Here is a 112,198-nt window from a genome sequence, read left to right as displayed (position 1 = left end):
AAGGGTTGGAGGCTGATCAGCTCAGCCGTGCACTGTTGGACTCCGTGGGTGTGGACGAACCCGGCAAGCTGATAGCGCTGTTCCATTCACCGGACACGGGGCGCCGTTATTGGGCGCAGCAGGCCCGGTTGGTGGTGGAAGCAGCCGACGCTGGCGACGAAGTCAGCATGGCCCTCGTGGAGCAAGCGGGCTGCGACCTGGCTGACCTCGCCGAACAGGCAGTCCGCCAACTGGGCATCGACGGCCCGGTGATCCTCGGAAGCGGACTGGGCATGAACGTCCCGCGGCTTCAGGAAGCGTTTAAAGCCAAGCTGGCCGAAAATGGGATCACTGATGTGCGTATTCTTCAGCAGGATCCGGTGTTCGGTGTCCCTCGTTTGGTGGCCGAGCAGCGCCCCTAGCCGCGCGTACGTGGGCGGAGCTTCACTCCCGGCAGGGGCGGGGCAGGAATGCGTCCGGCCTCCGGCCCTGCGTCAGGACCGTGGCCCGGGACGAATCCAAAGCGTGAGGCGGCGGCAGCGTCGTCGTCGAGCAGTCCCTCGGCTTCCCATTCCTCGCGGGCCTTTTCCACTTCTTCGTGCGTCCTGCCCACGAAGTTCCACCACATGAGCAGGTCTTCGCCGAAGGGCTCGCCACCGAGGAGCATGAAACGGGTTTCCGGCTGCGCTTGGACGGCGAGGCTGGACCGGCCGGCGCCCAGGTAGGCCAGCGGTCCGGCCTCGATGTCCTGGCCGTCTATGACGAGGTGGCCGTCAAGGACCAGGACGGCGTGCTCAAAGTCAGGCCGCAACGGTAGTTCAAGGGTTCCTGTGCCTGTGATGTCCGCTCCAACAATGGGGCTGAACATGGTGGCGGGGGAGCGCTGGCCCGCAAATTCTCCCACCATGACGGTTGCCCTGAAGTCTTCGCCCACGGCCACCGGCAGGTCCTTCACTTGTTCGAAAGACGGCGCACGGTGCCTGTGCTCCTCCGGTAGCGCAACCCACAGTTGGAGCCCGCGGGACACGGGAATTTCTTCCACCAGAGCACCAGACCCTCCGTCGGCGCCGGCCGCGAGGACTGAAAATTCAGAGTGTGAGATGCCATGGCCTGCGGTCATGATGTTCAGCTCACCCGGCTGGACCACAACATCGCTGCCCACACTGTCGCGGTGACGCACGGACCCTTCCATGGGCCACGTGACGGTTTGCAGCCCGCAATGTGGGTGGGGGAGCACGCTCATGGCCACCCTGTCCGGCCCAAAGCTGTCCAGAAAGCACCAAGCGCCCACCGTCGGCAGTCCCCGCTGGGGCAGTGTCCTCATGACGTTCATGGCCCGCACGCCACCCAAAGGGACCTCGCGCTCGGGCCACAGCTGAACGCAGGGACCTTGACCTTCCGGCGCCGCGGGGCAGACTTCCTGTGCGGGAGAAGTATCAAGATTGGTCATGTCATCATCGCCTGTGCATAAATGTTGGAAATTGAGCTAATCTGTTGCACGTGAACAACGCCCTCCTGAGCTACCGTGACGCTGTCCTTTACCGTTCGGGTGAACCGTATCGCATCCTCGCCGGAGCCATCCACTACTTCCGTGTTCACCCGGCCCTGTGGCAGGACCGGCTGCGTCGACTCAAAGCGATGGGCGCCAACACAGTGGACACCTACGTTGCCTGGAACTTCCACCAGCCTAAGCGCGATGAGGCACCGGACTTCAGCGACTGGCGCGACCTAGGTAGGTTCATCGACCTCGCCGCCGAGGAAGGGCTGGATGTCATCGTCCGCCCCGGCCCCTACATCTGCGCCGAATGGGACAACGGCGGCTTCCCCGCCTGGCTGACCGGCATTCCCGGCATCGGCCTGCGCTGCATGGACCCGGTGTTCACCGCCGCGATCGAGGAATGGTTCGATCAGCTCCTTCCCATCGTGGCTTCACGGCAGGCGTCCGAGGGTGGTCCGGTGGTGGCCGTGCAAATTGAAAACGAATACGGCAGCTACGGCGACGATCACGAGTACATCCGCTGGAACCGGCGTGCCCTGGAAGACCGTGGCATCACTGAGCTCCTTTTCACTGCCGACGGCGGCACGGACTACTTCCTCGACGGCGGTTCCATAGAAGGAACCTGGGCGACGGCAACGCTGGGAAGCCGTGGCGACGAAGCGGTAGCCACATGGCAACGACGCCGGCCCGGCGAGCCGTTCTTCAACGTGGAATTCTGGGGTGGATGGTTCGATCACTGGGGCGAACACCATCACCGCCGGGACGCCGAAGACGCCGCAGCGGAGGCCCGCAAGATGCTCGATCTCGGTGGCTCGATCTGCGTCTACATGGCCCATGGTGGGACCAATTTTGGTCTCGGGTCCGGGAGCAACCATGATGGCGCCATGCTCCAGCCGACAGTCACCAGCTACGATTCCGATGCGCCCATTGCAGAGAACGGCGCCCTGACTCCCAAGTTTCATGCCTTCCGCAAGGAGTTCTTCCATGCCCAGGGAATCGAAGAGCTGCCCGAACTGCCCGCTGAATTGCTGGCTGACACTCCCGTACTGCCTGCCCAGTCCTTGCCCCTGACCAATGGCCCGGAGCTGTTGGAGTTGGTGCGCTCCGCCGGAACGCCGATCACCAGTGTCAAGCCACTTGGCTTCGAGCAGCTGGGACTCGACGCCGGCATGGTCCTCTATGCCTCTGAAGCCATCCTTCCCGGTCGCGCCGACGCTCCCACCCAGAGCCGGTTGAAGATCGCCGGGCTCAACGACCGTGCCTACGTCTGGATAGACGGCACCTTCGCCGGGGTCCTGGACGACGTCACCGGAGCGGAGGGCCTTGCCGTTACCGGCACAGGCGTCGCCGCCAAGCTGGAAATCCTGGTGGAAAACCTCGGTCGCATCAATTACGGGCCCCTGACGGGTCATGGCAAGGGAATTCTGGGCGGCGTCCTGGTCAACCAGCGCTACACCTTCCACTGGACGCAGACCCCTGTGGCGCTCGCCGACTGGAAGCTTGAGGACCTGGAAGGCTTGGCAGGAGCCGACTTCGAGGTGGACGAGCCGGCCGACACCTACATTGCCTTGTCTGATTCCGGGAAGGGCTTCGTTTGGCTCAACGGTTTCCTCCTGGGCCGTTACTGGGAGAAGGGCCCGCAGGTGACACTTTATGCGCCGGCTCCGTTGCTAAAAGAAGGCCGCAACAGCATCAAGGTGCTCGAACTCGGGAAGCCTGGGACCGTCGTCGAACTTCGCGAGGCGCCTGACCTTGGTCCCGAAGAAGCAGGCCCGATCGAGGCCGCCGACCTTCCGTAGCGCTCAACGCAAGGAATTATGCTGACTCCATGACCCTGCAGTTCGATACCCGCCCAGCCGCTTACGCCGTGATTGTCCGTGAAGATAAGATCTTGCTGGCGTATTGGAAGCAGGACGGCAAAGAAGGCTGGACGTTGCCAGGTGGAGGCTTGGACCTGGCAGAACATCCTGTGGATGGTTGCCGGCGTGAGGTGTTTGAAGAAACCGGATACGAAGCCCGGATTGAACGAATGCTGGGTATCGACGTCGGACACTGGCCGGGCGAGATCCGTCCCGACGGTTCGGTGAAGGATTTTCAAGCCCTCAGGCTGGTCTACGAGGCCACCGTCATAGGCGGCGAACTGACGCACGAAGTGGATGGCAGTACCACCCACGCGGCATGGATCCCGCTGGAGGACGTGCAGAAGCTCAACCGCGTCTCCTTGGTGGACACGGCACTGCGCTTGCACCGGGAACGCCCTGAGGACGGAAAGCTGACTTAAAGCCCTAGCCAAGGGCACCTCGTCTTGGCTACGCTGAACATCGTTGCCGGCACACCCGTTGCCGGCCCGGATGCCGAGGAGGTGGATTTGATGATTGCCGAGACCTTGCGCGCCCCGCACTCAGTTGCAGCGCGCCGTCATCAGCCCACCATTCCTGCCCCGGCATCAGCCTGCCAAAACTAGGCGGCCGGGCCTCATCAGAGGCATTTCATTGAACACTTACGCTTCATCAAGCGACCCCTCTCTCAGTTCCACCAAGCAACATTTCACCCACGACCGTCCCACGCAGGAATTGAAGGGACCTGTGGAGTACGGCTTCACTGACAAAACCGCGGAGCTTTTCGCCGCCCACACAGCGCCGGACACCCAGCCTGACGCCATCCCCGGACGCGTCATTCGCCTGGACCGGAATCGGGTGCTCGTAGCATCGGCCGAGGGGCAACTGCATCTGCCCTACCCAACCCATGGCCTGGTACCTGCAACGGGGGACTGGGTGTGGCTCGGACACAACAGCGCCGGTGAGCCAGCCGTCGTCGAGGTCCTGCCCCGGCATTCGGCGCTGAGCCGTAAACGCGCGTTTGAAGCCTCTTCGGAGGAGCAGATCCTGGGCAGCAACATCGACATTGTGGCTGTTGTGGTCCCCGTGGATCGTCCGTTGACGCACAACCGGCTCGAACGGACGCTGGTGGCTGCCTGGGATTCGGGTGCTATGCCACTGGTGGTTATCACTAAAGCCGACCTTTCGCACCTCGCGGACGACGTTGTGGGGGAGGTCATCCTGCAAGCTGCAGGCGTGCATGTTGTCACCACCTCCGCAGAGCAGGGCGACGGCCTCGAGGAACTGATGCAGCACATTCCCCACGGCGCAACGCTGGTGTTGCTGGGTCCTTCCGGCGCCGGGAAATCAACGCTCATTAATGCCCTCACGGGGCGGGACGTCCAACAGACGGGCGCAGTGCGGTCCGGAGACGGCAAGGGCAAACACACCACCACCTCAAGGGAGCTGGTGCCTTTGACCGGAGGCGCCGTGCTCATGGACACGCCGGGAGTCCGCGGCTTCGGGCTCTTCGACGCGGACGAGGGAATGGAGGAAATGTTCGGCGATCTGGAGGAACTCTTCTCCCACTGTCGTTTCACGGACTGCGCGCATCAAGCAGAGCCGGGGTGCGCAGTGCAGGAGGCGCTCGCGCAGGAGTCCTTGGATCACCGGCGATGGGCCAGCTATCTGAAGCTGCAACGCGAACTGGCAGCCTTGGCCAGGAAACATGATGCGGCGGCCCGTCGGGCGTATCAGCGCGAATGGCACCAAAAGGTCATGTCGGCGGACCGGGGGCAGCGCGCGGCCGAGCGATACAGGCATGATCAAGCCGAGGAGAGGGCGGCGAAGGGCGGCAAGAGACGCAAACGCTGAACATTGCCGATTCATTACGGAACTCGTGGCGGCGCTGACATCGTCGGGGGTGCTGGCTACGCTGGGTGAAGATTGCTTTGCAGCCAAGTAATAAGAGTGCATATGATCATCTGGCTCTACCGATGTTCTCCACCACAGATAGGTAAGCCCTGGTATGGCCGAAGCCATGATTGAGTTCAAGAGCGTTACCAAGCAGTACCAAGGCGGGCAACCGGCGGTGGATGCCCTCACCATGTCCATAGACAAAGGCACCATCACCGTGTTTGTCGGCCCCTCGGGCTGCGGCAAGACAACGTCCCTGCGCATGATCAACCGTATGGTGGAGCCCACCAGTGGAACCATCACTGTTGCGGGAGAGGACGTCTCCCAGGTTCCCGCGGCTCAGTTGCGCCGTTCCATGGGTTACGTCATGCAGTCGTCGGGCCTGCTGCCGCACCGGTCCGTCCTGGACAACATCGCCACCGTGCCACGGCTCAACGGTGTTCCCAAAGCGGAGGCGCGGAAACGCGCTGCGGAACTGCTCGACGTCGTCGGGTTGGCTTCCATCCTGGGCAAAAGGTACCCATCCCAACTCTCAGGTGGTCAGCAGCAACGTGTCGGGGTTGCCCGGGCGCTCGCTGCTGATCCGCCGGTGCTGTTGATGGACGAACCTTTCAGCGCCGTGGATCCCGTGGTTCGTGACGAACTGCAGCAGGAACTCTTGCGCCTGCAGCGGGAGCTGGCCAAAACCATCGTTTTTGTCACGCACGACATCGACGAAGCCACTGTTCTTGGCGACAAAGTGGCTGTCTTCGCTGTCGGGGGGAAACTCGCGCAGTACTCGGCTCCGGAAGAGATCCTTCGCGCACCTGCCAACGACTTCGTGGCCTCCTTTGTGGGTCGCGATCGCGGCTTCCGGCACCTTGCCTTCAACCCAGCGGACGCCGTGACCTTGCACCCGGTGACCATGGTGAGTCCCTCTGATGGTCAGCACGCCGGCCGCCAATCGGGGGAGTGGGCGCTGGTGGTCGATGAGGATTCGCGTCCGCTGGGTTGGTCCTCGCCGCGCGAGGGCGCCGGTCTGATCCCCGGGGGTTCACTCTTCCGTAAGGGCGACACCCTGCGGCGCGCGCTGGACGCGGCGTTGTCGTCGCCGTCGGGCCTTGGCGTTGCGGTGGACGACGACGGCCGGGTGGCCGGCGTCCTGAAGGCGCCCGAAGTCCTGGCATTGATCGAAGAAGTCCGCCACCACAGGGAGGACCCCACCTGATGGAGTGGTTCCTCGCCAACAGTGGCATGGTCCTGGGCCTGGCAGGTCAGCACATGGTGCTGGCCATCATTCCCATGATCCTGGGCCTCCTGATTTCGGTTCCGTTGGCCCAACTGGCCAGACGCAACAGCGCGCTGAGATCGGTGGTGGCTACGGCCACGTCACTGCTCTACACCATTCCATCGCTGGCTCTGTTCATCATTCTTCCCACCATCCTTGGCACGCGGATCCTTGACCCCCTGAACGTGGTGGTGGCGCTGACCATCTATGCCGTGGCCCTGCTGGTCCGTGCCGCGATGGACGCTTTCGACTCCGTGGACGACGACCTTCGGAATGCTGCGGTGGCCATGGGCTTCAAACCCTTGGCGCGCTTCTTCCAGGTGGACCTTCCGTTGTCCTTGCCGGTCATGTTCGCGGGTCTACGGGTGGTTTCCGTCAGCAATATTTCCCTGGTGAGTGTCGCGGCGCTTTTGGGCGTTGGCAACCTGGGAGTTCTGTTCACGGACGGTCTCCAGCGCACGTTCATTACCGAAGTGGTGGTGGGTATCATCGCCATCCTGGTGCTGGCGCTGTTGATGGACGCATTCCTGGTGGTCTTGGAGCGGCTGCTGACTCCGTGGACCCGGGCCGTTGGTGGAAAGTCGCCGCGTCCTGACGCCAACGCCCTGGCTACTGAGCCCAAGGCTGGATCTGCGGCATCCGCAGCAGGACCACGCCCGGACCAGGGAGCATCCGCATGAACATTTTTGCTGAAACCATCGCCTGGCTGACCAACCCCAAGAACTGGACCGGGACCGGGGGAATCCCCACACGCTTGCTGGAGCACCTGCAGTACAGTGCCCTGGTCCTGCTGATCGCCGCAGTGATTGCCGTGCCCATCGGCCTCTACATCGGGCACACCGGCCGTGGCCGCGTGGTTGCGGTTGCCGTGGCCGGCGCTTTACGTGCCCTCCCGACCCTCGGGTTGCTGGTCCTCTTTGCCTTGCTGGCCGGCAGTGGCCTGATGCCTCCCGTATGGGCGCTTGTCATCCTCACTGTGCCGCCGCTCCTGGCGGGGACCTATGCCGGCATTTCCAGCGTGGAAGCCACCGTGGTTGACGCGGCCCGGGCCATGGGCATGACCGAACTTCAGATTCTCTTCCGTGTTGAACTGCCCAACGGACTGCAAGTCATGTTCGGCGGTATTCGCACGGCTGTTCTGCAGGTCATCGCAACAGTCTCTGTGGTTGCCTACCTTCCGTTGGGCGGGCTGGGGCGGTACTTGTTCGACGGCCTCGTCCTGCAGGATTTCCCCAGGATGCTCGGCGGTTCCCTGCTCATCGCGGGGCTGGCCATCGCCGTGGACCTTATCCTTGCCGGCGTCCAGAGACTCGTTATTTCGCCCGGCCTGACCCTCGATTCACGCGGACGCCAGAAGGCGTCCGACGATCTCACAGCCACGGTTCCCGCCGGGGCTGCCGTTCAAGGAGGTACACCATGAAAAACACCGTCCCCATGACCCTTACGCGCCGTGGTCTCGGCGGCTTGGCCGCCGGAGTGGGTGTGGCCCTCGCCTTGAGCGCGTGCGGCGGCAGTCCCTTGGCGACGCCTTCCACTTCGGCACCCAGCGGTTCCTCCGACGGTGGCTCGTTGGTGGTTGGTTCCGCAGATTTTCCGGAGAGCCAGGTCATCGCCGAGATCTATGTTGGCGCCCTCAACGCCGCAGGTCTTACGGCAACGTCCAAGCCGAACATCGGCTCGCGCGAGATCTACTTCAAGGCTGTCCAGGACGGCTCCGTAGACCTCGTTCCGGACTACTCCGGCAACCTCCTGTCCTACGTGGACACCGAAGCTGCCGAGGTGTCCGCCGAGGACGTCTACAAGGCACTTCCGGGCAAGCTTCCGGACGGACTTGCAGTCCTGGAGCCGGCCAAGGCCGAGTCCAAGGACGCCATGGTGGTCACCAAGGCCACAGCCGAGAAGTACCAGCTGAAGTCCATTGAGGACCTGGCGAAGGTCTGCAAGGACTTCACCATGGCGGCACCGGCCACTTTTGAGACCCGCGCTTACGGCTTCCCGGGGCTGAAGGCCAATTATGGTTGCGAGCTCAAGGGCCTTCAGCCCTTCAACGACGGCGGCGGCAACCTGACGCTCCAGGCCCTCCTCGAGGACAAGGTTCAGGTGGCGGACATTTACACCACCACGCCGTCCATCGCCGACAACGACCTTGTTGTCCTCGAAGACCCGAAGAACAACTTCAAGGCCCAGCAGGTCCTGCCGTTGGTCAAGGAGGCCAAGATGACGGATAAGGCCAAGGAAGCGCTCAACAACGTCTCCAAGATCCTCACCACTGATGACCTCATCAACCTGAACCGCGCCGTCAGTGGCGACCAGAAGCAGGCACCCAAGGACGCTGCTGCTGCATGGCTGAAGGACAAGGGCATCGTCAAGTAACACCTGAACAAAACCGCGTACGACGGCGGTGACGGACCCATGCGGGACTGTCACCGCCGTCGTCGTATCTGTGAGTTAAGTCTCAGCTGAACTGCATCACCCGTGTGGCATATTTGAGGGATGGCGAATTTCAAGCAGTCCACCAAGCTTCATAATGTCCTCTACGACATCCGTGGACCGATTCTTCAGGCCGCCCAGCAAATGGAAGCGGAGGGTCACCGGATCCTCAAACTGAACATCGGAAACCCGGCACCTTTTGGTTTTGAAGCCCCCGACGCCATTTTGGTGGACATGATCCGCCACCTGCCGAACGCACAGGGTTACAGCGATTCCCGCGGCATTTTCTCTGCCAGGACCGCCGTCTCGCAGTACTACCAGACACGTGGCATCCAGAACATCCATGTTGACGACATCTACCTTGGCAACGGGGTTAGCGAGCTCATCACCATGTCCCTGATGGCGCTCTTGGACGACGGCGACGAAGTACTGATTCCTACGCCGGATTATCCGCTGTGGACCGCGTCGGTAGCCCTTGCCGGGGGCCGTCCTGTGCACTACCTCTGCGACGAAGAGTCCGGATGGCAGCCCGATCTTGAGGACATGGAATCCAAGATCACGCCGCGGACCAAGGGCATTGTGGTGATTAACCCCAACAACCCCACCGGCGCCGTGTACCCGGAGGAGACACTCAAGAAGATTGTGGCCTTGGCGGAAAAGCACGGGCTGGTTCTTTTCGCTGATGAGATCTACGAAAAGATCTTGTACGAAGACGCCGTCCACGTGAACCTTGCCGGGCTCACCGGGGATGACGTGCTGTGCCTGACGTTCAGTGGACTGTCCAAGGCCTACCGTGTGTGCGGTTACCGTGCTGGCTGGATGGCCATTTCCGGTCCCAAGAAGGACGCCGCGGATTACCTCGAGGGCATCAACCTGCTGGCCAACATGCGGTTGTGCGCCAACGTCCCTGCGCAACATGCCATCCAAACCGCTCTGGGCGGCTATCAGAGCATCAACGATCTCATCCTTCCCGGCGGCAGGCTTCTGGAGCAACGCAACAAGGCCTACGACCTCTTGAACGCGATCCCAGGAGTCAGCACCCAGCAGGCCAGGGGCGCCCTGTACCTGTTCCCGAAGTTGGACCCGGAGGTCTTCCATATCCGGGATGACGAGAAGTTCGTCCTCGATCTGCTGAAGGAACAGAAAATTCTGGTGTCCCATGGTCGTGCCTTCAACTGGGTTCGGCCGGACCACTTCCGAATGGTGACATTGCCCAACGTCAAGGACATCGAAGAAGCCATTGGGCGCATGGCGGACTTCCTGTCGAGGTACCCGGGCAACTAGCCTGAGGTCCAAGGCCGCGCCACAGGGGCATGGCCTGGCAGAAAGGCACGCGAATGGCTGTAGCAGTTGAGTTCGCCACAAGTCCGGCCGAGGTTCTGAGGGTGGGGTCTGGGTTTTCCCTGGCAGGCGTGGATCCTGACTCCACTCCCGGTTACACGGGCGGGAAAACGGATGGCAAAGCACTGCTGGAGGCACAGGATGCGCGGCTGTCGGAGCTTCAGGAAAAGCTCTTTGCCGAGGGCAGGGCAGGCAGCGGGAAACGGCTCCTGTTGATCCTCCAAGCCATGGACACTGCCGGGAAAGGTGGCATTGTCAGCCACGTGGTGGGCGCCATGGATGTCCAAGGCGTTCAAGTATCCGCGTTCAAGGCCCCAACTGAAGAGGAAAAGTCGCACGACTTCCTGTGGAGGATCGAGAAGCAAGTCCCTGCCGCAGGGATGGTGGGAGTCTTTGACCGTTCACAGTACGAGGATGTCCTGATCCACCGCGTCCACGGATGGGCCGACGCTTCGGAGTTGGAGCGCCGGTATGCCGCGATTAATGACTTCGAGGCGCGTCTTGCCGAGCAGGGCACCACCGTGGTCAAGGTCATGCTCAACATCAGCAAGGACGAGCAAAAGAAGCGACTCATTGCCAGGCTTGACGATCCCACCAAACACTGGAAATACAGTCGGACGGACCTCACGGAGCGGGCCTTCTGGGATGACTATATGGACGCCTACAGCGTGGCCTTCGAGAAGACCTCCACGGAAAATGCTCCTTGGCATGTGGTGCCGGCCAACAAGAAGTGGTACGCACGCATCGCGGTGCAGCAACTGCTGTTGGATGCACTCGGGGGGCTGCAGCTGGACTGGCCCAAAGCAACCTTCGACGTTGCCGAGGAGCGCGCCCTCGTGGTGGAGTCCTAAACTTCCCGGTTGCTGCCGGGCCTCGCAAGCGGCCGTTTGCTGCGTGGAACTGGCTGCTCTGCGTCCTTACTTGCTGCCTGCCGACGCTCCGCCGTCCTCGCTTGCCTCGCGGGCGGTCGCCAGGCGTTTGCGGGCGCCTTCAAGCCAATCCTCGCAGCGCTTGGCCAGGGCTTCGCCGCGCTCCCAGAGCGCCAGCGATTCTTCCAAGCTGGCTCCGCCTGCCTCCAAGCGTCCCACTACCGCCACAAGTTGTTCCCGGGCTTCCTCATAGCTCATTCCGTCAAGGGATTCCGGCGCCAGTGCGCCTTGAGGAGTCGGTGCTGCCTGGCTGTTTTCGGTCATGATGGTCCTTCGTGGTTGTGGCGGTGTTACCGGCAAATCAAGGGGCGGATGTGCGGTGGATTCTGGACGAGCCGTCAGCGTTCCATGATGTGACCTGCCCCGTTGGAGACAGCACTGAAACGGCCCTCAGCAACGCGGATGCTCAAGGATGTTCCGTCCGGAGCTTCATCGGGGCTGCTGACCACGTGATGGCCCGCTTGGTCCTCACCGATGAGCTGAACAACGGCATAGCCGCGGTCCAGCGTCTTTTGTGGTGACAAGGCACGGACCTGCGCACGCAAATGGTGGACTTGGTCCAAGGCCCGGAGAACCGCGGTGCTGACCGCGGAATGAGTCCTCCGCTGGAGGCGGTGGATGTCTTCGGCGCGGGCATCCACCATGGAGGCAGGAGTGGCCAGTACGGGCCGGGACCTCAACGCGTGGAGTCGATCCGTCTCCCGGTCCACCATGCGGCTGATACTTCTCCGGAGATGCTCCCTGGCCTTACGGACCATGGCCAGTTCCTCGGCCACGTCCGGAACAATGCGCTTGGCGGCATCCGTCGGCGTCGACGCCCGGAGGTCCGCCACGTCGTCCAGGATGGGGCGGTCGGCTTCATGGCCGATCGCGCTGACAACCGGTGTAGTGGCCGCTGCCACGGCGCGAATGAGGTCCTCATTACTGAACGGCAGGAGATCTTCCAGGGCGCCGCCGCCGCGGGCGAGGACAATGACATCCACGTGTGGGTCAGCGTCCAGTTTCTTCAGCGCTGCGATGATCTGTGAAACTGCGGTGTTGCCTTGGACGGCTACCTCGCGGACATCAAACTCAACGGCCGGCCAACGTAAGGCCGCGTTGCGCATGACGTCCTTCTTGGCGTCTGAGTCCCTGCCGGTGATAAGGCCGATGCGATGAGGGAGCAGGGGAAGCTTCCGTTTCCGGGAGTCCGCGAACAGGCCCTCGGCTGCCAACGCTTGGCGAAGCCGTTCAATCCTCGCCAGCAGATCGCCGAGGCCCACAGGACGGATGTCCTTCACGGACATGTTCAGGCGTCCGGTCTTCACCCAGAAGTCCGCCTTCACCAAGGCAACCACCCGGGAGCCGCGTTCCAGGGGTACCTTTTGGCGGTCAAGCACCGTTGACCAGACTGATGCGGGCAAGGATATTTCAGCGTCAACATCACGCAGTGTCAGGAATGCGTTGCCACCCCTGCGGTTAAGTTCAATGACCTGACCCTCAATCCATGCGGCCGGCGCCCGCTCAATATGTGCTTTGAGCTTGCGGGACAGCAGTTGCAGGGGCCAGGGGTTGTCCGGGCTGGTCTCTGCCGCGGTCCCGGGCAAGGTGGATTCCGGCGTTGCTTCAGCGGACATGGGTGGCCGTTGCCTGGTTCAGTCGCCATGGTTGTACCTGCATTGTCATAGTCCTCGCTCAGGGGTGCGGCTGTGAGTGCCAACCGGCCTTCCAACTCTATCCATAGCTTGGGCGGGGCCTCCGACATTTTTCCTGTCATGTGGACAGACCTAGGATGGTGGCATAACCCCCGAGCCCCGAGGATGACCTTGCGTACTTTTGTTTCAGCAGTGGGAGTGATCCTCGCTTTACTACTCACAGCGGTTGCAGTTCCGATCGCGTGGGTTGACCAAAACATCGTCAAAGAAGAGGGTTTTGTCCATTTGGCAGGTGGGCTGGGCAAGGATCCGGAATTCCAAAGCCGGCTGGCCGCCGCCGCCGTGGGGACCTTCGAGGCCTCCGTGGAACTTCCAGAACCTATTCAGTCCTTGGCAGCCGACGCGCTCCGCAGTGCAGCGTCGGGCATGCAATCGTGGAGCGACTACCCCCAAGCGTGGGAAGAGACAGTGCGCAACAGCCACAGATTGAACTTCGGCGCGGTGAACCAAAGCGAGGAGACCGCTGCCACCACTGCTTTGGTCCTTGATATCAGCCCGTTGGTCAGGCTCATCCGCGATCATTTCGCCGAGGCAACCCGGATCAGGATTGATGTTCCAGCCGAAAGCCTTGTGTCCTTGGGGGAACCCTCGCATCGCCAACTGGTAGAGCGGGTGGCTGCTTTTGCGCCCCTATGGTGGGTGGCCGCCCTCGGTGCATTGATATCCCTGTTGCTGGCCCTTGTTGCCGCGCGACGTCGCTCCCTGGTGCTGGTCTTCGTGGGGCTTGGCGGATTGGCTCTGGCGGCACTCTGGACGGCGGGTGCGGATCTTGCCGGGGGAGTGGTTGGCAACCTGTCCAGCGCTAACGGTGTGGCCGAGTTGTTTAAGCAGGAGTTCCTCACCGCAGCGAAGACCGGCTTCGGAGAATGGATCCTGATCGCAGCGGTGGCATCCGGTGCGCTCTTTGTGGCTGGCGTCATAGGCTCTGTCGTGTCAGGGCGACGAGGGTCACGTTCGGCCAGCAGCTAAAGTCCTGCCCTAAAGCCGGGAGGCAAAGTCCGGCCCGGTAGCATGGAGGAATGACCAGCACAGCAGTTTCCATTCCTATGCCCACGGTGCCCCGCAGACGCCGTTCCCCGGAAGAGGTTCAGGCTGCCGCGCCCGTAACGGGTCCCAAGAAGGTCCTGTTGGCAGCTCCTCGAGGTTATTGCGCCGGTGTGGACCGGGCTGTCATTGCTGTGGAAAAGGCCCTAGAGCATTACGGGCCTCCCGTCTATGTGCGCAAGCAGATCGTCCACAACGTGCACGTGGTCAGCTCCCTGGAGGAACAAGGGGCCATCTTCGTCGAGGAGACCGACGAAGTTCCCGAAGGCGCTCTGGTGATCTTCTCCGCCCACGGTGTCTCCCCGGCAGTGGTGCAATCAGCCGAGGATCGCGGCCTGCGCACCATCGACGCAACGTGTCCCTTGGTCACCAAAGTGCACAAGGAAGCCGTGCGCTTCGCCAAGGAAGATTACGACATCCTGCTCATTGGTCACGAAGGCCATGAGGAAGTCGAAGGAACGGCCGGTGAAGCACCGGATCACATCCAGATCATCAACGGACCTCATGAAGTAGACAAAGTCACCGTCCGTAATCCTGAGAAAACCATCTGGCTTTCTCAGACCACCCTCAGCGTGGACGAAACCATGGAAACCGTTCGCCTCCTCAAAGACCGGTTCCCCACGTTGCAGGATCCGCCCAGCGATGACATTTGCTACGCCACCACCAACCGTCAGGTGGCCATCAAGAAGATCGCACCCCAGGCTGACCTGGTGATCGTTGTGGGTTCGGCCAACTCCTCCAATTCCGTGCGGTTGGTTGAAGTAGCCCTCGAATACGGTGCCAAGAGCTCATACCGCGTGGATTTCGCCAATGAGGTGGACGAGTCCTGGTTCGAGGGAGTTGCCACCGTCGGTGTGACTTCGGGTGCGTCTGTTCCTGAAGTCCTCGTCAAGGATGTCCTGCGGCTCTTGGCTGACTACGGTTACGGTGAGGTTCAGGAAGTGGTGACAGCAGAGGAAGACCTTCTCTTCTCGCTTCCGAAGGAACTGCGGGCCACTTTGAAGAAGGCCGGCGACGTGACGCGTGCCCTTGGCGGCCGTGGAAACCGACAGACGTCCTAGCAAATACGCGTGACATAACTGGCCCGCGGTGGTTGCCTTCCCTCGGGAAAGGCTCCACTGCGGGCCAGTTCAGTTAAGCGCCATATCTCTTAGGCTGCCGACTCCCGGTCCTCGCTGTCATCTTGCTCGCGGGCCGTGTCCTGATGACCGCGGGTGTCAACGGCAAGAAGCTCCGGAGCTGCCAATGCACGGGGGACAACCTCAACAGACATCGGCGCGGCGAGGCCGGCATCGTCCATGGTGTTGAGCTTGCGGGCCGTCGGGAGTACCCGCGCCTCCAGCGTGCCCACCATGGCGTTGTAGCGATCCACGGAGGTTTTCAAGGAGCTGCCGAGCTTGCTGACATTCTCACCGAGCGTGCCCATGCGTTCGTAGAGCTGCTTGGCGAGCTCAAAGAGTTCGTGAGCGCTATCGGTAAGGACATCCTGTCGCCAGGTGAATGCCACAGACTTGAGGACTGCCAGCAAGGTGCCCGGCGACGCGAGAACCACGTTCTTGGACAAGGCATGTTCCAGCAGAGCGGGATCGGCCTCTAAAGCTGACGCCAGGATGGACTCTGCCGGAAGGAAGCAGATCACCAGCTCGGGGGAGTTCCCCGGAATGTCCCAGTATTTCTTGGCCGCCAGAGCATCGATGTGGGCCTTCAGAGCCTTCGAATGCTGTGCCAGCAGGGTCTTGGAGTCATGGTTGACGGCGGGGCCCACAGATTCGCCGAATGAACCGTCTCCGTGGAGTTGTTCCTGGGCAGCGAGATAGGAAGCCAACGGCACCTTGGCATCTACTACCAGCTGCTTACCACCAGGAAGCTGGACCACCAGGTCCGGGCGCAGCGTGTTGTCGTTCCGTCCCGAATGAACCTGCTCATGGAAATCCACGTGCCTGAGCATTCCGGAGGCCTCCACCACCCTGCGGAGCTGAACCTCGCCCCATTGGCCGCGTGCACTGTTGGAACGCAGTGCTGAGGCCAAGGCGTGTGTTGACCGCAGGAGCTGTTCATCAGACGACCGCGCATCTTGCAGCTGCTGGGCCAGCTGGCCGTACTGCTCCACTCTGTCTCGCTCAAGAAGCGAAACCTGCTGCTGGACCGCTGTGAGCTTTTCGGCCACGGGAGCAAGCGCGCGCAGAACGCTTCCGTCAGAATTCCTTGCTGCGCTCAACTCGCGGTTCTGTGTAAACAAAAGCCGGCGTTCGGCGTCGGCCGCTGCGAGCTGTGCCGTCACTTCCGAGAGCCGCGAGGACACGGCGTCGAAGTCTTCTTCCAAACCGGCGCCCCGGCGTCGGAAGACAACATAGCCGGCCGCGAGACCAACCGCTGCACCAATCAGCAGCATGAGCAGGGCCAATACCAATCCAAATCCATCCATGTGGCAACCCTGTCACAGGGGTACGACAGTTTAAGCGAGGCGGCAGGCGTGGGCCGGGTTTGCGGGTGGTGACAACCCCGGACGTGGTTCCAACGGGTAGAATCAATGCTCGTGGCTCTTACTATTGGCATCGTCGGACTGCCCAACGTCGGCAAATCAACTCTTTTCAACGCACTGACCCGTAACCAGGTGCTCGCTGCGAACTATCCGTTCGCAACGATTGAACCAAACGTCGGCGTGGTCAACCTGCCGGATCCGCGTCTGGCTAAGCTGGCGGAGATCTTCGGTTCGCAGAAGTTGCTGCCGGCTCCCGTGTCCTTCGTGGACATCGCCGGCATCGTCAAGGGTGCCTCCGAGGGCGAAGGCCTGGGCAACAAGTTCCTGGCCAACATTCGTGAAGCAGAGGCCATCGCGCAGGTCGTCCGCGTCTTTGACGATCCCGACGTCATCCACGTGGATGGCAAGGTTGATCCGCGCTCCGACATGGAGACCATCAACACCGAGCTGATCCTGGCAGACCTTCAGACCATCGAAAACGCCATCCCGCGTATCGAAAAAGAAGTCAAGATCAAGAAGCGTGAAACAGCCGAACTGGCCGCCATCAAAGCAGCCCAGGCGGTTCTGGAACGCGGCGACACCATTTTCTCCTCGATCAAGAGCGACAAGCTGGAGATGGGGCACCTCAAAGAGCTCGGTCTCCTGACCGCGAAGCCGTTCATCTACGTCTTCAACGCCGACGAAGGCATTCTGGGCGATGCAGCCAAGCAGGAGGAACTGCGTGCCTTGGTGGCCCCTGCCGATGCCGTATTCCTGGATGCCAAGTTGGAATCCGATCTGGTGGAGCTTGACGAAGAAGAAGCCCGCGAAATGCTGGAAATGAACGGCCAGAGCGAATCCGGACTGGACCAGTTGGCGCGCGTTGGTTTCCACACTCTTGGCCTGCAGACCTACCTCACCGCTGGCCCCAAGGAAACCCGTGCCTGGACCATCCGCCAAGGCGACACCGCACCCCAGGCGGCCGGCGTGATCCACTCCGATTTCCAGCGCGGCTTCATCAAGGCCGAAGTTGTCTCGTTCGATGACCTGATCGACGCCGGTTCCATGGCAGAGGCCAAGTCCCGCGGCAAGGTTCGTATTGAAGGCAAAGAGTACGTGATGGTTGACGGCGACGTGGTGGAGTTCCGCTTCAACGTGTGATTACAGCCGTTTTCCCGCTTGATTGCTGGGGTCAGGCTTGTTCAGTCCGCAGGGAGTCCGCAGAAATGCTGAGCGCGTCATCCATCATGGCGCTAGCTGCGGTCCTGGTTCGGTCCTCAGCGGTAGGCCAAAGATGGGCGTAAGTGTTCAACGTAGTGGTTGCTTTCGAGTGGCCTAGAGCCCGCTGAACCGTTACGACATCGCAACCAGCAGCAATCAACCCCGACGCATAAAAGTGCCGCAGGTCATGGAGTCTCACAGCTTCAAGACCTGCGGCCTTTACTGTTTTACGCCACCAGTAGCCGGAAGTGTTTTGATGCGGCGGCAGGCCTTGATCCCCGATAAATAGCCATTGCTGTTCGCCATGCACTCCAACGTGCTGCACGTGCACGGCAAGTATCTGCACTAGACCGTCAGGGATATGTACTAGGCGTTCGGATCCGTACTTGGGCAACGTAATGGCTACCTGGCCCCTGCCGGCTCTCTGTACTTGCCGCTGCACAGCTAGAGTACGTCGCAAGAAATCTATGTCCCCGAGCTGTACTGCCGCAGCTTCACCCAAGCGCAACCCTGCGAAAGCGCACATGGCAACGAATGGTTTGAACCAAGGCTCCGAGGCCATCAGGAGGGCGCCAACGTCCGCAGGGGATGGGATGCTCATTGCATGTTCGGCCTTGCGCGTGCGGGGCAGGGAAACGCCATCAGCGGGATCGGTGGCTAGCATTCGATCGTTTCGTGCGCCGCGAAGAACTGACCTGACTTAGATGGTGATGTTGGAGCTACCGCAACAAAATGATCTAGACCGGAAGGAACCGAATGGCGCTCGTAGGTGTAACCACGTTGCTGACCCCGCCGGAAGCCGCTGATCGTCTTCGGAAGTCTCCCGCGCAACTTCGCTGGATGCTTCACAACGGAACGGCGCCACGTTTGGCCAAAATCGGCGGGCGCAGGATGTTCCGGGAATTCTACATCAACGACTACATCAACCAGGCGTTCGAGCAGAGCGCCGCCTAATCGAAACACCTTCACTATTAAGCTCACCAGGCTGAGGCAAGACCCTGAACTGTTCTCTGGGGAGGGAACACCAAGGGATGCACCACCGAACCACCACCACACCACACGAACTAGACAAAGGCCTCAAATGAACAGCACCGCATTTACCGTGCCCTCTGTCCGCCGTATGACGCAGGAGCAGGCAATAAAGCTAGCCGCGTTTGTCTGCACGATCCGCCCCGAATGGTCAGCAGGCCCCATCCGCGGACTTCTCCACGCACACACCTACGGATCCCGTGGGTTGGAAGTAATCGAAGTGGAGGAACTAACGCTCCGCACTGTCGCCGCAGCGTTCACCTCGACACAGAAACAACTCACCGAGCTGCCCGCCATGCCGGCCTAGCAGCATCCCCCACCGTGACCTTGAGCAAGTCGCGGTGGGGGGACCATCGACAGTGATCCGACCGAACATAGGACAGCAATAGTCTGAACAAGAAGCCACGTCGCTCAAAAGGCCAGCAGCGCGGGCCACCGCAAGCTGGAAGCCAATCGACCTTACGGCTTACCTCAATGGCACTTACAAGCCACTCAGACCGTCCCTCATGAGCCGCACCGACGGACGGCACACGCTCTACAGGGGCTTGGTTCATGCTTTCAACGGTGAATCTGAGTCTTGCAAGAGCATGATGGCTCAGTTCGAAACAACGAGGCAGATAAGTGCCGGTCACAGGTGCCGCTACATAGATTTCGAATCTGATGCGGCCTCCGTGATCAGCAGGCTGTTAATGATGGGTGCCAGCGCTGCCGAAATCAGTGAGAACTTGGACTACATTCGCCCTGACGTTGACCCGGTGACTTTCACCGATGAAAACGCCGAGTGGGGGCAGATCCTACAAAACGAATACGCCATGGCCGTGATCGACGGAGTAACCGAAGCGTTCGCGGTCTACGGCGTGAAGTCCATCGACAACGATGAGGTCAGTGCCTGGGGGCGGCGCGTGCCACGGAAACTCGCATCACGACCAGGTGCGGCGGTCGTGGTCGTTGACCACGTTACGAAGTCCGCCGAGGGTCGCGGGCGGTTTGCCATAGGCGCTCAGGCGAAGTTGTCGTACCTTACGGGCGCCGCCTACATGGTGGAAATTCTTGTACCAGTGGGCGTCGGCATGGTCGGCCAGATCGCCCTACGCGTCGGCAAGGATCGACCGGGACAGGTTCGGCCCGTCTCTGGCGAGTGTCGCAAGAGTGACCGCACTCAATAGACTGCCATTGTCACGGTGGATTCGACCGAACCAAACCGCATTCTCTTCACAGTTTGAACCTCCTCGAAAACCGAACGAGAACGGTTCCCAGTTATGAGACCTCATGGAACGTAATTCACGATGCGTTGAAGACTCCCCGAACCCACCTAGTTTCCGCAAGATCAAACAGCTGGTATCCGGCAAAGAGGAAAACCTACGGGCGGCAATCTTTGTCCTTGAAGCTGACGGCTTTCTAAGCATCAAGGCCGGGGCTCGGAACGCTAATGAACACCATTTGATAGAGCCCTACAGGGTAAATCCAAGTACTGAGCCGGGAGCGGCGTGAGCGTCAGTGTCAGTGTCTCCCGTTCTAAAGAAACGGGACGGACACCAAACACCTGCCACCGTCTCGGGAGACAGTCGGGAGACGGTGGGAGACAGTCAACTACTCAAAACGGGGAATTCTCTTCGCATCATGCGTCACCCACCTTGAGACGCCCGGAAGTGACGGGAATGACCGAAGCCGACATGCTGCAACATCTAGCGGCTCTCCATACAGAACTTGTCCACCTTTGGGACGCCATCGACGCCGACCGGTCTGCACGGGAAGAAACGGATGATGCGAAATGAATAGGTCCCCAGCCTCATACGAATCCGAAATCCGCTACTGGTGCGACATGGCCCTCCCACTAAATCAAAGGCTTCAAAGCCTCAGCAACAACACCGCTGTCCGCGAACCCTCCCACGGGCGCGGACTGCACGCCGACCCGACAGCCCGCACTGCTGTCAAAAACGTAACCCGCGACCGCGGAAGGAACTGACATATGGCCTACGACTACCAGCCCCGCCAGATAGAGCTTTACGACCTCCCCGCCCAGGTGAGCACCTGGCCAGCCCCAATGGTCTCAGCAAGGGCATCCCAAGCTGTCGAATAATCATTGCTCATGTGTGCTCCCAATAATTTGGTTGCGTCGGAAGTACCGACACCCAAACGCTTTAGGTAAGGCACATTGCACTTAAATAGCGGCACCCCTACTGCTGGTAGTGCTGGTTGCCCATCGGCGGGTAGCCCGGCGGATGCGGTACCTGGTTAGATACGTTCTGCGGCGCGGGAACGTACACCCCGTCCATCTTCACCGGCACGTAAAGGGCATCAATCTTGAACAACGCCCGGTATGCTGCCACGGCCAAACATATGAAACCAGCCAGCCCAGCAGCGCCACCAAGCAGCATCGCAAACACGGAACCAGCAGCCGGGCCACTACTGAAATAAGAGTTAGATGACGAGATACCAGTCATCACACCAAACCAACTGAGGACTGTGCCGCCAATAGAAAGCCAAACACCTGTTACAAACAAGCCAGCAGAACGCTTGAACTGCACACTTCCCCCTTATCAAGACAAAGCAACTCAGCAAAGGCTACAGGCCTGTTGTGTGAATGGTTGCTTCGGAATCCTTTACAACCTTGCCGTGTCCACAAAGGGAAAGCGGACAGCTACTTCTCTTGCTGAGCTTTGTCTTCCTTAGCCATCTCCGCAAGCCTGGCGTGCGCATCTTTAGCCTCAGCATTAATGACTGCTTGTTCATCTTTGGGTAAGTCACCGCGATGACGAGCAGGCGCTTGCTTGTCGAACTCCCGCCCAACCTGAGTGAGGCGTTCGCGTTCTACTTCTCTATCTTCTTTAGTCATGTAACAGATCATGCCAAAGAGCATCCTCGACAAGGACTTCAACACCCCAGGGGGGAGGGGCCTAGAGGTGCCACTGAGCCAGACCGCCGGTGAGGTCTTTAGGGTGCGCGGCAAGCGGATAGACCCAACTGAAAGGAGGCCAGGATGCCTGGCCCGAAAGCTAATCCAACTAAACCTAACTCCCGGCATCGCAGTCCTGGCGTGCGTTCTGGGCTCATCGAGCTTCCCGCTGACGGTTGCAGGTTGTCCGTTCCGCCCTTGCCCAAATCGGGCATTTGGTCTCCAGAAGACAAGAAATTGTGGCGAAATCTATGGAAATCACCCCAGGCGAACGAGTGGGATGACAGTTTTTGTCCCTGCTGTGGCTGCCTATGTGTGCCATGCACGGGCCATCTATGAGGGTTCGGCTAGTGCTTGGCAGGCGCAGGAGATGCGTCACCTGGGCGGGCAGCTTGGTCATACTCCTGCTGGCATGTTGGCTTTGGGTTGGGTGATTCGTCATGAGTCGTAGGCGGCTTGAAAGGAGCGGATCGAGGGCTCCGGGCGGCAAGGTCCCGCAAGTGTTCTTGGAGTATGCCGAAACGGGCGGCTTTTGGGACACGAAGGCGGACGTGGAGAGGTGGTGCGAGAAGGAAGGACTGGGCTGCCCGCCGGATTCCTATTTTCGGTATCCTCCGGGTCTGCGTCAGTGGTGCATAGACACGTGGGCGCAACGGGAGGGGTTCGTGAACCAGTGGGGAAATGTGAACCACCAGAAGCTTAAGGACCTTGGGATATGGCGTGGCTACGGATGCGGCAACATATTAGCCCGTCATTCGGAGTTCTTCTCCTACGAGAAGCTGAAAGATTGGCGCCCTGTCAGCGCAGCCTAAGCGGACTCTAGTCTCGGTCCTCCGTAGGGCTGATACCCCGTTCCATGGCGTCATGCGCATGGTATCCCCGTTGGGACCGTCAGCGACCCTTTGGACGGGCACGAACCCAATCTCTCAGATGACAGCTTGAACGACTTCGTAAAGTGGTCAACCGATGACGTCGGCTCAGCTTCATAATCCGCCGCTGTTTGGCGTGCTCGTGGCCCCTGGGGCGATCTGCGGGGCATGACTGCGCGGCGTAAGCACTACCGCCCCTGCTTCGCGCATAATTAGCGTGACTGTTAGTTTCTCCCTTGGGGGTTTACGATTGGGTAAAGTGGTGCGAAGGAAGATCGTTCAGGGCGCAGAGCACGTCATCGAGTGTGGTCTGCGAAGTGACGGCGTAACGTCACCTTCTTCGACAGCTTGGGACGAGCTCAAGGAGGGCAAATTTGAGAATAGACACTCTAAGACCCTTCCCGATCTTGACCAGATTGATTTGATAGATGAGATTTTCGTAATTTGCGAATATTTTGCTCAAAACGGTGAGCCTGCTGTCCTGCACGAGTTGAATCAACTCGAGCAAGGGGTCTGGGAGTTTCGTGCTAGCTGGCTTCGGGCAGCTTTCTACGACACTGACGGCAAGGGCCACTACGTAGCTAAGACGAGCCGATTCAGCCTGTCAAAGAACCCGGACTGGGATGAAATACCGATATTTGATGAACACATTCGTCTCGCATGCTTTTGGGGCAAAGATGGAAATCAAACCCGCGAGCCGGACAAGAAGTTCACAAGAATAGTTAGGCAGGAGGATCTGCTTCATGACAAATAGCCAGAGTTCGCAAACGCTCATCCAGGAGCGAGAGTCGACGCCTGTAGGGCAGCAAGGGCTCGCCGCTGCTCGATTGGCGATGCAAGTTAGGGCCGTTCTTCACCGCGCGCTGGAAGCAAGCTCAATTTCCCAAAAGGATTTAGCAGAACGACTTAATGTGGGTGAAAGTCGAGTATCCCAAATCCTCAGTGGGAATGGAAATGTCCAAATTTCCACCTTCGCGAAGATGCTGCGCGCTATCGGCTACAGTGTTGAACTTCTCGTCGTTCCCGCTGATGACTCCGTGCCTCCACTGCGGGACCCCAAAACTCGTAGGAATCGTAGGCGGGGCAAAAAGATGCACACCGACACGGTAACGGTAACGCGTGGAGGGCGTAGCGGAGTAAGCACGGCCACGATCAATTTCCTGGTGCCGGTCGAAGACAACGAAGCTTTCTATGAAACCACCGGACTCCATGCCGTTACCCGTCGGCCAGCTTTAGATACATGGGAAATCGATTGGGATGAGGTCAATTGGGATGCTCCTTTGAATCCCTCTGCTCCCGGTTCCCGAAAGGACGAAACGCATGTCAAGTGAAGAGCTGTCCGTAGCCCTGAACCCCGATAACCTGAAATACCGAGTTACTAACGTCTTACTCGATGAAATGTCTGTTGAGACAAATACGTTCGATCTCCCACGCACCAAACGCGTGCGGTTCCAATTTTCTGGCTCGAACGCAGAAGGCTATCCACTGCTTCGTTTAACCAGTACAACTGTGGAGCTTCTCGATTCCGATGATGAAGCAGCAGTAACTCTTAAATGCACATATAAGGTAAATTTCTCTGTCTCGGAGTCGGACGATTTACAAGATATTGATGACGAGCTACGCGTGGCCGCCGCGCGGATATCTTATCCATATCACCGGCAGTTCATCTCGGAGATGACAGGGAGGCTGGGTCTACGCCCGACGTTCTTGCCGGCCGTTCCTGACGACCTATGGCTGAGAGACTCTGAGAGCCAGAGCGCCGATTAGAGTCGTTCGCTGAGACCTCCGCAGCAAACCACCGACTAGTCCGATCAAATAGACTTACTCGGATAGAACCCAGAAGGGTCCGTTCCCACAGCGGAACGGACCCTCTAATTTTTGGCGGCAACCCTATTTGCGGAGGGCTGTTATAGGCAGACGTATTCACATATGACGCGTCACGTGGCCTGGGCAACGTTTCTTGCAGGACATGCCGAAGGCTCGGAGCTTCCCGTCAACCAGCGAACTCGCCCGACCTGTTCAGCCACAGGCTAGGAGCTTGGCGCGGGGCAACCCCGTACGTCTGGGGACACATCAAAGCAGATGACAGAGCGAACCCGCGTAAGTTCCTCTCGGAAACGCTCTGCATCGACCGGGCCCACCTGAACATACCCAGTCAGACCTGTAAGTGAAGTCGGCATCGTATTTCTAACCCGTTCGACGGCTTCCCTCATGCTTTGGCTACCATATATGTGAATTTCATTAATGGCCCTCTGCAATTCATATCGAGCCGACTGGACATTTTCAAGCGAGTACCTGCACGTCGGGGCCTTATTTGACTCGCATTCATATCGCGTCTGCATTTGAGTCGCGAATGTGTTGACCGCAGCGTCGTAGGCCGCGTAGTAGGGGGCCCGCTTCTCGCGAAGAAGACGCGACTGCTCCTGCTGAAATTGGGTCTGCTGCATGTCTCGTTGACTGTCCGCTGCGATATTGGCCGAACAAGCTGTAAAGCCGCCGCCTATCAGTGCACCTATGAGCGCCGCTGCTGTGGGAATGAGGATGCTGCCCTTGGTTTCAGTCACCAGAAGAGAATATCCACATGCAGGGGGACTGAATGTCAGTGGGTGCCGATACCCTCACCGTCATGACGAAGTTTGATCGTGATGGCTTCCAGGAGATGATGGCCGAGGTGAACGCGCGGGACCGCGCCGGCGTGGTTGTGCGTAGCCCCTATGAGGACATGGAGCCGGATCCGGAGTGTCTGCCACGGAAGACACGATGCATATTTTTGCAGATCACCGGTTCATGAACTTGCACTAGTCTGCATTTCTGTTACTTTAAAAACAGTTCAAACGTGGTGGTTTGAAGAAAAGCTTTGAGGGGTCCGTGATGTGGTGTCGCGGACCCCTCCTATTTAACGGCTAGCGGGGAATTCTGCTTTGTCGGGCCTGGCCGATTTTCCGGCGCGGCTCTGCTGGCATGGGTGTTGGCGCGTTGAGCAACTCTGCGACTTCCCTAAGTTGGGTGGATGTGAAGCGCAGGCGGTTGCCGACCTTCATGTGCGGCCAGCCGTTCCGCTTCGCAAGCAGGGTGACCTGGTTGTTGCTGATTTGGAGCCATTCAGCCACCTCTGTGACCGTATAGACCTGATCGGGCTGAAGTATGTCGTCTGTTTCTGTATTCATGGCTACAGCCTAGTAACGGGGGAGCAAGCGCTGAGTCCGCAAGAGGTCCGTAAACGGACGACGGAACACAACTTCGCCCAATGACACATACCGCTAGAATCCGGGGAATTCAACACCATTCAACCTTGTACGGGTATATAAGGTACGTTCCGTTTCAACGTGTGATTTAGCCAGGCGACCCAAAGAAGCTGTAGCGCTTTAGTAGGCCGCAGGCAATGAAGTTCAAGACCTCATTGCCTGCGGCCTGCTTTTTTCAGGGTCCATCTGCTTGTCCGCGCGAAGTCCGTCAGGAATCATCGGGTTCGTTGTCAGCCTGTTCTTGTTCGGCGCCGGGCTTGTCGTGCGTTTTTCTGGGGATCTTTCCCTCAACATCAGCAGGGACAGGCGGGTCCTTCTCTTCATCGGTAGACATTCGCCCAGCATAATGGGTCAGGATGTAGCAGCCTCGCGTACCGGCAACTTCAAGGAGAACCATGAATCGTGATCTAGACCTCGTGATCGAGCGGGTCATACGGGCCTCCCGGGCCACCGTTTGGAACGCCTGGACTACGCCTGAGCTCTTCGAGCAGTGGTGGATTCCCGAGCCTTACACATGCAGCGTGGAATCGTTCGCACCGCATGCCGGTGGCGGCTTCATAACGTCCATGAGCGAGGACGGTTCTGCGTTCGTTCCTCATATGGACGCCGCTTTCCTCGTTGTTGATCAGGGAGAGCGCCTGGTGTTTACCAATGCAGTTGACAGCAGTCTTCGGCCCGCCCGCCCGATGCCCGTCGCGGTGACTGGGGAGGTCACTTTCACCGACCACACAGAAGGAACCTTGTACCGCATTGTGGCGCGGCACGGGGATGCGGAGTCGCTCGCACAGCATGAACAGCTTGGCTTACAGGAGGGCTGGAGCCTGGTCACCGCACAATTGGCCGCGGTAGCCGAGAGTCAATAGCCTCCACTACTTCTGTTCTTCAAACTCAAGGACTGAGCCTCGGACCCGTGGGACCGGGGCTCTTTCTCTGCCCAAAAATAGCCCTGTCCTGCTGTCAGACAGCGAATGCTACCACCGGGTAACGTTTGACTTGAAATCCGCGCCAATTTAGGCATGTGTAGGTTGCGGAACGGTTACAGTTTGGCCAGCATGTCCCATCATCTGGACACAATGTGGGTAGGCTTACACTCACATGTAGGCAACGTCACAGTAGGAAACTGTGCCTCTGCCTGGGGGATATCACGAATTTCCCCTGCTCAACTCCACGACTCATAGGAGGCGGAATGCGTTTCTCGCGCACTTCCAAAGCTCTAGGCGTAGCGGCGATTATCGCCCTCGCAGCGACCGGTTGCGGTGGCGGCGGCAGCAACGACTCCGGTACATCCGCGGGCGACCCCAATAAGGTCATCATTGCCGACGGCTCTGAGCCGCAGCGTCCGCTCATGCCGGCAGATATCAACGAAGTCGGCGGCGGCAAGATTGCCACGCTGATCTTCTCTGGCCTTGTCAGCTATGACCCTTCGGGCAAGCCGGTAAACGAGCTGGCGGAGTCCATCGAGGCGCCTGACGCACAAAACTTCACCATCAAGATCAAGAAGGACCAGAAGTTCACCAATGGTGACGCCATTACGGCTAAGACCTTTGTTGACTCCTGGAACTACGGTGCAGCGGCAAAGAACGCGCAACTGAGCGCCACGTTCTTTGAGAGCATCAAGGGTTACGACGAAGCCAGTGCAGAGGGTTCCACAGTGGACACGCTGTCCGGCTTGAAGGTTGTAGATGACACCACCTTCACCGTCGAACTCAAGCAGCCCGAGTCTGACTGGCCGCTCCGTCTCGGCTACACGGCGTTCATGCCGGTTCCGGCGGCAGCACTGGCCGACCCCAAGACCTATGGCGAGAAGCCGGTAGGCAACGGCCCGTACAAGATGGCTGAAAACGGTTGGCAGCACAACGTGCAGATCCAGCTGGTCCCGAACCCCGATTACAACGGTCCCCGTAAGGCAAAGAACGGTGGCGTGACGTTCAAGATCTTCCAGAACGACGACGCCGCCTACCAGGATCTGCTGTCCAACAACCTGGATATTCTGCAGGTCATCCCCACGAGCGCCCTCAAGAACTTCAAGTCAGATCTTGGCGATCGTTTCATTGAGAAGCCGTACGCAGGCAACCAGACCATTGCTATCCCGGAGTACCTTCCGGAATGGAGTGGCGAGGCCGGCAAGCTCCGTCGTCAGGCAATCTCCCTGGCCATCAACAGGGAAGAGATCACTAAGGTGATCTTCAGCGGTGGCCGCCAGCCGGCTAAGGACTTCACCGCCCCCGTCTTGGACGGTTACAGCGACAGCATCCCCGGTTCGGACAACCTGAACTTCGACGCAACCAAGGCCAAGGACCTCTGGGCCAAGGCAGATGCCATCCAGAAGTGGGACCCGAACACGGCTTTCACCATTGCGTACAACGCTGACAAGGGTGGCCACAAGGCTTGGGTTGAGGCTCTTACCAACCAGCTGAAGAACAACCTCGGCATCAAGGCTGAGGGCCTTCCGTTCGCAACCTTCAAGGAAGCCCGCGATCTTGCAACCACTGGCAAGCTGACCGGTGCAATCCGCGCTGGCTGGCAGGCAGACTACCCTTCGCTTTATAACTTCCTCGGCCCGATCTACAAGACCGGCGCTGGCTCGAACGACGCCCGCTACGAGAACCCCACCTTTGACAAGGCGATCTCTGACGGACTCTCCGCGCCTTCCGTTGCCGAAGGCAACAAGGCAATGAACAAGGCCCAGGAAATCCTGTTGCAGGACCTTCCCGCCATCCCGCTGTGGTACCAGGTATCGCAGGGTGGCTGGAGCACTGGCGTCACCAATGTTGACTACGGTTGGGACGGCGTTCCGCTGTACTACAACATCACTGGCAAGTAACCGTGAAACGGCGGCGCGGGTGCTCAGCTGAGCGCGTCCGCCGCCGTATCACGTTGCAAATCAATGACGCCCAACTCCGGTTGGGCGTCCTTGTGCAGGCCTACTTTGCCTTGGCAGGGAACGTTTGCACATCAGACGAAAAGGTTCTTCGATGAACAACTCCGCTGCACCCCTGGACAGGGTGCCTGCTGATCGGGGTGTGATGCGCTGATGGCCACCTACATCCTCAAGCGATTCCTCCAGCTGATTCCAGTTTTCCTGGGAGCCACACTGCTGGTCTACTTCCTGGTTTTCAGCCTTCCCGGCGACCCCATTGCCGCACTGTTCGGCGATAAGCCCGTTAACGAAGCTGTTGCCGCGAAACTACGGGCCCAGTACAACCTGGACCAGCCCTTTATCGTTCAATACTTGCTCTATCTAAAGAGCATCTTCACGTTCGACCTCGGCCAGGACTTCTCCGGCCGGCCCATTGCCGCCGTCCTCGGCGAGGTTTTCCCTGTGACAGCCCGGCTTGCAGTGATGGCTCTCATCTTCGAAGCAGTCTTCGGCATCGCCTTCGGCCTCATCGCAGGTCTCCGCAAGGGCAAGTTCTTCGACGGCACCGTTCTGATTGCCTCGCTGATCGTCATCGGTATTCCGATCTTCGTGCTCGGATTCATTCTTCAGTTCTTCATCGGTGTGCAGCTGGGGTGGGCTAAACCAACTGTCAGTGCGGCCGCGCCAGTGCAGGACTTGATCCTGCCTGCAATCGTTCTTGGCCTGGCATCGTTTGCCTACGTTCTGCGCTTGACCCGGACCAGCGTCATCGAGAACATGAACGCCGACTATGTCCGGACAGCCACCGCTAAAGGGTTGTCCCGTTTCAGGGTTGTCAACGTCCACATTCTGCGGAACTCGCTTATTCCAGTGGTGACGTTCCTCGGCGCAGACCTTGGCACCCTGATGGGCGGAGCAATTGTCACAGAAGGTATCTTCAACGTCCCCGGCGTTGGCAACAGGCTGTATCGAGCCGTCTTGTCAGGTGAGGGACCCACGGTGGTCTCCATTGTCACGGTGTTGGTGTTGATCTATTGCCTCTCCAACCTGCTTGTTGACCTCCTTTACGCCTGGCTTGACCCGAGGATCCGTTATGACTCCTGAAAGTAACCTGACCGGGCAGGACACCACCCGGCGACACATCGAGCACTTTGTTGCCGACCTTGACGAAACGCCGCTCCAGGCTACCGACAAGGTCAAGGAAGATAGCGCTCCCTCAAGCCTGTGGGGTGAGGCATGGAAAAACCTGCGCAAGCAGCCCCTGTTCATCATCTCGGCAATCATGATTCTGGCCGTTGTTGTTGTATCGCTCTTCCCCGGCCTGTTCTCACAAATTGATCCCTCCAACGAGGCCTGCCAGCTGTCCAACTCCGATGGGGGACCGGCATCGGGCCATCCCCTTGGTTTCACACAGCAGGGGTGTGACGTTTATGCCCGCGTCATTTTCGGTACCCGATCCTCGGTGACCGTTGGCCTGTTCACTACCATCGGCGTCGTTCTTTTCGGTGGCATTGTTGGTGCCCTCGCCGGATACTACGGCGGTTGGGCAGATGCGCTTCTGGCCCGTCTGACGGACATCTTCTTCGCATTGCCGCTGATCCTTGGCGCAATCGTCATGATGCAGCTCCCCGTTTTCCGCGCGAACCGTACAGTGTGGACGCTGGTGCTGATTCTTATCGTCTTCGGATGGCCACAAATTGCACGCATCACCCGAGGCGCAGTGATTGAGGTCAGGAATGCTGACTTTGTTGTGGCAGCACGGTCCCTAGGCGTTTCCCGCTTCCGTTCACTGTTGCGTCACGTGCTGCCAAACTCGCTGGCTCCGATCATCGTCGTCGCCACCATTTCTCTCGGCACCTTTATCGTTGCCGAGTCGACCCTTTCCTTCCTTGGAATCGGGCTGCCTCCGAGCGTCATGTCATGGGGCAACGACATTCAGGCTGCACAGGCATCTTTGCGATCCAACCCGATGCCCCTGCTCTACCCGGCTATAGCTCTTTCCATCACAGTTTTGAGCTTCATCATGTTGGGCGATGCCCTGCGTGATGCCCTGGATCCCAAGGCCCGCAAACGATGAAAGGCGAAGCCATGAACTCTTCAGTTCACATCAAGGAAGAAGTCGCCGGCTCCGAGCGTCCGTTGCTGGAGATCAAGAACCTTGCCATCAACTTCACCACCAGCAATGGTGAGGTCAACGCAGTGAGAAATGCCCATCTGACGGTCATGCCAGGTGAGACGGTTGCAATTGTGGGGGAGTCGGGTTCCGGAAAATCGACGTCGGCGCTTGCCGCCATCGGTTTGCTCCCGGGCAATGGCAGGGTTGCAGCTGGCGAGATTCTCTTTGACGGCGAGGACATTGCCCATGCCAGCGAGAAGCGGATGATCGAGCTCCGCGGAAATTCCATTGGCATGGTTCCACAGGACCCCATGTCCAACCTGAACCCCGTTTGGAAGATCGGCTTCCAGGTCAAAGAGACCTTGAAAGCGAACGGGCTCCCTTCAGGGCCTGAGGACGTCGCCAAGGTTCTCTCCGAGGCCGGGCTGCCTGATGCGTCGCGCAGGGCAAAACAGTACCCGCACGAGTTCTCCGGCGGTATGCGCCAGCGTGCGCTTATTGCGATCGGGCTTTCATGCCAGCCGCGTCTCCTTATTGCGGATGAGCCGACGTCTGCCCTTGACGTTACGGTGCAGCGTCAGATTCTGGATCACTTGGACAAGATGACGTCCGAGTTGGGAACAGCCGTGCTCCTCATCACCCACGACCTCGGCCTCGCAGCTGAGCGCGCGGACAAGGTGGTTGTCATGTACAAGGGCCAGGTTGTTGAATCCGGCCCTTCACTCGAGCTGCTCCGCAACCCGCGTCACCCCTACACGAAGCGACTGGTTGCTTCGGCGCCTTCGCTGGCATCACGTCGTATCCAGGTGGCGAAGGAACAGGGAATCGAATCGGAAGAGCTGCTGGCTCCTACGGAACCGGTCATCGTCGAGACAGCACTGCCGGAGGAGGTCCTGAAGGTTGAAGACCTGACCAAGGTCTTCAAGCTTCGCGGCGGCATTGGGAAGTCCACGGACTTCACAGCAGTTGATTCCGTTTCCTTTGCCGTCAAGCGCGGAACCACTACGGCAATTGTTGGCGAGTCTGGATCCGGCAAGTCCACCGTGGCGCAAATGGTTCTCAACCTGTTGGAACCGACCTCAGGGAAGATCATCTTTGATGGGGTGGACACCTCGACGCTCAACAGCAAGGACCTGTTCAAGTTCCGTCGCCGGGTGCAGCCCATCTTCCAGGATCCCTACGGTTCTCTCGATCCCATGTACAACATCTTCCGCACCATTGAAGAACCGTTGAGGACGCACAAGATCGGAACGAAGGCCAGCCGCGAGAAGAAGGTCCGTGAGCTATTGGATCAAGTGGCCCTGCCACAGTCCACCATGCGGCGGTACCCTAACGAACTCTCCGGTGGCCAGCGGCAACGTATTGCCATTGCCCGTGCGCTGGCCTTGGACCCGGAAGTCATCATTTGTGATGAAGCCGTGTCTGCGCTTGACGTTCTGGTGCAGGCCCAGGTGTTGAACCTGTTGGCGGATCTTCAGGACAACCTTGGCTTGACCTACCTGTTCATTACCCACGACCTCGCGGTTGTCCGTCAGATTGCGGACCACGTCTGTGTGATGCAGAAGGGCAAGCTTGTGGAAACGGGCAGCACGGATGACGTCTTCGACAACCCGCGCGAGGCGTACACCCAGGCACTTCTGGACGCGATTCCGGGCGGCTCGTTGCTGCTGCCTCCCGAGGTAGCCTAACGAACGGTCTGGTAGACCTATGAGGTTAGACGAGCCGGTGATTCCTAGGAATCACCGGCTTTTCTTATGACTTGATTTACTTCTATTTTTGTGAAATAGATGAAGGAATTCAATAAAGATCATAATAGATTCCCGCCTTCCATGGCACTCTTGACATGAAATACGCTAATCGATACGGTATTTGGGTATCAATTTCGAATATTCAAGGGGGATATTGTGAGAAATAGAACACAAAATAAATTCGCCAGGATTGCATCGCTATCTGCGGCGTGTGCCCTGGTGGCATCCATTGCGGCTTCGCCAGCGCAAGCAGCAACGGTAACCACAGTTAGTGTGGGGTCGAGTCCGTCCGTGCTGGCGATGACTTCCTACGTCGATTCCATGAACGGCAATACTGTGGCAATTAGTTTCAGCCCGGAGTTCTCTCAGCATGCGGAGAATTCGGTTCATGTAAGCAGCTTTAGCCTCTGCTACAGCCAGACGGGTGGCAACAATATGTTGATCCGTCCGGAAGTCAGGACAGCCGACACCGTTGTTGTTGACTATGACTTTGTATCGATGGGTTCCGGTACATGCAACACATACAATATCAACCAAACATTTGTTGCCTCCCCGGGATCTGAGCTATTCCGCATCACGGCGCGTACTGCCGGCGCGGGCGGGCCGGACGGGGCAACCATCGGCGGATTCCTGCGGTAGATACCCCTGACCCTCTGCTATTGCCGCCTGCCGTGGCCTAACCGGCGTCGAGCGTTTAGCGGCTGTCTAGCAACAGAGCCGGTGGTTCCCTTCCGAAGGGAACCACCGGCTCCAGCCGTTTAACACACTCGTTGTGGGGCCCGCTTTGCGCGCCAAAGAGCGCAGTAGGCGCGCAGAGCGGGCCCCACAATGGCCGTTACGACGACGCCGCGGGCTACTTGGCCGGTTCGGAAGTGTCCGGGCGTGCCGTGAGGCCAAGGGCGGTGAATTCGCGAGCCAGTGCGGCGCCCAGCTTGGCATGCCCGGCAGGCTTCAAGTGCACGCCGTCCTGGAGATCTCCGATCGCGTTGTAGCGGGTGAGCCAGTCTCCCGCGCTGACGAAGGGGATGGCGTGCTTGGCAGCGATCCTTCCAAGGAGTGCGTCGATTTCCGTACGACGTCCGCCGCCATTGCTCACGCCCCTGGCAAGGGTTCCAATCATGGCCAAGGTGGTTCCCGGGTAGCGTTTCTTCAGGGCAGCGAGAAGTCGCTCGGCGTTGCTGCTGATTTGCGCGTCGGTGGCTCGTTGGGTGGCATCATTGCCGCCACCTTGGATCACAATCAAGGGCGGGTCGCCGAAGGGAAGCACCCAGTCACCGCGTTGCAACGCATCGATGTAGTTGCCGGTCTTCCCATTGGTTGCCACATAGCCGGTGCCGCCCATGCCCACTACATGGAGTTTGTAGCCCATGGCTGCAATACCCTGCTGGGGCCAGGAGTCCTTCGGCATTGACTGGGAATCGCCAATAAGTACCGCGGTGTGCCGGACGTCGGCGAGAACCAGCTCGCTGCGGTTGTTGGCCGGGTTTTTGTACAGCGAGCCCACGGGAAGGTTGAGGGAACTGGGTGCCGGGGCAATCCGCAGAGGCTTATCCGCGGCTGCTGTCTGCGCGGGCCCGGGCACGGTTGATCCAGAGGGGGCCGTAATTGGCACTGGGCTTGGTCCGCAGCCCACCAAGAGAACGCCTGCGGCGATCAATGGTGCGAGCACGCGGAACGCGGCCGGAGCTTGTCGCATCGTTATTCTCCACGTGGCACTGGTTCTGCTGCCAATCATGGTGCACGCGACAGGGAAAATCCAGCATTTGGACTTGCGTTTACGTAACATCACAGCCGTGTGAGCGGGGCCACAATGCAGCGTTCAATAGCTTGCTTTTTAGGCTCAGAAATGCAACTGCGTTTAGACTGGATGCAGGTGCCCTGTGTCCCGGGGTCTTTTCGCTGTGTGTTCCGATCAAGTGATCAGGTATGCGCGCGGATACAAACAGCTGACTTCACCACTGAAACGAGTCATTAACGCATGTCTGAAACCATCACCAACACTGCGTCGCGGAGCGATCTGCGCAACGTCGCGATCGTCGCACACGTTGACCACGGTAAGACCACCCTGGTTGACGCCATGCTCAAGCAGACCAACTCCTTCGCTTCCCATGGTGAGGTTGAGGACCGTGTCATGGACTCCGGTGACCTGGAACGCGAAAAGGGCATCACCATCCTCGCGAAGAACACCACGGTTGCCTACAACGGCCCGTCGTCCAACGGCGAGACCATCACCATCAACGTCATCGACACCCCCGGCCACGCCGACTTCGGTGGCGAGGTAGAGCGCGGTCTGTCCATGGTTGACGGCGTCGTCCTGCTGGTCGACTCCTCTGAGGGCCCGCTGCCCCAGACCCGGTTCGTGCTCCGTAAGGCTCTCGCCGCGCACCTCCCGGTGATCCTCCTGGTCAACAAGACCGACCGTCCCGACGCCCGCATCGACGAAGTAGTCCACGAGTCCATGGACCTGCTCCTCGGCCTCGCCTCGGACCTCGCCGACGAAGTTCCGGACCTGGACTTGGATAAGGTCCTCGAAGTTCCCGTCGTCTACGCCGCTGCCAAGGTTGGCCGCGCGTCCCTGGACCAGCCGGCCAACGGCTCAGCCCCGGAGAACGAGGACCTTGAGCCCCTCTTCAAGACCATCATCGAGCACATCCCCGCTCCGACGTACAACCCGGACGGCGTGCTGCAGGCACACGTGACCAACTTGGACGCATCGCCGTTCCTTGGCCGCCTTGCCCTGCTTCGCATCTACAACGGCACCCTCCGCAAGGGCCAGACTGTGGCCTGGGCGCGTGCAAACGGTGAGCTGAAGAACGTCAAGATCACCGAACTGCTTGCCACCAAGGCCCTGACCCGCGTTCCCGCTGAGTCTGCCGGTCCGGGTGAAATTGTTGCTGTTGCCGGCATCGAGGAAATCACCATCGGCGAAACGCTGACGGATGCCGAGAACCCGCAGCCGTTGCCGCTGATCACGGTGGACGACCCCGCGATCTCCATGACCATTGGTATCAACACCTCGCCGCTGGCCGGCAAGGTCAAGGGTGCCAAGGTCACGGCCCGCCAGGTGAAGGATCGCCTGGACAAGGAACTGATCGGTAACGTCTCCATCAAGGTTCTCCCCACCGAGCGCCCCGACGCTTGGGAAGTTCAGGGCCGTGGTGAGCTCGCGCTGGCCATCCTGGTTGAGCAGATGCGCCGTGAAGGCTTCGAGCTGACCGTGGGCAAGCCGCAGGTTGTCACCAAGACCATCGACGGCAAGCTCCACGAGCCGATGGAACACATGACCATTGACGTGCCGGAAGAGTACCTCGGTGCTGTCACGCAGCTCATGGCTGCCCGCAAGGGCCGTATGACCAACATGGCCAACCACGGTACCGGCTGGTGCCGCATGGAGTTCATCGTTCCTGCGCGTGGCCTGATCGGCTTCCGCACCCGGTTCCTCACGGACACCCGCGGCGCCGGTATTGCTGCTTCCATCTCCGAAGGCTACGAGCCGTGGGCCGGCCCGATCGAATACCGTACCAACGGTTCCATGATCGCCGACCGCGCCGGTGTTGTGACGCCGTTCGCCATGATCAACCTGCAGGAGCGCGGTTCCTTCTTCGTGAAGCCCACCTCCGAGGTTTACGAAGGCATGATCGTGGGCGAGAACTCGCGCGCTGACGACATGGACGTGAACATCACCAAGGAAAAGAAGCTCACCAACATGCGTGCAGCTTCCTCTGACACCTTCGAGAACCTGACGCCGCCGCGCGACCTTACCCTCGAAGAGTCCTTGGAATTCGCACGTGAAGACGAGTGCGTTGAAGTCACCCCGGAATCGATCCGTATCCGCAAGGTCATCCTGGACTCCAACGAGCGCGCCAAGGCTAACCGCGCCCGCGCCAAGTCCTAGCCTGAACTGACTGACACGGTCAGGCATAGCTGAATGAAGAGAGGGGTCGCCGGTACGGTCCGTGGAATTTTCACGGCTGTACCGGCGGCTCTTTTCGTTGCCCTGGGAGGGACTGGGCTGCACCGGCAGACCATACTGTGGGCCGGCGTCGAACTCCCTTGGGGCGTGACCGCAGCGCTGCTGCTGCTGGCGTCGTTACAGTTATGGCTCGCCGCCTGGTCCCGCTCGGTGGTACCGGCGGCGGTGGCAGGCGTGGTGAGCTACGCCGTCGTCGGAATCCTCTCCTCAGCCGGTCCGGCCAAGCAGTTGATTCCGGGCGACGCCGTGGGGAACGTGTGGGTCTTCGGCATCGGCGGAGTGACCTTAATCATGCTTGTGGTCATCAGCCGGCTTCCCGTCAGTCGGACGCGGCGCGCACGGATTGCCGGCGCGGCGGCGGAGGCGGAACCTCTTTCGCCGCAATAACCATTGCCAGCGGAATGTCGACGTCGGACGTGCGGGTCCGGACTGTACAGGAGCCTTCGGTGGCTCTTACGAGATAGCCGAGTGCGTCCGTCAAGCCGTCCTCGATCCTGTACCGGACCACCACCCGGATTCCTGGTTCTGCGTTGATGAGGAACTGTTGCGGCGGCACTTTCGGGGGAGTCACCGTTTCATACTAAGACGCGGGCTAGGTTGGCGTTAGCGCCCTGTTGGATAATAGGCTCGGAAGTTGAGTGCCCGGCATGATGCCGGCAGTGTTACCCCGGCCATCGCCGGGACAAACCGTGGAGAGGTCTGGGACGTGACGTACGTAATCGCGCAGCCGTGTGTGGATGTCAAGGACAAGGCATGTATTGAAGAGTGCCCTGTCGACTGCATTTACGAAGGTGAGCGTTCCCTCTATATCCACCCCGATGAATGTGTCGACTGTGGTGCCTGTGAACCCGTGTGCCCTGTTGAGGCCATTTACTACGAGGATGACACCCCGGAAGAATGGGCCGACTACTACAAGGCCAATGTTGAGTTCTTCGACGACCTCGGTTCCCCGGGTGGAGCGGCCAAGATCGGTAATACGGGCAAGGACCACCCGTTCATCTCCGCACTGCCCCCGCAGAACCAAGACCACTAAGGGCGGTTATTTCGGTGATTTCCGCGGCGCCGGCTTTCGGCCTGAACCTGCCTGACTACCCGTGGGAGGCTATGGCGCCGTATGTTGCCACAGCCGCCAAACATCCTGGTGGCGCAGTGAATCTTTCCATCGGCACGCCGGTGGACCCCACTCCCGGACTCATCCGGGAGGCCCTGGCCGCAGCTTCGGATGCCCATGGCTACCCCACGGTGCACGGTACCGAGGCTCTGCGGCGAGCGGTGGTGGACTGGTTCGCCAGCCGCCGCGGTGTGCCGGGGTTGGACCCCAGGGACGTCATGCCGACCGTCGGCTCCAAGGAGCTCGTGGCCTGGTTGCCGTTCCTGCTCGGTTTGAACGCCGGCGATGTGGTTGTCAGGCCTACCGTGGCCTACCCGACGTACGATATCGGCGCCTCATTGGCGGGTGCCACGGCGGTTGCTGCTGATGACCTCGACGAACTTGATGCAGCCACCCGTGCGAAGGTTCGGTTGATCTGGATCAACTCGCCCGGCAATCCCACGGGCAGCGTCCGCGATGTGGAGTCTCTCCGCAGGATCGTTGGCCAAGCCCGTGAGATCGGCGCGGTGGTGGCTTCGGATGAGTGCTACGCCGAGCTGGGTTGGGGCGAATGGGATGCCCAACTCGGGGGAGAAGCCGTGCCCAGCATCCTGGATCCCCGCGTCACCGGCGGCTCCACGGACGGCCTGCTGTGCGTGTACTCGCTGAGCAAGCAGTCCAACCTTGCCGGGTACAGGGCAGCCTTCGTTGCCGGGGATTCGGCCATCATGGCCAACCTGGTCAACAGCCGCAAGCATGCGGGCATGATTGTTCCCTACCCCGTGCAGGAAGCCATGCGCGTTGCACTGGGCGATGCCGGGCATGTGCTGGCCCAGAAAGATCTGTACCGCGGACGCCGCGAGAGGATGGTGCCTGCGCTGGAGAAGTTCGGGCTGACCATCCACGAATCCAAGGCCGGGCTCTACCTCTGGTCCACGGCCGGAGAAGCAACGTGGGACACCGTGGCGCGATTCGCGGACCTCGGCATCGTGGTGGGCCCGGGCGTTTTCTATGGAGACGCCGGTAACGGATTCATCCGTGTGGCGCTCACCGGCAGCGATGAACGAATTGATGCCGCCGTGGAACGGCTTGCCACAGGGTCATAACAATGCTGTGACTTGCACCACTTATAGCGTCATTCCGCCAGTAACCGGACGGTACGGATTAGTTCCGTAGGGTTACTGGCGGTAGCTTTTTAACTGACTATCAATGGTGGCCTTCTCTAAGAATGCACTTCGGCCGTTGGAGCCCTGCAACAGTAGGGCCGAAGGCGGCGGCACCAGAAGGTGGTTGGACAAGCGTTCGATAGAGGCCCTGAGGCCTCATGAAGGGGACTCCATGACTGAGACCACCAGCGCGACACTGCGCCATGCCGGCGGCGAACTCGAACTGCCGCGCATCAAGGTTGTAGAAGGAAACGAAGGCTACGACGTTTCCAAGCTGCTGAAGCAGACGGGCGCCGTTGCCTATGACCCCGGCTTCATGAACACAGCGGCCACTACCTCGGCCATCACCTACATCGACGGCGACGCAGGCATCCTGCGCTACCGCGGTTACCCCATTGAGCAGCTCGCGCAGCACTCGAGCTTCCTCGAAGTTTCCTACCTGCTGATCTACGGCAACCTTCCCACTCCTACGGAGTTGGAAGAGTTCGATCAGAAGATCCGCCGCCACACACTCCTGCACGAAGAGCTCAAGGGCTTCTTCGGCGGGTTCCCGCGTGACGCCCACCCCATGCCGGTGCTTTCCTCGGCTGTTTCTGCGCTGTCCACGTTCTACCAGGACTCGCTGGATCCGTTCAATGCGGAGCACGTGGAAGTTTCCACCATCCGCCTGATGGCCAAGCTGCCGGTCATCGCCGCCTACGCGCACAAGAAGTCCATCGGCCAGCCGATGCTCTACCCGGATAACTCCATGAACCTTGTGGAGAACTTCCTGCGCCTGAGCTTCGGTCTTCCGGCCGAGCAGTACGAGATGGATCCGGTAGTAGTCAAGGCACTGGACCTCCTGCTCATCCTGCACGCCGACCACGAGCAGAACTGTTCCACGTCCACCGTGCGTCTTGTGGGCTCCTCCAACGCCAACCTCTTCGCGTCGGTTTCCGCCGGCATCAACGCCCTCTTCGGCCCCGCCCACGGTGGCGCCAACGAGGCCGTGCTGAAGATGCTCCGCCAGATCCAGGCCGACGGCATCAAGCCCGAGGACTACATGGAGAAGGTCAAGAACAAGGAAGACGGCGTCCGCCTCATGGGCTTCGGACACCGTGTCTACAAGAACTACGATCCCCGCGCCAAGATCATCAAGGCAACGGCGCACGAAGTTCTGGGCAAGCTCGGCGGCAACGACGAACTGCTGGACATCGCCATGCGCCTGGAAGAGAAGGCCCTGGCTGACGACTACTTCATCCAGCGCAAGCTGTACCCGAACGTCGACTTCTACACCGGCCTCATCTACAAGGCCATGGGCTTCCCGGAGAAGATGTTCACGGTCCTCTTCGCCATTGGACGCCTGCCGGGCTGGATTGCCCAGTGGCGCGAAATGATCAACGATCCCCAGACGAAGATCGGCCGTCCGCGGCAGCTCTACACAGGGGAGCCGGAGCGCAACTACCCGGCCAACTGACACGGTAACAGCGTCAATAACGACGGCGGCCGCTCACCTCGCGCGAGGTGAGCGGCCGTTGTTTTGCCCGTGGAAACTGCAACGCGGGGTCACTTAGGGCCCCATCAAGGGCCTGGAACGGGCCATAAGTGACCCCGCGTTCGGGTTAGGAAGCGTTGTACCCGTAAGGGTTGTTCTTCTGCCAGCGCCAGTGGTCCTCGCACATCTGGTCCACGGTCTTGGTGGTGGACCAGCCAAGGTCCGCGAGGGCGGAGGAAGCGTCCGCCCAGAAAGCGGGGAGGTCGCCGGCCCGGCGTCCGGTGATCTCGTAGGGAATGGGCTGGCCCACGGCCTTCTCGAAGGACCGCAGGACCTCCAGGACGGAGGAACCGCGGCCGGAGCCAAGGTTCCAGCGGCGGACGCCGGCGCGCTCAGCGATGTAGTTCAGGGCTGCTACGTGCCCATCGGCCAGGTCGACCACGTGAATGTAGTCGCGCTGGGCTGTGCCATCGGGGGTGTCGTAGTCTCCGCCGAAGACCATGAGCTTCTCTCGGCGTCCCACGGCTACCTGTGCGATGAAGGGGACGAGGTTGTTCGGGATGCCCTGGGGGTCCTCGCCAATGCGGCCGGACGGGTGTGCGCCCACGGGGTTGAAGTAGCGCAGCAGTGCGATATGCCAGCGGTCGTCCGCGTTGCCAAGGTCAGAGAGGATGTCCTCGATCTGCTCTTTGGTGCGGCCGTACGGGTTGTTGGCGCCGATTTCCATCTTCTCGATGTACGGGATGGGGTTGTGCTCACCGTAGACCGTAGCGGAGGAACTGAAGACGATGGAACGCACGTTGTGCTTGTCCATGGCGCGGAGCAGGTTCAGGGTGCCCACGATGTTGTTGTAGTAGTAGGCCAGGGGTTCCTGAACGGACTCGCCGACGGCCTTCAGGCCCGCGAAGTGGATCACGGCGTCGATCTGGTGCTGGTCGAAGACTGCCTCAACTGCGGGCTCATCCACCAGGTCGACCTTGTGGAAGGCTGCGGTCTTGCCGGTGAGCTCGGAAACGCGGCGGAGGGATTCCTCGCTGGAGTTCACGAGGTTGTCGAGTACAACGACGTCGTGGCCGGCTTCCTGGAGGGACAAAACGGTGTGGGAACCGATGTAGCCGGTGCCACCGGTGACAAGAATTTTCATGGTCCCTACGCTATCGGAAAGTGGAGGCACGCCGCTCTGTGTTGAGCGGTGTTGAAGCACGTTCGTGCTAAAAACGATGAGTGCCCAAAATTGTTGATGCCGAAGCCCGGCGCCATGACGTTGTCCAAGCCGTCTTCCGGATCATTGCAAGCGACGGCCTGGAACGGGCATCGCTGAGGGAAGTGGCAGACGAAGCAGATTTGGCTGTGGGTTCGGTGCGGCACTATTTCGCCAGCAGCGATGAGCTTCTGGTCTTTTCCTTTGGGGCAGTGATCGATCGCCTGGCGGGGCGTCTTGAGACGGCCCTTGCTTCAGTGGAGGGTGCGGCGCCCGAGAGCCCCGAGCAACACAATGCCGTACTGAACCTCCTCGGCCAGTTCCTGCCGCTGGACGAAGAGCTCGCGGTGGACGCATGCGTATGGATGGCGTTCCGGCACGCTGCCCGGATCAAGCCCGTCCTGGCCGCCGAAGCCGAACGCAGCCACCGCACCGTGGCCGCCGTCGTTGGCCGCCTCATCATGATCCTGAATCCCGGGGAAGCCGACGCGCAGCAAAACCTCGTGACGGAAGCGGAACGGCTCCTGGCCACCATGGACGGCTTGTGCATGCACGCATTGCTGCAGCCCGAGTGGATGACCGCAGAGATGTGCAGCGACGTCCTCACGGCTCATCTGCGGTCTCTCAGGACCGCCGCTGCCAGCCGCTAAGGGTGAAGGGGCCGCCGAAGCCCACAAGAGCCTGATAACTCCATTACCGTCTGGAGCCATCGGGAATAGACTGGGACGTGTCGGGGACCTGCCAAAGGGAGGAATTCGCATGCACGAGTCAGGCGGCCCAGGATGGCGCATCACCATGGATACGTCCGGGCCGATGCTCATAGCCCTCTACCTCCGTGATGTTGCAGGCCTGGATGGTGCAGGAAAACCGGCGCTGTCGCATGCAGATCCCAAAGTCCGGCACGCTGACCATAAGCACCTCACCTCTGACGTCGGGGGTTTGCCGGCGCTGAAAACAGAGTGGGAGGCGTGGTGGGATAGCCTCCTCAAGTCCTACCCGAACCCCTCATCGGAGCTTGCGCCCCCGAGCTTCAAGGCATTTGGCAACTCACCGGCACTCCAGCGCGTCCTGCAGGCACATTTTGGCTCTGCGTTGGGATGGGCCACCGACAGGATCGACGAGTATGCCAACCTCGAGGCCGCCCGTGAAGCCAACGGGGTCACGCAGGTTCTGAACGAAATGGTGGAGGATAGGCTCCTGGAGGTCGGACGCAGTTCCCGGGACTTCGAACTCACCATCATTGAGCTGCCACTCAATGAGCCCCGGGCCTGGTACCTGGAACCAAGCACCATGATCATGAGCCACCAGCTGCTTTCCGAGCCCGACGTGTTCCGCAGTTACGTCCAACCCGTGGTGGAGATTCTCGCCTGACTCAGGTGGCCGGCGCCGAAACGGTGATGGTTACCGTCTCAGCAGGCGCGGCGGAGGGCTGCCAGCCGTCGCGCTTCTCCCTGTTCCACGTCTGGCCGGCAACGTCCACCTGCGTAATGGACAAGGTCTTGGCGTTAGTCACTGCCCAATGAGCCACTGCCCAGGCCTGTGTTCCACCCGCCTCCAGCTGAACCGAGCGGCCCTGTACGGTGGCCGCTTGGGTGCCGAACGCCGTCGTGAGTTCATCGACGACGGCGGCAGGGTCGCCAGCCGCTTCGGGCATGCGCAGTTCGCAGTTCAGCGCGGCCTCGGAGTGCCCGGTGAGGGCAGACGCGAAGGCCCGGCCCATGCCTTCATGCTGGGCATAAGCACGGGGGAAGGCTGAACGTTGGACCGCTTGGGCGGCCTGGGTGATCTCCATGGATTCGTAGCCTGGAACCTTGACCAAGCCATCAAAGAACGCATTCGCGGCGTAGACGGGGTCCATGACCTGTTCCTCGGTTCCCCAGCCTTGCGAGGGCCTCTGTTGGAACAGTCCACGGGAATCGGGGCCGGCGTCGTCGCCGTAATTGATGTTGCGCAGCCTGGACTCCTGCATGGCCGTAGCCAGGGCAATAGTTGCCGCTCGTGGTGGAAGTCCTCGCTGCACGGAGATTGCAGAGATGAGCGAAGCGTTCGCTGCCTGGTCTGTTGCGAGCTCATGGCTTTCCGGGCCGATTACGGCGAAGCAGCGCTCCGTGACCAGTGTCTCGGAGCGCTGCAGCACTGCAACTATTGCGTAGATGGCGCCTGCTACGAGGGCCAAAGCCAGCACCGCAACCATGGCGCGGCGGAACCGGCGCACTGAGTGTCTCCTGCTAGTTGGCGTGGAGAGCCTCGTTGAGCTCCACGGTCTGGCCCTTGCGCGGAAGGACTTCCACGCCGCCTGTGGTGGAGTTGCGGCGGAACAGGAGGTTGGGAACGCCGGAGAGTTCCACTGCCTTGATGATTTGGCTGGTGTCCTCGCCGTTCTCGTCCTTGGGGCCCGGAACCCGTACACGGGTACCGGCGGTGACGTACAGGCCGGCCTCCACCACGGAGTCGTCGCCGATGCTGATGCCCACGCCGGAGTTGGCGCCGAGCAGGACGCGCTCGCCCAGGGAGATCTTTTCCTTGCCGCCACCGGAGAGCGTGCCCATGATGGACGCTCCGCCGCCAACGTCAGTGCCGTCACCGGCAACAACGCCAGCAGAGATGCGGCCCTCCACCATGGAGGTGCCCAGGGTGCCGGCGTTGAAGTTCACGAAGCCTTCGTGCATCACAGTGGTGCCTTCGGCGAGGTGGGCGCCCAAGCGGACGCGGTCGGCGTCGGCAATGCGCACACCGGCGGGCACCACGTAGTCAACCATGCGCGGGAACTTGTCCACGCCGTAGACCACCACGTTGCCGCGCTTGCGCAGGCGTGCGCGGGTCAGTTCGAAGCCGTCAACGGCGGCGGGACCGAAGTTGGTCCACACAACGTTGGGCAGCTTGCCGAAGACGCCATCCAGGTTGATGCTGTTTGGCTTGACCAGACGGTGGGAGAGGAGGTGCAAACGCAGGTATGCGTCGGCAGTGTCTGCGGGGGCGGCGTCGAGGTCGATCTGCGCGAAGACCACTTTCTGCTCCGTCCCACGATCGGCATCCTTGCCGTCGTTGGCCAGTGCAGTGAGTGCGGGGTCGGCATTCTCAACGTCACGGAGGGTTTCGGCCGCAACACCAAGTGCGGGTGCCGGGTACCAGACGTCCAGCACGGTTGCTTCCCCGGAAGCCGAGGTGGCGATGGTGGCGAGTCCGAAGCCATAAGCCGATCGGGGGTTGGCGGGCGCGGTTGCGGGCACAGCAGAGGAAGCAGTTTCAGTCATGGGGCAAGTCTATCCAGCAGGCAGAGGTCGGTTAAAACCCGTCTCATGCCGTAGAAGTCGCAATTGTGGTTGTTTCCGGGGATTAGGCTGGACGGGTGACCCTGAACCCTGCACCCGCCATCCTTGACCTTCGCCAGGACGTAGCACTCCTGACCGCCGCGATCATTGACTTCAACAGTGTCTCCGGCAACGAGACCGAACTCGCCGACGCCGTCGAGTCCGCCCTGCGCACCATGCCCGCCTACACCGTCATCCGGGACGGCGACGCCATCATTGCGCGCACCGAACTTGGCCGCCCTGAGCGCGTCATCCTGGCCGGCCACCTTGATACCGTGCCCCTGCCTACGGTTGAGGGTTCACTGGGCACCGTTCCAGCCACCTGGGAATCCGGTGTTCCCGGTGAAGGCGTGCTGTACGGCCGCGGCACCACGGATATGAAGGGCGGCGTGGCGGTGCAGCTTGCGCTGGCGGCGACACTCTTCGACGACGGTGGGCAGCCGGACAAAGACGTCACCTTCGTTTTTTACGACCATGAAGAGGTGGAAGCGGTCAAGAGTGGCCTGGGCAGGTTGGTTCGGAACCACGGAGATCTGCTGAAGGGAGATTTCGCGATCCTCTTGGAGCCCACGCATGGCACGGTGGAAGGCGGTTGCAACGGAACCAGCCGTTTCGAAGCCACCACCATCGGCGAAACAGCCCACTCTGCGCGTGCTTGGATGGGCGTCAACGCGATCCACGCCGCAGCACCCATCCTGGCGCGGCTCGCCGCTTACGAGCCGCAGACCATCAACGTGGACGGCCTGGATTACCGCGAAAGCCTCAACGCCGTGAAAATCAACGGGGGCACGGCAGGGAACGTCATCCCGGACCGCTGCGTGGTGGAGATCAACTACCGTTTCGCTCCGGACAAGAATCCGGACCAGGCAGAGGCCATCGTCAGGGACCTTTTGGAAGGATTCGACGTCGTCCGTACGGACGCTGCTGCCGGCGCGAGGCCCGGACTAAATCACCCCGCCGCCGCCTCCTTCGTCGCCGCAGTGGGTGCCGAGCCCAAACCCAAATACGGATGGACCGACGTCGCGCGTTTCAGCGAACTGGGCATCCCTGCGGTGAACTTCGGCCCCGGCGATCCTCTGCTGGCGCACAAGGACAACGAGCACGTCGACGCCGATGCCATCCGTGAGTGCCTCCGTGCACTGAGGACGTGGCTGGCGCCGTAGTCCCGAAATGCCCCCAGCAACGAAGAAGGTCCGCAGCTTGGTAGCTGCGGACCTTCGTCCTTGGTACTGGTTATGCCTTGTTCGGACCCTCGACTGAGTCCTTCGCAATGGGATCGTTACCGCCAGCCACGAGCCCTGTCCGGACGCTGGGGGGAGCCATTCCGCCAGCGGCCTTCTTGGAACCGCGGCGTTCAATCATGATGGCAATCCTTGACACCGTCAGGTTGATCAGGATGTAGATCGCAGCGCCCACGAAGAACGCCGGGAACAGGAAATCAGGGCCGAGGAAGTCGGCCATGATCTGGATTTTCCGCAGCAGTTCCTCGTAGCCCACGATGTAGCCGAGCGAGGTGTCCTTGAGCAGAACCACCAACTGGGCAACCAAAGACGGAAGCATCCGGCGCACAGCCTGAGGGAACTCGATGGACATCCGTGACTGGAAGCTTCGGAGGCCGATCGCCAAACCAGCTTCGCGTTGTCCCTTGGGAAGGGACTGGATGCCGGCACGAAGGATTTCAGCGAAGATGGCCGCGTTGTAAAGAACCAGGCCAACAACCACGGCTTGGAACTGGCCCGTGGCGAAAACCAACAGGACGAACAACATCATGAGGACCACGGGCATGCCGCGGAGGAACTCCAGCACCACCTGGGTGGGAATCCGGATCCACGGAATCAGGGAGATACGCAGCAGGCAGAGCGCGATGCCCAACGGGAAGGCAATCACGGCCGCCACGGCAGCCGCGGTCAAGGTGGAGACAATGCCTTGGCCAATCAGGTTCCAGACGTCCGGAGCCATGGGACCGTAGAAAATCTCCCAACGGTCTGCATCGAAAATGCCCTGCTGCGCGAGGGTGATAACAGCGATGGCCAGAATGCCGAGAATTATCAGAACGCCGGCAGCTGAGCCGATGAGCGAATAGAGGCGGGCCTTGGGCCCGGGGACGTCGTAAAGGACCGATGTCATCGGGCAATCGCCACCTTTCGTTCAACAAAGTGCGCCAGAAGTCCCAAGGGAACTGTGATCAAGAGGTAGAAGAACGCCACCCCAAGGAGGATCCAAAGGACCTGGTTGCCGTAGTCGTTGGAGAGTTGACGGCCGTAGCCGAAAAGCTCCAGGACGAAGAAGGCGCCGGCCACCGAAGAGTTCTTAACCAGTGCGATCAAAATGTTGATCAACGGCGGCACCACCGTTCGCACCGCCTGGGGGAGGACGATGAAGCCCAGAACCTGCGTGAAGGTCATACCGACGCTGCGGGCAGCTTCTGCCTGCCCCACAGGGACGCTGTTGACGCCGGAACGGACGGCCTCGGCAATGAAGGCGGCCGTGTAGCTGCTCAACGCGATGATGGCGGCAACTTCGAATTGTTCAAACTTGACGCCCAAACGGGGCAGAACAATAGCCGCGAAAAAGAAAATGATGGTCAACGGGGTGTTACGTGCCACTTCAACATAGAACATGCTGAAACCGCGAAGTGCTGCCACGGGGGAAACCCTCATGGCCGCCAGGAGTGTGCCGACAATGAGGGCAATGATTCCTGAAATGACGGAAAGATAAAGGGTTCGGAGAAATCCGTCCCAATATTCGGGGAGGCTTGCTATGACGGCGTCCATGGCTTCCTTTGGCTGCAGCTAATCAGGGAACAGGGTCCTGGATTCGTCAACTGCCGCCGCCCGGAGGGGCAGCGGCAGTTGACGGGTCCCGACTAGTAGCGGTTGATCGTAGGAAGTTCAGGAGCGGTCTTGATGACCTTGCCTGCAGTGGCTTCCCAAGCCTTCTTGTAGGTGTCGTCCTTGGCGAATCCCTCAAGCTGGTCGTTGATCCAGTTGCGGAACACGGTGTCGTCCTTCTTCAGGCCGATGCCATAGGGCTCCTTCGTGAAGGTCTCATCCGAGGCGAGCTTGAAGGCATCCGGTTCCTTGTCCACGTAGCCGGCAAGGATCACGTTGTCGGTGGTAACGGCGACAACCTGCTTGTTACGCAGCGGTTCCAGGCAAGCGGTGTACGTGGCCGCGGGGACTACCTCGGCGTTGTACTTCTCGGCGATGGTCTTGGCCGGGGTTGAACCCGTGACGGAGCAGACCTTCTTGCCGGCGACGTCTTCCGGCTTGGTGATGGAGGTATCGTCCTTGTTCACCAAGAGGGCTTGGCCAGCTTCGTAGTACGGCCCGGCGAAGGCGACCTTTTCCTTACGGGCATCGTTGATGGTGTAGGTGGCGATGACGAGGTCAACGCGGCCCTGCTCGATGAACGACTCACGGTTCTGGGAGACAGTCTCTACCCACTCGATCTTGTCAGCGGCGATGCCCAGTTTCGCGGCGATTGCCTTGCCCATTTCAACGTCGAAACCGACAGGCTTGCCATCAAGGCCCTTTTGGCCGAACAACGGCTGATCGAACTTGGTTCCGATCTTGATGGTCCCGGCCTTGTTGAGCTTCTCCATGGTGGTGCCGGCTTCGAAGCTTGCCGAAGCAACCGGGGGAGTAGTTGTGGTGCCGCCGCCGCCGCAAGCGCTCAGCGAGAGAGCAAGCGCAGCCGATGCGGCCACCAGGAGTGACTTCCTCCGGGTAATAAGAGACTTCATGGTGTTCCTTTCATATGGGTGGCCGCCTTACGGCCGGGGGTGCTGGCGGTAAGGAGCTAGTGGGTCAAGAGCTTGGACAAGAAGTCCTTGGCACGGGTGCTCTTCGGGTTGGTGAAGAATTCCTCGGGGGTGGCGTCTTCCACGATCTGACCATCGGCCATGAACACCACGCGGTCGGCAGCCTTGCGGGCGAAGCCCATTTCGTGGGTGACCACGATCATGGTCATGCCTTCTTTGGCCAGCTGGATCATGACGTCCAGCACTTCGTTGATCATCTCGGGGTCCAACGCGGACGTGGGCTCGTCGAACAGCATGACCTTAGGCTTCATGGCAAGAGCGCGGGCAATGGCCACACGCTGCTGCTGGCCGCCGGAGAGCTGGGCAGGAAGCTTCGGAGCCTGGTGTCCAACGCCTACGCGTTCCAGGAGGGCCATGGCTTCCTTGTCGGCCGTGCCTTTGGCCACTTTCTTCACCTTGATGGGGCCCAGCGTGACGTTCTCAAGAATCGTCTTGTGGGCGAACAGGTTGAAGGATTGGAAGACCATGCCGACGTCGGCACGCAGGTGCGCGAGATCCTTGCCTTCTTCGGGAAGCTTCTTCCCGTCGATGGCGATGTCGCCGTCGTCGATGGTTTCCAAGCGGTTGATCGCACGGCAGAGAGTGGATTTACCGGACCCGGAAGGTCCGATGACCACCACGACTTCACCCTTCTTAACCTGAAGGTTGATGTCTTTGAGGACATGCAATTGACCGTAGTGCTTATTGACGCCATTCAGGGAGACGAGGGCATCGCCGGACGCTTGAGTAGTCATACGACGAATCTAGCGAACAAAGGAGCAAATATGACCACGGTCACGGCAACTTCCTGAAGATCGTGACTGAACAGAAACCTGCCCCACAGCGATATACCAGACTGCAATGCAAGAAGCGGGTCGCTGCCACGGAGCACGCCTTCATCCGCGCTAGCCTTGGGCAATGAGCATCAGCCAGCACCCCGTTCCCCACCCGGATGCCAACGGTCGCGTCTCGGGCACCCGCGCTCCGCTTCCTTCGGACATCGCACCCGCCAAGCACAAAGGGTCCCTCGAGCTGCGGCGCAAACAGGCGGACACGGGAATGTCGGACCAGCATTTGCTGGACACCAGCGGAGCCGGGCAGTTCATCCACACCGATCCGTGGCGTGTCCTGAGGATCCAGAGTGAATTCGTGGAGGGCTTCGGTGCCCTTGCTGATTTGGGGCCCGCCGTCAGCGTCTTCGGTTCAGCCCGGACCAAACCCGGAACCGAGTACTACGAGATGGCCGTGGATGTGGGCCGCAAGCTCGCTGAAGCCGGAGTTGCCGTGATCACCGGTGGTGGTCCCGGATCCATGGAAGCCGCCAACAAGGGCGCAGTGGAAGGCAACGGAGTCTCCGTGGGACTGGGTATTGAACTGCCCTTTGAGCAGGGACTCAACCAATGGGTGGATTTGGGCATCAACTTCCGGTACTTCTTCGCCCGCAAGACCATGTTCGTCAAATACGCCCAGGGTTTCGTGGTTCTTCCCGGCGGACTTGGCACCCTCGATGAGTTGTTCGAGGCCATGGTCCTGGTCCAAACCCGCAAGGTGACCTCATTCCCCATCGTCCTGCTCGGTGTCCGCTTTTGGGGACCCATGATCGAGTGGATCCGGGAGACCCTGGTTGCCGAAGGCATGGTCTCGGAGAAGGACCTTGACCTGATCCAGCTGGTGGATGACCCCGCCGATGCCGTGCACCGTGTCCTGCACGGTGCACCTCTTCCACCTACCACTAATGGAAACCAGCGCCCGGAATAGCCGGCTGTTTCTGGCACGATGGACACTGTGAGTTTTTTCCTGGTGTTTCTCGCGATCGTCCTCGTTGGTGCGGCGCTATATCTTGGTGCCGGAATGGTCAAGGGGCGCTCCATCGGAGCGGGGCTTGAGCAGCCCGTGCCCAACCTGCCGGCTGTCCTGCTGCCGGAGGATGCCAAACCTTCCGACGTGGATTCCCTGCGTTTTGCCCTGGGCCTTCGCGGCTACCGGATGGATCAGGTTGACCAGGTCCTGGACGAGCTGAGGGATCAGCTGAAAGCCAAGGATCGCGAGATCGAACGTCTCGGGGCCCTGGTTGAGCCGCGTCTTGAGGACGGCGAAACCGGCCGGGCCCGGCAGTGAGCTCGCAGACCCCGGCCCCGCAGGGCCACGCGTCACAGACGCAGGGGCCGCGGGGGCCCGCGGACCGGCTGTCCGTGGGGTTATCAAGCGCTGCCGCACGAGTGGGCGGCTGGCCTTGGTGGCTGCAGGTAACCTTGATTTTTGTCGCAGCCCGGCTGGTCAGCGCCTGTATCTTCATGGCGGCAGCCATTCACCAAGGAACCAACCCGTGGTTCCCGCCGGCTCCGGATTATTGGAACTTCATCACTATCTGGGATGGACGCTGGTATCAGGAGGCTGCCGACAACGGCTATCCCTCGGTCCTGCCCGTGGACGCGAATGGCGTTGTCCAGCAAAATGCCTGGGCGTTCTATGCGCTCTTCCCCTTCCTGGCCCGGGGTCTCTCTGCAGCCACCGGGATGGGAACCCTGCCTGCCCTCACCCTCATCGCGATGCTGGCAGGTGTGGGTGCGGCCCTGGTGATATACAAACTGTTCCGTGAGTTCGCAGGCAAACGCGCGGCGCTATGGGGCGTCGTCTTCGTCTCCACTTTTCCGGTGTCCCCGATCCTTCAGGTCCCGTACGCCGAGTCCTTGAATCTCTTGCTGTTGTCCGGTGCGTTGTTGCTGGTGGTGCGGCGCCGGTATCTGTCCGCCATTCCGGTAGTGCTTCTCATGTGTCTTTCCAGGCCCACGGGAGTCCCCTTTGCGGCCATGGTGGGATTGCTGTTGCTCTGGCGTCTGTGGCAGCGGTTCAGGCCGTCAGGGACACCGTTACCCCCCGCTTCAGGGAGTGGTGACGACGCGACGTCGGGGCGCAGCTTACTCTCGCTGGGGGCGTTGGTGCTCGCGGCTGGCCTTGGAGCTCTGGCGTGGCCAGCCATTGCCTGGGCAACCACGGGTGAAATGACGGCCTACACGCGCACCGAAACAGCGTGGCGCGGACACGATCTTGTGCCTTTCAAGCCGTGGTTCGACACGGGCAGGATGTTGTTCGGTCCTGTGTTGGGCGTGCTTGCTCCGTTCATCTTCACGGCACTTTTTGTGCTGGTCATGATGTCCAGGCCGGTCCGGGAACTCGGAACTGAGGTGAGGCTTTGGTGCGCTTGCTACATGGGCTACCTGCTGGTCTTCCTTCATCCCCAGACCAGCACCTTCAGAATGCTGCTGCCACTTTTCCCGCTGGCCTTGGCGGTGGCGCTGCTCTCCAAATCCAAAGCGTACCGGGGGACCGTGGTGGTGATGTTCGTCCTCCTCCAGATCGTCTGGGTGGTGTGGCTGTGGGCGTGGGCTCCGCTCCCTGGCGGCGGGGACTATCCGCCCTGACGTGGACGTTTGCCGCGCAAGCCGAGTATGTACAAAGTCCGGACAAATGCGCGTTTGATTCGCTACGGACAGGTAATTACGGGATAATGGACCAAGAGCAAGGACAAAGCACCGAAAAGTGCCCGGCCAAGGCGGCCTCCCAAGCGGTGCCGCCGGCTGCAATTGCGACGCGGAACCAGCCCGGCCGGGTTGGCGTGACTTGGGACAAATGGAGGGGATTTTCCTAATGGCGGCTATGAAACCACGTACCGGCGATGGCCCTATGGAAGTTACCAAAGAGGGACGCAGCTTGATCATGCGTGTGCCGCTCGAAGGCGGAGGACGACTCGTTGTCGAACTCAACGCTGCGGAAGCGGCCAACCTCAAGGAATGCCTCGTAGGCGTTACTGAATAGGCGTTTGGATAGATTTACAAAGCAGGGCCCGGCAAGCCGGGGCCCTGCTTTTGTTTAAGCTGCGTGCTTGCTGCCAGCAGGCACCTTACTTCTTGACGGCCACCAAAAGACCGTCGCCCGTCGGCAGCATCGCCGACGCCAACCGTTCGTCGTCGCGGATGGCCTTCACAATCTGACGCAAAACCACTGTGGTTGCCTCGCGGGCCGCCGGGTTGGCGACGCGGTCCTTGTCCAAGGCATCGTTGATCACCAGGGTGCCGCCCGATTTCAGGAGACGGATTGCCTGCTCCACGTACTTGGGGAAGTTCGGTTTGTCGGCGTCGATGAACACCAGATCGTAGGCGGAGTCGGTCAGCCGTGGCAGAACATCCGCCGCACGGCCCGAAATAGTGCGGGTACGGTTTGCCGGGCTGCCGGACTCCAGGAATGCTTCCCTGGCTGCCTTCAAATGTTCGACGTCCACGTCAATGGTGGTCAGCACAGCATGGGGGCTGAGGCCACGCAGCAGGCAAACCCCGGACACGCCTGCGCCGGAGCCCACTTCCACCACTGTCTGCGCTTTGGAAGCGGCGGCGAGTACCGTCAGGACGGCGCCTACGCCGGGGCTGATGGGGGTGACACCCAGTTCAAAGGAGCGCTCACGGGCGCGCAACAACACGTCATCCTCAGCCGGCAGATCTTCTGCATAGGACCAGCTGCTTGACTTGTCGGCACTCATGAAGGGGTTCGCTTTCCGCGGGGAGGGGTGTTTGTACCAAGACTACTGTGTCCGCACCCGCAAACCCGCTGCGGACAGCTCTCCGGGGGTGTGTCCACCACCGTTTTCAGCCTTGCGGAGAAAACGCTGGCCAGTCAGGAAATTCCCAGACAAGCTTGGGATGATAATGCTCCGGTCATCCATGAGGTGGGCGGCACCGAATATTCGGTGAACCACAGTTTGAGGGGAGTGGACGATGCCGGCATCGCATGCTGCGCCAGTCCAAACATCGGAAAGCCTTGAGGCCGTTACTGATTGGGTCATGCCCAGCTGGGAGGAAGTGGTATCAAACCACTCCGCCAAGGTATATCGCCTCGCCTATCGCCTGACCGGCAACAAGTACGACGCCGAAGACCTCACCCAGGAGGTTTTCGTCAGAGTTTTCCGGTCCCTTGAAAACTTCAAACCGGGAACCCTGGATGGCTGGTTGCACCGTATCACCACCAACCTGTTCCTGGACGGGGCACGGCGCAGGAGCAGGATCCGCTTCGACGCGCTCGCAGAAGATGCCGAATCCCGCTTGCCTGGCCGCGAGCCCGGACCTGAGCAGAGCTTCGAGCACAACAACCTTGACCTCGACGTCCAGCGGGCGTTGGAAGAACTCCCGCCGGACTTCCGTGCCGCCGTCGTGCTGTGTGATCTTGAAGGTCTTTCCTACGACGAAGTCGCCGAGGCGCTCGGGGTGAAACTGGGGACCGTCAGGTCCCGTATCCACCGCGGGCGGACCATGCTCCGCGAAAAACTTGCCCACCGCGATCCCCGCCCTGCGGAGGCGCGTAAGCCGCGTTTGAAGATGCCCCGCATCGCCAGCATCCTTTAGGGTGTCGATGCCTCGACATCCCCTTCGGCCGGGAGCCTTCTCCCGGCGCCGATTGGCTGCCCTGCGCCATACACGCAACCCGGAACATCTACAGCACTGCGCCGAATGCCGGATCGCGCTACGCCGCGAACGGCAGTACCTTGAGCGACTCCGGGGCTCGGCCGTGCCTGAAGCCAGCCAGGATCTTGCCGCGCGCTTGATCCAGCACACAGAACGTCTGGCCAAAGAGCCGGGGCAACCTGGCTCAACGCCTCACTACTCAGCACTGCAATATCCCTACCGACGGTTCCGTGGTCTCCGAGTCGCGGGCATTGCTGCGGGCACCCTGATGGTCAGTGCAGGGGCACTGGCTGTGTCCGCCTACGTGATCGCCGGCGATGCCGAGCCACAAGTCCTCGCGGGAACAAGCCACGCCAGCGCACTTGCCGGAGCCTGGGCGGGCAACCCCGCCGAGGCCCTGGTGGGACCTGCGTTCCGAGCCGGGAGTGCGGTCAGTTTGACCCCTGACCAGTTGGAGTCGCTGCGGGCAGAAGGGTGGGCATGCCCCGAGTTGTCTGGAATGGGTTTCCACGTAGTATCGGCCCAAGCCACCCGACACAACGGCAATCCGGCCGTGGAGATCAGGCTCGAAAGCAACGGCCACTATGCCACCATCGTGGAGGAACACCTGCCCGCCGACGGTTCCACACAGGGCCGATCTTCTTCCGCGCGGCTCTCTGTCACGCAGGGAAGCCCCTGGAAGGCTGTCTACACCATGCCGGCAGCAGTTATTAGTTATGCATCCGACCTCCCGGCGGACAGCGCGGACGATGCTGTCCCGGAAATCGTCCGTGCGGGGGAGTCCATGTCCAGGGCTCCGGCCCATGGGGACCAGGAGGCGTGGTACAAGAGGGTGCTGCGCGGCCTGCAGACCATCCTCCGTCCTGCCGGTTTAGGAGCGGCACCAGAGACAAGGTAATCTTCGTAACGTGCTTGGAATCAATGGCCCGGAGTTCATACTCCTTCTGATCATCGGCGTACTCGTCATCGGTCCCAGCCGCTTGCCCGAATACACTCAAAAGCTCGCCAATCTGGTCAAAGAAGTGCGTCGGATGGCCTCTGGCGCCCGCGAGCAGATTAAAGAAGAAGTCGGCATCGACATCGATGAGGTCGACTGGAAGAAGTACGATCCTCGTCAGTACGATCCCCGGCGCATCATCAAGGACGCGCTTCTTGACGACGAGAAACCTGTCAGCGCTGGAGCCCCCGCTGCTGCAGCTGCCGTAGACGTCAAACCCAAGACCCCGGTGCGGGTCATTGAGCGGCTTCCCAAGGGCGAAGCCGCCCCCTTCGATTCCGAAGCGACCTGAGCCGAACTCGAAGCAAACCCGGCCAAGGCGTCGGTACAGGCCTCGTGGCTCAGCGGGGCTGGATTCCCAGGGGCATGCCGGACAGCCCGCGGGGCCGCGTGGCCAAGGAAGCAGCAATACCCTCCAGCGCTTTCGCGGCGGCCGTCTCAGGTGCTGCCAGGACCACAGGCTTCCCCGCGTCGCCACCCTCCCGCAACCGGATGTCCAACGGAATCTGGCCGAGGAGCGGAACGCTGGTGCCCACGGCAGAGCTCAACCGCTCAGCCAGGATGGCGCCGCCGCCGCTTCCAAACAATTCCATGCGTTCGCCGTCGGGCATTTCCAGGTAGGACATGTTCTCAATGATGCCGGCCACCTTCTGTCCGGTCTGGGTGGCGATGGTGCCGGCCCGTTCGGCCACATCAGCGGCAGCTGCCTGGGGTGTGGTGACCACCAGGATTTCTGCAGTGGGCAAAAGCTGTGCCACGGAGATGGCGATATCCCCGGTGCCTGGAGGAAGGTCCAGGAAGAGGGCATCGAGATCGCCGAAGTAAACGTCGGTAAGAAACTGTTCAAGTGCACGGTGCAGCATGGGACCTCGCCATGCCACCGGCTGGTTGCCGTCAACGAACATGCCGATGGAGATGACCTTCACGCCGTAGGCGACGGGTGGAAGGATCATATCGTCCACTTGGGTGGGCTTCTGGCTGATCCCCATCAGCGCCGGCACGGAAAAGCCGTGCACGTCGGCGTCCACAATGCCCACACGGAGGCCTTGAGCGGCCAGTGCGCAGGCCAGATTGACGGTGACCGAGGACTTGCCCACACCGCCCTTTCCGCTGGCCACTGCATATACCTTGGTCAGCGAACCAGGTTTGGTGAAAGGTATGCCACGTTGTCCGCCGGGTCCGCGGAGCTGCTCCTTCAGAGCTTCCCGCTGGGCCTGGGTCATGACTTTTAGTTCCACGTCCACGCCGGTGACGCCTTCCACGCCGAGGAGGGCGTCGGTGGCGTCCTTGGTAATTGTTTCGCGCAGGGGACACCCGGCGATGGTCAGCAGAACAGCCACCTGCACGGTGCCGTCATCACTGGCAGAGACCGACTCCACCATCCCGAGTTCCGTAATGGGGCGGCGGAGCTCAGGGTCAATGACGGTTGCCAAGGCAGCATGCAGCGCCTCGGCCGATGCGGTGCTCATAAGGTCAGGCTCAGCTTTCGGGGGTTTCGGGTGAGGTTTTGGCCGTTGAATGCTGCGGACCTGCGGCTCGCGGCGGGCGGACCTTCGGAATCTGCTGGGTGCGGGGTCCACGCGATTTGTCGCGCTTTTCCTTCAGTTTCTCCTTGACCTTCTCGCCCGGTGATTCCGTACCATCAGGGGCGGCTTCGTTCTCACGGAGTTCCTCTTGGGCATCAATGATGTCTTCGAGCAGGCTTCGGAGTTCGGTCCGTACATAGTCACGAGTGGCTACTTCACGCAGGGCAATGCGGAGCGAGGCCAGTTCACGCGTGAGGTACTCGGTGTCGGAGAGATTCCGTTCGGCACGCTGACGGTCCTGCTGAAGCGAGACACGGTCGCGGTCATCCTGCCTGTTTTGGGCCAGCAGCAGGAGGGGAGCCGCATAGGAGGCCTGCAGCGACAACATCAGTGTCAGCAGGGTGAAGCCCAGCTCCATGCGGTCGAACTGCCAGTCCGTGGGAGCGAATGAGTTCCAGGCAAGCCAGAACACACAGAACACCGTCATGTAAACCAGGAACGTGGGCGTGCCCATGAACCGGGCGAAGCCCTCCGTAGCGTTCCCGAAAGCGTCCGGGTTCGGTGAGAACTTGGGCAGGATGCGTTGGCGCCCGCTCAGGGGCGTGTCGAGGCTGCTGCCGGTGCGTCCCGTGGACTTGGCGGATCGGGTGGCGTTGTTATCAGCCAATGCGGCCTCCAAGTTTCCTTATAGGGGCGTCGTCCTCGTGGGCGCGCCAGTCATCCGGCAACAGGTGATCCAGCACGTCATCAACAGTCACCGCCCCCACAAGGCGGCCGTCGTCGTCCACGACTGGAAGTGAATTCAGGTTGTACGTCGCCAAGGTCCGGGCCACTTCGGAAATATGGGCTTGGTCCGAGAGCGGCTCAAGGTTCTTATCGACAAGGTTGCCCAGCGGTTCCGGCGGAGGGAAACGCAGGAGCTGCTGTATATGCACCACGCCCAGGAAACGTCCGGTGGGAGTCTCCAGGGGTGGACGGGCGATGAAGATGGATGACGCCAGCGCGGGCGAGAGTTCTTCACGCCGGACGTGGGCAAGGGCTTCGGCCACCGTGGCTTCCGGCGGCAGGATGACCGGGACAGGAGTCATGAGGCCACCGGCGGTGTCTTCGTCGTACTCGAGGAGGCGGCGGACGTCCTCGGCTTCCTGGGGTTCCATGAGTTGAAGCAGCTCTTCCGCCTGGGCGGACGGAAGCTCGGCCAGGAGGTCGGCGGCGTCGTCAGGATCCATCTCTTCGAGGACGTCGGCGGCACGTTCCACATCAAGTGCGGAGAGGATCTCCACCTGGTCATCTTCCGGGAGTTCCTGCAGGACATCGGCGAGTCGCTCATCCTGAAGCTCACTGGCCACTTCGAAACGCCGTTTGTCGCTCATTTCCTGCAGGGCTTCAGCAAAGTCGGCAGGTTTAAGGTCTTCGTGAGTGGCAACGAACTGGGTGGCGGCCTGGGGCTCGTTGTGGGCGCCGGTCTGGGCATCGGCCCAGTCGATGATCAGCGTCTCGTTGCGGCGGAGCCTGCCAAAGGGCGACAGGGAATGGCCCCGGCGGACGAACAGCTTGCTGACAAACCAGTCCTTGGACCTGTGCTGGTCCATGGCGATGTCCTCGATCGTGGCGTCTCCACTGCCATCGGCCAGCGTCACACGGCGGTCGAACATTTCAGCGACCACCAGAGTTTCGGCACCGCGCTGCTCAAAGCGCCGCAAGTTCACCAGGCCGGTACAAATGATCTGGGTCTGGTCGATGGATGTAATACGCGTCATGGGAACAAAGACCCGCTTCTTGCCCGGAACTTCAACCACGATGCCCACCACATGGGGAGCGCCGCGGGTGCCGCGGGAGAGCACCACGACGTCGCGCAATCGGCCAAGACGATCGCCCAGGGGGTCGAAGACGTCCAAGCCGAGCAAGCGCGCGACGAAGACGCGTGAAGGATGTGTGCTCATATTTACAGGCTACCGAGTCTGCTCTCTTTTAGCTGAATTCCAGCCTCTACACATGTCCATGAGACACAATGGGGCTATGTCAAACATTTTTGGTGGTCCCAAAGCCGTTGAGGAGTCCCGCAGTGTTCCCCAAGGGGACACCGTAGGTTCGTACACCTCGTATTTGGATGCCCAGAAGGCGGTGGACTACCTCGCAGATCAGCAGTTCCCTGTTCAGCTGGTATCGATCGTGGGCAACGACCTCAAAATGGTGGAGCGGGTGACCGGCCGCCTGAGCTACCCCAGGGTGGCATTGTCCGGTGCCCTGAGTGGTATGTGGTTCGGCCTCTTCGTCGGCGTCATGCTCTCTTTCTTCACTCCCGCCGGGGGTCCGTTCTCCATCATCACCTCGGTGCTGATGGGTGCGGCGTTCTTCATGCTGTTCGGCATCGTCACCTATGCCACTCAACGCGGAAAGCGTGACTTCACGTCCACCAGCCAGGTGGTGGCCACCAATTACGATGTGATCGTTGCAGTGGAGGCAGCCCAGGAGGCCCGCCGCCTGCTGCACCAACTGCCCATGAATCCTTCGCAGGCAGCCACACCGCAGGCCAGCAACTACAACCAGCCGAATGCGCCGTTCCAGCAGCCTGGCCAAGGACCCGAGCGGCCTTCCACGTGGAACGATCCCTATGGCCAGCGCGGTCCCGAGTCCACTGGTCCAGGCACTCCGGAGGGACAGGGCTCAGCACCTGCGAACCAGCCCGCACAAGCCCCCACGCCGGCAGCTGTCCGGTACCCCGACCTCCCCGACGGTCGTCCGCAGTACGGTGTCCGGGTGACTGACGGACAGAACCCGGCACAGAACGCACCGCAGGAAGATGGACAGCGGTCCAGCTCCGAGGAGTCCTCCAAGCAGTAGACGCTTCCACACAGCAGAAAGGGAAGGCCACACGGGTGGCCTTCCCTTTCTGCTGTCTAAAACTTCTGCGTTACTCCAACGGCGAGGGCTTAGCCCTGGGCTTCCTGGTAGATGCCGGCCATCCATGATTCGACGTCATCAGCCTTGCGCGGCAACGCGGCGCTGAGGTTGACGGGGCCGTCTGCGGTCATAAGGATGTCGTCCTCGATGCGGACGCCGATCCCGCGGTACTCCTCCGGAATGGCAAGGTCTTCGTTCTTGAAGTACAGGCCGGGTTCGATCGTGAAGACCATGCCCTCGGTCAGAACTCCATCGAGGTAGAGTTCACGCTTCGCTTGGGCACAGTCGTGGACGTCGAGGCCCAAGTGGTGGCTGGTGCCGTGCGGCATCCAACGGCGGTGCTGCTGGCCCTCCGGGCTGATGGCTTCCTCGACGGACACAGGCAGCAGGCCCCATTCGGCGAGGCGTTCGGCCAGCACGGTGGTTGCTGCAGTGTGGATGTCCCGGAACTTCACGCCCGGCTGCGCGGCTGCGAAACCGGCATCGGCGGCGTCGAGCACGGCCTCATACACCTTCCGCTGCACTTCGGTGAAGGTACCCGTGGCGGGAAGCGTACGGGTGATATCCGCCGTGTAGAGGGAGTCGGCCTCCACTCCGGCGTCCAGCAGAAGGAGCTCTCCGGCGTTGACGGTTCCGGAGTTGCGGTTCCAGTGCAGGACCGTGGCGTTGTTACCCGATGCGGCAATGGTGTCGTAACCGAGTTCGTTGCCTTCCTCACGGGCGCGGGCAAAGAAAGCGCCTTCAACCACACGTTCACCACGCTGGTGGGTCAGCGCACGGGGGAGGGCCCGGACCACGTCAGCGAAGCCTTCCACGGTTGCAGCGACGGCGATCTTCATCTGCTCGATTTCCCACTCGTCCTTGATAAGGCGCGCTTCGGACAGAGCCTCGCTGAGCTTCTCATCCAAGGCGTCGAGTTCGCCGAGGTCCAGGTTCTCGGGGTCCTTGGCCGTGTTGTAGCGGGCAGTGTCTACCAGCGCGTCAATGTTCTCGTCCGTCTTGCGGACCAATCGAATGGAGATGCCGCCGATTTCCGGGGCGCCAACATTCTTGGTGATAGCCATTTCAAGCTCGGAGATGTGCGCGGTGGGGAGGCCGAGGCGGGCTTCGAATTCGGCCAGCGTGGGCCGTGCACCAATCCAGAACTCGCCGGCGCGCGAGTCGGCGTAGAACTGTTCGGTGTCCCTGCCGGCCAGAGGACGGAAGTAGAGGCTGGCAGTGTGGTGACCGCCGTCGTCGCCCTTTCCTTCAGCCACGGGCTCAAGGATGAGTACGGCGTCGGGCTCGTGGTCCAGACCCAGCCCCGTGAGGTGGGCGAACCCGGAATGGGGGCGGAACCGGTAGTCGCAGTCGTTGGACCGGACCTTCAGCGGACCGGCCGGGATGACAAGACGTTCGCCTTTGAACTGTTCGGAAATAGTACGACGCCGGCGTGCGGCGTGGTCTGCAACGGCGTCACGCGCAGGGGTCACCTGCGGGGCGGGCGCCCAATTGCTGGCCATGAATGCCTTGAAGGCATCTGATGTGGGCCTCTGCGAGCGGTTGTTGACACGCTCCTGCAGCGGCTGGGAGGACGAGTTTTGGGTGTTTTCGGCATCGTTCACCGTTACATCGTCCCACCAGTTACGTGAGGAGGCCAACGCCGCAGCACTCCAAGCGGGCCCGCATCCCATAGGCTGGGAAAGTGAGGATAGACCTGCATGCGCACTCGAATGTTTCCGACGGAACCGAGACACCGGCCGGCGTGATCATTTCCGCCGTCTCGGCCGGTCTTGACGCCGTGGCTTTGACTGATCACGATTCCACGGATGGCTGGGAGCCTGCCGCTGCCGCTGCCCGGGAGCATGGCATTGCGTTCATCCCCGGAATGGAGATCTCCTGCCGGACAGAGCAGGGAATCAGCGTCCACTTGCTGAGCTACCTCCATGACCCCTCCCATGCGGGCCTGCTGGAGGAAATCACCAAATCCAAAGATGCACGGCTGACCCGTGCCGAGCATATGGTCACTTTACTGTCCGAGGATTATCCGTTGACCTGGGACGACGTGATCCACCATGTTGCCCCCGGCGCCACGGTGGGCCGCCCGCACATTGCCGATGCTTTGGTGGCCGCTGGCGTGGTGGCAGATCGAACGGAGGCGTTCACCTCCATCCTCACGTCCCACTCGCGGTACTTCGTGCAGCACTATGCACCCAACCCGGCGGTCGCCGTCGAGCTTGTCCGCGCGGCCGGCGGCGTTCCCGTCTTCGCCCATCCGGTGGCTTCTTCGAGGGGACGGATCGTGGGGGAGCGTACCTACCGGGACATGATTGATGCCGGCCTGTTGGGACTTGAGGTTGAACACCGGGACAACCCGGAGGAGGGCCGCGCTTTCCTCCGTGACCTGGCGGCCGAACACGGGTTGCTCATGACAGGATCTTCCGACTACCACGGGGCAGGCAAACCCAATCTTTTGGGTGAGAACACCACTTCGCCCGAGGTGTTGTCCAGGATCGAGGAGCTGGCAACGGGCAGCACGGTCATTCGGTGATGCACGGGCATTCGGTGAAAGGAGTGCGCTGATGGATCTGCAGCTGCTGGCTTCGGTGATTGTCACGCTGTTCGTCATCATGGATCCACCGGGAACTGTGCCGATTTTCATGTCCTTGACGGCGCAAATGTCGGCCAAGGACCGGAACCGCTCAGCGTTCCAAGCCCTTCTGGTGGCCACCGGTGTGATCGTGGTGTTCGCGATCTTCGGGCAGTCCATCTTGAACTACATGCACATCTCCTTGGCGGCCTTGCAGGGCGCCGGAGGGCTGCTCTTGGTGCTCATCGCCTTGCAGTTGCTGACGGGCTCCACCAGCGGCGAAGAGAGCGCGGCCAAGTACAAGAATGTGGCGTTCGTGCCGCTGGGCACCCCGCTCATGGCGGGGCCGGGCGCGATCGTGGCAGTGATGGTGTTCGTGCAGCAGTCCAGCCAGCTCGCGGAATACCTGGCGGTGGGCCTCGGCATCGCCGTGGTGCTGGGCTCGCTGTACTTGGCGATGCGTTTCGCTGGAGTGGTGCAGCGCGTCCTCGGTGAGAACGGAGTGGAGCTGGTGACGCGGATCGCCGGCCTGCTGCTGTCAGCGATCGCCGTTCAGATGATCGCGGACGCCGTTCAGGCGTTCGTGAAAGGTGCTGCCTGATCCAGGCCCGTGTCCGGCCGGGACCCAAGGTGGCGGAAGTCCGCCTTGTTGCCCAGCCGTTTCCGCATGACTTCGATGGCTTGTTCGTTCTGGTCGACGCACACAAAGTTGCGGCCCAACTTGGCTGCCACGGCTCCGAGGGTCCCTGAACCAGCGAAGAAATCGAGGCACCAGTCACCCTCACGGCTTGATGCGGAGACAATCCTGCGTACCAGGCCCTCGGGCTTTTGGGTGGGGTAACCGGTCTTCTCGCGGCCGGTAGGCGAGACGATGGTGTGCCACCAGACGTCCGTGGGCAGCTTGCCGAGTTCACGCTTGGCGGGCGTCACCAGGCCAGGAGCCATGTAGGGTTCCCGGTCCACTTCGGCGTTGTCGAAGTGGTACTTGGTGGGGTTTTTGACGTACACCAGAATGTTGTCGTGCTTGGTGGGCCAACGGTTCTTGGCGCGGGCGCCGTAGTCGTAGGCCCAGATGATCTCGTTGAGGAAGCATTCCCGGCCGAAGATCGAGTCCAGCATCACCTTGGCGTAGTGGACTTCCCGGTAGTCCAGGTGCAGGTACAGGGTGCCGTCGTCGGCCAGGAGGCGCCAGGCCTCCACGAGCTTGGGCTCCAGGAAGGACCAGTAATCGCTGAAGGCGTCATCGTAGCTGTGCAGGGCGCCCTTGATGGTGTCGTAAGAGCGGCCCTTGAAGCCGACGCGGTCGCCGTCGCCGTCCGCATTGCGGACCATGCGGGTTTCCTGGCGGCGTTGGACCCGGCCCGTGTTGAAGGGCGGGTCCACGTAGATGAGTGTGAAGGCGCCGTCCGGCAGCGTAGGGAGGAACTCCGCGTTGTCCGCGTGCACCACCAAGTTGCCGCCGTCCGGCGCCCAAACAGATTCAGTCATTGAGGTTTTTAGGCCTCGGTGCTGCCGGACTGGGCAGCTGCGGTCTCACCGGAAACCACTTCGCCGTTGCGGCGACGCGTGCGGGTCCGGCGCGTGCGGGCCGGCTTCTCAGCGTTGTCTGCGGTGGCAGTGCGGGTTTCCGAGGCACCGGCAGCGGGGGCTGCCTCGCCATCAGACGGACGACGGCGGCGCGTACGGTTGCGGCCACCCTCGCCCTTGGATTCGCTGGACCCGGCGTCGCCGGACCTGCCGGAGCGGCCACGGCCACCGTCACGGCCGCCGTCGCGCTTGCTGTCACGGCCGCCGTCGCGGCTGGAACCGCCGGAGCGTGCGTTCTTCTTTCCGGTCTCGCCCAGATCCTCAAGGACCTCGGCGTCGACGCCTGCCAGCACGCGCTTGTTGCGCGGCAGGCGGCCCTTGGTGCCCTCAGGGATGTCGAGATCGGAGTACAGGTGCGGTGAGGAGGAGTAGGTTTCCACGGGCTCGGGAACGCTGAGTCCCAGGGCCTTGTTGATCAGGCCCCAGCGTGGCATGTCATCCCAGTCAACAAAGGTGACTGCAGTGCCCTTGTTGCCTGCGCGGCCGGTACGGCCAACACGGTGCAGGTAGATTTTTTCGTCTTCCACACACTGGTAGTTGATGACGTGGGTGACGTCGTCGACGTCGATGCCGCGGGCTGCGACGTCTGTAGCCACCAGGACGTCAACCTTGTTGTTGCGGAACGCACGGAGCGCTTGCTCGCGGGCACCCTGGCCGAGGTCGCCGTGAATCGCTGCGGCTGCGAAGCCGCGGTCAACGAGTTCCTCGGCAACCTTGGCCGCGGTGCGCTTGGTCTTGGTGAAGATGATGGTCCGGCCACGTCCGCGTGACTGCAGGATGCGGGCCACAACCTCGGTCTTATCCATGCTGTGCGCGCGGTAAATGAGCTGGCGGATGTCGCGCTTGGTGAGGCCTTCATCATTCGGATCAGCTGCCCGGATGTGGGTGGGCTGCGTCATGTAGCGACGCGCCATGGCGATGACCGGGCCGGGCATCGTTGCCGAGAAGAGCAGCGTCTGCCGCACTGCGGGGGTGCCCGCGATCAGCGTCTCGACGTCAGGGAGGAAGCCGAGATCCAGCATTTCGTCGGCCTCGTCAAGGATGACCATCTTGACGTTCTTGAGGCTCAGGTGCTTCTGCTTGTAGAGATCGATCAGCCGGCCGGGCGTTCCCACCACGATTTCAACACCCTTTTGCAGGGCATCGATCTGCGGCTCGTAGGCGCGGCCGCCGTAGATGGTGGCGATGCGGGCGTTGCGCTTGCGTGACGCGGTCTGGAGATCATTGGCAACCTGCACGGCGAGCTCACGCGTGGGCACGATGACCAAGGCCTGCGGTGCACCCGGGACGGCAAGCTTTGCGTAGCCTGCGTCATCCCGGCCGGCAACCCGCTGAAGGGCAGGAATGCCGAAGCCCAGCGTCTTGCCCGTGCCCGTTTTCGCCTGGCCAATGATGTCGTGGCCACTCAAGGCAACCGGCAGCGTCATGGCCTGGATGGGGAAGGGGTGCGTGATTCCGGCGTCGGCCAATGACTCAACGATGTCGGCACGGACATTGAAGTCAGCGAACGACTTCTCTTCGATCTCGTGGGGCGTCTCATCCGAGATGATCGTTTCCTCGGGTTCGATGGATTCTGTTCCGGTGGAGTCCGTCAGGACTTCGTGGGTATGCAATTCACTCACAGGGAGTTTCCTTATTCATTTGGGCATTGGCGCTGCATGCTCAACGGCGGCGGCGGAGCCGTACCGGAGCACGAACGGGCGCGCAAGCAAGTCCAGTGGAAGCCGATCGCGGGCTATCTAAGTACTGGCACTGGTGACCAGTTGGTACATCTCAAGATCGCGTAGGGGCGGGCTTGTTGAGTTCAAAAATTAACTGAATCAACGACCGGGCATCCATTACTACAAGCTCAGTCTATCCTCTGGGGGCCGGAAAGCCCGGATCGCCGCATGAATAGCGTCAGGGCAGCAGCTCGAACCGGATCTCCCGGCTGGCGATGTCGGCCTTCAGCAGCCGTACCCGGACTGTGGTTCCGGACTCCATTTCTCCGTCGCACCGGGCTGTTACAGCCGGGTCTGATATTTGTATGACGCCAAAGGGCCCGTTGCCGTTGCTGCCGCCATTGTTACCGCCGTTGCCGTTGGCAGCTTTGGAGCCGGCCCCGTTGGAGGGTTTGGACCCCGAAATGACCACAGCGTCGAATTCCTGGCCCACGTGGTTGGCTACGAGGGCTGCTTCCACAGTGTCCAGCGCCGCACGTTCGAGGCGTCCGGCCAACTGGTCGGAGGCAGCCATGATCTCCGGCAATGAGGGAAGTGCCTCCCGGGCCCACTGCGGGATGTCGTGGTTGTTGCTGAGCGCCTCGCAGATCACCAGGACAAAGCGATCGATGAGCCGGCGCAGGGGTGCTGTGGCATGTGCATACGGAGCCCCGATGGCTGCCTGGGTCACGATTGCCGGCAGCTCCCCGTCAAAGGGGGTGTAACCGGCGCCCCGGAACAACATACCGGCAGAGTGCAGGATGGCCAGCTGTTGGGGATCGGATGCGTCCAAGGTCCGCAAATATTCGCCATAGGATACTTGGCCGTCCCAGGGCTTTCCGAGTGCAGAAGTCTGGCGCTTGAAATGGAGCAGGGACCGATCATCAGGTGCTGGCATGGTGCGCAGGATGCCCACCTTTCCGTCGAGCATCATCTGCGCGGCGGCCATGCCGGTCATGAGGGACATCTGCGCGTTCCAGTCCTCAACCGGCAGCGACGGGGCAGCGACGATCCTGTACCCGCCGCCGTCGGTGGCTTGAACTATTTCCTGTTCCGGCATGTTCAGGCTTGCGCCCCCGCGTTGCCGCTCCAGCTCAACGCGTTTGAGCCCTACTTCTTTGAGGAGCTGAAGAACGGGTGGGGCCGTACCGTCGTCGAGTTGCTGTTGAGCGCCCTTGTAGCTCAGTTTGGCCCTGCTGCGCACGGCGGCGCGGGCAACGGTGACAGCCAACACTTCAGCGTCGGCGTCCAAGTCGAAGTCCCACACGAACGCACTGCAGTCCTGATCGGCCAAGAGGCTGCCGGCGTTCTCGCTGATGACCTCCGGATGCAGCGGGATCCGCCCGTCAGGAGCGTAGAAAGTCTGCCCGCGGTGACGGGTTTCGTTGTCCAGTGCCCCGCCCGGTTCCACGAAGGACGGGACATCGGCGATTGCGTAGAGGACCTTATAGCCGTCGCCGGCACGGTCAATGAACAGGGCCTGGTCCAAGTCCGTGGAGGTCGCCGGATCAATGGTCACAAATGGTACGTGCCGCAGGTCCTGACCCGGCAACTCAAGATCCGCGACGGCTTGCCGTGCTTCTTCCACAGCTTCTGCCGGGTATTCGCCAGGGAGTTCCAGCTCTGTCCTGAGAGCGGCAAGCGCCGCGGCGAGCTGGTCCGAGGAGTCGTCGACGTTGGGCGCTATCCGATGATGTGACACGAAAATCAGGGTAGCCCGAAACCGGCGGATAGTCTTGGATGTCCCACGCAAAAAGCCCGCTGCCCCAAGGGGGCAACGGGCTTTCACGCAGCGGTATGTACCGGACCGGCTGTTTAGTTTGCCGGGGTCAGGGTAAATGTAGCTGCCTCGTCGCCGAAGTCATCGCTGATGACCACCGTGGTGGGGCCGTTCTTGATGTCGAAGGCAATGAATCCCCGCTGCATCTGTCCGGCGGCAACATCACCGGAAGGCAGTCCTCCCAGGCCATCCTCCAGGTAAATCTCCTCGCCCTTGGTGCCGTCCGCGTCAAAGGCCTCGAAGTTCGAGGGTGAAGCGTAGCTGGTTCCAGCTGTGGCCTCCCAGGAAACTTCCAAAAGGAGGAAGCCTCCCTTGGTGGGTTTCATGTACGACATTTCGGGAATTTCGGTGCTGTAACCGGATTTAAGGATGCTGACCTTCACGGTGTTTCCCTCGGACATGGTGACGGTTAAGGAACCGTCATCAGAGGCAGTGCCCGACGACGGTGCCGGTGCCTCCTGGGACACCGATGGCGGGACCGGGGCAGCGGTGCTTGCACCTTGGACTGCAGCAGCAACAAGGGTCAACGACAACACCGTGGAGACGATTCCGACAATCAGGCCTGCGAACCAGACGACGATGGTGATGATCCATGCCTTCTTCTTGTTCTCCGGGTAACCCGCAAGAGGACGGCCCTGCTTGTCCCGGGCGTTTCCTGTCAGCGTGATGATGAGGTCAACGATGGACCAGATACCGAAGCCGCCGGCTGTGAGCAGCTTCGCAATTCCGGTACCGATCTTGCCCAGGTAAAAGCGGTCCACACCGAAGCTACCCAGGAGCAGGGCCAGGATCCACGTGGTCATGAAGGACTTCGCCGGTGCTCCCGCCGGGGTTCCGTAGGGGCCGGAATCCGGTCCGGGCTGGTAACCCGGCTGCGCCCCACCCTGGAACTGGCCTCCGTAGGCGTAGGGTGCGGCGGGGACCTGCGGAATTCCTGACCCGGCGTCGTTGTGAGGCGCGGGCGGGTAACTGGGGTGACTCATTGAAAATCCTTCAGTGAAGTGGGGGCGAGAAGGAGGACATGCATTACGCAGGGCAAGAGGGCAGTCAACTCACTTCGAATCAGCCTATAAGGAATGCCGCTGGAAGCAGGAACGCAATCCCCGGGAGCCGGATGGCCAGCCAGGGATAGGCTGGGTCCATGGGCATTTCCGCGGACGCCGCAGCTTCTGCCGGGCGACTCTCCACCGGGCAACTCGCCGGGGAGTTGCTGGGCGCCATGGCGTATGGGGAGTTGTCCGCTTTTGGGCGGCTCTCACTGGATTCACGCTATGCACCCACACTCCATGACAGGGCGGTGCTGGCGAAGATTGCGGTGGGCGCCTACGGCAATTTCGCCCTGCTCAGCGACCGGCTGAAGGAGATGGGCGTCGACCCCGAAGATGCGATGCTGCCGTTCCAGCGTTCCTTCGATCATTTCCATCAGCGCACCAAGCCGGGGGACTGGTTCGAATCGCTCATGAAGGCCTATGTGATCGACACCGTGTCATCTGACTTCTACAAGGCTGTCTCGACGTTCCTCGACCCAACAACGCAACATTTTGTTGAGCGCGTAGCTTCCCCGGACCAAGCCACTGAGGTCCTTCGCGTCCTGCTCAGGAGGGCCTTGGCCGATGACCCGCGGCTGGCCTCGCGCCTTGCATTATGGGGCCGCCGCTTGGTGGGGGAGGCTCTGACGCAGGCGCAGCGCGTAGGCATGGACCACTCCCTGCTGGGCCCAGCGCTGAAAAGTGGCGGGGACGCGCGGGCTGCGGTGAAAACGTTGACGACCGAACTCGCCGGAAAGCACGCACGCCGGATGACCGGCCTTGGCCTGACGGCGTAGACGCCACCGCCTCAACGCCCACTAGCGCTGGACGGTGTCCAACGCCTGCAGCAGCGACTTCGCCGCCGCCGTCGGATCCGTTGCCTCGGTAATGGCGCGGACAACGACGATCCGGCTGGCCCCCGCGGCTACCACCTGTTCAACGTTGCTGTGGTCGATGCCGCCGATGGCGAACCACGGAAGTCTCACACCGTCGCCTGCACGTTTCTGCGCTTCTGCGGCATATGTGACCAAGCCCAGCCCAACAGCAGCACGGCCGGGTTTGGTGGGTGTAGCCCAGACTGGACCCACGCAGAAGTAATCCAGTCCCAAGGGGCCTTCGGAAGTGGCCACAGCTGCGTCAATCTGTTCCGGTGTGTGGGTGGACAGGCCGATGCCGGTGACGTTCGGCAAGAGGGTTCGGGCAGCTGTCAGTGGCAGGTCCTTTTGCCCGATGTGGAACACGGGAGCCCCGGAAATACTGGCAACATCCGCCCGGTCGTTGACGGCCCACAGCCGTCCGTGCCGTTGCGCGACGCTCCGCAGCACGGCCAACATCTCAAGTTCCTCCGCAGCCTCCAGCGTCTTGTCCCGGAGTTGGATGATGTCCACGCCGCCCTCGAAAGCGGCGTCCACAAAGTCTTCAAAATCGCCCTGCCGTTTGCGGGCATCGGTGCACAGGTAGAGACGGGCAGAGGCGAGGGTGTCAGGCTGGGTCATGGAAACCAGAGTAGTTCCTCTAAACTGGGCACGTACTGCGGGAGCCGCGGGGGTCGTTATATGACTGTCCGGCTGAGAGGGCTTCAGAGCCGACCGCTTGACCTGATCCGGCTAGTACCGGCGTAGGGAAGGAAACGAATGGCTGATCCCCGCCACACCCACCTCCAGGCAGATGTGGCCGTCATCGGCGCGGGCATCATAGGCCTCGGCATCGCCCACGAAGCCAGGCGACTGGGCCGTTCAGTGGTGCTGATCGATCCGCACCCGGCCTCGGGCGCAACGTTCGCCGCAGCCGGAATGCTTGCACCTGTCAGCGAACTGCACTACCAGGAGGAGGACCTCCTGGAATTGATGCTCGAGTCTTCCCAACAATGGCCCTCCTTCGTGAAGTCCCTTCACCAAAGGGGAAGGGAAAGTGGATACCGTACGACGCCGACCCTCGCCATAGGCGCCGATGCCGCCGATCGCAGGGCGCTCGCAGACTTGAGGTCTGTGCAGCTTGCCGCCGGTTTAGGTGTTGAACCGCTGGCCTTGCGGGACGCAAGGCAACGCGAGCCACTTCTCAGCCCACAGATTTCCTGCGCCTTCGACATTCCTGCCGACCACCAGGTGGATCCGAGGAAACTGGCGGCATGCCTCGTGGCAGGATTGTCATCCCATGAGCCGGACCACCCATCCCGGGTGCATGGGGCAGATGAGGGATACGCAGTGTCGACGCCGGCCCGCGGCCTGCTGTGGGACGACGGACGGGTGGCTGGTGTTCAGCTCGAGTCCGGCGGCATCATCCACGCCCGGGAGACAGTGGTGGCCAACGGACTGGGAGCGCCTCACTTGTCCGGGCTTCCTGAGGGCCTGAACCTTCCCGTGAGGCCGGTCTACGGCGACATCCTCCGGCTCCGCGTCCCCGAACACCTGCGGCCCCTGGTCTCGTCCACGGTTCGCGGGATGGTTCGTGGTGTGCCGGTGTACATCGTCCCCCGGGATGATGGCACCGTGGTGATTGGAGCGACACAACGAGAGGACGGATTGTCAACGGCGTACAACGCCGTTTCCGCGGGCGGGGTGTACCAGTTGCTGCGGGACGCCCAAGTACTGGTGCCCGCAGTCGCGGAGCTGGAACTGCTGGAGGCAACGGCCCGCGCCCGCCCCGGAACTCCGGACAATGCGCCCTTGCTTGGACGGGTCAACGGTTCCAACGGCGACATTGAGGGCCTGGTGATCGCCACAGGTTTCTTCCGCCACGGGGTCCTCTTGACTCCCGTGGCCGCCAAGATTGTGGGAGAACTCATCAACGGCTGCAAAGACCCCCGGTGGACTCCCTTCCTGCCCCATCGCTTCAGTGCGACGCGGGGTCACTTATGGCCCCTTGAAGCCCCTTTAGGGGGCCATAAGTGACCCCGCGTTGCCCTCATCTCCACAGCAAGGAAACCGCATGAATATCAAACTCAACGGAAACGATCACGCAGTGGCCGACGACGCATCCGTCAGCACCCTCGTCACTGCCGTGACCGGCCGGGTCCTGGACCGCCGCGGACAGGCGGCCGACGGCGGAAAGCTGGGTGTCGCCGTCGCACGTAATTCCGAGGTGGTGCCGCGCAGCCAATGGGCCGTGACGGCGCTCGCCGACGGAGACGAACTCGAACTCGTAACAGCAGTCCAGGGAGGCTGAAGCATGACAACATCAAACGTTGACGTACGCACCACTGGCGCCCCCACCGATGCCCTGGTGATCGATGGCGTGGAATTCGGTTCCCGACTCATCATGGGTACCGGCGGAGCGCCGAGCCTCGATGGCCTGGGGGCTGCGCTGCTGAGTTCGGGGACGGAGCTCACTACAGTGGCGATGCGCCGCTATTCGCCGGCTGAAACGGGATCGCTGTTCCAGCTTTTGGTTGACCACAACATCCGCGTCCTGCCCAACACTGCCGGTTGTTTTACGGCCAAGGATGCCGTGATGACCGCTGAGCTGGCGCGGGAAGCCTTGGAGACGGATTGGGTGAAGCTGGAAGTCATCGCCGACGAACACACGCTCCTTCCTGACGCCGTGGAATTGGTGGACGCGACGGAACAACTGGTTAACCGCGGCTTCAAGGTGTTCGCCTACACGAATGATGATCCCGTTCTAGCGCTCAGGCTCGAGAACCTGGGCGCCACCGCCGTCATGCCGCTGGGATCGCCCATCGGGACCGGCCTTGGCATTCTGAACCCGCACAACATTGAGCTGATCGTGTCCCGGGCTTCCGTGCCTGTGGTGCTCGACGCGGGAATCGGGACCGCGTCCGATGCCGCCCTTGCCATGGAGCTGGGCTGCGACGCCGTCCTGCTTGCAACCGCTGTGACCCGGGCTCAGAACCCGGTCCAGATGGGTGAAGCCTTCAAACACGCCGTCATCGCCGGTCGGCTGGCGAAACAGGCTGGCCGGATTCCGCGACGGGAACATGCACTGGCGTCCTCTGCGATGGAAGGCCGGGCGGAGTTCCTCTGATCCGGCTCTTGAAGCCTTAAAGCAGGAGTGACTGCCACCGGGTGGTGACAGTCACTCCTGCTGTGCCGTGTTGTAACTTTGGTCCCTAGAGACGAAGCGCCTTGGTCAGGGCCGCAGTATCGTGCCGGGTGCGCGTCCGGCCCAGGAAGACCACGGTGCCCGCGGCAGCAGCGGTTCCCAAGACAATCGGCAAAACCCATGGAATCCACGTCGCGCCAGGCTGGTAACCCAAACCGGCACTTATGAACGCGATCCAGCTCAGGGTGCCCACAGCTGCTGAGACACCGGCCGGCAACGCGATCCCGTATTTGCCGTGCCGCTTGTCGTTGGCCCACACAATGAAACCGGTGGCAACGGTGGCCAGAACCACCACGACGAGAGAAAGCATGAAAACTCCTTAGCGGACGGACGAGAGGTAGGAAAGCCCTAGAGGGCGCCGAATCCTACGCGCCGGGTTTCCTCGGCTCCGATTTCCACATAGCCCAGCACGTTGCCGGGAACGATGATCTGGCGGCCCTTGTCATCAGTGAGGCGAAGCTCGGAGCCTTTGGTGACGGCCTCGGCCACAATCTTGGCGACGGCGTCGGCATCCAAGGAGGATTCGAGCACGATCTCACGGCCAACGTTCTGAATGCCGATCTTTACTTCCACAGCAAGGCCTCCAAGCCAATCAAGTTGTAAGTCAGTCCTCTATTTGTAGCCTAGGACTCTTTGGGGAATCGACTGATTCCGCGCCAAGCTAAACGATAGATCAGATCACTGGCCACATCGAGGTCCAGGTTTCCATCCGTTTCAAGCCAATACCTGGCGCTGACCTGCGCCATCCCAGCCAGGCCACGCCCCAGAAGCTGCGCTTCAAGAGGGGGGAGCTTGGTGTCCTCGGCGATGACGTGGGCCACGGCATCCGCGAACGTTTTGTTGAACGTCTCCAAACGGGAGCTGACATCGGGATCGTTGATCAGGTCCGACTCGAAGACCAGGCGATGGGCTTGGTCGTCATCGGCAATGAACCTGTAATAGGCGCGCATGACGGCCTTGACGCGTTCCTTGTTGTCCGTGGTGGAGTTCAAGGCGTTGAGCATCAGCTGCGTCAGGGTGGCCAGGTGGCTGTCCAGGAGCGCCATATAGAGCTCGCGCTTGGACGGGAAGTGCTGGTAAAGCACTGGTTTGCTCACATGGGCGGCTTCTGCGATTTCATCCATGGCCGCCCCGTGGAAGCCGTTGGAGACGAATACTTCCAAGGCCGCGGTCAGCAACTGTGCGCGGCGCTCGTCCCTCGGCAATCTCGGTGAACGCGTTGCACCTGCCCGTTCCTGCTTGGCCGGTGCCCCATCGTTTGCCCGTGTGCCGTCAGCCACAGTCTGCCGCCTTTCCATTGCAGTTATGACTACTCTACCGGGGGGTAATATGACCCGGCGGTATCTGCGGGCATACATTGGGGTATGGCCTCAATTGTTGCTGCCCACACCGCTGCGCCCGCTGTCCTGCCGCCCCTTGTTGAACCGGCAGCCGAACTCACGCCCACCGAGGTGGAACGGTATTCCCGGCACCTCATCATTCCTGAAATCGGCGCCCTGGGCCAACGCAGGCTTAAGAATGCCAAAGTCCTCGTCATAGGCGCGGGTGGACTGGGGTCCCCGGCACTGCTGTACCTGGCCGCCGCCGGGGTGGGCACGCTGGGCATCGTGGACGATGACCACGTGGACCTCAGCAACCTGCAGCGCCAGGTCATCCATGGTGTGAAGGACGTGGGTACGCCCAAGATCGAATCGGCGCGGAACGCCATCGCCGAACTCAACCCCTTGGTCAATGTTGTCCTGCATGACGTCCGGCTCGACTCTTCCAACGCGTTGGAGTTGTTTGAACAGTACGACCTCATCCTGGACGGCGCGGACAACTTCGCCACCCGGTATCTGGTGAACGACGCCGCTGCCATCCTCGGCAAGCCCTACGTCTGGGGATCCATCTTCCGCTTTGACGGCCAAGTGAGCGTCTTCTGGGCCGAGCACGGGCCAACATACAGGGATCTGTACCCCGAAGCGCCTCCTGCCGGCTCTGTGCCGTCCTGTGGCGAGGGCGGCGTGTTTGGCATGCTCTGCGCAGCGGTCGGATCGCTCATGGTCACTGAGGCCGTGAAGCTGATTACCGGCGTCGGACGTTCATTGCTTGGCCGGGTGGCGCTCTTTGATGCTTTAGGCGGAAGCTGGCGCGAGATCAAGGTCTCCAAGGATCCGGAAGCCGAGCCCATCACGGAACTGACCGACTATGAGGCCTTCTGCGGCGTGACGCCCTTGGTGGCCACGGACCAGGACCACACCGTTTCCGCCAAGGACCTCGCTGCTATGCTCGCCGAACGGGAGCTGGGGGAGAGGGACTTCGAACTGGTGGACGTCCGAGAGTCCGGCGAATACAGCATCGTGAGCATCGACGGCTCTGTCCTCATTCCGCAGGGCCGCATCCTCTCCGGCGAGGCGTGGGTGGAGCTGCCGCAGAACAAGGACATTGTGTTCCACTGCAAGGCCGGCACCCGCTCGGCTGCTGTCCTTGAGGCGGCGCAAAAGGCCGGCTACACCCGGGTCAGCCATCTCGACGGCGGTATTCTCGCCTGGGTGCGCGACGTCGAACCAGAGAAGCCCGTCTACTAGTCGTTGCCTGGCCCCGGCCTTGTCTGGGAAGCCCAGTTCGCCACCAACAATCCGGGTCATTACCCCTTGGTGGTCATGACCGAACTCGCCTCACTGCTGTGAGCGTGGTCGGATCGAGCCAGGCTCAGGCGCTTTCGGAGCGGAGTTGCTGGTGATCCACGGGGCACTCGGCAGCCGGGGCAGCGGCTGAGGGCTGTTCCACCTGGATTCCGTAGAGGGCCTCAAGGGCTGCTACATAGTCATCCTGCTGACCGTTGGCTGCCAGTTCGCGGGCCCGGACAGTGGGAATATGGAGGAGCTGCTTGACCATCCGGCGCAGGGCAAACTCCACCTCTTCGGCAGCGGCTGTACAACCGTGACGGGCGCGGACCTTTTCCATTTCCGCGTCAAGGACGTTCATGGTGTGGCGGCGGAGTGCCACGATGGCCGTGTCCACGGAGCGTGCTTCACGTTCGGACTCGAAGGAAGTGGCGGCGCCGTTGACGATTGCGCTGGCCTGCGAGAGGGACTCTGCCTGCTCCTGCGGCGCAGCGAGCCGTACGGACTCAAGCGTGAGGAGTTCAACGCCGTCGAGTTCGCCCACTGCGGGGTCAAAATCATGGGTGAGGGCGAGGTCGATCGCGATCAGGGGTTTGCCCGAGTGGGCACGGACGCGGGCAAGATCCGCGGCTTCCACCCGGTTGTCCGAGCCGCTGCAGCCAATCATGACGTCAGCCGCGGCAACAGCAGCGGGAAGAGTGTCGGCGTCGAGGGCGGTTCCGCCACGGGTTGCTACAAAGCCCTCGGCGCGGCCGGAAGAGGAATAAACGGAAACATCTGTGCAGCCGCGCTCACGCAGGAGCGACATGGTGGCGCCGGCATAGGCCCCGGTTCCGAAGACCACCACCTTCTTGGTGGACCAATCGTCGTTCTCGGCGAGGTCGGTGGCGAGGTCCAAGGCGACGGAAACGATCGACAGCCCACGGGAGCCGAGGGCTGTCTGTGCGCCAACGTCCTTTGCTGTTTTGGAGGCCGCCTGGAAGAGCCGCACGAGGCCGGAGCTGGCGGTGCCTTCCTGCTGGGCTGTGATCAGTGCCCGGCGGACCTGGCCTGCGATCTCCCGCTCACCCACCACGGCTGAATCCAGTCCGGCGCTCACAGCGAAGAGGTGCCGCGTGACATCCGGTCCGGTATTTGTGGCAAAGGAGCGTGAGACGAGTTGCTCGTTGAGGCCGCTGAATTCGCTGATCTGCGAAACCAGGGCGGAGCGTGCTGCCTCAAGGTCAGCCCCGTTGGCCGTTTCTCCGTAAATTTCGTAGCGGTTGCACGTGGCCAGAACCACGGCGCCGGAAACAACGGAGGAGTCTGCAAGGGCTGCCGAGGCAAGCTCAGAGGAACCGTTGCTCAACTGAGCGACAGTTTCGAGGTCGATGTCGGCGTGTGTAGCCACCAATGAGAAAAGAACCACAGCACCCCAATCATAGCTTTTTCGTAGCCCGGTAGAACAATATGGCGCCGTGGCGATCCCCACGCGGATGAGTGATCCCCGCCACAACGACCCGGGCGGGGCGCGACGTGACAGCTTGTCGTTATCTTTTGCCCCGGATTTTCGGCACAATCGAAGGCATGACTTCTAGCGCGGCAGCATCCAACAGTACGGCTTCGAACGCCCCGGCGGGAACCCTCGGCGCCGACCACCCGCTGAAAGACGGCCGTACCTCGGACTCGCCGTTGATCACTGCATACCGTGGTGGCACACCGTCCCGCAGGCCAGTCTGGTTCATGCGCCAGGCCGGCCGTTCCCTGCCCGAGTACCTGAAGGTGCGCGAAGGCGTTGCCATGCTGGACTCTTGCCTCCAGCCTGAACTTGCCTCCGAGATCACTCTCCAACCTGTCCGCCGCCACGACGTGGACGCCGCAATCTTCTTCTCGGACATCGTTATTCCTTTGAAGCTCGCCGGCGTTGGCGTGGACATCGTCCCGGGCGTAGGGCCCGTTTTGGATAAGCCGGTCCGGACAGCAGCTGATGTTGCCGCCCTGCCCACCCTGACATGGGAGGCCCTCGAGCCGATCCGCGAAGCTGTCCGCCTGACGGTTGCCGAACTCGGAAAGACGCCGCTGATCGGTTTCGCCGGTGCGCCTTTCACCCTTGCCGCGTACATGGTTGAAGGGAAGCCCTCACGGGACCACCTCGGGCCGCGGACCATGATGCACGCCGATCCCGAGACTTGGGCCGCGCTGGCCAACTGGGCTGCCGATACCTCCGGGATGTTCCTTCAGGCGCAACTTGAGGCAGGCGCTTCGGCTGCGCAGCTCTTTGACTCCTGGGCAGGATCCCTGGGCTTGGCGGACTACACCAAGTACGTGGCGCCGGCATCCACCCGGGCGCTGGATCATGTCCGTGGGCTCGGGGCGCCGTTGATCCACTTCGGAACCGGCACCTCCGAGCTGTTGGTTGCCATGCGGGACGTCGGTGTGGACGTAGTGGGCGTCGATTACCGGCTGCCCTTGGACGAGGCAAACCGACGCCTGGGTGGCACCGTGCCGCTGCAGGGCAACATTGACCCCGCTCTTCTGTCCGCGCCGTGGGAGGTCCTCGAGGCACATGTCCGCGAGGTCATCGCTGCCGGGTCCAACGCACCTGGCCACGTCCTCAACCTTGGCCATGGAGTCCCGCCCGAAACGGATCCCACCGTCCTGACGCGCGTGGTGCAGCTCATCCACTCCATCTCAGCGGAGTAGGCGTCATGCGCGGGGGGCACGCGTCGCCCACGTCAGAGCCCAAAGCAACAGATGCACGGCCTACTGCCCTGGTAGTGGGAGGCGGCATTTCGGGCCTGATCGCCGCGCGGGAACTGGCGGCGGCCGGTTCGGCGGTGACTGTCCTCGAGGCGGGGACTGCCTGGGGAGGCTGCGTGGGAAGGCACGTTGTTGCCGGGTTGCAATTGGACAGTGGGGCCGAGTCGTTTGCCACGCGCTCCACGGCCGTAGCCGATCTCGCGCGTGAGCTGGGACTGGCCGACAACATCGTCACTCCTCATCCCGGAGGTGCCTGGGTCCAGCTTCCGGACGGTCCGCAGGAGCTCCCTAAAACGGGAGTGCTCGGGATTCCCGCGAATCCCTGGGACCCCGAGGTCCGGCGTTCACTGGGTCTCGTTGGAGCCATCAGGGCGTCCTTTGACCGCTGGCTCCCGGCCTCTGCCGGAACAACCTCAGAGGTCACCAGCGTTTCCGCCTTGGTGCGCACCCGTATGGGCCGAAGGGTCCTGGAGCGGCTTGTTTCGCCGGTGGTGGGCGGTGTCCATTCGGCTGACCCTGCCCTGTTGGACGTGGATATGGTGGCCCCAGGCCTGCGCGCCGGAATCCGTACTCATGGCTCACTCGCCACTGCTGTAGCGGCTCAACGCATAGCCGCAAGGGGTGCCTCATCCTCCTTATCCGGAGCTTCTTCCGGTCCAGCAAAAGCGGGTTCCGCCGTCGCAGGGCTAAAAGGCGGAATGAACACCCTGGTGGACGCACTCGTCGCTGACTTGAAAGCGCGCGGTGTTCAGCTGCTCTCCGGTCAACACGCCGACGACGTCGCGAAGACGCGGGAGGGTTGGCGGGTCACCGCTGGAGATTCCACGTTCGACGCCGGGCAGCTGGTGGTCGCGCTTGACGGCCCGGCCGCCGTCGGGTTGTTGGAGAAGTCCGTGCCCGGGCTGGCGGGCCTGCGTCCGGCTCCCGGGCCGCTGGTGAGCCTGGTGACCCTGGTGGTGGACTTGCCGCAGCTCGATGGCAGGCCACGGGGGACCGGTATCCTGGTGGCGCCTGAAACCCCGGGGATCAAGGCCAAAGCCCTGACGCACGCAACGGCGAAATGGGATTGGTTGGCTGACGAGGCTGGTCCTGGCACGCACGTCTTGCGCCTGTCCTATGGTCGGCGTGAAGAGGCGGCCGGCGGCGCGGATGTCGTTATGGATGATGAATCGCTCCTTGCTGCCGCCGTGGAAGATGCTTCCGCACTGCTGACGGTGCCGGTGACCCGGGCGGACATTGTGGACTGGGATGTGGTGCGGTGGGCAGGAGCCTTGCCGTTCGCCGCCGTCGGTCATAAACAGCGTGTGGCACAAGTCCGTGAGGTGTGCGCCGCTGCCGATCGTCTTGCCGTGGTGGGTGGCTGGTTGGCCGGAAATGGCCTGGCCGCGGTGGTGGCCGATACGCGTGCACAACTGGCCGGGGCAGCCGCAGGCAGATCCTCTGATTTGTGATTTGCATCACTTCTACGCCTTGTAGAACTGATCCGTTTCGACTTAGCGGCTGGCACGGGGCAAACTTGAACCATGAGCCACACTTCTGCCGAATCTGTCACTAAAACTGCTGAGACCGAAGAGCAGTTCTTCACGCTTTGGACTGTCTTCAAGCGCTCGGCCGACGTCCTGCGCAGCGGCGATGCAGCCCAGGAATTCGAAGCCCTCACAGAAAAACTCGCGGAGGGCGGCGTGATCCTCCGGGGGAGCTACGACGTCTCCGCCATGCGCTCGGACGCGGACATCATGGTGTGGCTCCACGGCGCCAAGCCCGAGGACCTGCAGGCAGCCGTCCGCTCCATTCGGCGCAGCAAGCTCTTCGCCGGAACCGAGATCGTCTGGTCCGCCATGGGCGTGCACCGCGAAGCAGAGTTCTCCAAGAGCCACGTTCCGGCCTACGCGCGTGGCGTGGAGCCCAGCACTTGGCTGTGCGTGTACCCCTTCGTCCGCTCCTACGAGTGGTACATCCTTCCGGCCGAGGAACGCGGCGCCATGCTCCGCGAACACGGCTTGCTGGGCAGGGAATTCCCGCAGGTCATCTCCAACACCGTTTCCTCCTTCGCACTGGGGGACTGGGAATGGATCCTTGGACTCGAAGCGCCGGAACTGGTGGACCTTGTGGACCTGATGCGCCACCTGCGGGACAGCGAGGCCCGCAACCACGTCCGTGAAGAAATCCCGTTCTACACCGGCCGCCGCGTGTCCGCCGCCGAGATTGCCGAGGTCCTTGCATGAGCACTCCAGTCGTTTCCACGGCCGTCAATGAAGTCACCGAGCGTGGCCGCCAGGAACCCAAAAACTACGACGCCGTGCTGCTTGCGTCCTTCGGCGGGCCGGAAGGCCAGGACGACGTCATTCCCTTCCTTCGCAATGTGACCCGCGGCCGTGGAATCCCGGACGAGCGCCTGGAAGAGGTTTCGCACCACTACCGCGCCTTCGGCGGTATCAGCCCCATCAACCAGCAGAACCGTGAGCTGAAGGCAGCCATCGAGGCTGAACTGGCCAAGCGCGGTATTGACCTTCCCGTGCTGTGGGGCAACCGCAACTGGGATCCGTACATTGCCCCCGTTCTGCAGGACGCTTACGACGCCGGACACCGCCGGATCCTGATGCTCACCACCAGCATCTACTCCTGTTACTCCAGCTGCCGGCAGTACCGCGAGGACATTGGCGTCGCGCTGACGGAAACAGGCCTGGACGGCAAGCTTGCCGTGGACAAAATCCGCCAGTACTTCGACCACCCCGGTGTGGTCCAGCCGTTCCTGGAGGGCACGGCCGCGGGCCTGGAAGAGATCCGGGGCAAGCTGGCAGCAGCCGGCGAGGCTGATCCGGACTCCAAGATCCGGGTGCTGTTCGCCACGCACTCCATCCCCACCCGCGATGCCCACGCTGCCGGCAACTCGCCGGAGGAGCCCCGAGAGTTCGCTGAAGGTTCGGCCTACGCGGCCCAGCACCTGGCCAACGCCAAGGCCATCATGGATACCGTGGCACCCAATATTGCATGGGACCTGGTGTACCAGTCCCGGTCCGGCGCTCCGCACATCCCGTGGCTGGAACCGGACATCAACGATCACTTGGAGGAAATCGCCCCCACCGGCGTCCGGGGAGTGGTGATTGTTCCGTTGGGCTTCGTCAGCGACCACATGGAAGTTGCCTGGGATCTGGACACGGAAGCACTGGAGACCTGTCAGAACCTGAACATCGAAGCCACTCGCGTACCCACTCCGGGCACGCATGCGGCCTTTGTGTCCGGCCTGGTGGACCTTATTTCCGAGCGCACGCTGGACAACACCATCACGGAACGTCCGCACGTCACGGACTTGGGCCCCTGGTATGACGTCTGCCGGCCCAACTGCTGCGAGAACTTCCGTGGCGCCAAGCCGGTGATTTCGGAAGCCGGTGTCACGACCGGCACCGGTCATGACCCTTACGCCGCTGCAGAGGCGGCCAAGTGACTGTCCGCATCGGCACCAGGGCCAGCAAGCTGGCACTGACGCAGACGCAGCAAACAGCGGACCGCTTGGCTGCCGTTGGCGGCTTCCCGGTGGAGCTCGTGCACATCAAGACCGAGGGCGACGTCAAGACCGGGTCACTGTCCCAGATGGGCGGTACAGGTGTGTTCGTCGCGGCGCTTCGGGACGCCCTCCTCGCTGAGACCTGTGATGTTGCCGTGCACTCCCTCAAGGACCTGCCCACGGGGGCGGCACTTGGCCTGAGCATCGCCGCAACGCCCAAGCGTGTGGATGTCCGCGACGTTCTCTGTGCGCGCGACGGTATGACTCTCGCTGAACTGCCGGGGGGTGCCAAAGTTGGTACAGGCTCACCACGTCGTGCTGCTCAGCTGCGGGCTGCACGTCCGGACATTGAGGTACTCGATATCCGCGGGAACGTGGACACGCGCCTGGGCCGTGTCCCGGGTCTGCCGGGAAACGTGACTGATGATGTTGTCCCGGGGAAATCCTGCGATCTTGACGCCGTGGTGTTGGCCGCAGCTGGATTGGAGCGCATGGACCGGCTGGACACCGTCAGTGAGTTCTTCGAATCCGACGTGATGCTGCCCGCTCCCGGCCAGGGAGCATTGGCCATAGAATGCCGGACTGATGAGGCTCCGCTGCTGGCGGGTTCCACCGAGGGCTCCAATGGGGTGCTGGCTCAGGCTCTTGCCGCTTTGAACGACGACGATACCCGCCTCGCCGTCACGGCCGAACGTGCCGTCTTGGCCCGGCTTGAAGCCGGTTGCGCGGCCCCCGTGGGTGCTTACGCCTTCCGGAAGGGCAGCATGCTGTACCTCGAAGCAGTGGTCTGTGCTGTGGATGGCACCAAGACCGTCCGCGAAAAGAAAGCCACAGACGGCCTCACGGAGGTCGGGGCCACGTTGCTCGGCATCGAAGTGGCAGAACTCCTGCTCGCTGCCGGCGCCGCGGAGATCGCGGACCTTGCCGCGTCCTGAGCCGCATGGCGTGAACGGGTTGACCGGTCGGCGCGTCCTGATCACCAGGAACGCCGACCGTGCGCGCCCCTTGGCGTCGCTCCTGAGCGAGTTGGGGGCAGAACCGTTGCTGCTTCCGCTCATCGATTTTGAGAAGGCAGGGGACCAAGCTCCCCTTGACGCTGCCTTGGACCAGCTGGCGGCCGGCGGCTTCGACTGGCTGGTGATCAGCAGCATCACCACCGTCCGGGTTCTGTTGGAGAAAGCTGCCCAGCGCGGAATGGTCCTCGGGGATCTTGTTGCGTCGGGAACGAAAGTGGCCACGATTGGCCCCTCCTCCCGGAAGGTTCTTGAGTCCGTAGGCCTCACCGTTGATTTGGCACCTGTCGATGTCCAGTCAGCGGAAGGCCTCCTTGAAGTGTGGGACGCGTCCCGTGAACGCGTTTTCCTGCCTCAAGCCGATATCGCGGCGGCCGGCCTGCGCGATGGCCTGGCGGCCAGCGGTGCGGACGTGACGTCCGTGGTGGCCTACCGCACGGTCGATTACCCTGCCCCTGCGGAACTCCGCCTGACAGCGGAACTTCCGTCCGGCGTCGTGGTGTCCTCCACCGACGCGCCGGTGACGCTTAGTCCCGAAGAAGCGCAGGCAGCACTCACGGCCGGGACGATAGACGCCGTGGTGGCGGCTTCTCCCAGCGCTGCGCGCCGGATTGCTGCAACGTTGTTGCCCTTGGGCACTTGCCGGCTGATCGCCATTGGACGGCCGACGGCGGCAGAGGCTTCCCGGATTGGCCTTACCGTGGCAGGCACCGCCAAAGTACCTACCCCGGACGGCATTGTGGCCGCCCTGGAATCTGTTTTCGCCAACGAAGGGAATTCGCAATGAGCTTTCCAAACCATCGTCCCCGCCGCCTGCGCACAACTCCGGCCATGCGCAGGCTCACCGCCGAGAACCGTTTGGCGCCCGCGGACCTGATCCTCCCGGCGTTCATCCGGGAAGGCCTCACCGAGCCGAGTCCCATCAGTTCCATGCCCGGGGTGGTCCAACACACCACCGAGTCCCTGAAACGTGCCGCAGCCGAAGCCGTGGAGCTGGGCGTGGGCGGCATCATGTTGTTCGGCGTGCCTGCAGTACGTGACGCGCAAGGCACCGCTTCGCTGGACCCGGACGGTGTCCTGAACAAGGCCATCCGTGACGTCAAGGCCGAGGTGGGCGATGACCTGGTGATCATGGGCGACGTCTGCCTTGATGAATTCACCGACCACGGCCACTGCGGTGTCCTCGATTCGCAGGGCTACGTGGACAACGATGCCACGCTGGAGATCTATGGCCGGATGGCAGTTGCCCAGGCCGACGCCGGAGCCCATGTGCTGGGGCCTTCGGGCATGATGGACGGCCAGATCGCGGTCATCCGTCAGGCACTGGAGGAATCCGGACACAAGAACACCGCGGTTCTTGCCTATGCAGCGAAGTACGCCTCAGCGTTCTACGGCCCCTTCCGTGAGGCCGTGGACTCGCAGCTCAAGGGCGATCGCCGCACCTACCAAATGGATGCGGCCAACCGCAGGGAAGCCATCCTCGAAGTCGAACTGGACCTCGAAGAAGGCGCAGACATGGTGATGGTCAAGCCCGCCATGAGCTACCTCGACATCCTGGCCGACGTCGCCGCCATGAGCCCCGTCCCGGTCTCGGCCTACCAAATTTCAGGGGAGTACGCCATGATCGAAGCGGCAGCCGCCAACGGCTGGATCGACAGGCGGGGTGCCATCACTGAATCCGTCCTCGGCATCAAGCGTGCCGGCGCCGATACCGTCCTGACCTACTGGGCCTCCGAACTGGCTGGCTGGCTGAAGGAGTCCTGATGTCTTCTCTCCCCTCTGAATCAGAACCCACCGTCCCGTCAGACCCCGCCGCGCGGACCGATCCCGCCGCGCCAGTGGCGGCGAACGAGATCCTGCTCGGCTTGAACACCTTCGGCGACGCCGGAGTGGACGCCGACGGAAGCCCCAAGGCGCATGCGCGCGTCCTGCGCGAGCTGCTGGAGGAAGCGAAGCTGGCTGACGCCGTCGGAATCCATGCCTTCGGTGTGGGGGAGCACCACCGCCGCGATTTCGCGGTGTCCGCGCCTGAGGTTTTCCTTGCAGCGGCCGCCGCGGTGACCTCGCGGATTCGTTTAGGGTCGGCCGTTACCGTCCTCAGCTCCGATGATCCGATCAGGGTTTTCCAGCGCTTCGCCACGGTGGATGCCCTGTCCAATGGCAGGGCTGAGGTCATGCTCGGCAGGGGCTCGTTCGTTGAGTCATTTCCGCTGTTTGGCTTGGACTTGGCGGACTACGAAGTTCTGTTCGAAGAAAAACTGGAGCTGTTCGACAAAGTTCGTGCCCAGAAACCCGTTCATTGGGAAGGCCGCACCCGGCCCAACGTCAACGGGCTGCAGGTGTATCCACAACTGCAGCACCACCTGCTGCCCACCTGGATTGGTGTTGGCGGCACGCCGGAATCCGTGCTGCGATGCGCCGAATACGGCTACCCCATTATTTTCGCCATTATTGGCGGAGAACCGCGCCGCTTTGGACCGCTGGTTAACCTGTACCGTGAGGCGATGGCCAAGTACGGGCATCCCATGCGACAGATCGCAACGCACTCACCCGGTTTCATCGCTGACACTGACGAGGCTGCCCGGGAAGAGCTTTTCCCGCACTGGCTGGACCAGCGCAACAGGATCGGCGCCGAGCGTGGATGGGGTCCAGGAAACCGGGGCGAGTTCGACGCCATGTGCGGCCCTGAAGGTGCCCTCTATGTTGGCTCCCCGAAAACCGTGGCGCAGAAAATCGCTCTCCTCAAGAGGAACCTCGGTGTGGACCGATTCGACCTCAAATACAGCAATGGAACGTTGCCGCATCAGTCCATGATGCGCTGCATCGAGCTCTACGGCACCGAGGTGGCCCCGCGGGTTACCGAGCTGCTGGCTGCAGCCTAGACTGCGGCCACACCGCGCCTGAATCACTGAAAGAATAGGAACCATGACGTCAAACACCCCCGTGTCCGATCAACTGTTCGACCGTGCCCGGTCTCTGATGCCCGGCGGAGTGAACTCGCCGGTGCGGGCCTTCGGGTCAGTGGGCGGCACACCGAAATTCATGGTTTCGGCCAAGGGCGCTTACCTGACGGATGCGGACGGTAAAGAATACGTGGACCTCGTCTGCTCCTGGGGGCCGGCGCTTTTGGGTCACGCGCACCCCGCCGTGCTTGATGCCGTTCACGCAGCTGTGGATCGTGGTCTTTCCTTCGGAGCTTCCACACCGGACGAAGCCAATCTGGCCGCGATCGTCAAGGACCGGGTGTCCGCCGTTGAACGCTTGCGGATGGTATCCACTGGAACCGAAGCCACCATGACGGCCGTTCGGCTGGCCCGTGGTTTCACCGGCCGCAACCTGATCATCAAATTTGCCGGGTGCTACCACGGCCACCTGGACGGATTGCTGGCTGCGGCAGGATCCGGCGTAGCAACCCTGGCACTGCCCGGCTCTGCCGGCGTTACTGAGGCAACCGCCGCTGAAACCCTGGTCCTGCCCTACAACGATCTCGCCGCCGTCGAGGCCGCATTCGCAGCGCACGGCAAGAACATAGCTGCCGTCATCACCGAAGCGGCTCCGGCCAACATGGGCGTCGTCACGCCGGGTGAGGGCTTCAATGCAGGGCTGTCCCGCATCACCAAGGAACACGGCGCGCTCCTCATCCTGGACGAAGTCCTCACCGGCTTCCGTACCGGCTACGCCGGTTACTGGGGGCTGACCGGCCGCCAGGAAGGCTGGGCTCCTGACTTGCTCACCTTCGGCAAGGTCATCGGCGGCGGAATGCCGACGGCGGCCCTGGGCGGCCGTGCCGACGTCATGGACTACCTCGCCCCCGTCGGGCCCGTGTACCAGGCCGGTACGCTGTCCGGAAACCCCGTGGCCATGGCCGCAGGCGTGGCAACGCTGACGAACGCAACCCCTGAGGTTTACGCCTACGTGGATGCGCGTTCGCTTGAGCTCTCCGCAGCGCTTTCCTCAGCCCTTGATGACGCAGGCGTGGATCACTCCATCCAGAGGGCGGGCAATCTGTTCTCCGTCGCCTTTGGTACTTCTGCCCACGGAGTCCACAACTACGACGACGCACAGCGGCAGGAAAGCTTCCGCTACGCACCGTTCTTCCACTCCATGCTGGACTCCGGCGTCTACCTTCCGCCCTCAGTCTTCGAAGCCTGGTTCCTCTCGGCCGCCCACGACGACGCAGCCATGAACCGGATTATCGAGGCCCTTCCGGCAGCAGCGAAGGCCGCAGCGGGCGCTACAGCCTAATTTCGTGGAGATGCCCCGGCCAGCTGCTCGAAGCATGTGGCCGGGGCATCGTTGCGTCTCCCGGGGTAGGCTCGTAGGTGGAAACCCACCCCCAACGAATTCACGGTTTACCATGCGCAATTCCCCGTCCATTGCATCGATAAGTGTCAGCATCGCCACCGCCGGTGTACTTCTGGTGACGGCCTCGGGATGTTCCAGTCGCCCATCCAACTCCGGCCAAGCCTCGGCGGAAGGGACGCCGTCTGTTTCTTCTTCGCCGACAACCACACCTTCACCGTCATCCCCGCCGGCGACAACCACGCCGTCTGCTGTTCCCTCCCGGCCTCCCTCCGCCGCACCGGCCCCGGCGCCGAACCCGCCGTCAGCTGTAGAGAAGCAACTCGCCGCGCTCAGCCTTGAGCAGCGCGTGGGACAACTGTTCATGGTGGCCGCCAAGGCCACCGGCGCCGAGCCCGGAACCATGGAAGCACTGACCAAGTACCACGCCGGAAACGTTTATCTCAGCGGGCGCAGCAAGGCAGGAACGGCTCCGACTGCCGCCGTGGTGTCTTCCTTGACGGGCACTGTCTCTGCGGCCACAACGGGCGGGCTGCCTCTTTTTGTTGCTACCGACCAAGAAGGCGGATACGTCCAGGTGCTCTCCGGCCCGGGCTTCTCCACGATTCCCACTGCCTTGGTCCAAGCATCGTCCGGGGCGGCCAAGCTCCGGACGGATGCCGCCACGTGGGGGAAGGAACTTCGCAGCGTAGGCGTCAATGTGAACCTCGCACCGGTCCTGGATACAGTGACCAGCCCGGAGTTTGCACCCTCCAATGCCCCCATCGGTCATTTTCAGCGGGAGTACGGCTATGACCCAGCCAACGTTTCGCTGCTGGGCAACGCTTTTGCGAACGGTATGAAAGACGCCGGGGTGGCTCCGGTGGTCAAACACTTCCCGGGCCTGGGCAGGGTGGTTCCCAATACGGATGTCAGCAGTAGTGTCCGCGACACGGCCACCACTCGGGAGGATCCCGCGCTGGAGCCGTTCCGTGCCGCCATCAAGGCGGGCACTCAGTGGGTCATGGTCTCGAACGCCTACTACGACAAGATCGACCCCGCAAACATCGCCCCGTTCTCACCCACAATCATGGACACCATGCTGCGGGACGATGCCGGGTTCAAGGGGATTGTCCTGTCCGATGACCTCTGCAGTGCAGCGCAACTGACGGCCTGGTCCGATGCCGATCGTGCCCTGAACTTCTTTGGTGCAGGCGGAACCATGCTGGTGTGCGCCGATCCCACGAGCATTCCGGCCATGCACCAAGCCGTGGTGCAGAAGGCCACGGCAGATCCTGCCTTCCGGGCCAAGGTGGATGCCGCCGCCCTCACCGTGTTGCGGGTTAAAGCAGGTCAGTAGCGGCTGCACATCAACGAGAACAACAAAGAACCCCGCTTTCGTTGCGAAGGCGGGGTTCTTGAAGACGGTGCACATCCTGCTGTGGGGAGGTCCTTAGAGAACGTCCGAAAGGAATCCTTGAAGGCGTTCCGTTTGCGGGTTGGTGAACAGCTGATCCGGAGGACCGGATTCAACCACCACGCCGGCATCCATGAAGGTCACGATGTCGGAGACATTGCGGGAGAAGCCCATTTCGTGGGTCACCACCACCATGGTCATGCCACCCTGGGCCAGATCAGTCATGAGGGCCAAAACACCCTTGACCAGTTCCGGGTCCAGTGCGGAGGTGGCCTCGTCAAAGAACATGACCTCAGGCTTCATGGCAAGCGCACGGGCAATTGCCACACGCTGCTGCTGTCCGCCTGAGAGGTTGGCTGGACGCGAGTCCGCCTTGTGCTTCAAGCCCACCAGGTCCAACTGAGCCAGGGCTTCCTCGCGTGCCTGCTCCTTGGACATGCCACGGAGCTTACGCAGGGCCAGGGAGATGTTCTCGGCCACGGTCTTATGGGGAAACAGGTTGAACTGCTGGAAGACCATGCCAATACGGCGGCGTAATTCGTCCGGGTTGTCCTTCAGCACCGAACGCCCATCCAGCAGGATGTCGCCCTGGTCCGGCTCGATGAGCCGGTTCATGACACGGAGCAGCGTGGACTTGCCCGAGCCTGACGGGCCGATCACGGAGGCCGTGGTGCCCTTCTCGACGTGCAGGTCGATGCCCCGCAACACGTGGTTGCTGCCGAAGGACAAATGGATGTTCTTGGCCGTCAGTGTGCCTGATGCAAATTCGCTCATGCCTGGGCTCCCTTTCCTACGACGGCTGCTGCCTCGTCCGGTTCCTTCTTCTCCGGCCGGCCGGAGCGCATGCGGGCATCAATCCAGTTCACAAAGTGCGTGAGCGGGATGGTCAGCGCCAGATAGAAGATGGCAGCGGCCACGTACGGGGACAGGTTGCCGCTGTTGGCGGCAGCGTCCTTGCCGATCTGGAAGATTTCACGCTCGGTTGCCAGCAAACCAAGCATGAACACCAGCGAGGATTCCTTGATCAGTGCAATGAACTGGTTCACCAGGGCGGGCAGAACGCGGCGGATGCCCTGAGGCACCACCACCAGGCGCATGGACGAGCCGTAGCTGAACCCGAGGGCCCGGGTTGCTTCCAGTTGGCCCTTATCCACACTCTGGATACCGGAACGGAAGATCTCGCCGATGTACGCGCCGGACATCAAGGACAGAGCTGCGATGGCCATGGGGTACGGGCTGGTGGAGCCCGTCAGTTCGCGAATAACAGGCCCGAAACCGAACCCGATCACCAGAATGGTCAGCACCGGTGGTAGCCCGCGGAGAATGTCCGTGTAAATGCGGGCTATCCACCGTGCCGCTGCGTTCCGGGAAATCCCCATCAGGGCGAGCAGCATCCCAAGTGCAGTCCCGATGATGCCCGAGACGACAGCCAGAACGATGGTGTTGGGCAGCCCGACGGCGAACATCTTGGGGAGAACTTCGCCTATTGCCTCCCAGTCAAAGAAGGACTCGGCTAGTTGATTGAGGATATCCATGGAACGCCCTGGTTACTTGGCGGGGAGCTGGACGGCCTTGCTGCCCGGCTTCCAGCCCTGGGGGGTCTGCTCGGCAGCAGTCGGACGGTCCTTGTACCACTCGGCTGTGAGCTTGGCCCAGGTGCCGTCAGCAATGACAGCATCCAAGCCGGAGTTCAAGGCGTCGATCAGCGGCTGGTTGTCCTTGTTCACGGCGTATGCAGTGAAGTTCTGGGTGTTGACAACCTTCTCGGCGATCTTGGTGTTGTCGCCTTCCTTGACCTGGCCTTCGGCCTGCTGGGAAGGAGCAACCCAAGCGTCGATCTGGCCGTTCTTCACGTTGCCGTAGACCGTGTTGTAGTCAGGGAAACGGACCGGCTCAATCTTGAGCGTGTTCGTCATGTAGTCATCCTGAACGGTGCCCTGGACGACGCCGATGCGCAGGCCTTCCTTGACGTCGGCGAAGCCGGTGATCTTGGAGTCGTTCTTGGTGACGATCGCCATGTAGCCAAAGTCGTAGCCGTTGGTGAAACCGACCGTCTTGCGGCGCGCGTCGGTGGTGGAGATGGAGGAGGATCCGACGTCGAACTGCTTGTTGCCCACCTGGGAAAGGAGCGCCGAGAAGTCGGTGGATGCGAACTCCACCTTGAGGCCCAGCTTGTCGCCGATGGCGCGCAGGAGCTCATTGTCGTAGCCGGTGAATTTACCGGAGGGATCGATGAAGATGTTCGGCGGGGCATCGGAGAGAGTGCCAACGCGCAGGGTGCCGTCGGTGATCAGGCCCAGCTTGGTCTTGTCGATCTTGTCCAGCGGCGTCACCTCGGCGGTGGTGAACGTATCGAGCGATTTCTGGTCGCTGCCTGCCAGTGCATCGGTGGGCGAGCCGCTGGGCTCGGAGGTTCCTCCGCCGCATGCTGCCAGGGAAATCACCAGGGCTGCGGCCACGGGGGCAACAGACAGCCACTTAGGGGCTTTGAATTTCATAAAGAAATCACTTTCATCGGGTCACGGAGACGCTTCACGGTGGGCGGGGAATGTGGCAGCCGAAAGGAGGTTGGCTGCCCTAGCAGACTTCAACCCGCCAAACTTAATTATGTCACCAGCCCACTAGGCCGCGGTGAATCGAAGAAGTGACTGCCAGCAGTCGAATGAGCCGAACAAAGTTCCCATCAAGCACTCAACGGGCTCTGGACTATTTCGGCGGCGAGGCTTCGCTTGGAATCTCCGCGCGAACAGTCCCACGTTTTGGGTTCCCGAATTCGCTGTGACTTGCGTCGCAAAAAGTAACGCCGGCGTTCTCCTTGTTCTAGAAACCGCCCCGGCTGGCATCCTCAGGCGGCAGCACCGGCCACTCACCCTCGATGACAGCGGTGGGCTTGCTTCGCCGCAAGTACTGCTGGAAATCAGCGGCCTGGGACGCAGCCCAGTCTACTTGCAGCTGATGCAGTGTGGACGCCGGCATCTGTAGCTTGGGAAACTTGCCTGCCATGGCATCCAGAACCCGGAGAGTAGCGAGCGCATCCGCCGCGGAGGTATGGGCGTTTGTCAGGTCCACGCCGTATTCTTCGCACAAAGCGGTGAGGGTGCGCTTTCCCTTGCGGTAGCGGTCCACCTGCTTGTTCATGACATAAGGATCCAGCACGGGGAAGCGGCTCAGTTGGGGAACGCCGTAGCGGGCAGACTCTGCCGCCAACACGGTGAAATCGTAACTGGCGTTGAAAGCAATGACGGGAGTGCCGTCGTCGAACAGTCCTTGGAGTACCCCGGCGACTTCGCGGGTGACTTCTTCTGCCGGGCGGCCTTCGGCGCGGGCCTTCTCCGTGGATATTCCGTGCACCTCACTTGCTTCAAGCGGGATCTCCACACCTGGATCCGCCAACCACTCGTGCTCTGCGATGAGCTCCCCGTGAGCATCCACAACGGTGATGGAAGCGGTGACGATCCGCGCTGACCGCGAGTTCTTCCCGGTGGTTTCGAGGTCGAATGCGGCGCGGGAGAGGGTATTCCAGGAACTCATATCTTCAAGCTACCGGCTGGGTCCGACACTCTTTGGGCACGACACTCCTGCCGCTACGCTGAACACATGCGGATGGAGTATGTGACGGCGGTTCTGGCCGTTGTAGACCTTGTTCCGTCAGGCTCGGTGGTCTCCTATGGTGACGTTGCGGAGCTCCTGGGTGCTGGTGGGCCGCGGCAGATCGGCGCAGTCATGAGCCATTACGGAAGCTCTGTGGCCTGGTGGCGCGTGCTCAGGGCCAGCGGGGAGGCGCCGCCCGGTCACGAAGCAGACGCCTTGCGGCACTACCTGGAAGAATCCACCCCGTTGCACGGCGCCTACAATGCCTTCCTGAGGACGGGTGAAGGGCGATGGCGCGTTGATCTGACGGCCGCCCGATGGGCGCCCACCGACCCTGACTTCGACCAACTTGATGTGATCTCCGACCAGTTGGAGCGTCAACTCCATAAATTGTCGGTGCCCGATGATGAAATGACTGTGTGACCGCCACTCCTGCCAAAACCCGCCAAGCACCGGCAGCGCTCCGCCTGCTCCCGCCGCGTGAGACCCACTACGCGGCACCCGTTTTGTCCCCGGACCAACGTGAGGTCGTTTCCCTACGGCAGGGGAGCGGCCCCGTCCTCGTGCCCGGGGGACCCGGCACGGGCAAGTCAACGGTGCTCGTCGAATCCGCCGTGCGCCGCGTCCGTGAAGATGGACTGACTCCAGAACAGATCCTCATTCTCGCTCCGGGCCGCCACGCCGCCGCGGCGTTGCGCGATACGTTCACAGGACGGCTGGACCGCAGTCTCAGTACGACGCCGGCACGCACCTGGGCGTCGTACGCCTTCGACGTTATCCGGCGGGCAAAGGCTGAAGGCATCCTGCCGCTGACGCGGCCACCGAAGCTTCTGTCGGGCCCCGAACAGGACCTCATCATCAAGGAATTGTTGGAAGGCCACTCCCGTCCGGAGTTCCAGTTGCCTTGGCCGGAGGACCTCGCAGCAGCACTTCCTACCCGAGGCTTCCGTCACGAGATTCGGCAGTTGTTCGATCGCATCATCGAATCGGGGCGCACCGCAGAGGACTTGGTAGGGCTTGCCTACGAGTGCGGACGTCCTGATTGGATGGCGGCAGCCCAGCTTTACAGCGAGTACCGTGATGTCTTGGACCTCCGTATGCCGGAGGCTTTTGACCCTGCCGGAATCATCACTACGGCGCGTCAGATTTTTCAGGATTCGCCGGAGTTCCTCGCCGCTGAGAGAGAACGTCTCCAACTCGTCCTCGTGGACGACGCCCAGGAATCGAATCCGGCAGTGTTCGAGCTTCTTGCCGATATCGGGGAAGGCAAGGACGTCGTGGTGACCTATTCGCCGGACACGGTGGTACAAGGTTTTCGCGGCGCACGCCCGGACCTGGTCTCAGAGCTGCCAACGCTGCTGGGCGGCCCGCAGCACGCTGTTCTCGAACGTCCGTTGACGGTAACCCACAGGCACACGCCGGAAGTAGCTGAGGCCTGGACCCGGGTCGCGGCCCGTATCTCGCTGCGTTCCGGTGGTCAGTTGGCCAGGCAGTTGGAGCAACCTGACCGTCCTCAAGGCCCACATCCGGCCGCCGGGGAAGGTCGCGTCGAGGGGCACGTACTGCCATCCGCCGTCCACGAGCTCCGGTACGTCGCGCAGCGGATCCTCGAAGCACAGCTGCGGGAATCCCGGGAATTCAGTGACATCGCGGTGATCGTTCGGAACGGCGGGCAGATTTCCCAGCTGCAGCGGTATCTGAGCGGACAGGGGATTCCGGTGCGTGTTCCCGTAGCGGACTCAGCTGTCCGTGACGAAGTCGCCGTCCGTCCACTGTTGGAGGCCTTTGCCATTGTTCTGGACCCGTCAAAGCTCACACCGGAAAACGCAGTATCCCTCCTGACGTCGCGTATCGGAGGTGCCACTGCCATCGAGTTGCGAAGGCTGCGGCAATCCTTGCGCCGCGAGGAAATTTTGGGAGGTGGCGGCCGCTCCAGCGACGCCTTGTTGGTGGAGGCCTTGCTCCAGCCGGGGGCCCTGGCATCGTTGGGAATTGAGGGCAGTTCTGCCCGCAGACTCGCCCGCATGATCGCTGCCGGTACCGCCGCCGCTGCCGAGCCAGGCGCCAACGCGGAGTCTGTTCTGTGGGCTTTGTGGCACGCAACCGGGCTGTCTTCGCGGTGGGCAGAGATTGCACTCGAAGGCGGCAACGCCGGGGCACGCGCTGATCGGGACCTCGACGCCATGATGGCGCTCTTCCATACGGCCGAGCGCTTCGTTGACCAGCTGCCCGGTTCCGGTCCCGAACAGTTCCTGGACTACCTGTTGAACCAGGAACTGCCCATGGATACCCTTGCCGCACGGGCGCAGCTGGAGGCCTGCGTTGAGATCATGACTCCGGCCAGTGCTGCAGGCCGGGAATGGCCGGTGGTGATCGTCGCGGGTCTGCAGGAAGGCGTGTGGCCCAATACCCGCCTTCGTGGAGAGCTGTTGGGCAGCACGGTCTACGCTGACGCCGTGGAGCACGGAGTGGACTACGCCCTCCGCCGTGGACCGCTGAGCAGGCTCCGGGACATTCGTTACGACGAACTCAGGAGCTTCTCAACAGCTGTATCGCGGGCCCGCGAGGTGTTGATTTGCACGGCAGTCTCCTCTGAGGATGAACAACCCTCGGCTTTCCTGGACTACGTGGCCCCGCTTGGTTCGGGTGAGTATAAAAGGGGGTACACCCCTGTTGACCGTCCCATGACCTTGAGGGCTCTTGTTGCGGAGCTGAGGCAGCATGCCCAGGTGGAAGAACACCGCTTCGGAGACACCAGCACAGCGCATGAGGCCGCTCGGATATTGGCCAGGCTCGCCAGCACCGAGCCGCCGGTTCCCGGGGCGCACCCGGACACCTGGTGGGGCTTGGCCGCCCTGAGTTCCACGGAGGCCGTTGTGCCGCCCGGAGGTACAGTTTCCGTTTCGCCTTCCAAGGTGGAAGCCGTTCACAAATCGCCCCTGGACTGGTTCGTCCAAGCAGCCGGAGGGGAAGCTGCCACCGACTTCGCGCGCAGCCTGGGCACCTTGGTCCACAGCATTGCGCAGGAGCTTCCCGAAGCCTCAGGAGCCGAGTACGTCGCTGAACTGGTACGCCGCTGGCCCACCTTGGGAATGAAGGATAACTGGGAGGGGAAGCTTGATTTCCAGCGGGCGGAACTCATGGTCCGGAAGTTGGCCCAGTATGTGCTCATCATGCGTAGCGACTCACGAAGTTTGCTCGCTGTGGAGCATGACTTTGAAGTTCAGCTTCCTGATGTCACTGTGGATTCCGTTGGCGTTAGTGGTCCTGAAGCCCTTGAAGAGGCGGCCGTACGTCACGCGGTACTTCGCGGCCAGGTGGATCGCCTTGAAATAGATCCGGAGGGAAGGCTTGTGATCGTGGACCTCAAGACCGGCAAACGGCAACCCGGCAAGGCTGAGGTTGCCCGGCACCCGCAACTGGGTGCCTATCAGGCCGCGGTCCTCAAAGGTGCTTTTCAGGACGCTGGAACGGGACAGGGACTCACCGGCGCCGCGTCAGCAACCGGATTCGTTCCAGGCGGCGCAGTGTTGGCCCAGCTTGGGACCAAGACAAAGAGCCCAGGCGTACAGCAGCAGGATCCCTTGGACCCGGCAGAGAATTGGGCAGAGGGCCTGGTCAATGAGGCAGCCGCACTGATGGCAGGGGCAACGTTCGAAGCACGGCACGACCCCGGCAAGGGAGGGCACGGCGGTCATGGATGCCGCCTGCCGGACATCTGCCCGTTGTGCGCCAGAGGAAAGCAGGTCACCGAATGACAACCGAGCTCCTGGAAGGCCTTGCCTCCGGTGCCCCGGACCGGGAGGGAGTCCCCGAGCCCAGATTTTCTCCTTCAGAGCTGGCCCGTATCCTCGGCGAAAAGAACCACCCCACGCCCGAGCAGGCGGCCATTATTTCCTCGTCGCTCTCACCTCGCTTGGTGATTGCCGGAGCAGGTTCGGGTAAGACAGCCACCATGGCGGACCGTGTGGTGTGGCTGGTGGCCAACGGATGGGTGCGTCCGGAGGAGGTTCTGGGCGTGACATTCACCCGGAAGGCAGCTGGCGAGCTGGCGAGCCGGATACGGTCCAAACTGGCCACACTCCAGCGAATCGCGGCGGAGGACGATGGCACCATTGGTTTTCCTGAGGGGCTCCTTGGAGCAGACGAACTCGAACCAAAGGTGTCCACTTACCATTCCTACGCAAGTGGCATCGTGTCGGACTACGGCCTGCGGTTGGGCATTGAACGGGACGTCGTCTTGCTGGGTGGTGCACAGTCCTGGCAATTGGCCAGCGAAGTGGTGGAGGCTTACGACGGCGTCTACGAACATTTCACAGCCGCGAAATCCACACTCGTTAACGCGGTCATCCAGCTCGCAGGGGAGTGCGCGGAGCACCTTCAGGATCCCGGGGAGGTCCGGGAGTGGGTTCTGGAACGCGTTGAGACCTTCGAGCAGCTTCCCTACGTCAGCGGGGCCAAGAAGAATCCCAGCCAGGCTGCCGGAGATCTCGCGGCCATGCTCCGGACCCGTGCCAGCGTTGCCGACATGGTGGTTCGCTATCAGGAAGCGAAACGTCAACGCGGTGTCCTGGATTTCGGCGACCTCGTTGCGCTGGCGGCACGCATCGCCAGTGACATCCCGCTTGCTGCCACCACTGAACGCGCTCGCTACAAGGTGGTCCTCCTGGATGAATTCCAAGACACCTCCCACGCACAGCTCGTCCTGTTCTCACGTCTTTTCGGCCAAGGCCACGCAGTTACTGCCGTGGGGGATCCCAACCAATCCATTTATGGGTTCCGTGGCGCTTCAGCAGGCCAACTCTTCCACTTTGTGCAGGAGTTTCCCGTGCAGCACGCGGACCCTTCCTGCGGCGAGGTGTCCTACTCCGTAGCCCCTACCTCTTACTTGACCACAGCCTGGCGTAATGGCAGGAACATTCTCCAAGCCGCCAACACCATTGCGGCGCCTTTGAACCGGGCGGCGGCATTGGACGGGCCTGCAGGGGAGAGGGAGACAGCCAGCAGTGTCTCGGTCCCCGCATTGGTTCCCAGCCCTGCCGCTGTGGATGGACGCGTGGTGATTGCTCGCTTCGGGACGGATGAAGACGAAGCCGCCGTCATAGCCCGCGATGTCCGCCGGTACCAGAAGACTGTTTTCGAGGAAGAGAAGGACGGCACCGCTGTCCAACCCACCATGGCTGTCCTGTGCCGTCGCCGGGCGCAGATGGAGTGCCTCCGCCGTGAGTTCGAACTCCAAGGTATTCCCTACGAGATCGTTGGACTGGGCGGGTTGCTGGATACACCCGAGATCGTGGATCTGGTGGCAACTTTGCGGGTTCTTTCTGATCCAGGACGTTCTGATGCGCTGATGAGGTTGTTGGCCGGTGCGCGGTGGCGGATTGGTCCGGCGGACTTGATGGCCTTCAGCGACTGGTCCCGCTTCCTGGCCCGTCGCCGCTCGGCTCCGAATGCCTCCCATGAGTCCTTCGAGGACAATGAGGAACCCGCCAACACCGTGGTTGAAAGTGACATCACGGATGCCGCCAGCCTCGTGGAGGCCCTGGACTTCCTTCCCCGGCCCGGCTGGACTTCCGGACATGGGAGGAGCCTGAGTGCTGCTGCCCTGCAACGGCTGACCAGCCTTGCCTCGGAGCTTCGCTCACTCAGGAGCTACATCGGAGACGACCTCACCACACTTCTTGGCGAGGTGGAACGTGCCATGCTCCTGGACATCGAGGTGGCCGCCAAGCCGGGAATCAGCATTCACCAAGCGCGCCGCAATCTGGATGCTTTCCAGGATGCCGCGGCCGGGTTCCTTCAGACGTCACAGCGCATTGATCTGCTGGCGTTTTTGTCGTGGCTGGAAGCTGCGGCCTCTGAGGAAGGCGGCTTGGATGTGGCCCCCGTTGAGACCAACCGGGAGGCGGTGCAACTGCTGACTGTCCACGCCTCCAAAGGTTTGGAGTGGGACGTCGTCTTTGTCCCCGGACTCAACGCTGGTTCGTTCCCCAGCAGCAGGGATTCGCGGTGGAGCACAGGCGCCGCAGCGTTGCCGTGGCCTCTGCGGGGAGACCGTGCCGACCTTCCCCAGTGGGACCTCGATCAGCCAGACCAAAAGGGTTGGCTGGATGCCGAGAAGCTTTTCAAATCCGAGGTCCAGCATCACGGCGAGGCTGAGGAAAGAAGGCTCGCCTATGTTGCCTATACCCGGGCGAAGTTCGTTCTCTGGGCCTCCAGCGCTGCGTGGAATGGCTCCCGATCAGGAATGGCCGGCATGTCTTCCTTCCTCTCCGAGCTCGCACCGCTTGCCGGTGCTGCTCCAACGGCAGAAGACGGCCGGACGCAGCCGGTCGGCAGTGCGCCGTCAGTCGGAGCGGCGGAGGTGCATGCCGAATCGGTGGCGGAGGAGGCCTTGCCCCAGGAAAGTCCCTTGACCGCAGTACTTGAGGTCGCGCAATTTCCTTACGACCCTCTCGAGGGTCCTTCAGATCCAAGAACCGGCGCACGCCTGAGGCTGACTCCCGGCAGAAGGCTGGCCATGGACCAGGCTGCAGCCATGGTCCGTGGATTTATCGAGGAACCTGACGCGGAACCCGCCGCAGAACCTTCACATGTCCTGACAGGTCCGGCCGCCAAATGGTCCCAGGAGGCAGAACTGCTGTTGGATCGCCAGCGCCAGCTAAAGACCGTTCAGGATGTCCACCTGCCCAGCCATATCTCCGCATCACTATTCGTTGACCTGGGTGCTGACCCTGGGGCCGTACTGTCCCAGCTGCGCAGGCCCGTTCCCCGTGAACCGGGCATTTCGGCCCGAAAAGGTACGGCCTTCCACGCATGGGTGGAGGAGTACTTTGGGACAACAGGCATGTTGGACCTTGATGAAGCGCCGGGATCGGACTCCCACATTGACGAGGCGTACGGCCTGGATGACATGGTGGCCGCGTTCAAGGAGTCCGAGTGGGCCCAGCGGGCACCCGCCTTTGTCGAGGTGCCCGTGGAAACCCGGATTGGCGACGTCGTAGTCCGCGGGCGCATTGATGCCGTGTTCCAGGATGCCGATGGGCGCTGGCAACTCATTGACTGGAAGACCGGACGACGCCCTGCAGGTCGGCAACTGGCAACCCGTGCGGTTCAGCTGGCCGTTTACCGGCTCGCATGGGCTCGACTCAGGGACGTTCCCCTCGAGGACGTCAGCGCAGCGTTTTACTATGTGGCCGATGACGCGTTTGTGAGCCCGCACGATCTTGGCAGCGCCGAGGAGTTGGAACTGATTATTGCGAGGGCGTTGAAGACCAGCAGCTGAGTACGGAAAGGCCCGTAAACTCAGGAACGCTCGGCCGGGCGAAGCGGGGTCACACTGACTACACTTATTGCGGCCGTGGAGGTGTCGTCGGCGTCAGCTTCCTCGGATTTCTCCGACTCATCCTCAGTGGGAATCGCAGCTACACTGACGGCGGGAATGCCGGCCGGTGAAGCGGAAACCGTCAGCAAGGCGGCCTCTTGCTCAGCCGTTCTCGTAGCTTCTTCATCGCGGCGTACCTGCTCGTCGATGTCGTCGGCGAGTGTCTGGAGCATGGCTTCCGCTTCTGCGGTCATGCTCTGGTGCCCTGCCGCCATGGCCTTAACGAGATATTGCGCGAGGGCAAACTCAGCAAGCAGCGCCGCCCGGCGGAGAAGGTGGGCGTCGGGGACATCGCGGCGCGTGTGGGTGTAGTGGCTTAACACGCTCTCAACGAATGATGCTTCGTTGGACGCCACCAGCCAGGCGAAGTCGTCTGCAGGATCGCCGATCCGCAGATCCGTCCAGCCCGTCAGGGCCGTCACAGTGTCGTCCTGCACCATGAGGTTGTCTTCATGAAGGTCCCCGTGGACCACTGAGGGGTTGAAGCGCCACAGAGCGACGTCTTCCAGGGCGTGCTCCCAGCGACGTAGCAGGGTGGCCGGAATCTTGCCGGTGGTTGCTGCTTGGTCCAGCTCGTTGAGTTTGCGTTGCCGGAACTCATTGGCCGAGTAGCTGGGAAGATCCGCATTAATGACCAAAGGCAGCGGCAAGTCATGAATGGCCGCCAAAGCTGTGCCCACTTCCCGCGCGAGAGCGGAACTTCCGGCGGACAGTTCTTCGATGGAGAGCGTGGAGCCCTGCAGGTGCGCGTAGACGAACGTCGTCAGGGAACCTTGCCGTACTGTGCCGGCGATGGTGGGCACATGGAAAGGCAGCTCGGCACGGATGGCCGGCGCAAAGGCCCGCAACACCATGAACTCGGTTTCCAGGCGGGTGCTGGCTTCCGGATGGCGCGGTGAACGTACCCGCCAGCGTTTGCCCTCCGCATCAAGCAGCAACGCTGAGTCGAAGTCGGCGTCGTCGTCGGGGGAATAGGCTGCGGCCGTCGGCGCCAGGCCGGGCACCGCCGCGGTTGCTATGGCGGCCAGTTCGAGCGGTGTTCTTCTCACCCTCTCCACGGTAGATTGAGTGCGGCCTGTGGCCATGATGCAGTGCGGCGAGTCTTCAGATCCGCAGGAAATATGGGGCAAAACCCTGCAATGATGCCCAAACTGGGAACACCCCAGGAAGGTGTCCACAGCAGGGGACCTTTCCAAATGTTTTTTGTCGGTACGAGTCAGTACGGTAGATACATGAGTTATACGGAGTCGCCGGCGCTTGCCAACCACCTGATGGAGACCGTTCTTCCCGTTCGCCCTGCCATGGTGGACCGCGGCTCGGGCATTCGCATGAAGCCCGGAATGGTTGAGGAGCTTGTGGCCTCCGGCTCGGCCAAGGCCATCGTCATCTCGCAGCGCAAAGCATTGGTGACCGCTGACGGTCTGTGGTTCGGAGACGCCGCTCCGTTGTGGAACGCTCTTGAAGGGTCCGGTGCCGGCGCTGTTGCCGCCATCTACCTGGGCACCACCTTGACATCGTCTTCGTTGCCGGAGGGCACTCCCATCGTGTTGTTCACGGTTCCGGAGCAGCCGGCTCCCGGCACCGCCACGGTGCCCATGAACGCTGAATGGGCAGGCTTTCGCGACGTCGCGGCGCGTCTTGATGCCAAGGACACCGCTTTGTTTATCGAGGCCAGTGCAATCTCCAACTGGCACGCCACCCACACGCATTGCCCGCAATGCGGCACGCCCACGGATATCGAGGCTGGGGGCTGGGTTCGTCGTTGTCCAAAGGACAACTCAGAACATTATCCGCGGACGGATCCGGCCATCATTGTCACGGTAGTGGGCCCCGATGGCCGGCTCTTGCTCGGCGGCGGCGGGCCTGTCGACGCCAAAAATTACTCTACGCTCGCAGGATTCGTTGAGCCCGGTGAGTCTCTGGAGCAGGCCGTGGTGAGGGAAATTGGGGAGGAAGTAGGCGTTCGTGTCACTGCCTGCCAGTACCTCGGTTCACAGTCCTGGCCCTTCCCCGCTTCCCTCATGTTGGGATTCACTGCTAAGACGGACGACGCCGTGGCGCGGCCCGACGGCGTAGAGGTCACCCGCGCACGGTGGTTCAGCCGCGAGGAGTTACAGGATGCCGTATTGAGCGGTGAGATCACCATTTCAACGCGCTTGTCCATTGCGCGTTCACTGATTGAGCATTGGTACGGCGGCGTCATCGAAGACCTCCAGCCGTGACCGAAGAGATTTTCGACGCCGGCACCTCACTTGAGGAGCGCATCCTCGGCGGCCTGGACGAAGAACAGCGCGAAGTAGCCAGTACGTTGACGGGACCCCTGTGTGTCCTGGCAGGGGCAGGCACGGGAAAGACCCGTGCCATTACCCACCGCATCGCCTACGGAGTTCATTCCGGCGTATACAGTCCCCAGAGGCTATTGGCCGTGACATTTACGTCCCGGGCCGCCGCCGAGATGCGAAGCCGGCTCCGCGATCTTGGCGTTGCCAATGTTCAAGCCCGCACCTTCCACGCCGCGGCCTTGAGGCAGTTGCAGTTCTTTTGGCCGCAGGCAATCGGGGGAACTTTGCCCAGCCTGCTGGATCACAAAGCCAATATGATCGCCGAAGCTTCCCGCAGGCTCCGCCTCAGTACTGATCGTGCGTCCATCAGGGACCTGGCAGCGGAGATCGAGTGGGCCAAGGTGTCCATGCTGACCCCGGCGAATTACCTGGAAAATGCCCAAGGCCGTGGAACTCCCGGAGGGTTCGATCTCACCGCGGTTTCCAGGGTGTTCCAGGCCTACGAAGACATCAAAACGGACCGCAACGTCATTGATTTTGAAGACGTCCTTCTCATCACCGTGGGGATACTGCAAGAGGATCCTAAGGTTGCGGCAACCGTCAGGGAACAATACCGGCACTTCGTGGTGGACGAGTACCAGGACGTTTCGCCGCTGCAACAACGGCTGTTGGATTTGTGGCTTGGGGGCCGGAACGAGTTATGCGTGGTGGGCGATGCCAGCCAGACCATCTACTCCTTTACTGGAGCTTCACCCAAGCATCTTCTGGGGTTCAAAGCGCAGTTCCCCGAGGCGACAGTCGTTAAGCTCATTCGCGATTACCGGTCTACCCCGCAAGTGGTGAAGTTGGCCAACGACCTCCTTGGCTCCCGCCGAAGCGGCGGGCCGGTCGCGGATGCAGCGTGGGCATCACCGCTCAAGCTCGTGGCCCAACGGCCTTCGGGTCCGGAGCCACGCTTCATGGAGTGCCCGGATGACGAGGCGGAAGCCGCCGTCGTGGCCGGCAGAATTCAGGAACTGCTCAACGCCGGCGTCAAGGCCAGCGAGATCGCCATCCTGTTCAGAACCAACGGCCAATCTGAAGCGTACGAGCAATCACTGGCGTCGGCCGGCATTGGCTACCAGCTCCGGGGAGGCGAGAGGTTCTTTGCGCGCAAGGAAGTCCGCGATGCCATCCTCCAATTGCGGGCGGCAACCCGCGCAGTGGCTGAGGGACCCCAGGAATCTTTAGGGCAGATCGTCCGGGACATCGTTGCCTCACTCGGTTATACGGATGCCGCCCCGCACAATGGGGGAGCACTGCGTGAACGGTGGGAATCCTTGGCAGCTTTGGTTGCCTTGGCTGATGAGCTTGCAGTCAGCCGTGGGGAGTCGTTCACTTTGGCTGAGTTCGTCAACGAACTTCAGGAGCGCTCAGTCGCGCAACACGCCCCCACCGTTCAAGGTGTCACTCTTGCCTCATTCCACGCAGCGAAGGGCCTGGAATGGGATGCAGTGTTCCTGGTGGGCCTCAGCGAAGGCCTCATGCCCATTTCCTTTGCCGACACCCCCGAGGACGTGGACGAAGAACGCAGGCTGCTGTACGTCGGCATCACCCGTGCTCGCGAGCACCTGAATCTGTCATGGTCCACGGCCCGGACACCGGGCGGCCGGGCCAACCGGAAGCCTTCACGTTTCCTGGACGGCCTTCGCCCGAATTCCGTGGCATCGGCCAATGCGCGCAGCAAGACAGGTCCCGCGCGACGGAAAGCCGCGGCGCCGGCGTCGTGCAAGGTCTGCGGAAGCATGCTTGCCAGTGGAGCCGAACGCAAGGTGGGTCGCTGCAACCAGTGCCCGCCCACGTATGAGGAGCAAACGTTCGATGCCCTGAGGCAGTGGAGACTGGACCAGGCCCAGTCTGCCGACGTGCCAGCCTACGTTGTGTTCACAGACGCTACACTGACGGCCATTGCCGAGGCCAAGCCGTCATCGCTGGAGGAACTGGCTGGTTTGGCCGGGATCGGCCCATCCAAGCTCGAACGCTACGGCGAAGCCGTCCTGGCTGTACTCGCTGAAAGCAGCGAACTCTGATGACCCGCCCATCCGCCTCCACTGCGGACGTTCCGCACATCACGGACGACGGCGCACCCGTCGTCGTGCGCCGGTCAGCGAGGCGGCGCCGAACCGTTGCCGCTTTCTGGGAAGACGGCAATGCCGTGATCGCCATCCCTGCCAGCTTCAGCAAGTCTCAGGAACGTGAATGGGTGCGGCGGATGCTGGCGAAGCTGCATAAGCAGGGGGAGCGGCAGGCAGGTTCCGGCAGGCGCCGTCCGGCCACGGACCAAGCACTCGCCAAGCATGCCGAGCATCTCTCGCAAACGTATCTTGGTGGGCGGGCAGTCCCCACATCTGTTCGCTGGGTGTCCAACCAGAATTCCCGGTGGGGCTCGGCGACTCCTGCGGACGGCACCATCCGATTGTCGAACAAGCTACAGCACATGCCGCAATGGGTTATTGACTACGTCCTGGTGCACGAGCTGACCCACTTGCTCGTGGCGGGGCACAATGCCGAATTCTGGACGTTGGTTGAGGCCTACCCCGAGACTCAGCGGGCAAAAGCCTTCCTTGAAGGCGTTGCCTTCGCTACCTCCCGGGGCCTACCTGCGGTACCCGATGCGGAGGATCACGCTGAACCCGCTTGGAACGCGGCTGACTGATCGCCGAAGCTTGTGGCGAGCCAGAGCGTTGTGAGTGACGGCCCTCTTTACATCGCCCCTGTCTTTAACGGCTCTTAAACGGACAACGGCCGCCATGGAGATGGCGGCCGTTGCTGATGCAGCACAGCATTTCATCCGAGGGCGTCACACCCGAGGGCTCTGCTGACGTGGTGGTGCCTCGTTATTTTGCGTTACTTTGTCGGCGTCCCGGGGTCGCTGTCATCTGCTTCCCCTTCTTTGCCGGATTCGTTCTCCGCGGAATCTTTGTGGGGAGTCGAATCTTCGCTCGCGGTGGCGTCGGGGGTTTCGTAACCGCCACTCAGAAGCTTCTGCAGGGCGTCATCAACTTCGCTGTCGCTTGCCTCGGCAAGGCGCCGTCGTTCGGAGAAGCCCTTGGGGTCGTCCAGGTCCTCACCTGTGGGCAGGAGGTCCGGGTGGTGCCAGATCGCGTCACGTCCGGCGATGCCCCGTTCTTCTTTGAGCGTGGCCCACAGCGTTGCCGCTTCCCGGAGCCTGCGGGGGCGTAGTTCCAGGCCCACCAAGGACGAGAACGCGTGCTCGGCGGGTCCGCCCGTGGCGCGGCGACGCCGTACGGTTTCGCGCAGTGCAGTCGCGGACGGCAGCACCTTGTCGGTGGCTTCGGCTGTGAGTTCGTCCACCCAGCCTTCCACCAGGGCAAGCGCTGTTTCGAGCTTCTCCAGCGCGGCCGTCTGGACCGGCGTGCGTTCGGGTGTGAAGACGCCTTGGGACAGTGCTTCCTGGATTCCTTCGGGGTTGCTCGGGTCGAGGTCCCGGGCGAGGTCTTCAATGCGGGACATGTCGATGTGAATCCCGCGGGCGTAGGCCTCAATGGCTCCAAGCAGGTGACCACGCAACCAAGGAACCTGGACGAACAAGCGCGCGTGGGCGGCTTCACGGACGGCCAGGAAGAGTCGAACATCGTTCTCGGGGAGGCTGAGGCCTTCCCCGAATTTGGCGACGTTGGCCGGCAGCAGCGCCATCTCCAGGTCCGCCAGGGGGACACCGATGTCAGTGGAGCTGACCACCTCGGCGGAGAGCGCGCCGATGGCCTGTCCCAGTTGCATGCCGAAAATTGCCCCGCCCATGTTTTGAAGCATTGACGAGGCGCCGCCCATCATGGACTTCATTTCTTCAGGCATTTGCTGGGTGAGAGCGTTGGACAGGGCATTGGCGATGCTGTTGGCCACCGGTTCGGTCAGGCGCTTCCAGGTGCCCAGTGTGGCTTCAACCCATTCGGCCCGCGACCACGCCCGGCCGATCAGGCCGGTTGCCGAGAGATCGGTCACCGGGTCCAACCAAAGTTCTGCAAGCCTCAGCGCTTCGTCGATTTCCTTAGCCTGGTGGGCGTTGACCGAAGGGTCGCTGCCGGCGGCGGCCACGCGACGTGCGTTCTCATGGGCGAGCTGCCAGTTCACGGGGCCATCAGAGGTTGAACTCATCATTGCCTGCACTTGGGCGAACATCTGCTGAAGGAGCTGGGGATCGTTGGGCAGTCCCGCGGCCTTGGCCAGCTCGGCGGGATCGATGTTGCCCATGCCCTGGCCGCCCATCAGGTTCTGGAGCATTTCTGCCAGCGGATCCTTGGGGGTCTCGTCGTCGTTGGACGGATTGTTGGGGTTGGAAGTCATGGTGCCGCCGATCGTCGAACTGGCTGGTGATCTCTTTCACCGTACCGCGCGGCCGGAAGGCTGTCTGCCCGGAGGAGCTCCCGTTCGCTGTAGGCAAAGCAGTGCTGCATCGTCAGACCGCGTAGTGTTGATGTTTGGTATGTGCCGCCGCCGCTCTCGGCGGCAGGAGCCATGGATCCGGTCACGCAATGCCGGCATAGAGAGGCCTCAATGCTTACTTCGCCCAGCCCCGAGGGCTCATTGGACCCGCGTCAGACGCCCGACGCCGATTCCGCCTCAGTGCCCCCGCCGCCCCGTGACGCCCGGTACATGATCATGGTGATCTCCGGGCTCCTCGCACTGGGCCTGGGCATTGGGGCGGCAGCGTTGCCGGTTCCGTATGTCATTGAGTCGGCGGGCCCCACCTTCAATACTTTGGGCAAGGACGGCGATAAACCCGTCATCAGTATTACTGGTCGCGAGTCTTTTCCAGCGAACGGCAACCTTGACCTGACCACTGTGGTCATGACGGGAGGTCCTAAGACCCCGGCAACCATTTTTGACGTGTTCCGGGCGTGGCTGGATCCCTCCAAAGCCATTTATCCGGAGGAACTTATCTATCCCAAGGGCACCACGGCTGAGCAGACTGTGCAGCAAGGCGAAATCGCGATGGAAACATCGCAGGAGAACGCCGTGGCCGCAGCATTGCGTGAGCTTGAGATTCCGTTTGAGCAGCGGCTCAACGTCGCGGGTCTGTCGGACCCTTCGCCATCCGCCGGGAAGATCCAGGAAGGCGACCGTCTGATCTCGATCAATGGCAGGGCGATCACTTCCATGAGCGTGGTCCAGGCAGAACTGGCCGCGGGTGCCGGATCGCCGGTCGTCGTGGGGTTGGACAGGAAAGGCACGGCGGTGTCTGTGACCATAACCCCCACCAAGAACCAGGCTGACAGGTACGTTCTGGGGGTGTTGCTGGCCAGTGACTTTACGTTCCCGTTTGACGTCAGCATCTCTTTGAACAACGTTGGCGGGCCCAGCGCAGGCATGATGTTTGCCTTGGGGATCGTGGACAACCTCACTCCGGGGGATCTCACCGGCGGCAAACACGTCGCGGGCACGGGAACAATCACGGCCGACGGCGCCGTGGGACCTATCGGTGGTATCGCCCAAAAGATGATCGGCGCCCGCCAAAAGGGCGCCACCATGTTTCTCGCTCCGGCCTCCAATTGCGCCGATGTCGTAGGCCACGTACCGGACGGGCTTCAGGTCGTGAAAGTTGAAACCCTCGCAGACGCCACCTCCGCCGTGGAACGCCTCGGAGCCGGCCAGGACACGGGGAGCCTTCCCACCTGCACAAACAACTAGACTGACGGTGGAACTTAGATTCACTGCCACTCGTGGCATACATGACGGCCTCTGCCAGCTCCCAGCGGTAGAGATTGTCAACACGCGCACACCGACTGTTCACTGACACCAATGAGGTACAGAGTTTGTCCCGTCCCGCCAGCTCCAACCCGCCCGGAAGATCACCGCTGAGACGAGGTGCCCTGACGCCGACGCTCATTGTCGTGGCAGTGGCCGTCGTCGGGTTCATTTTCTTCGCCAATGTGTGGACTGACGTCCTGTGGTACCAGCAGCTTGGCTTCTTCGAAGTTTATATCCGCGAAAACCTCGCCAGGATCATCACGTTCCTCATCGGTTTCGCCATGATGTTTGCCGCTGTTTTCTTCGCCATCAGGATCGCCTACCGCTCCAGGCCCGTCTATGCTCCGGATGCTGAGGCCCGGGACAACCTCAACCGTTACCAAGCGCAGCTTGAACCTGTTCGCCGGGTGGTCATGATCGGTCTGCCTATCCTGTTCGGGCTTTTTGCCGGCAGTGCGGCTGCCAGCCAGTGGCAGAAGGCGCTGTTGTTCTTCAACCAGGAGCCCTTCGGTCAGACCGACCCGTTGTTCAACATGGACATCAGCTTCTACCTGATGACGCTGCCGTTCCTCGGTTTCGTCACGGGATTCCTGATCAGCATCGCGGTTGTCGCGGGTATTGCAGGCATCCTCACGCACTACCTCTACGGCAGCATCCGCCTCATGGAACGCGGCATCTTTACGAGCCGCGCAGCGCAGATCCATATCGCCGTCACCGGTGCCCTGTTCCTGGTACTCCTGGGCATCAATTTTTGGCTTGACAGGTATACGACGGTCCAGAACAACTCGGGCCGCTGGGCCGGTGCCCTCTACACGGATGTCAACGCGGTTGTCCCCACCAAGGCGATTCTTGCCGTCGCTGCGGGCCTCGTCGCCATCTTGTTCATCATTGCCGCGGTTATTGGTCGCTGGCGCCTTCCCGTCATCGGTACCGCGATGCTGGTTATCACCGCCATTCTGGCCGGTGGCGTTTATCCCTGGGTCATTCAGCAGTTCCAGGTACGCCCGTCGGAGAACACCTTGGAAAAGGAGTTCATTGATCGAAATATCAAGATGACGCGCGCTGCGTACGGTCTGGACAAGATCGACGTCTCGGCTTACAACGCCACTACCACCGCCACTACCGGGGCCTTGGCCGCGGACGCGCAGACCACGGCCAACATTCGTCTCCTTGACCCGAACCTTATTTCCTCCGCGTTCGCCCAGTTGGAGCAGTACCGTCCGTACTACCAGTTCCCGCAGACCTTGAACGTTGACCGTTACATGGTTGATGGCAAAGTCCAGGACACTGTTATTGCTGTTCGCGAATTGAACCCGGATGGCCTGAGCGCCAACCAGCAGACCTGGGTCAACAGGCACATCGTGTACACCCACGGTTACGGCGTTGTCGCAGCCAAGGGCAACAAGTTCACGGCCGACGGCAAACCCGAGTTCCTGCAGTCGGGCATCCCGTCCAACGGTGTCCTCGGTAACGACTCTTCCTATGAACCCCGCATCTACTTCGGCGAGAATTCGCCTGAATACTCCATCGTGGGTGCTCCGGACGGTGCCCCGAACCGCGAGCAGGACCGCCCTGCGGGCCGTGAAGGTGGGGGCGAAACGCAGTACACCTTCAGCGGCAATGGTGGACCAAACGTTGGCAACTGGCTCAACAGAATTCTCTACTCCATCAAGTTCCAGTCTTCTGATCTCTTGCTCTCAGACGGCGTCAACGCGGAATCCCAGATTCTTTACGAACGCAATCCGCGCGAACGCGTTGAGAAGCTCGCCCCGTACCTGACAGTCGACGGTAATGCGTATCCGGCAGTGGTGGACGGCCGCGTCAAGTGGATTGTTGACGGCTACACCACCAGCCAGTACTTCCCGTACTCCCAGCCGCAACAGCTGCAGAACGCCACTGTTGACTCGCAGACCAGTGCCGGACGCACCGTGGCCCTGCCGAACAGCTCGGTGAATTACATCCGCAACTCGGTCAAGGCCACAGTGGACGCCTATGACGGGTCCGTCAATCTTTACGCCTGGGATGACCAAGACCCCATTCTGAAGGCATGGCAGAAGGTCTTCCCCACCGTCATCAAGCCGTATTCGGAGATGTCCGGCGATCTCATGAGCCACGTTCGCTACCCCGAAGACCTGTTCAAGGTCCAGCGGGAACTGCTGGGCCGCTACCACGTGACGGATCCGGACAGCTTCTACCAGAACAACGATGCTTGGAGCGTTCCGAACGATCCCACGGTTTCGGAAGCCGTCAAGCAACCGCCGTTCTACATGTCCCTGCAGATGCCCGACCAGGAGAAGCCGGCCTTCCAGCTGACCTCATCCTTCATTCCGCAAACGGTCAATGGAAGTGCCAGGAACATCCTGTATGGGTTCCTCGCTGCTGACTCTGACGCCGGAAACGTCAAGGGCGTCAAGGGGGACAGCTATGGAAAGCTGCGGCTCCTGGAGCTCCCCACCGACACCCAAGTCCCCGGTCCCGGCCAGGCGCAAAACAAGTTCAACTCCGATCCCACCGTGTCCCAGGCCTTGAACCTCCTGCGGCAGGGAGCCTCGGACGTGCTGAACGGCAACCTGCTGACGCTGCCTGTGGGTGGCGGTCTGCTGTACGTACAGCCCGTCTACCTGAAGTCCACCGGTGAGACGTCCTACCCGACGTTGCAGCGCGTGCTGGTGGCCTTTGGTGACAAGATCGGCTTTGCACCCACGTTGGACGAGGCCCTCGACCAACTGTTCGGTGGCAACTCCGGTGCTACAGCCGGAGATGCCGACAACAACGGCCAAACGCCTACTGCGCCGCCGGGCACCACTACACCGCCCGCTGGCCCCACCGATGCCAAGGCCGACCTCAAGGCAGCGCTGGACGAGGCCAATAAGGCGATTCAGGATGGCCAGGCTGCGTTGGCCAAGGGCGACTTTGCCGCTTACGGTGCCCAGCAGACCAAGCTGTCCGAAGCCTTGAAGAAGGCTGTGGATGCGGAAACGCGTCTGGGCGCCACGGCGACGCCTTCGGCAACACCGGAGGCCACTCCCAGCGCGACACCCTCGCCTACGCCAAGCGGCTAGTTCCCTGGTTGTCTGAAAGGCCGGCACCTGCTTCCCTTCGGGGGCGGGCTGCCGGCCTTTCGCGTACGGGGGAGACGCACATCACGTCGCCAGGATTTGGTCTGCCATTCACCGGGCGGTAATGTTGTTCTTGCGACGCGGGGTGGAGCAGTTCGGTAGCTCGCTGGGCTCATAACCCAGAGGTCACAGGTTCAAATCCTGTCCCCGCAACTGGAAAAAAGGTCCGGATCAGTAATTACTGATCCGGACCTTTTGTTTTGCCCCAATAGCTAGGGAGCGGCATCCCGGGCTCCGCCCACGCAGGCGGCGGCCACATCGGGGTTTCGAATCGGAAGCACGTCCTGGGATAGTGAATCGGTTACCGCGAGGCGTGCGAATGAGGGAGAGTGATCTGCGGCACCTTAGCTGCCATATGGTCAGAAGCACCGGGCGGGTGCGGTAGAGTTGTTCTTGCGACGCGGGGTGGAGCAGTTCGGTAGCTCGCTGGGCTCATAACCCAGAGGTCACAGGTTCAAATCCTGTCCCCGCAACTGGAAAAAGATCCGGATCAGTTTTTACTGGTCCGGATCTTTTGTTTAAATCCTCACGGTCATCGCGGTGCTAGCATCAAACCCGGATTCGCTGAGGCAAGAATGGATGGGAAGCTCAATGGTCAACGAAGACTATGGATTTGGCCTCAAGCGTGAAGCCCTCCAGAGGGACGGTCCGGTAGCCGTATATCAACAAGTGGCCGACGTCCTGACGGATCACATCAGCCGGTTGGAGCCGGGGTCCCGGATACCCACAGAAGAGACCCTGATGGATGCTTACGGCATCAGCCGCACCACAGTCCGGAAGGCGATCGAAAGGCTCGTAGTTAAGGGCCTCTTGGTACGGCGACAGGGCAAGGGTACTTTCGTGATGGCACAGCGTCCGGTGAAGATGTTGAACCGCCTGGCGCCCTTCATGGAGACCTTCACCGCTGCAGGGATGAAGACCGTCAAGGGCCTCATTGAATACAAGTGGATGGAAAAGGATGACTCGGTGCCGGCAAAGCTGGTTTCCGACGACAACCTTGTTCTGGTGATACGCCGCTCGTATTCAAGCGCCGGCTGGCCCTATGCGATTGCGGAGATCTTCATTCCCTCCCACATTGGCCGCCACATCAGTTTGGCTGATGCGGAACGCAACTCCATTTACCAAGTCATCCAGGACCGTACGCTGAAGCCGCTGCAGAGGGCCGAAATTACGGTCACCATGCACTCCCCACCCGAACACCTGGCAGACGCCCTGAACGTCCGTGGGTTCGCCATGGTGCCGCGTTTGGAGCGCACCACGCTCGGTGACCATGGAGAGGTGCTGGAGTGCACCGTCACGTACTTCCATCCCAAGGGATTTGAGATTCGTGCCGAAGTGGCCACGGACGCCAGCCCAGGGCAGGAATCTGCAAGCCCTGCCGCGGTATAGCGGTACCGACGACTAATAGGCGATCAAAAAAGAAGAGGGCCGGATCCTTTTCAGGATCCGGCCCTTCTCGTGGTTCAGCAGTAGGTCAGGACAGTCTGTCCAAGCGACTCTTAGAGCTTGTCGAAGTCGGCTTCTTCGATGGTTGCGCCGGTCGAGGCAGGAGCGCCAGCGCCAATGGCAGGCTTGGAGCCACCTGACTTGAGGGCTGCAAGGCGAGCCTCGATCTCTGTCTGCTCTCCGAGGTCTTCAAGCTGGTTGAACTGGGCATCAAGGCTGGAGCTGGCGAGCTCCTGCTGGCCGAGGACCTTGGCCTCTTCCCGGCGGATCTTCTCTTCGAAGCGGCCAACCTCGCTGGTGGGATCCATAATGTCGATGCTCTTGAGGGCGTCGTGTACCTGGGACTGCGCCGCAGCGGTCTTGGAGCGAGCCACCAGTTCGTTGCGCTTTGCGGTGAGCTGATTGAGCTTGTTCTTCATCTGGTCAAGCCCGGTCTTGAGCTTGTCCACGACCTCGGTCTGTGAGGCGATGCTCGGTTCTGCGGCCTTCGCCTCGGACTCAGCGGTCATTTGACGCTGGATGGCTACCTTTGCAAGGTTGTCGAACTTCTGGGCATCAACAGAGTCGCCGGCATTGCGGTACTCATCGGCCTTGCGGGAAGCTGCCAGGGCCTTATTGCCCCAGTCCTGCGCGTTCTTGACGTCTTCGTTGTAGTCCGCCTGCAGCATCCGGAGATTACCGATGGTCTGAGCCACGGCAGATTCGGCCTCGGCAATGTTGTTCGTGTAGTCGCGGACCATCTGGTCCAGCATCTTCTGCGGATCCTCAGCCTGGTCCAGCAAGGCGTTAATGTTCGCCTTGGCGAGCTGCGAGATCCGACCGAAAATGGACTGCTTAACCATGGTGATGCCTTTCGTCCTGCTCAGTGGTGCCCACTGAAATCAGTGATCAGTTGTTGTACCGCTTCTATGCGGGGCATGGACCCCACTTAGTCTGTTTGGCTAGAAGTCGCCTCCGCCGCCACCGTCGCCGCCCCAGCCGCCGCCGTCGAAACCGCCACCGGAATCGCCGCCGCCGCCGAAGAAGCCACCGTCGCCTCCACCGTCATTACCCCCGCCGCCCCAGCCGCCTCCGCCGCCATTAAGG

At 61.6% G+C, this 112,198-nt stretch carries 108 protein-coding genes, 2 tRNA genes and 1 riboswitch (1 of these 111 only partly in view); of the genes, 71 read left to right on the top strand and 39 right to left on the bottom strand.

Features of this window, described 5'->3' with window-relative positions; translation table 11 throughout:
• Positions 1 to 401, top strand: the 3' portion of a protein-coding gene (locus AR689_RS20040; protein WP_062073003.1) for an N-acetylglucosamine kinase. It extends 535 nt beyond the left edge of the window; the window shows 401 of its 936 coding nt (coding positions 536–936); the start codon falls outside the window, past its left edge; the stop codon is at positions 399 to 401.
• On the opposite strand, the gene AR689_RS20035 is transcribed toward AR689_RS20040, so the two are convergent.
• Positions 398 to 1,429: a pirin family protein gene (locus tag AR689_RS20035; protein ID WP_062073001.1), complete on the bottom strand. Its 1,032-nt coding sequence runs from the start codon at positions 1,427 to 1,429 to the stop codon at positions 398 to 400. The two genes, AR689_RS20040 and AR689_RS20035, sit on opposite strands and share 4 nt — an antisense overlap.
• A gap of 50 nt (positions 1,430 to 1,479) precedes the next feature.
• Between AR689_RS20035 and AR689_RS20030 the strand changes: the two genes are divergently transcribed.
• From AR689_RS20030 to AR689_RS19990, 10 genes are all read left to right on the top strand, one after another.
• A complete protein-coding gene (locus AR689_RS20030; RefSeq protein ID WP_062073906.1) occupies positions 1,480 to 3,276 on the top strand; it encodes a glycoside hydrolase family 35 protein in 1,797 nt (598 codons plus the stop codon).
• A gap of 29 nt (positions 3,277 to 3,305) precedes the next feature.
• On the top strand, positions 3,306 to 3,758 hold the full coding sequence (locus AR689_RS20025; protein WP_062073000.1) for an NUDIX hydrolase: 453 nt from the start codon (positions 3,306 to 3,308) through the stop codon (positions 3,756 to 3,758).
• A 24-nt stretch (positions 3,759 to 3,782) separates the two neighbouring features.
• Positions 3,783 to 3,941 (top strand): hypothetical protein, encoded by a 159-nt coding sequence (locus tag AR689_RS23440; protein ID WP_197412930.1) that lies wholly within the window; start codon positions 3,783 to 3,785, stop codon positions 3,939 to 3,941.
• 28 nt (positions 3,942 to 3,969) lie between these two features.
• Positions 3,970 to 5,169 carry a ribosome small subunit-dependent GTPase A gene (gene rsgA, locus AR689_RS20020; protein ID WP_062072998.1) on the top strand — a complete coding sequence of 400 codons (1,200 nt, stop codon included), beginning with the start codon at positions 3,970 to 3,972 and terminating at the stop codon, positions 5,167 to 5,169.
• Between the two features lie 154 nt (positions 5,170 to 5,323).
• A complete protein-coding gene (locus AR689_RS20015) occupies positions 5,324 to 6,418 on the top strand; it encodes an ABC transporter ATP-binding protein (RefSeq protein WP_062072997.1) in 1,095 nt (364 codons plus the stop codon).
• Positions 6,418 to 7,158 carry an ABC transporter permease gene (locus AR689_RS20010; RefSeq protein WP_062072995.1) on the top strand — a complete coding sequence of 247 codons (741 nt, stop codon included), beginning with the start codon at positions 6,418 to 6,420 and terminating at the stop codon, positions 7,156 to 7,158. Before AR689_RS20015 ends, AR689_RS20010 begins: the two co-directional genes overlap by 1 nt.
• Positions 7,155 to 7,898, top strand: a complete 744-nt coding sequence (locus AR689_RS20005) for an ABC transporter permease (protein ID WP_062072993.1) — start codon at positions 7,155 to 7,157, stop codon at positions 7,896 to 7,898. Before AR689_RS20010 ends, AR689_RS20005 begins: the two co-directional genes overlap by 4 nt.
• Positions 7,895 to 8,851, top strand: a complete 957-nt coding sequence (locus AR689_RS20000; protein WP_062072992.1) for an ABC transporter substrate-binding protein — start codon at positions 7,895 to 7,897, stop codon at positions 8,849 to 8,851. Before AR689_RS20005 ends, AR689_RS20000 begins: the two co-directional genes overlap by 4 nt.
• 120 nt (positions 8,852 to 8,971) lie before the next feature.
• Positions 8,972 to 10,192, top strand: a complete 1,221-nt coding sequence (locus tag AR689_RS19995; protein ID WP_062072990.1) for a pyridoxal phosphate-dependent aminotransferase — start codon at positions 8,972 to 8,974, stop codon at positions 10,190 to 10,192.
• A gap of 53 nt (positions 10,193 to 10,245) precedes the next feature.
• Complete coding sequence (locus tag AR689_RS19990) at positions 10,246 to 11,100, top strand: polyphosphate kinase 2 family protein (protein ID WP_062072989.1); 855 nt, start codon at positions 10,246 to 10,248, stop codon at positions 11,098 to 11,100.
• A gap of 66 nt (positions 11,101 to 11,166) precedes the next feature.
• On the opposite strand, the gene AR689_RS19985 is transcribed toward AR689_RS19990, so the two are convergent.
• Positions 11,167 to 11,442 carry an exodeoxyribonuclease VII small subunit gene (locus tag AR689_RS19985; protein WP_062072987.1) on the bottom strand — a complete coding sequence of 92 codons (276 nt, stop codon included), beginning with the start codon at positions 11,440 to 11,442 and terminating at the stop codon, positions 11,167 to 11,169.
• 74 nt (positions 11,443 to 11,516) lie between these two features.
• Positions 11,517 to 12,794, bottom strand: coding sequence for an exodeoxyribonuclease VII large subunit (xseA, locus tag AR689_RS19980; protein ID WP_062072985.1), 1,278 nt, complete (start codon positions 12,792 to 12,794; stop codon positions 11,517 to 11,519).
• Positions 12,795 to 12,977: 183 nt separating this feature from the next.
• Here xseA and AR689_RS19975 point away from each other — a divergent pair, with 183 nt between their 5' ends.
• Together AR689_RS19975 and AR689_RS19970 are read left to right on the top strand one after the other, a co-directional pair.
• Positions 12,978 to 13,841 carry a hypothetical protein gene (locus tag AR689_RS19975; protein WP_062072983.1) on the top strand — a complete coding sequence of 288 codons (864 nt, stop codon included), beginning with the start codon at positions 12,978 to 12,980 and terminating at the stop codon, positions 13,839 to 13,841.
• Between the two features lie 50 nt (positions 13,842 to 13,891).
• Positions 13,892 to 14,977 carry a 4-hydroxy-3-methylbut-2-enyl diphosphate reductase gene (locus AR689_RS19970; protein WP_062072981.1) on the top strand — a complete coding sequence of 362 codons (1,086 nt, stop codon included), beginning with the start codon at positions 13,892 to 13,894 and terminating at the stop codon, positions 14,975 to 14,977.
• An 89-nt stretch (positions 14,978 to 15,066) separates the two neighbouring features.
• Here the strand turns inward: AR689_RS19970 and AR689_RS19965 are convergent, their stop codons facing one another.
• On the bottom strand, positions 15,067 to 16,341 hold the full coding sequence (locus AR689_RS19965) for a DNA recombination protein RmuC (RefSeq protein WP_062072979.1): 1,275 nt from the start codon (positions 16,339 to 16,341) through the stop codon (positions 15,067 to 15,069).
• A 111-nt stretch (positions 16,342 to 16,452) separates the two neighbouring features.
• On the opposite strand from AR689_RS19965, the gene ychF reads away from it, so the two are divergent.
• Positions 16,453 to 17,538, top strand: a complete 1,086-nt coding sequence (gene ychF, locus AR689_RS19960; protein WP_062073905.1) for a redox-regulated ATPase YchF — start codon at positions 16,453 to 16,455, stop codon at positions 17,536 to 17,538.
• Positions 17,539 to 17,569: 31 nt separating this feature from the next.
• On the opposite strand, the gene AR689_RS19955 is transcribed toward ychF, so the two are convergent.
• Complete coding sequence (locus tag AR689_RS19955; RefSeq protein ID WP_353611616.1) at positions 17,570 to 18,160, bottom strand: site-specific integrase; 591 nt, start codon at positions 18,158 to 18,160, stop codon at positions 17,570 to 17,572.
• Between the two features lie 194 nt (positions 18,161 to 18,354).
• Here AR689_RS19955 and AR689_RS19950 point away from each other — a divergent pair, with 194 nt between their 5' ends.
• The 3 genes from AR689_RS19950 to AR689_RS19940 all read left to right on the top strand — a co-directional run bounded on the left by AR689_RS19950 (position 18,355) and on the right by AR689_RS19940 (position 19,793).
• A complete protein-coding gene (locus AR689_RS19950; RefSeq protein ID WP_062072976.1) occupies positions 18,355 to 18,552 on the top strand; it encodes a helix-turn-helix transcriptional regulator in 198 nt (65 codons plus the stop codon).
• A 127-nt stretch (positions 18,553 to 18,679) separates the two neighbouring features.
• Positions 18,680 to 18,934 carry a hypothetical protein gene (locus AR689_RS19945; protein WP_156424650.1) on the top strand — a complete coding sequence of 85 codons (255 nt, stop codon included), beginning with the start codon at positions 18,680 to 18,682 and terminating at the stop codon, positions 18,932 to 18,934.
• A gap of 199 nt (positions 18,935 to 19,133) precedes the next feature.
• Positions 19,134 to 19,793 (top strand): AAA family ATPase, encoded by a 660-nt coding sequence (locus tag AR689_RS19940; protein WP_156424649.1) that lies wholly within the window; start codon positions 19,134 to 19,136, stop codon positions 19,791 to 19,793.
• Positions 19,794 to 20,804: 1,011 nt separating this feature from the next.
• Here the strand turns inward: AR689_RS19940 and AR689_RS23185 are convergent.
• A complete protein-coding gene (locus AR689_RS23185) occupies positions 20,805 to 21,155 on the bottom strand; it encodes a hypothetical protein (RefSeq protein ID WP_156424648.1) in 351 nt (116 codons plus the stop codon).
• A gap of 113 nt (positions 21,156 to 21,268) precedes the next feature.
• Complete coding sequence (locus AR689_RS19930; protein ID WP_156424647.1) at positions 21,269 to 21,463, bottom strand: hypothetical protein; 195 nt, start codon at positions 21,461 to 21,463, stop codon at positions 21,269 to 21,271.
• Positions 21,464 to 22,609: 1,146 nt separating this feature from the next.
• Here AR689_RS19930 and AR689_RS19920 point away from each other — a divergent pair.
• The 4 genes from AR689_RS19920 (at position 22,610) to AR689_RS19900 (ending at position 25,183) form a co-directional block, all read left to right on the top strand.
• Positions 22,610 to 23,146, top strand: coding sequence for a hypothetical protein (locus AR689_RS19920; RefSeq protein ID WP_156424646.1), 537 nt, complete (start codon positions 22,610 to 22,612; stop codon positions 23,144 to 23,146).
• The gene (locus AR689_RS22855) at positions 23,136 to 23,723 is read left to right on the top strand and encodes a helix-turn-helix domain-containing protein (RefSeq protein ID WP_082698085.1); all 588 of its coding nucleotides are present in this window, start codon (positions 23,136 to 23,138) and stop codon (positions 23,721 to 23,723) included. The genes AR689_RS19920 and AR689_RS22855 overlap by 11 nt, the downstream gene beginning before the upstream one ends.
• Positions 23,713 to 24,159 (top strand): hypothetical protein, encoded by a 447-nt coding sequence (locus AR689_RS19910; protein WP_062072960.1) that lies wholly within the window; start codon positions 23,713 to 23,715, stop codon positions 24,157 to 24,159. Before AR689_RS22855 ends, AR689_RS19910 begins: the two co-directional genes overlap by 11 nt.
• An 829-nt stretch (positions 24,160 to 24,988) precedes the next feature.
• Complete coding sequence (locus AR689_RS19900; protein WP_062072956.1) at positions 24,989 to 25,183, top strand: hypothetical protein; 195 nt, start codon at positions 24,989 to 24,991, stop codon at positions 25,181 to 25,183.
• Between the two features lie 112 nt (positions 25,184 to 25,295).
• Here the strand turns inward: AR689_RS19900 and AR689_RS19895 are convergent, their stop codons facing one another.
• Together AR689_RS19895 and AR689_RS23685 are read right to left on the bottom strand one after the other, a co-directional pair.
• A complete protein-coding gene (locus AR689_RS19895) occupies positions 25,296 to 25,559 on the bottom strand; it encodes a helix-turn-helix domain-containing protein (RefSeq protein ID WP_062072954.1) in 264 nt (87 codons plus the stop codon).
• A 286-nt stretch (positions 25,560 to 25,845) separates the two neighbouring features.
• A complete protein-coding gene (locus AR689_RS23685) occupies positions 25,846 to 25,971 on the bottom strand; it encodes a hypothetical protein (RefSeq protein WP_286158886.1) in 126 nt (41 codons plus the stop codon).
• Between the two features lie 61 nt (positions 25,972 to 26,032).
• Between AR689_RS23685 and AR689_RS19885 the strand changes: the two genes are divergently transcribed.
• The 6 genes from AR689_RS19885 (at position 26,033) to AR689_RS23180 (ending at position 33,000) form a co-directional block, all read left to right on the top strand.
• Positions 26,033 to 26,500: an SRPBCC domain-containing protein gene (locus AR689_RS19885; protein WP_062072950.1), complete on the top strand. Its 468-nt coding sequence runs from the start codon at positions 26,033 to 26,035 to the stop codon at positions 26,498 to 26,500.
• A 323-nt stretch (positions 26,501 to 26,823) separates the two neighbouring features.
• Positions 26,824 to 28,461: a peptide ABC transporter substrate-binding protein gene (locus AR689_RS19880; protein ID WP_062072949.1), complete on the top strand. Its 1,638-nt coding sequence runs from the start codon at positions 26,824 to 26,826 to the stop codon at positions 28,459 to 28,461.
• A 210-nt stretch (positions 28,462 to 28,671) separates the two neighbouring features.
• Positions 28,672 to 29,601: an ABC transporter permease gene (locus AR689_RS19875; RefSeq protein WP_062072947.1), complete on the top strand. Its 930-nt coding sequence runs from the start codon at positions 28,672 to 28,674 to the stop codon at positions 29,599 to 29,601.
• Positions 29,591 to 30,574: an ABC transporter permease gene (locus AR689_RS19870; RefSeq protein WP_062072945.1), complete on the top strand. Its 984-nt coding sequence runs from the start codon at positions 29,591 to 29,593 to the stop codon at positions 30,572 to 30,574. The genes AR689_RS19875 and AR689_RS19870 overlap by 11 nt, the downstream gene beginning before the upstream one ends.
• A gap of 11 nt (positions 30,575 to 30,585) precedes the next feature.
• The gene (locus AR689_RS19865) at positions 30,586 to 32,301 is read left to right on the top strand and encodes an ABC transporter ATP-binding protein (protein ID WP_231745607.1); all 1,716 of its coding nucleotides are present in this window, start codon (positions 30,586 to 30,588) and stop codon (positions 32,299 to 32,301) included.
• A 216-nt stretch (positions 32,302 to 32,517) separates the two neighbouring features.
• The gene (locus tag AR689_RS23180; RefSeq protein WP_156424644.1) at positions 32,518 to 33,000 is read left to right on the top strand and encodes a hypothetical protein; all 483 of its coding nucleotides are present in this window, start codon (positions 32,518 to 32,520) and stop codon (positions 32,998 to 33,000) included.
• A gap of 214 nt (positions 33,001 to 33,214) precedes the next feature.
• Here the strand turns inward: AR689_RS23180 and AR689_RS19855 are convergent, their stop codons facing one another.
• A complete protein-coding gene (locus AR689_RS19855; RefSeq protein ID WP_062072939.1) occupies positions 33,215 to 34,147 on the bottom strand; it encodes an SGNH/GDSL hydrolase family protein in 933 nt (310 codons plus the stop codon).
• A gap of 192 nt (positions 34,148 to 34,339) precedes the next feature.
• On the opposite strand from AR689_RS19855, the gene typA reads away from it, so the two are divergent.
• Positions 34,340 to 36,256, top strand: a complete 1,917-nt coding sequence (gene typA / locus AR689_RS19850) for a translational GTPase TypA (RefSeq protein WP_062072937.1) — start codon at positions 34,340 to 34,342, stop codon at positions 36,254 to 36,256.
• 33 nt (positions 36,257 to 36,289) lie between these two features.
• On the top strand, positions 36,290 to 36,721 hold the full coding sequence (locus tag AR689_RS19845) for a hypothetical protein (protein ID WP_062072935.1): 432 nt from the start codon (positions 36,290 to 36,292) through the stop codon (positions 36,719 to 36,721).
• Here AR689_RS19845 and AR689_RS23860 read toward each other — a convergent pair.
• Positions 36,654 to 36,842: a putative acetyltransferase gene (locus AR689_RS23860; RefSeq protein ID WP_502686030.1), complete on the bottom strand. Its 189-nt coding sequence runs from the start codon at positions 36,840 to 36,842 to the stop codon at positions 36,654 to 36,656. The genes AR689_RS19845 and AR689_RS23860 overlap by 68 nt on opposite strands.
• Positions 36,843 to 37,040: 198 nt before the next feature.
• Between AR689_RS23860 and fdxA the strand changes: the two genes are divergently transcribed.
• From fdxA to AR689_RS19830, 3 genes are all read left to right on the top strand, one after another.
• Positions 37,041 to 37,367 (top strand): ferredoxin, encoded by a 327-nt coding sequence (gene fdxA / locus AR689_RS19840; RefSeq protein WP_024817464.1) that lies wholly within the window; start codon positions 37,041 to 37,043, stop codon positions 37,365 to 37,367.
• 14 nt (positions 37,368 to 37,381) lie between these two features.
• The gene (dapC, locus tag AR689_RS19835; RefSeq protein ID WP_062072933.1) at positions 37,382 to 38,530 is read left to right on the top strand and encodes a succinyldiaminopimelate transaminase; all 1,149 of its coding nucleotides are present in this window, start codon (positions 37,382 to 37,384) and stop codon (positions 38,528 to 38,530) included.
• Between the two features lie 232 nt (positions 38,531 to 38,762).
• A complete protein-coding gene (locus tag AR689_RS19830; protein ID WP_024817462.1) occupies positions 38,763 to 40,046 on the top strand; it encodes a citrate synthase in 1,284 nt (427 codons plus the stop codon).
• 145 nt (positions 40,047 to 40,191) lie between these two features.
• Here the strand turns inward: AR689_RS19830 and galE are convergent, their stop codons facing one another.
• A complete protein-coding gene (gene galE, locus AR689_RS19825) occupies positions 40,192 to 41,208 on the bottom strand; it encodes a UDP-glucose 4-epimerase GalE (RefSeq protein WP_062072931.1) in 1,017 nt (338 codons plus the stop codon).
• A gap of 80 nt (positions 41,209 to 41,288) precedes the next feature.
• Here galE and AR689_RS19820 point away from each other — a divergent pair, with 80 nt between their 5' ends.
• Entirely contained in the window at positions 41,289 to 41,915 is a 627-nt protein-coding gene (locus AR689_RS19820; protein WP_062072929.1) for a TetR/AcrR family transcriptional regulator, read from the top strand.
• 109 nt (positions 41,916 to 42,024) lie between these two features.
• The gene (locus AR689_RS19815) at positions 42,025 to 42,636 is read left to right on the top strand and encodes a hypothetical protein (protein WP_062072927.1); all 612 of its coding nucleotides are present in this window, start codon (positions 42,025 to 42,027) and stop codon (positions 42,634 to 42,636) included.
• A gap of 1 nt (position 42,637) precedes the next feature.
• Here the strand turns inward: AR689_RS19815 and AR689_RS19810 are convergent, their stop codons facing one another.
• Both AR689_RS19810 and dapD read right to left on the bottom strand, forming a co-directional pair.
• Entirely contained in the window at positions 42,638 to 43,459 is an 822-nt protein-coding gene (locus tag AR689_RS19810; protein WP_502686029.1) for a transglycosylase SLT domain-containing protein, read from the bottom strand.
• 34 nt (positions 43,460 to 43,493) lie between these two features.
• Positions 43,494 to 44,519, bottom strand: a complete 1,026-nt coding sequence (dapD, locus tag AR689_RS19805; RefSeq protein WP_062072923.1) for a 2,3,4,5-tetrahydropyridine-2,6-dicarboxylate N-succinyltransferase — start codon at positions 44,517 to 44,519, stop codon at positions 43,494 to 43,496.
• Positions 44,520 to 44,614: 95 nt separating this feature from the next.
• On the opposite strand from dapD, the gene dapE reads away from it, so the two are divergent.
• The gene (gene dapE / locus AR689_RS19800; protein WP_062072921.1) at positions 44,615 to 45,739 is read left to right on the top strand and encodes a succinyl-diaminopimelate desuccinylase; all 1,125 of its coding nucleotides are present in this window, start codon (positions 44,615 to 44,617) and stop codon (positions 45,737 to 45,739) included.
• 70 nt (positions 45,740 to 45,809) lie between these two features.
• Here the strand turns inward: dapE and AR689_RS19795 are convergent, their stop codons facing one another.
• The 4 genes from AR689_RS19795 to AR689_RS19780 form a co-directional block, all read right to left on the bottom strand.
• The gene (locus tag AR689_RS19795; protein ID WP_062072919.1) at positions 45,810 to 46,703 is read right to left on the bottom strand and encodes an amino acid ABC transporter permease; all 894 of its coding nucleotides are present in this window, start codon (positions 46,701 to 46,703) and stop codon (positions 45,810 to 45,812) included.
• Entirely contained in the window at positions 46,700 to 47,350 is a 651-nt protein-coding gene (locus AR689_RS19790; RefSeq protein WP_062072917.1) for an amino acid ABC transporter permease, read from the bottom strand. The genes AR689_RS19795 and AR689_RS19790 overlap by 4 nt, the downstream gene beginning before the upstream one ends.
• Positions 47,351 to 47,442: 92 nt before the next feature.
• A complete protein-coding gene (locus tag AR689_RS19785) occupies positions 47,443 to 48,321 on the bottom strand; it encodes a glutamate ABC transporter substrate-binding protein (RefSeq protein ID WP_062072915.1) in 879 nt (292 codons plus the stop codon).
• Between the two features lie 56 nt (positions 48,322 to 48,377).
• Entirely contained in the window at positions 48,378 to 49,133 is a 756-nt protein-coding gene (locus AR689_RS19780) for an amino acid ABC transporter ATP-binding protein (protein WP_062072913.1), read from the bottom strand.
• A gap of 163 nt (positions 49,134 to 49,296) precedes the next feature.
• On the opposite strand from AR689_RS19780, the gene AR689_RS19775 reads away from it, so the two are divergent.
• The 4 genes from AR689_RS19775 (at position 49,297) to AR689_RS22845 (ending at position 52,194) form a co-directional block, all read left to right on the top strand.
• On the top strand, positions 49,297 to 50,136 hold the full coding sequence (locus AR689_RS19775; protein ID WP_197412928.1) for an LOG family protein: 840 nt from the start codon (positions 49,297 to 49,299) through the stop codon (positions 50,134 to 50,136).
• A gap of 18 nt (positions 50,137 to 50,154) precedes the next feature.
• Positions 50,155 to 50,496 (top strand): DivIVA domain-containing protein, encoded by a 342-nt coding sequence (locus AR689_RS19770; RefSeq protein WP_062072911.1) that lies wholly within the window; start codon positions 50,155 to 50,157, stop codon positions 50,494 to 50,496.
• A gap of 101 nt (positions 50,497 to 50,597) precedes the next feature.
• Positions 50,598 to 51,800 (top strand): hypothetical protein, encoded by a 1,203-nt coding sequence (locus tag AR689_RS19765; RefSeq protein WP_197412973.1) that lies wholly within the window; start codon positions 50,598 to 50,600, stop codon positions 51,798 to 51,800.
• Between the two features lie 226 nt (positions 51,801 to 52,026).
• Positions 52,027 to 52,194, top strand: coding sequence for a DUF3117 domain-containing protein (locus AR689_RS22845; protein WP_009357720.1), 168 nt, complete (start codon positions 52,027 to 52,029; stop codon positions 52,192 to 52,194).
• 85 nt (positions 52,195 to 52,279) lie between these two features.
• On the opposite strand, the gene AR689_RS19760 is transcribed toward AR689_RS22845, so the two are convergent.
• Complete coding sequence (locus AR689_RS19760; RefSeq protein WP_024817450.1) at positions 52,280 to 52,912, bottom strand: O-methyltransferase; 633 nt, start codon at positions 52,910 to 52,912, stop codon at positions 52,280 to 52,282.
• A gap of 235 nt (positions 52,913 to 53,147) precedes the next feature.
• Here AR689_RS19760 and sigE point away from each other — a divergent pair, with 235 nt between their 5' ends.
• Genes sigE through AR689_RS19745 form a run of 3 tightly spaced genes read left to right on the top strand, consistent with a single transcriptional unit; the run spans position 53,148 to position 55,120 of the window.
• Positions 53,148 to 53,771 (top strand): RNA polymerase sigma factor SigE, encoded by a 624-nt coding sequence (sigE, locus tag AR689_RS19755; RefSeq protein WP_062072910.1) that lies wholly within the window; start codon positions 53,148 to 53,150, stop codon positions 53,769 to 53,771.
• A 7-nt stretch (positions 53,772 to 53,778) separates the two neighbouring features.
• Positions 53,779 to 54,729, top strand: a complete 951-nt coding sequence (locus AR689_RS19750) for a hypothetical protein (RefSeq protein WP_231745605.1) — start codon at positions 53,779 to 53,781, stop codon at positions 54,727 to 54,729.
• Between the two features lie 10 nt (positions 54,730 to 54,739).
• Positions 54,740 to 55,120, top strand: a complete 381-nt coding sequence (locus tag AR689_RS19745) for a twin-arginine translocase TatA/TatE family subunit (RefSeq protein WP_062072906.1) — start codon at positions 54,740 to 54,742, stop codon at positions 55,118 to 55,120.
• 49 nt (positions 55,121 to 55,169) lie between these two features.
• On the opposite strand, the gene AR689_RS19740 is transcribed toward AR689_RS19745, so the two are convergent.
• Genes AR689_RS19740 through AR689_RS19730 form a run of 3 tightly spaced genes read right to left on the bottom strand, consistent with a single transcriptional unit; the run spans position 55,170 to position 58,297 of the window.
• On the bottom strand, positions 55,170 to 56,297 hold the full coding sequence (locus tag AR689_RS19740; RefSeq protein ID WP_062072904.1) for an Mrp/NBP35 family ATP-binding protein: 1,128 nt from the start codon (positions 56,295 to 56,297) through the stop codon (positions 55,170 to 55,172).
• A 10-nt stretch (positions 56,298 to 56,307) separates the two neighbouring features.
• A complete protein-coding gene (locus AR689_RS19735; RefSeq protein ID WP_062072902.1) occupies positions 56,308 to 57,033 on the bottom strand; it encodes a DUF1003 domain-containing protein in 726 nt (241 codons plus the stop codon).
• Positions 57,014 to 58,297 (bottom strand): magnesium transporter MgtE N-terminal domain-containing protein, encoded by a 1,284-nt coding sequence (locus tag AR689_RS19730; RefSeq protein WP_011775428.1) that lies wholly within the window; start codon positions 58,295 to 58,297, stop codon positions 57,014 to 57,016. Before AR689_RS19730 ends, AR689_RS19735 begins: the two co-directional genes overlap by 20 nt.
• A 76-nt stretch (positions 58,298 to 58,373) precedes the next feature.
• Between AR689_RS19730 and AR689_RS19725 the strand changes: the two genes are divergently transcribed.
• Positions 58,374 to 59,198, top strand: coding sequence for a YflT domain-containing protein (locus tag AR689_RS19725; RefSeq protein WP_197412927.1), 825 nt, complete (start codon positions 58,374 to 58,376; stop codon positions 59,196 to 59,198).
• A gap of 89 nt (positions 59,199 to 59,287) precedes the next feature.
• Here the strand turns inward: AR689_RS19725 and AR689_RS19720 are convergent, their stop codons facing one another.
• On the bottom strand, positions 59,288 to 60,862 hold the full coding sequence (locus AR689_RS19720) for an aminopeptidase P family protein (RefSeq protein WP_062073902.1): 1,575 nt from the start codon (positions 60,860 to 60,862) through the stop codon (positions 59,288 to 59,290).
• An 80-nt stretch (positions 60,863 to 60,942) separates the two neighbouring features.
• On the opposite strand from AR689_RS19720, the gene AR689_RS19715 reads away from it, so the two are divergent.
• A complete protein-coding gene (locus AR689_RS19715) occupies positions 60,943 to 61,788 on the top strand; it encodes a PHP domain-containing protein (RefSeq protein ID WP_062072900.1) in 846 nt (281 codons plus the stop codon).
• Positions 61,789 to 61,819: 31 nt separating this feature from the next.
• Positions 61,820 to 62,428 (top strand): MarC family protein, encoded by a 609-nt coding sequence (locus AR689_RS19710; protein WP_062072898.1) that lies wholly within the window; start codon positions 61,820 to 61,822, stop codon positions 62,426 to 62,428.
• Here AR689_RS19710 and AR689_RS19705 read toward each other — a convergent pair.
• The 4 genes from AR689_RS19705 to AR689_RS19690 form a co-directional block, all read right to left on the bottom strand.
• Positions 62,401 to 63,315 carry a DNA-methyltransferase gene (locus tag AR689_RS19705; protein WP_062072896.1) on the bottom strand — a complete coding sequence of 305 codons (915 nt, stop codon included), beginning with the start codon at positions 63,313 to 63,315 and terminating at the stop codon, positions 62,401 to 62,403. The two genes, AR689_RS19710 and AR689_RS19705, sit on opposite strands and share 28 nt — an antisense overlap.
• An 8-nt stretch (positions 63,316 to 63,323) precedes the next feature.
• Complete coding sequence (locus tag AR689_RS19700) at positions 63,324 to 65,036, bottom strand: DEAD/DEAH box helicase (RefSeq protein ID WP_062072894.1); 1,713 nt, start codon at positions 65,034 to 65,036, stop codon at positions 63,324 to 63,326.
• Positions 65,037 to 65,313: 277 nt separating this feature from the next.
• On the bottom strand, positions 65,314 to 66,816 hold the full coding sequence (locus AR689_RS19695) for an RNB domain-containing ribonuclease (protein ID WP_062072892.1): 1,503 nt from the start codon (positions 66,814 to 66,816) through the stop codon (positions 65,314 to 65,316).
• A 113-nt stretch (positions 66,817 to 66,929) separates the two neighbouring features.
• Complete coding sequence (locus tag AR689_RS19690; RefSeq protein WP_062072890.1) at positions 66,930 to 67,877, bottom strand: TM2 domain-containing protein; 948 nt, start codon at positions 67,875 to 67,877, stop codon at positions 66,930 to 66,932.
• 158 nt (positions 67,878 to 68,035) lie between these two features.
• On the opposite strand from AR689_RS19690, the gene AR689_RS19685 reads away from it, so the two are divergent.
• Positions 68,036 to 68,719, top strand: a complete 684-nt coding sequence (locus tag AR689_RS19685; protein WP_062072888.1) for a ferritin-like fold-containing protein — start codon at positions 68,036 to 68,038, stop codon at positions 68,717 to 68,719.
• Between the two features lie 21 nt (positions 68,720 to 68,740).
• On the opposite strand, the gene thiE is transcribed toward AR689_RS19685, so the two are convergent.
• Positions 68,741 to 69,418, bottom strand: coding sequence for a thiamine phosphate synthase (thiE, locus tag AR689_RS19680; RefSeq protein WP_062072886.1), 678 nt, complete (start codon positions 69,416 to 69,418; stop codon positions 68,741 to 68,743).
• A gap of 27 nt (positions 69,419 to 69,445) precedes the next feature.
• Positions 69,446 to 69,564, top strand: a riboswitch (TPP riboswitch).
• Between thiE and thiO the strand changes: the two genes are divergently transcribed.
• The 3 genes from thiO (at position 69,557) to AR689_RS19665 (ending at position 71,903) form a co-directional block, all read left to right on the top strand.
• The gene (thiO, locus tag AR689_RS19675; RefSeq protein ID WP_062072885.1) at positions 69,557 to 70,813 is read left to right on the top strand and encodes a glycine oxidase ThiO; all 1,257 of its coding nucleotides are present in this window, start codon (positions 69,557 to 69,559) and stop codon (positions 70,811 to 70,813) included. It overlaps the preceding riboswitch by 8 nt.
• Before the next feature lie 37 nt (positions 70,814 to 70,850).
• On the top strand, positions 70,851 to 71,087 hold the full coding sequence (gene thiS / locus AR689_RS19670) for a sulfur carrier protein ThiS (RefSeq protein WP_062072883.1): 237 nt from the start codon (positions 70,851 to 70,853) through the stop codon (positions 71,085 to 71,087).
• A gap of 3 nt (positions 71,088 to 71,090) precedes the next feature.
• Positions 71,091 to 71,903 (top strand): thiazole synthase, encoded by an 813-nt coding sequence (locus tag AR689_RS19665; RefSeq protein ID WP_062072881.1) that lies wholly within the window; start codon positions 71,091 to 71,093, stop codon positions 71,901 to 71,903.
• A gap of 85 nt (positions 71,904 to 71,988) precedes the next feature.
• Here AR689_RS19665 and AR689_RS19660 read toward each other — a convergent pair whose 3' ends face one another.
• From AR689_RS19660 to AR689_RS19650, 3 genes are read right to left on the bottom strand one after another with little or no spacing between them, the layout of a single operon-like run.
• Entirely contained in the window at positions 71,989 to 72,291 is a 303-nt protein-coding gene (locus AR689_RS19660) for a hypothetical protein (protein ID WP_062072878.1), read from the bottom strand.
• A gap of 38 nt (positions 72,292 to 72,329) precedes the next feature.
• Entirely contained in the window at positions 72,330 to 72,554 is a 225-nt protein-coding gene (locus AR689_RS19655; protein WP_062072877.1) for a DUF3107 domain-containing protein, read from the bottom strand.
• Positions 72,555 to 72,604: 50 nt separating this feature from the next.
• Entirely contained in the window at positions 72,605 to 73,339 is a 735-nt protein-coding gene (locus tag AR689_RS19650) for a TetR/AcrR family transcriptional regulator (protein WP_062072875.1), read from the bottom strand.
• Between the two features lie 6 nt (positions 73,340 to 73,345).
• Here AR689_RS19650 and moeB point away from each other — a divergent pair, with 6 nt between their 5' ends.
• The gene (gene moeB / locus AR689_RS19645) at positions 73,346 to 74,548 is read left to right on the top strand and encodes a molybdopterin-synthase adenylyltransferase MoeB (RefSeq protein ID WP_062072873.1); all 1,203 of its coding nucleotides are present in this window, start codon (positions 73,346 to 73,348) and stop codon (positions 74,546 to 74,548) included.
• 124 nt (positions 74,549 to 74,672) lie between these two features.
• Here moeB and AR689_RS19640 read toward each other — a convergent pair whose 3' ends face one another.
• Positions 74,673 to 75,995 (bottom strand): glutamyl-tRNA reductase, encoded by a 1,323-nt coding sequence (locus tag AR689_RS19640; RefSeq protein WP_062072871.1) that lies wholly within the window; start codon positions 75,993 to 75,995, stop codon positions 74,673 to 74,675.
• A gap of 158 nt (positions 75,996 to 76,153) precedes the next feature.
• On the opposite strand from AR689_RS19640, the gene hemE reads away from it, so the two are divergent.
• From hemE to AR689_RS19590, 10 genes are all read left to right on the top strand, one after another.
• Positions 76,154 to 77,269, top strand: coding sequence for a uroporphyrinogen decarboxylase (hemE, locus tag AR689_RS19635; RefSeq protein ID WP_062072869.1), 1,116 nt, complete (start codon positions 76,154 to 76,156; stop codon positions 77,267 to 77,269).
• Between the two features lie 5 nt (positions 77,270 to 77,274).
• Positions 77,275 to 78,777: a protoporphyrinogen oxidase gene (gene hemG / locus AR689_RS19630; protein WP_062072867.1), complete on the top strand. Its 1,503-nt coding sequence runs from the start codon at positions 77,275 to 77,277 to the stop codon at positions 78,775 to 78,777.
• Positions 78,778 to 78,849: 72 nt separating this feature from the next.
• Positions 78,850 to 79,551: a hydrogen peroxide-dependent heme synthase gene (gene hemQ, locus AR689_RS19625; protein ID WP_062072865.1), complete on the top strand. Its 702-nt coding sequence runs from the start codon at positions 78,850 to 78,852 to the stop codon at positions 79,549 to 79,551.
• On the top strand, positions 79,548 to 80,771 hold the full coding sequence (locus AR689_RS19620) for a ferrochelatase (protein ID WP_062072863.1): 1,224 nt from the start codon (positions 79,548 to 79,550) through the stop codon (positions 80,769 to 80,771). The genes hemQ and AR689_RS19620 overlap by 4 nt, the downstream gene beginning before the upstream one ends.
• Entirely contained in the window at positions 80,768 to 81,766 is a 999-nt protein-coding gene (hemC, locus tag AR689_RS19615) for a hydroxymethylbilane synthase (RefSeq protein WP_062072862.1), read from the top strand. Before AR689_RS19620 ends, hemC begins: the two co-directional genes overlap by 4 nt.
• A 10-nt stretch (positions 81,767 to 81,776) precedes the next feature.
• Complete coding sequence (locus AR689_RS19610) at positions 81,777 to 82,631, top strand: uroporphyrinogen-III synthase (RefSeq protein ID WP_231745604.1); 855 nt, start codon at positions 81,777 to 81,779, stop codon at positions 82,629 to 82,631.
• On the top strand, positions 82,628 to 83,608 hold the full coding sequence (gene hemB / locus AR689_RS19605) for a porphobilinogen synthase (RefSeq protein WP_062072858.1): 981 nt from the start codon (positions 82,628 to 82,630) through the stop codon (positions 83,606 to 83,608). Before AR689_RS19610 ends, hemB begins: the two co-directional genes overlap by 4 nt.
• Positions 83,608 to 84,726, top strand: coding sequence for an LLM class flavin-dependent oxidoreductase (locus AR689_RS19600; RefSeq protein WP_062072856.1), 1,119 nt, complete (start codon positions 83,608 to 83,610; stop codon positions 84,724 to 84,726). Before hemB ends, AR689_RS19600 begins: the two co-directional genes overlap by 1 nt.
• A gap of 43 nt (positions 84,727 to 84,769) precedes the next feature.
• Entirely contained in the window at positions 84,770 to 86,089 is a 1,320-nt protein-coding gene (gene hemL / locus AR689_RS19595) for a glutamate-1-semialdehyde 2,1-aminomutase (RefSeq protein ID WP_062072854.1), read from the top strand.
• 112 nt (positions 86,090 to 86,201) lie between these two features.
• A complete protein-coding gene (locus AR689_RS19590) occupies positions 86,202 to 87,485 on the top strand; it encodes a glycoside hydrolase family 3 N-terminal domain-containing protein (protein ID WP_082698083.1) in 1,284 nt (427 codons plus the stop codon).
• 93 nt (positions 87,486 to 87,578) lie between these two features.
• Here the strand turns inward: AR689_RS19590 and AR689_RS19585 are convergent, their stop codons facing one another.
• The 4 genes from AR689_RS19585 to AR689_RS19570 all read right to left on the bottom strand — a co-directional run bounded on the left by AR689_RS19585 (position 87,579) and on the right by AR689_RS19570 (position 91,073).
• Positions 87,579 to 88,316 carry an amino acid ABC transporter ATP-binding protein gene (locus AR689_RS19585; RefSeq protein ID WP_062072852.1) on the bottom strand — a complete coding sequence of 246 codons (738 nt, stop codon included), beginning with the start codon at positions 88,314 to 88,316 and terminating at the stop codon, positions 87,579 to 87,581.
• Positions 88,313 to 89,077 (bottom strand): amino acid ABC transporter permease, encoded by a 765-nt coding sequence (locus AR689_RS19580; RefSeq protein ID WP_062072851.1) that lies wholly within the window; start codon positions 89,075 to 89,077, stop codon positions 88,313 to 88,315. Before AR689_RS19580 ends, AR689_RS19585 begins: the two co-directional genes overlap by 4 nt.
• A gap of 12 nt (positions 89,078 to 89,089) precedes the next feature.
• A complete protein-coding gene (locus tag AR689_RS19575) occupies positions 89,090 to 90,040 on the bottom strand; it encodes an ABC transporter substrate-binding protein (RefSeq protein ID WP_062072849.1) in 951 nt (316 codons plus the stop codon).
• A 322-nt stretch (positions 90,041 to 90,362) separates the two neighbouring features.
• Positions 90,363 to 91,073, bottom strand: a complete 711-nt coding sequence (locus AR689_RS19570; RefSeq protein WP_062072847.1) for a 3'-5' exonuclease — start codon at positions 91,071 to 91,073, stop codon at positions 90,363 to 90,365.
• Positions 91,074 to 91,139: 66 nt separating this feature from the next.
• Here AR689_RS19570 and AR689_RS19565 point away from each other — a divergent pair, with 66 nt between their 5' ends.
• Genes AR689_RS19565 through AR689_RS19555 form a run of 3 tightly spaced genes read left to right on the top strand, consistent with a single transcriptional unit; the run spans position 91,140 to position 98,418 of the window.
• Positions 91,140 to 91,556 (top strand): MGMT family protein, encoded by a 417-nt coding sequence (locus AR689_RS19565; RefSeq protein ID WP_062072845.1) that lies wholly within the window; start codon positions 91,140 to 91,142, stop codon positions 91,554 to 91,556.
• On the top strand, positions 91,553 to 94,891 hold the full coding sequence (locus tag AR689_RS19560; RefSeq protein ID WP_062072843.1) for an ATP-dependent helicase: 3,339 nt from the start codon (positions 91,553 to 91,555) through the stop codon (positions 94,889 to 94,891). The genes AR689_RS19565 and AR689_RS19560 overlap by 4 nt, the downstream gene beginning before the upstream one ends.
• Positions 94,888 to 98,418: an ATP-dependent helicase gene (locus AR689_RS19555; protein ID WP_062072841.1), complete on the top strand. Its 3,531-nt coding sequence runs from the start codon at positions 94,888 to 94,890 to the stop codon at positions 98,416 to 98,418. The genes AR689_RS19560 and AR689_RS19555 overlap by 4 nt, the downstream gene beginning before the upstream one ends.
• 20 nt (positions 98,419 to 98,438) lie before the next feature.
• Here the strand turns inward: AR689_RS19555 and AR689_RS19550 are convergent, their stop codons facing one another.
• Complete coding sequence (locus AR689_RS19550; protein WP_231745603.1) at positions 98,439 to 99,566, bottom strand: macrolide 2'-phosphotransferase; 1,128 nt, start codon at positions 99,564 to 99,566, stop codon at positions 98,439 to 98,441.
• 183 nt (positions 99,567 to 99,749) lie between these two features.
• On the opposite strand from AR689_RS19550, the gene nudC reads away from it, so the two are divergent.
• The 3 genes from nudC to AR689_RS19535 are packed head-to-tail and all read left to right on the top strand — an operon-like array spanning position 99,750 to position 103,494.
• Positions 99,750 to 100,739 (top strand): NAD(+) diphosphatase, encoded by a 990-nt coding sequence (gene nudC, locus AR689_RS19545; RefSeq protein WP_062072837.1) that lies wholly within the window; start codon positions 99,750 to 99,752, stop codon positions 100,737 to 100,739.
• Positions 100,736 to 102,868 (top strand): ATP-dependent DNA helicase UvrD2, encoded by a 2,133-nt coding sequence (locus AR689_RS19540; RefSeq protein ID WP_062072835.1) that lies wholly within the window; start codon positions 100,736 to 100,738, stop codon positions 102,866 to 102,868. Before nudC ends, AR689_RS19540 begins: the two co-directional genes overlap by 4 nt.
• Entirely contained in the window at positions 102,868 to 103,494 is a 627-nt protein-coding gene (locus AR689_RS19535; RefSeq protein WP_062072833.1) for a M48 metallopeptidase family protein, read from the top strand. Before AR689_RS19540 ends, AR689_RS19535 begins: the two co-directional genes overlap by 1 nt.
• A gap of 191 nt (positions 103,495 to 103,685) precedes the next feature.
• Here AR689_RS19535 and AR689_RS19530 read toward each other — a convergent pair whose 3' ends face one another.
• Positions 103,686 to 105,143 (bottom strand): zinc-dependent metalloprotease, encoded by a 1,458-nt coding sequence (locus tag AR689_RS19530; protein WP_062072831.1) that lies wholly within the window; start codon positions 105,141 to 105,143, stop codon positions 103,686 to 103,688.
• Positions 105,144 to 105,353: 210 nt separating this feature from the next.
• On the opposite strand from AR689_RS19530, the gene AR689_RS19525 reads away from it, so the two are divergent.
• The 5 genes from AR689_RS19525 to AR689_RS19505 all read left to right on the top strand — a co-directional run bounded on the left by AR689_RS19525 (position 105,354) and on the right by AR689_RS19505 (position 111,055).
• Positions 105,354 to 106,487, top strand: coding sequence for a YlbL family protein (locus AR689_RS19525; RefSeq protein ID WP_062072829.1), 1,134 nt, complete (start codon positions 105,354 to 105,356; stop codon positions 106,485 to 106,487).
• 125 nt (positions 106,488 to 106,612) lie between these two features.
• Positions 106,613 to 109,609: a UPF0182 family membrane protein gene (locus AR689_RS19520; RefSeq protein ID WP_062072827.1), complete on the top strand. Its 2,997-nt coding sequence runs from the start codon at positions 106,613 to 106,615 to the stop codon at positions 109,607 to 109,609.
• A 136-nt stretch (positions 109,610 to 109,745) separates the two neighbouring features.
• Positions 109,746 to 109,819 (top strand) — tRNA-Met (locus AR689_RS19515).
• Positions 109,820 to 110,065: 246 nt separating this feature from the next.
• Positions 110,066 to 110,139: transfer RNA gene (locus AR689_RS19510), tRNA-Met, on the top strand.
• 118 nt (positions 110,140 to 110,257) lie between these two features.
• The gene (locus AR689_RS19505; protein WP_062072825.1) at positions 110,258 to 111,055 is read left to right on the top strand and encodes a GntR family transcriptional regulator; all 798 of its coding nucleotides are present in this window, start codon (positions 110,258 to 110,260) and stop codon (positions 111,053 to 111,055) included.
• Between the two features lie 110 nt (positions 111,056 to 111,165).
• Here AR689_RS19505 and AR689_RS19500 read toward each other — a convergent pair whose 3' ends face one another.
• Positions 111,166 to 111,954 carry a PspA/IM30 family protein gene (locus AR689_RS19500; RefSeq protein WP_062072823.1) on the bottom strand — a complete coding sequence of 263 codons (789 nt, stop codon included), beginning with the start codon at positions 111,952 to 111,954 and terminating at the stop codon, positions 111,166 to 111,168.
• Between the last annotated feature and the right edge of the window lie 244 nt (positions 111,955 to 112,198).

The sequence above is a fragment of the Arthrobacter sp. EpRS71 genome, assembly GCF_001512285.1.
Lineage (GTDB): Bacteria > Actinomycetota > Actinomycetes > Actinomycetales > Micrococcaceae > Arthrobacter.
This window is presented reverse-complemented; position numbering and strand designations above follow the sequence as displayed.

What these genes read in the sequence shown, in the direction of transcription:
- AR689_RS20035 (WP_062073001.1), bottom strand. Translation starts at nt 1,429, where the DNA reads ATGACCAATCTTGATACTTCTCCCGCACAGGAAGTCTGCCCCGCGGCG.
- AR689_RS20025 (WP_062073000.1), top strand. Translation starts at nt 3,306, where the DNA reads ATGACCCTGCAGTTCGATACCCGCCCAGCCGCTTACGCCGTGATTGTC.
- AR689_RS20015 (WP_062072997.1), top strand. Translation starts at nt 5,324, where the DNA reads ATGGCCGAAGCCATGATTGAGTTCAAGAGCGTTACCAAGCAGTACCAA.
- AR689_RS20010 (WP_062072995.1), top strand. Translation starts at nt 6,418, where the DNA reads ATGGAGTGGTTCCTCGCCAACAGTGGCATGGTCCTGGGCCTGGCAGGT.
- AR689_RS20005 (WP_062072993.1), top strand. Translation starts at nt 7,155, where the DNA reads ATGAACATTTTTGCTGAAACCATCGCCTGGCTGACCAACCCCAAGAAC.
- AR689_RS20000 (WP_062072992.1), top strand. Translation starts at nt 7,895, where the DNA reads ATGAAAAACACCGTCCCCATGACCCTTACGCGCCGTGGTCTCGGCGGC.
- AR689_RS19995 (WP_062072990.1), top strand. Translation starts at nt 8,972, where the DNA reads ATGGCGAATTTCAAGCAGTCCACCAAGCTTCATAATGTCCTCTACGAC.
- AR689_RS19990 (WP_062072989.1), top strand. Translation starts at nt 10,246, where the DNA reads ATGGCTGTAGCAGTTGAGTTCGCCACAAGTCCGGCCGAGGTTCTGAGG.
- AR689_RS19985 (WP_062072987.1), bottom strand. Translation starts at nt 11,442, where the DNA reads ATGACCGAAAACAGCCAGGCAGCACCGACTCCTCAAGGCGCACTGGCG.
- xseA (WP_062072985.1), bottom strand. Translation starts at nt 12,794, where the DNA reads ATGTCCGCTGAAGCAACGCCGGAATCCACCTTGCCCGGGACCGCGGCA.
- AR689_RS19975 (WP_062072983.1), top strand. Translation starts at nt 12,978, where the DNA reads ATGACCTTGCGTACTTTTGTTTCAGCAGTGGGAGTGATCCTCGCTTTA.
- AR689_RS19970 (WP_062072981.1), top strand. Translation starts at nt 13,892, where the DNA reads ATGACCAGCACAGCAGTTTCCATTCCTATGCCCACGGTGCCCCGCAGA.
- AR689_RS19965 (WP_062072979.1), bottom strand. Translation starts at nt 16,341, where the DNA reads ATGGATGGATTTGGATTGGTATTGGCCCTGCTCATGCTGCTGATTGGT.
- AR689_RS19955 (WP_353611616.1), bottom strand. Translation starts at nt 18,160, where the DNA reads ATGGCCTCGGAGCCTTGGTTCAAACCATTCGTTGCCATGTGCGCTTTC.
- AR689_RS19950 (WP_062072976.1), top strand. Translation starts at nt 18,355, where the DNA reads ATGGCGCTCGTAGGTGTAACCACGTTGCTGACCCCGCCGGAAGCCGCT.
- AR689_RS19945 (WP_156424650.1), top strand. Translation starts at nt 18,680, where the DNA reads ATGAACAGCACCGCATTTACCGTGCCCTCTGTCCGCCGTATGACGCAG.
- AR689_RS19940 (WP_156424649.1), top strand. Translation starts at nt 19,134, where the DNA reads ATGAGCCGCACCGACGGACGGCACACGCTCTACAGGGGCTTGGTTCAT.
- AR689_RS19930 (WP_156424647.1), bottom strand. Translation starts at nt 21,463, where the DNA reads ATGACTAAAGAAGATAGAGAAGTAGAACGCGAACGCCTCACTCAGGTT.
- AR689_RS22855 (WP_082698085.1), top strand. Translation starts at nt 23,136, where the DNA reads ATGACAAATAGCCAGAGTTCGCAAACGCTCATCCAGGAGCGAGAGTCG.
- AR689_RS19910 (WP_062072960.1), top strand. Translation starts at nt 23,713, where the DNA reads ATGTCAAGTGAAGAGCTGTCCGTAGCCCTGAACCCCGATAACCTGAAA.
- AR689_RS19900 (WP_062072956.1), top strand. Translation starts at nt 24,989, where the DNA reads ATGTCAGTGGGTGCCGATACCCTCACCGTCATGACGAAGTTTGATCGT.
- AR689_RS19895 (WP_062072954.1), bottom strand. Translation starts at nt 25,559, where the DNA reads ATGAATACAGAAACAGACGACATACTTCAGCCCGATCAGGTCTATACG.
- AR689_RS23685 (WP_286158886.1), bottom strand. Translation starts at nt 25,971, where the DNA reads ATGTCTACCGATGAAGAGAAGGACCCGCCTGTCCCTGCTGATGTTGAG.
- AR689_RS19885 (WP_062072950.1), top strand. Translation starts at nt 26,033, where the DNA reads ATGAATCGTGATCTAGACCTCGTGATCGAGCGGGTCATACGGGCCTCC.
- AR689_RS19880 (WP_062072949.1), top strand. Translation starts at nt 26,824, where the DNA reads ATGCGTTTCTCGCGCACTTCCAAAGCTCTAGGCGTAGCGGCGATTATC.
- AR689_RS19875 (WP_062072947.1), top strand. Translation starts at nt 28,672, where the DNA reads ATGGCCACCTACATCCTCAAGCGATTCCTCCAGCTGATTCCAGTTTTC.
- AR689_RS19870 (WP_062072945.1), top strand. Translation starts at nt 29,591, where the DNA reads ATGACTCCTGAAAGTAACCTGACCGGGCAGGACACCACCCGGCGACAC.
- AR689_RS19865 (WP_231745607.1), top strand. Translation starts at nt 30,586, where the DNA reads ATGAACTCTTCAGTTCACATCAAGGAAGAAGTCGCCGGCTCCGAGCGT.
- AR689_RS19855 (WP_062072939.1), bottom strand. Translation starts at nt 34,147, where the DNA reads ATGTTACGTAAACGCAAGTCCAAATGCTGGATTTTCCCTGTCGCGTGC.
- typA (WP_062072937.1), top strand. Translation starts at nt 34,340, where the DNA reads ATGTCTGAAACCATCACCAACACTGCGTCGCGGAGCGATCTGCGCAAC.
- AR689_RS19845 (WP_062072935.1), top strand. Translation starts at nt 36,290, where the DNA reads ATGAAGAGAGGGGTCGCCGGTACGGTCCGTGGAATTTTCACGGCTGTA.
- AR689_RS19830 (WP_024817462.1), top strand. Translation starts at nt 38,763, where the DNA reads ATGACTGAGACCACCAGCGCGACACTGCGCCATGCCGGCGGCGAACTC.
- galE (WP_062072931.1), bottom strand. Translation starts at nt 41,208, where the DNA reads ATGAAAATTCTTGTCACCGGTGGCACCGGCTACATCGGTTCCCACACC.
- AR689_RS19815 (WP_062072927.1), top strand. Translation starts at nt 42,025, where the DNA reads ATGCACGAGTCAGGCGGCCCAGGATGGCGCATCACCATGGATACGTCC.
- AR689_RS19810 (WP_502686029.1), bottom strand. Translation starts at nt 43,459, where the DNA reads ATGGTTGCGGTGCTGGCTTTGGCCCTCGTAGCAGGCGCCATCTACGCA.
- dapD (WP_062072923.1), bottom strand. Translation starts at nt 44,519, where the DNA reads ATGACTGAAACTGCTTCCTCTGCTGTGCCCGCAACCGCGCCCGCCAAC.
- AR689_RS19795 (WP_062072919.1), bottom strand. Translation starts at nt 46,703, where the DNA reads ATGACATCGGTCCTTTACGACGTCCCCGGGCCCAAGGCCCGCCTCTAT.
- AR689_RS19790 (WP_062072917.1), bottom strand. Translation starts at nt 47,350, where the DNA reads ATGGACGCCGTCATAGCAAGCCTCCCCGAATATTGGGACGGATTTCTC.
- AR689_RS19785 (WP_062072915.1), bottom strand. Translation starts at nt 48,321, where the DNA reads ATGAAGTCTCTTATTACCCGGAGGAAGTCACTCCTGGTGGCCGCATCG.
- AR689_RS19780 (WP_062072913.1), bottom strand. Translation starts at nt 49,133, where the DNA reads ATGACTACTCAAGCGTCCGGCGATGCCCTCGTCTCCCTGAATGGCGTC.
- AR689_RS19775 (WP_197412928.1), top strand. Translation starts at nt 49,297, where the DNA reads ATGAGCATCAGCCAGCACCCCGTTCCCCACCCGGATGCCAACGGTCGC.
- AR689_RS19770 (WP_062072911.1), top strand. Translation starts at nt 50,155, where the DNA reads ATGGACACTGTGAGTTTTTTCCTGGTGTTTCTCGCGATCGTCCTCGTT.
- AR689_RS22845 (WP_009357720.1), top strand. Translation starts at nt 52,027, where the DNA reads ATGGCGGCTATGAAACCACGTACCGGCGATGGCCCTATGGAAGTTACC.
- AR689_RS19760 (WP_024817450.1), bottom strand. Translation starts at nt 52,912, where the DNA reads ATGAGTGCCGACAAGTCAAGCAGCTGGTCCTATGCAGAAGATCTGCCG.
- sigE (WP_062072910.1), top strand. Translation starts at nt 53,148, where the DNA reads ATGCCGGCATCGCATGCTGCGCCAGTCCAAACATCGGAAAGCCTTGAG.
- AR689_RS19750 (WP_231745605.1), top strand. Translation starts at nt 53,779, where the DNA reads ATGCCTCGACATCCCCTTCGGCCGGGAGCCTTCTCCCGGCGCCGATTG.
- AR689_RS19740 (WP_062072904.1), bottom strand. Translation starts at nt 56,297, where the DNA reads ATGAGCACCGCATCGGCCGAGGCGCTGCATGCTGCCTTGGCAACCGTC.
- AR689_RS19730 (WP_011775428.1), bottom strand. Translation starts at nt 58,297, where the DNA reads ATGAGCACACATCCTTCACGCGTCTTCGTCGCGCGCTTGCTCGGCTTG.
- AR689_RS19725 (WP_197412927.1), top strand. Translation starts at nt 58,374, where the DNA reads ATGTCAAACATTTTTGGTGGTCCCAAAGCCGTTGAGGAGTCCCGCAGT.
- AR689_RS19710 (WP_062072898.1), top strand. Translation starts at nt 61,820, where the DNA reads ATGGATCTGCAGCTGCTGGCTTCGGTGATTGTCACGCTGTTCGTCATC.
- AR689_RS19705 (WP_062072896.1), bottom strand. Translation starts at nt 63,315, where the DNA reads ATGACTGAATCTGTTTGGGCGCCGGACGGCGGCAACTTGGTGGTGCAC.
- AR689_RS19690 (WP_062072890.1), bottom strand. Translation starts at nt 67,877, where the DNA reads ATGAGTCACCCCAGTTACCCGCCCGCGCCTCACAACGACGCCGGGTCA.
- AR689_RS19685 (WP_062072888.1), top strand. Translation starts at nt 68,036, where the DNA reads ATGGGCATTTCCGCGGACGCCGCAGCTTCTGCCGGGCGACTCTCCACC.
- thiE (WP_062072886.1), bottom strand. Translation starts at nt 69,418, where the DNA reads ATGACCCAGCCTGACACCCTCGCCTCTGCCCGTCTCTACCTGTGCACC.
- thiO (WP_062072885.1), top strand. Translation starts at nt 69,557, where the DNA reads ATGGCTGATCCCCGCCACACCCACCTCCAGGCAGATGTGGCCGTCATC.
- thiS (WP_062072883.1), top strand. Translation starts at nt 70,851, where the DNA reads ATGAATATCAAACTCAACGGAAACGATCACGCAGTGGCCGACGACGCA.
- AR689_RS19665 (WP_062072881.1), top strand. Translation starts at nt 71,091, where the DNA reads ATGACAACATCAAACGTTGACGTACGCACCACTGGCGCCCCCACCGAT.
- AR689_RS19660 (WP_062072878.1), bottom strand. Translation starts at nt 72,291, where the DNA reads ATGCTTTCTCTCGTCGTGGTGGTTCTGGCCACCGTTGCCACCGGTTTC.
- AR689_RS19650 (WP_062072875.1), bottom strand. Translation starts at nt 73,339, where the DNA reads ATGTATGCCCGCAGATACCGCCGGGTCATATTACCCCCCGGTAGAGTA.
- moeB (WP_062072873.1), top strand. Translation starts at nt 73,346, where the DNA reads ATGGCCTCAATTGTTGCTGCCCACACCGCTGCGCCCGCTGTCCTGCCG.
- hemE (WP_062072869.1), top strand. Translation starts at nt 76,154, where the DNA reads ATGACTTCTAGCGCGGCAGCATCCAACAGTACGGCTTCGAACGCCCCG.
- hemG (WP_062072867.1), top strand. Translation starts at nt 77,275, where the DNA reads ATGCGCGGGGGGCACGCGTCGCCCACGTCAGAGCCCAAAGCAACAGAT.
- hemQ (WP_062072865.1), top strand. Translation starts at nt 78,850, where the DNA reads ATGAGCCACACTTCTGCCGAATCTGTCACTAAAACTGCTGAGACCGAA.
- AR689_RS19620 (WP_062072863.1), top strand. Translation starts at nt 79,548, where the DNA reads ATGAGCACTCCAGTCGTTTCCACGGCCGTCAATGAAGTCACCGAGCGT.
- hemB (WP_062072858.1), top strand. Translation starts at nt 82,628, where the DNA reads ATGAGCTTTCCAAACCATCGTCCCCGCCGCCTGCGCACAACTCCGGCC.
- AR689_RS19600 (WP_062072856.1), top strand. Translation starts at nt 83,608, where the DNA reads ATGTCTTCTCTCCCCTCTGAATCAGAACCCACCGTCCCGTCAGACCCC.
- hemL (WP_062072854.1), top strand. Translation starts at nt 84,770, where the DNA reads ATGACGTCAAACACCCCCGTGTCCGATCAACTGTTCGACCGTGCCCGG.
- AR689_RS19590 (WP_082698083.1), top strand. Translation starts at nt 86,202, where the DNA reads ATGCGCAATTCCCCGTCCATTGCATCGATAAGTGTCAGCATCGCCACC.
- AR689_RS19585 (WP_062072852.1), bottom strand. Translation starts at nt 88,316, where the DNA reads ATGAGCGAATTTGCATCAGGCACACTGACGGCCAAGAACATCCATTTG.
- AR689_RS19580 (WP_062072851.1), bottom strand. Translation starts at nt 89,077, where the DNA reads ATGGATATCCTCAATCAACTAGCCGAGTCCTTCTTTGACTGGGAGGCA.
- AR689_RS19575 (WP_062072849.1), bottom strand. Translation starts at nt 90,040, where the DNA reads ATGAAATTCAAAGCCCCTAAGTGGCTGTCTGTTGCCCCCGTGGCCGCA.
- AR689_RS19570 (WP_062072847.1), bottom strand. Translation starts at nt 91,073, where the DNA reads ATGAGTTCCTGGAATACCCTCTCCCGCGCCGCATTCGACCTCGAAACC.
- AR689_RS19565 (WP_062072845.1), top strand. Translation starts at nt 91,140, where the DNA reads ATGCGGATGGAGTATGTGACGGCGGTTCTGGCCGTTGTAGACCTTGTT.
- AR689_RS19555 (WP_062072841.1), top strand. Translation starts at nt 94,888, where the DNA reads ATGACAACCGAGCTCCTGGAAGGCCTTGCCTCCGGTGCCCCGGACCGG.
- nudC (WP_062072837.1), top strand. Translation starts at nt 99,750, where the DNA reads ATGAGTTATACGGAGTCGCCGGCGCTTGCCAACCACCTGATGGAGACC.
- AR689_RS19535 (WP_062072833.1), top strand. Translation starts at nt 102,868, where the DNA reads ATGACCCGCCCATCCGCCTCCACTGCGGACGTTCCGCACATCACGGAC.
- AR689_RS19530 (WP_062072831.1), bottom strand. Translation starts at nt 105,143, where the DNA reads ATGACTTCCAACCCCAACAATCCGTCCAACGACGACGAGACCCCCAAG.
- AR689_RS19525 (WP_062072829.1), top strand. Translation starts at nt 105,354, where the DNA reads ATGCTTACTTCGCCCAGCCCCGAGGGCTCATTGGACCCGCGTCAGACG.
- AR689_RS19505 (WP_062072825.1), top strand. Translation starts at nt 110,258, where the DNA reads ATGGTCAACGAAGACTATGGATTTGGCCTCAAGCGTGAAGCCCTCCAG.
- AR689_RS19500 (WP_062072823.1), bottom strand. Translation starts at nt 111,954, where the DNA reads ATGGTTAAGCAGTCCATTTTCGGTCGGATCTCGCAGCTCGCCAAGGCG.